The sequence below is a fragment of the Candidatus Paceibacterota bacterium genome (assembly GCA_035530615.1).
GTDB lineage: Bacteria > Actinomycetota > Actinomycetes > Nanopelagicales > Nanopelagicaceae > QYPT01.
The window spans coordinates 230687-345430 of record DATKUL010000001.1; the positions used below are offsets into that span (position 1 = coordinate 230687).

Consider the following 114744-nt stretch of genomic DNA (forward strand, 5'->3'; position numbering starts at 1 on the left):
ATACTTCGATTCCTTGGAACGCGCCGACAAAGGCGAAACCATCGATTTTGTGCGCTTCATTCTTGAAAGAGCCTTAGACACAATCGGAATGGTCGAAGCACAGATGCAAAGTGCGGCCCTTCCTGACGTCGTAGAACAGCAAAACGCGATGAGGGCCATACTGAGAGGTAGAGGTGGATTGCAACACACTCTTGTCGACGATATTGCAAATAGATTACTAGATCTCTTTAGACAATCCTTAGTTGATCAGGGGAGCGAAAATCCACTTACCCCACCACTCTCAAATCAATTCTTTGGTACAAACGAAGTTCCAAGGACAATACCGACTGATTACAGAATGGTGATAAGTAATCCAAAATCTATAGGTTTACAGATACGAAGCGACTCGCCCGCCGCAGGTTCACTTAACCATGTCTATGGCGTAGCCGTTGCCAGACAAGGAATTGAAACCGCTGACTTCATTCTTGTCTGTGAGGAACGTGTCGTGCTAGAGATTTTCTTGCGTGAGATATATCCAGAAATCAAAGATTCGCTCTCATTCAAAATGATGGCTCTAGCGCGGGCAGAATTCCGAATCATGGTGCAGGAAGTCCAAAGACAAGCCGCAGTATCGCTCGAAAAAAATGGCTATGTCGGTTAGTAGTGGGTCCGTCAAACTTCGGACATCTAAACTCAAAACAGCCCCTCCGCTCCGTTAGGAGCAAAGGGGCCGTAAAGACTCGCCGTGAGCTTAGGTGTTACTTGCGGGGTGCTTCGAATTCATCAAGTCGTACTGCTTCCCCTGAACCTTGTGATTCAAAGGGAGTGAAGTCGTACTCGTCGTAGGCAGCGTAGACAGCGGCCTTTGCCTCCTCAGTTGGCTCAACCCGAATGTTGCGATATCTGGCAAGGCCAGTACCGGCTGGGATGAGCTTGCCGATGATGACGTTCTCTTTGAGTCCGAGCAATGGGTCGCTCTTCTCGGAGAGTGCTGCGTCGGTGAGGACGCGAGTTGTCTCCTGGAAGGAAGCGGCCGATAGCCATGACTCAGTAGCAAGAGATGCCTTGGTGATACCCATAAGTTCTGGACGACCTGAGGCTGCTTTTCCGCCAGTTGAAACAATGCGGCGGTTTTCAGTCTCAAAGCGACCACGCTCTACGAGTTCACCTGGAAGTAGATCAGTGTCGCCAGCTTCAAGAACAGTGATGCGCTTGAGCATCTGGCGAACAATAACTTCAATGTGCTTATCGTGAATGCCTACGCCCTGTGAGCGGTAGACCTCTTGGATCTCATTTACCAAGTGAACTTGAGTTGCACGAGGTCCGAGAATACGAAGCACCTGCTTAGGATCAATTGCGCCGACGACCATCTTCTGGCCAACCTCAACGCGCTGTCCATCTTCTACCAGCAACTTCTGACGACGGATGATTGGGTATTCGACTGCTTCACTGCCATCTTCTGGAGTGACAACAATCTTCTTGCCCTTTGCATCTTCGCGGAAGGAGACAACACCAGCTGCTTCAGCAATTGGAGCGACGCCCTTAGGAGTACGTGCTTCGAAGAGTTCAACGACACGTGGAAGACCGTGTGTGATGTCATCTCCTGCCACACCGCCGGTGTGGAAGGTACGCATTGTTAGCTGCGTTCCTGGCTCGCCGATTGATTGTGCAGCGATGATTCCGACTGCTTCGCCGACATCAACGATCTTGCCCGCGGCCAACGAACGGCCGTAACAAAGTGAACACTGTCCAACCTTGCTATCGCAGGTAAGAACTGAACGTACCTTCACTTCGGAAACTCCCGCAGCGATAATCTTGTCAATGATGAGATCGCCCATGTCGCGTCCGGCTTCAGCGATGACAACGCCATCAACAACAATCGGATCGGCCAATGAGCGACCGTAGACAGAAGTTTCGACATCGTCGTGCTTGACCAATACGCCTTGTGAGTTCTTAATCGCGATTGGAAGAACTAGCCCGCGATCAGTACCGCAATCTTCTTCACGGATGATGACATCCTGTGCAACGTCGCAGAGACGACGGGTCAAGTAACCCGAGTCAGCAGTACGAAGAGCAGTATCAGCAAGACCCTTTCGGGCCCCGTGCGTAGAGATGAAGTACTCAAGAACAGACAAGCCTTCACGGAAGTTGGACTTGATCGGACGAGGAATAATTTCGCCCTTTGGGTTAGCTACAAGTCCACGCATGCCCGCGATCTGACGGATCTGCATCATGTTTCCACGCGCACCAGAGTCGACCATCATCCACACTGGGTTATTACGCGAGCTCTTGAAGTTCTCCTCCATGACCTCACCAACTTCCTTAGTGGCTTGGGTCCAGATCTCGATCAGTTCCTGACGACGCTCGTCATCGGTGATCAGACCCTTCTCGTACTGAATTTCTACCTTCTCGGCTCTGGTTTCAGATTCCTTAAGAATCGCAGCCTTACCAACCGGAGTTACAACATCTTCAATACCGATAGTTGCACCGGCACGAGATGCCCAATGGAAACCTAGTTCCTTCAACGCATCTAGCGTCTGAGCAACGGTGACCTTTGGATAGAACTCAGCAAGCTGTTCAACGATCTTTCCAAGTTGGGCCTTCTTAACGTCGTAATCCACGAATGGATACTCAGGAGGAAGTGCCTCATTGAATAGGGCGCGACCGATTGTGGTTGAACGGGTGATCGACTCGGTGCCGTTTAGTCCATTGGAAGCATCAAGACGGACCTTGATTTTTGCTTGCAATGAAACTGTTCCTTGATCAAAAGCCATGACGGCTTCCGCGATCGAACCGAATGCGCGGCCTTCGCCGACTTCTCCATCACGGGCACTGGTCAAGTAGTACAGACCAAGAACCATGTCCTGGGTTGGAGTTGTGATTGGACGACCGTTAGCAGGTGACAAGATGTTGTTGGAAGACAACATCAACACACGAGCTTCGGCCTGTGCTTCAGCAGAGAGTGGAAGGTGAACAGCCATCTGGTCACCGTCGAAGTCTGCGTTAAACGCGGTACAGACCAACGGGTGAATCTGAATTGCTTTACCTTCAACGAGCTGTGGCTCGAATGCCTGGATACCCAAGCGGTGCAGCGTAGGTGCGCGGTTTAGAAGTACTGGATGCTCGGCGATAACTTCTTCGAGAACATCCCACACAACTGGACGTGCGCGCTCGACCATGCGCTTTGCAGACTTAATGTTCTGCGCGTGGTTTAGATCCACCAGACGCTTCATTACGAATGGCTTGAAGAGTTCGAGAGCCATCTGCTTTGGCAGACCGCACTGGTGCAACTTCAACTGTGGACCAACAACGATGACCGAACGGCCAGAGTAGTCAACGCGCTTTCCGAGCAAGTTCTGACGGAAGCGACCTTGCTTACCTTTGAGCATGTCGGACAACGACTTGAGTGCCCGGTTACCAGGACCAGTAACTGGGCGACCGCGACGGCCGTTGTCGAAGAGTGCATCGACTGCTTCTTGAAGCATGCGCTTCTCGTTGTTGACGATGATCTCTGGAGCACCAAGATCAGCAAGACGCTTCAAACGGTTGTTACGGTTGATGACGCGGCGATAAAGATCGTTGAGATCTGAAGTCGCGAAGCGGCCACCATCGAGTTGAACCATTGGGCGTAGATCTGGTGGAATAACCGGAACAACATCCAGCACCATCGATGCTGGGTGGTTGCTCGTGGTCAAGAATGCGTTAACAACCTTGAGACGTTTGATAGCGCGGGTCTTCTTCTGACCCTTGCCGTTCTCGCTGAGGTCGTTGAGGATCTTGTATTCGGCTTCGAGGTCGAAGGTCTCTAGGCGACGCTTGATCGCAGCAGCTCCCATGTCACCCTTGAAGTACATGCCGTAACGATCCTTCATTTCGCGATAGAGAGTCTCATCGCCTTCAAGATCTTGAACCTTGAGGTTCTTGAAACGAGCCCATACCTGCTCTATGCGATCGAGTTCGCGTTGTGAGCGATCACGAATCTGCTTGAGTTCGCGCTCTGCGCTCTCGCGAACCTTGCGGCGTACATCAGCCTTGGCCTCTTCTGCTTCCAATTCGGAGAGATCGGCTTCTAGCTTCTTTGTACGTGCATCGAGTTCGTTATCGCGCTTGGTTTCAATCTTGCGGATGTCGTTTGCCAACTTCTTTTCAAGTTGTGGCATATCTTCTTCGCGAGCTTCCTTGTCCACCTCAGTGATCATGTATGCAGCGAAGTAAATAACCTTCTCAAGATCCTTTGGAGCTAGATCGAGAAGGTAGCCAAGGCGGCTGGGAACACCCTTGAAGTACCAGATGTGAGTAACAGGTGCAGCAAGTTCGATGTGACCCATGCGCTCACGACGAACCTTTGCGCGAGTAACTTCGACACCGCAACGCTCGCAGATGATTCCCTTGAAGCGAACGCGCTTGTACTTACCGCAGTAACACTCCCAGTCGCGAGTAGGTCCGAAGATCTTCTCGTCGAACAGACCGTCCTTCTCAGGCTTGAGGGTTCTGTAGTTGATGGTCTCTGGCTTCTTTACCTCTCCAAAGGACCACTCACGAATGTTGTTGGCCGAGGCCAGACCAATTCGCAGTTCATCAAAAAAGTTGACGTCTAACATAGTTATTCCCTCTCCCCTCAGACTTCTTCAACGCTGCTTGGCTCAACTCGTGACAAGTTGATACCTAGCTCTTCGGCGGCACGGAATACTTCTTCGTCAGTGTCACGCAATTCGATTGCGATACCTTCAGAGGAGAGCACTTCCACATTGAGACAGAGAGATTGCATTTCCTTAATAAGCACCTTGAATGATTCAGGAATGCCTGGTTCAGGGATGTTCTCGCCCTTAACGATTGCTTCGTAGACCTTTACGCGACCGAGCACGTCATCGGACTTGATGGTGAGCAATTCTTGAAGCGTATATGCAGCACCGTAAGCCTCAAGTGCCCACACTTCCATCTCACCAAATCGCTGACCACCGAACTGAGCCTTACCACCGAGTGGTTGCTGAGTGATCATCGAGTATGGACCGGTTGAACGTGCGTGAATCTTGTCATCTACCAAGTGGTGGAGTTTCAAGATGTACATATATCCAACGGAAATTGGAGTTGGGTAAGGCTCGCCACTTCGACCATCGAAGAGTCGTGCCTTTCCACTCTGACCAACGAGTTGGACACCATCGCGGTTTGCGAGTGTGCTTCCAAGGAGACCTGCGATCTCATCTTCGCGAGCACCATCGAATACTGGTGTGGCAAGATTTGTTCCAGGAGCGCCCTTTTCGGCACCAATATCTTTGAGGTGCTTCTGCCAAGCTTCATCGATTCCGCCAAGATCCCATCCAGTTTTTGCAACCCAACCAAGGTGCATTTCCAGAACCTGTCCGACGTTCATACGACCAGGAACACCGAGTGGGTTGAGGATTACATCAACTGGAGTGCCATCTTCAAGGAATGGCATATCTTCTTGCGGAAGAATCTTGGAAATAACACCCTTGTTACCGTGGCGACCAGCAAGCTTGTCACCATCTTGAATCTTGCGCTTCTGTGCAACATAAACGCGAACGAGTTGGTTGACGCCGGCTGATAGCTCAAAGCCTTCTTCACTTTCGAAGATCTTTACGCCAATAACCTTGCCGGACTCACCGTGTGGAACCTTGAGTGAGGTATCGCGAACTTCACGAGCCTTCTCGCCAAAGATCGCACGGAGCAAACGCTCTTCTGGTGTTAGTTCGGTTTCGCCCTTTGGCGTTACCTTTCCAACCAGAACGTCGCCAGGAACAACATCGGCGCCTACGCGAATGATTCCGCGATCGTCAAGATCGGCAAGAACTTCTTCAGAGACGTTAGGGATGTCGCGGGTGATTTCTTCTGCACCAAGCTTGGTATCGCGCGCGTCAACTTCGTACTCTTCAATGTGAATAGAGGTAAGTACGTCATCTTGCACGAGACGCTGGGAGAGAATGATCGCGTCCTCGTAGTTGTGGCCTTCCCATGACATAAATGCCACGAGCAAGTTCTTACCAAGAGCCATTTCACCGTTTTCGGTACATGGACCATCAGCAATTACAGAGCCAACTTCTAGTCGCTGACCTTGGCTGACAATAACCTTCTGGTTATATGAGGTGCCCTGGTTTGAGCGGCGGAACTTTGAAAGTGGGTACATCTGGTAGGTAGCGTCATCAGCCATCACAGTGACTTCGTCGGCACTTACTTCAGTGACAACGCCGGCCTTTGTCGCAACAACGACATCGCCTGCATCAACTGCGGCACGGAATTCCATGCCAGTGCCGATAAGCGGAGCCTCTGCACGCATCAGCGGGACAGACTGGCGCATCATGTTAGAACCCATCAACGCGCGGTTTGCATCATCGTGCTCAAGGAACGGAATCATTGCCGTAGCAACGGAAACCATCTGGCGTGGAGACACATCCATGTAGTCAACTTCTTCTGCAGGAATGTATTCGACTTCGCCACCACGACGACGAACAAGTACGCGAGCTTCGGAGAAGTGATTGTCATCGGTCAAAGGCGCGTTGGCCTGTGCAATGACGTGCTCGTCTTCTTCATCAGCAGTTAGGTAATCAACAGCATCGCTTACCTTGCCCTTTGAAACCTTGCGGTAAGGAGTCTCAATGAAACCGAAGGCAGTAACTCGACCGTAGGTGGCAAGTGAACCGATCAGGCCGATGTTTGGACCTTCCGGAGTTTCAATCGGACACATACGTCCATAGTGAGACGGGTGAACGTCACGAACTTCGAAGCCCGCGCGGTCACGCGAGAGACCACCAGGTCCGAGAGCTGAAAGACGACGCTTGTGCGTTAGACCAGAAAGCGGGTTGGTCTGATCCATGAACTGCGACAACTGGGATGTTCCGAAGAACTCCTTGATAGAGGCAACCACGGGGCGGATGTTGATCAAGGTCTGAGGAGTAATCGCCTCAACATCTTGAGTTGTCATACGCTCGCGGACAACGCGCTCCATACGAGACAGCCCGGTACGGACTTGATTCTGGATCAATTCACCAACCGTGCGCAGACGTCGGTTACCGAAGTGATCGATATCGTCCTTTTCTACGCGTACTTCGCGGCCATATTCCATAAGGAGTTCGCCCTTGTGAAGTGCTACGAGGTAGCGGATGGTCGCAACAATGTCTGAAATTGTTAGCAAGCCCTGCTTGAGTTCGAGGTCGAGGCCGAGCTTCTTATTAACCTTAAAGCGACCAACCTTTGCCAGGTCATAACGCTTTGGATTGAAGTAGAGGTTTTCGATCAAGTTCTGGGCAGCTTCCTTGGTTGGAGGCTCGCCCGGACGGAGTTTGCGATAAATATCGAGCAACGCTTCGTCCTGTGTCTTGACGTTATCTTTTTCAAGGGTTGCACGCATTGACTCGTACTCACCGAACTCTTCAAGAATCTGCTCTTCAGTCCAGCCAAGTGCCTTCAAGAAGACAGTGACTGATTGCTTACGCTTGCGATCGATACGAACACCAACGAGATCCTTCTTATCAACTTCAAATTCCAGCCAAGCACCACGGCCAGGAATGATCTTTGAAGTGTAAACATCTTTGTCAGAAGTCTTTTCAATTGTGCGCTCGAAGTACACGCCAGGAGAACGTACGAGCTGTGAAACAACAACGCGCTCTGTGCCGTTGATGATAAATGTTCCGCGCTGTGTCATCACGGGGAAATCGCCCATGAAAACAGTCTGCGACTTGATTTCACCGGTGATGTTGTTGGTGAACTCTGCAGTTACGAAGAGCGGCTGCGAATATGTCATATCGCGCTCTTTGCAATCTTCGATTGAATACTTGGGTGGCTCAAATCGGTGATCTCTAAATGAGAGGCTCATCGATCCCTGGAAATCCTCAATTGGTGAAATCTCTTCAAAGATTTCTTCCAATCCAGATTGCTTGGGGAGTTCGCCACGGCTGGTGACTTCAGCTTTCGCTAAACGTGCACGCCAGATGTCGTTACCTAGTAGCCAGTCAACGCTCTCAATTTGGAGCGCTAAGAGATTAGGTACTTCAAGTGGTTCACGGATCTTTGCGAAAGAAATACGGCGAGGTGCAACGGATTTGGTTTTAGACGCGGCCAAGAGGTGTCCTTCCGAACAGAATTTGGTGACGCACGGACAAAGGTCTCAGCCGCTATATGCATTGACCTCAAAGTATTTGTGCGAAAGGCAAGGATAATGGGCGAGCCCCCCGTATGTCCAACCGACGCTTTTACCACAATCCATCCCAGATTGTCAGCGGTTTGCCCAAGAAAGTGTGAACGAGCCGAAATCGCCGAATCTGCCACGCTTGAGGCTAGATTGGACCAACAGGGGAGGCGAAATGCTTACAAGCCGATCAACTAGGCGTGTCGCATCGACCGTTGCGGTAGTTCTGACCATCGCCACATCCCTCGCCGGGTGCAGTCAAAAGACTCCGATTGCCGTGCCTATGACCCCTGCACGATCAGATCAAATCCAGACGGTGGCTTTCGACCTCTACACGCACTGCGGAATAAACGACCTGATGGCTTACGGAAGATACTTCAAGCATGTCGGCGGCTCCCTGAGCGATGGCTCGGGCAACCCACCCGATGGATGGGGCAATCCGTACCAGCGCGGGACTCTCACAGTTTCGGGCGATATCGCCGTCTTCCGAGACAAGCTGGGGCATGTAGAAAGATTCAAAGCGGAGAAACGGCCTGATAGATCTGTGGGTCTCTGCTCCTAAACCAGCCTCCCCGGCCTAAGCGCTTCGCAAAAATTCCTCAATCGCCTGGCGCACCAGCTCTGAGGAAGTTTGACCTCGTCGCTTTGCCTCTCGCTGTAGTGATTTCTTCAACTTCATTGGCACTCGAGCCTTTATCTCAGGGGAATGCACGCCCGGGCTCGACAACGAAGGTCGCCCGACCACAAGATCGTGGGTCTCACGAGCGATCTGCCGTGCTCGCGCTTCAGTAATTCTTCGGCCATTGGTGTCCAGAACCACTTCTTTATCGAGATCTACATATCGGCCCAGCGTGTACTTCACTTTTGCTTTTTTCATAATCTCCCCTTTCCTCGTCGAAAAATTCGTGGCATCACATGGATGACCAGAACGCCCAGCGGAGTCCAAATTCCGACAATTTCGAGTTCCAACCCTCTTTGGTCGGTACCAACCCAACGCAAACGATCAGGATCCACGCCGTCTGCCAAAAGAGCCTCCGGCTCGCAACTTGCGATGACTTCGAGAACCCTCCGCCTGCCAATTCGGTGCTTGCGCGCCGATTGCGAAAAGTCAATCTCCATGGGCCACACGTAAGTGGTTCCTACTGCCTATTAATTATGCGCCTCATAAATATGTGCGTCAAGACGAGATGTGAGAAATCTGGGCCTCAGACTCCGTGCCACTTCACGACCTTCCATGGTGCGGTCTTCGATCCTGAAGGAAGTGGCAATGCCCATGCCAGAATGTTGCCAGCGACGAGCACCGCACTTATACCGAGCAATGAACCCAGTTTAAGGATCTTCCCGCTGGGAACATCAAGAACATATTGGCCTGGGTCGCCCCTTCCAGATCCGTTTCCCCATGCCACAAAGTTGGTGCCACAACCCAGACTTGATCCCGACGCGGAATCACTCAGGGTAACGATCCGCTGAGCCTTCGTCGCTAACGTCATCACATGTAAGTGTCCATCAGGTCCAACATTCGGATTCAACCGTGAGTAACTCACTGAACCCACTGTCCAAGCGAGAAGGGTGTTGGATGCACACGAAGAAAAAATCAGTTCGTCCTTGGCTAATGAACCTGTAGTGATCAGCGTATCGACGCCGTTCTTGAGAATCCGAATCTCGTAGCGATTCAACGGCATACTCGGATCAACATCTTTAGAACGCACATAAATGAGTCCTCGCGCAATTGCGGACGGCAACTTAGCTTGGTCAACGGCGATCTTCAAAGGTTTGCGTGCGCCAATGTCTCGGACCATGATCCGGGCGCCCCATCCATTTGCGCTCTTCGAATTCGGATACACCATTACCCACCAGACATTTGAACCGTCTGTGGCGAGCATTCGGACTCCCGGTGGCCAAGGAATGTCATCGGTCTTCAACAAATCAAATGAATCGGCTAACATTTTGGGGGCTTTTTGGCCTGTCGTGGCGGCGAACAATCTCCAATCTAAAGATGGATTCGTGCTTCTCGTTTCGCCCCAAACAACGGACTTGCCAGATGCGACGGCTTCAAAAACTTGACGTGGTTTTGATCCAGTTTGAAGAGGGAACCAAGTGCGTGACGTTCCCACCTGGATGCCAACCTGTGATTGCGCGATCAAATTCCCGTGCAGACTGGGCGGGTTGTTGGAGATGACGGCACTGCCATCCCTGCGGATAACAAGTACCCCAAGCGATGCTCCAGATTTTCCATGAGGGCCAACCGTGTACAAGGTGGTGTAGTCGCGACCTGCTACTGCCAGTTGAGCACCTTTGGTTGTTAGCGGCGCAGTAATTTTCGACGCAATACTCTGACCCTGAAAGGAGGCAAGCAAAAGCCCAACAAGAGCAATGACACCCAACCTGAAAACGCGAGTCTTATTCATATAACCAGTTAAACGCTTCTGCGACCCCTTGCGTTACTCAATCGCGCGGTTATTTAAAGTCTGACCATTTTGCTCGGAAATGCCGAACGCCCCCACCTTTGAACTGAACCCCAGAAGCTGGAGTTCAGTTCACTTTCGGCGAGGGCGTTCTGGGTAGAACTACTTACTTAACAGTGACAGTTGCTCCGGCTGCTTCGAGAGCTGCCTTTGCCTTTTCAACTGCATCTTTGGTGCCCTTTTCGATCAATACTGCAGGCGCGGCATCAACGATGTCCTTTGCTTCCTTCAAACCGAGGCTTGAATTGATAGCGCGAACTTCCTTGATAACTGCAATCTTCTGTGAACCAGCGCTTTCCAAGGTGAGTGTGAACTCATCTTGTGCTGCTGCTTCTTCGACTGCTCCGCCGCCTGCTGCTGCAACTGCAACTGGTGCAGATGCCTTGACGTCGAATTCTGTCTCAAATGACTTGACGAAATCTGAGAGCTCAACCAATGTCATTTCCTTGAACTGACCCAATAGGTCTTCTGTGCTGAGTTTTGCCATGATTTATTCCTTCTCTTCTTCAGCTGCCTCAACGGCTGCGTCTACTGGGGTTTGAACTTCTTCGGTTACTACTGGTGCCTCTTCGGCGACTGCTTCAGCGACTGGCGCTTCTACAACTGCTTCAGCGACTGGCGCTTCTACAACTGCGACAGGACCTTCTGCTTCTTCCTTCTTAATGCGAAGAGCATCGATGGTGCGAATTGCATTTGCCATAGTTGCCTTCATGGCGCCAGCGAGCTTGGCCAAGAGGACTTCGCGTGATTCCAAATCGGCTAACTTGTAAATCTCTGCTGCGGTGACGTTCTTGCCTTCGTAAATTCCACCCTTGATGATCAGGAATGGATTCTCCTTAGCAAAGTCGCGCAGGCTTTTGGCTGCAACGATTGCGTCGCCCTTGATGAATGCCAGCGCAGATGGACCGGTGAGAAGTTCGGCAGGAACATCAAATCCGGCTTCCTTTGCTGCAATCTTGGTGAGGGTGTTCTTTACAACCGCGTATTTGGTTTCAGAACCAAGGTTGCGGCGAAGCTGCTTCATTGAGGTCACGGAAAGTCCGCGATACTCGGTGAGGACAGTCGCTGTTGCTGAACGGAAATCTTCCGCCAACTCTGCAACTGCCGCTGCTTTATCTGGGCGAGCCATTCGGTTCACCTTTCTGTCATAGATCAGATCACGCCACTCATGTAACGTAAATTTCAAACAAAATCCGCTTAGAAATGCAATAAACCCGTTACGCGTAAGAGCGCACGGGTTTAGCGTGAGAACCTACGCGGGCTGTCTATTGACACTTAAGCAATTGCCAATTTCTCGGTAACTGCACCAGCGGTCTTTGGTGAGAACGTAAGGGTAGGCCGTGAGGCCTACCCTCGTCAAAACAGGCTTACTTCAGGCTGGCTAAAGCGGCAGAAAGCAGCTCGGTTACCTCATCGGCGATCTGCTTCATCTCGGGGCCTTCCGTGATTTCGGCCATCATCTGTGGGTTGATCATTTCCACCACTGTGCCGGCATCAGTCCTGCGGATGACGACGTTACATGGCAGGAGCAGACCGATTGAAGGCTCGGCTTGAAGGGCACGGTGGGCAAACTTCGGATTGCATGCGCCGAGAATGAGTTGCGGCTCAATCTCTACGCCAATCTTATTGTGAAGCGTTGCCTGCATGTCGATCTCGCTGACGATGCCGAAACCATGCGCAGCGAGAGCAGCGCGAACATCAGCATTTACCTCTTCGAATGGACGATCAATAGTCCGACTCATTCCATAGTTCATTTTCTCTCCTTATTGGTTGATCGGTAGATGTGATTAGAAAACTAGGACCTTGTCAGAGGCAAGTGTGGCATCGGTGAGAGCATCCATTGTTGAACGCTTGGCACCTTCGATGAGCATCTCCTCGCTAATTCCGCGGGCATCCATACACGTTCCGCAGCATTCAATCTTCCCACCTTGTCGGGTCACGATGGAAAGCATTCGGTCGAGCTTGTAATAGCCATCCGGGGTCTTCTGGTTGGCCATTGCAGCAGTGACGCCGTCACCCATGAGAAAGACGGTGACTTCAACATCTTCGCGTTTTGCAAGGGATGCCGACAAACGGATTGCGTTATATGTTGAATCCAGCCCATAGGCAGATCCATTGATAATCATAAGTACTTTCATGTTGAACTCCTTGTATGTATTGGGGGATATTACCTATGCAACACTTTTTTCAACCGGCAGGCCAGCCAGGTGCCACTCAAGCATTCCTTCTTGCAATCTACGCGCCCGAATGCCTCTTTTATTGAGTGCATTCACTGCCTCGTAGGCCAGCACGCAATAAGCGCCGCGGCAGTAGACCACAACGTTGAGATCCTTCTTGAGGTTGGAAATGAATTTATCTAATTCTGAAAGCGGAACTGAGCGCGCGCCCGGGACGTGACCTGCTTCGAATTCAAGTGCCGGTCTGACGTCCAAAACAACAACTTCGCCAGTGCTCAAACTTTCGAGTAATTCGCTCCGCTCAACGGCATCTGAAAAATCGTGAGGGTCACCGCCTAGATATTTCGTTGCCGCGCGTTCTGCATCGGCAAGGTGCGTCGTAGCGACATTGCGAAGCATCGCGAAAAGAGTTCGAACATCGTCTCCATTAAGTCGATATCGGATTGTTGTCCCTTCTCTGCGAGTGGTCACTAAGCCAGCATCTTTGAGAGCCTGCAAATGCATCGACGCTGTAGAAAGACCAAGACCCGCCTCAGTCGCTAGCGAATCAACAGAACGCTCGCCCTGGGCCAGTAGGTCTAACAATTCCAGACGCTTGGGGCTGGAAAAGCCCTTGCCCATCCGGGCGAACTGCTCGTAGAGAGCCGTCTTTGCCTCGCGTTTGCTCATTTGCTCCCCCTTATTCCAGTAAAATCGAGAATACTAGAAAAGGTTATCAGCGGCAAATTTTTCAATTCTCCAAAATGAAATAACCCCCGTAAGTAGGGGGAGCGCAGAGACGTAAAGCGAAGCAGTCTCAAGCCCACCTACGAAGGGGGTTATTGCACCGAAATTATTCGGCTGAACCAGCAGACTCGCGAACGATATTTGGATCTACCTGGATGCCAGGTCCCATTGTTGTAGAGATCGTGGCCTTCTTGATGAAACGGCCTTTCGATGAAGATGGTTTTGCGCGCTGTACTTCATCAAGTGCTGCTGCATAGTTCTCAGCAAGCTGTGCGGCAGTGAAGGAAACCTTGCCAATGATGAAGTGAAGGTTTGCATTCTTATCGACGCGGAATTCAATCTTTCCGCCCTTGATATCTGTGACAGCCTTTGCAACATCGGTTGTAACGGTTCCGGTCTTTGGGTTTGGCATAAGACCGCGTGGTCCAAGAACCTTTCCCAGACGACCAACCTTGCCCATGAGATCTGGAGTAGCAACAACCGCATCGTAATCAAGACGACCCTTTGCAACTTCTTCGATCAATTCATCGGCGCCAACAATGTCTGCACCAGCTGCACGCGCTTCATCCGCACGAGCTCCACCTGCGAATACAAGAACGCGAACAGTCTTACCTGTTCCGTGTGGCAAGTTAACGGTGCTGCGGATTGCCTGATCAGCTTTCTTAGGATCAACTCCGAGACAGAGAGCAACTTCAACAGTTGCGTCGTAACTTGTTGTTGAGGTTTCGCGAGCTAATGTCACTGCCTCAAGCGGGGTGTATAGGTAATCCTGCTTAACCTTCTCAGCCGCCGCGTTATATTTCTTACTGCGCTTCATTTCACTCCTCTTTGAAGAACTGAAGATCAGTTCTCATTCGGTTGTGGTTGACGAACCAGCGAGGTTCTCCCACTTCTTCGTTCCGATCTGGAACGAAGAAACTTTAATCGACGACGGTGATACCCATCGAACGTGCTGTACCAGCTATGATCAAAGACGCTGCATCGATGTCATTGGCATTGAGGTCTTCCATCTTCGTCTTTGCAATCTCTTGAACCTGTGACTTCGTGATGGAAGCAACTTTGGTCTTGTGAGGCACTGCAGAGCCCTTTTCGACTCCGGCAGCCTTCAAGATGAGGCGTGATGCAGGTGGGGTCTTTGTGACAAAGGTAAATGTGCGGTCTTCATACACGGAGATCTCAACTGGGATGATCTGTCCCTTTTGTGATTCGGTAGCAGCGTTGTACTGCTTAACGAAGTCCATAATGTTGACGCCGTGCTGACCGAGGGCAGGACCAACTGGTGGCGCAGGTGTTGCAGCGCCAGCCTGGATCTGCAACTTGATCATTGCCGTGATCTTCTTCTTCGGAGCCATATTCGTTTCCTTTTTCTTTATCTCTACCTAGTTGGTTGAACTATTAGGTCGATCGTGTGGTCGGGGATTAAATCTTCTGCACTTGAGCAAACGAGAGTTCAACTGGGGTTTCGCGTCCGAAGATCGAAACCAAAACTTTGAGTTTCGCTTGCTCTGGCATGATCTCGCTGATCGATGCAGGAAGAGTTGCGAATGGGCCATCCATAACGGTGACTGATTCCCCAACTTGGAAATCAACCACGCGAATCTCAGGCTTGTCAGACTTCTTCACTGGACGTGGAGCAAGAATCTTCTCTACTTCATCGAAAGTCAGCGGACTTGGGTGGTGCGCGTTTCCAACAAACCCGGTCACGCCAGGAGTGTTACGAACTGCAGACCAAGACTCATCAGTGAGGTCCAGACGGACAAGAACATAACCTGGGTAGATGTTGCGCTTAACCTGCTTGCGCACTCCGTTCTTGATCTCAGTCACTTCTTCTTCAGGAACTTCAATCTGGAAAATGAAATCTTCCATATTGAGTGACTGAATACGGTTCTGAAGATTTGCCTTGACCTTCTTCTCATAGCCTGCGTAAGAGTGGACTACATACCAATCTCCTGCAGCAGTGCGAAGTGCACGCCGGAATTCCGCGTTGGGGTCGTTCTCATCGTCTTCATCAGTGGCCTCTTCAGTGCCTTCTTCAGTAGCCGCAATCTCTGCGGCTTCGACCGCATCAGCCTCTTCCGTTTGAAGTTCGGTTACGAGGCCACCCTCCGAAACTTCAGCGTTAATTGCCTCTTTTTCTTCAGCAACCTCAGCGGCAACAACTACCGGCGCGACAACTGGTTCAACCGTGGCCGCTGCGAGCGCAGCCGCGAAGGCGTCAGTCTTTTCCTCAGACATAATGCTTCCTTATCCAAATACCAAGAAGACGATCTTGGTTAAAACCAGATCGAGAAGCGAAACAACGGCGATGATGAAGGACACGAACACGAGAACAACGGCGGTGTAAGTGGTCAACATTTTGCGTGTTGGCCAGACTACTTTGCGAAGCTCTGCAATTACTTGGCGGTAGAAAAGGCCAATGCGCGCGAAGAGACCAGCTTTCTTCTCCTCGTGGGACGCAACCACATCAGTCATCGTGGGCCTTTCCTTTCACTAGTTCGATCTCGTTACACTCTTTCGAGTTTGGCAGGGCAGGAGGGACTTGAACCCCCAACCGCCGGTTTTGGAGACCGGAACTCTGGCCAGTTGAGCTACTGCCCTTCAGACGGCATGGCAAAAGACCATAAACGTCAGGAGGCAGAGTGTAGAGCGTGAAGCGCGCTTGGGTCTAACTCGCGCCTGGATCAAGGCAGATCCGACCAGACCCGACCAAAACCAGGGATCGGGAGCGGGCCAGAGTACGGCAGACTTACCACTATGAGCGCCCAACGAATCTCCTCCCGAATCGCAGCCATTGCAGAATCAGCGACCCTGGCGGTGGACGCAAAGGCGAAGGCTCTCAAGGCCGCCGGGCGTCCCGTCATTGGATTTGGCGCTGGAGAGCCAGACTTTCCTACCCCCGATTACATCGTGAGCGCAGCAATTGCCTCAGCCAGCGTTGCCGCAAACCATCGCTACACACCAACAGCAGGATTACCAGAACTTCGCAATGCAATTGTCGCAAAAACCAAGCGTGATTCGAATTATGAAATTACTGCCGACCAAGTACTTGTAACCAACGGCGGAAAGCAAGCCGTCTATCAAGCCTTCGCAACAATTGTCGATGATGGCGATGAAGTTCTATTGCCCGCCCCTTACTGGACCACATACCCAGAGGCAATCAAGTTAGCCGGCGGAATTCCTGTCGAAGTTTTTGCAGATGAATCACAGAACTACTTGGTCACCGTCGAACAACTTGAAGCAGCCCGAACTCCAAAGACAAAGGTCTTGCTCTTCTGCTCACCAAGCAACCCAACCGGATCGGTCTATCCGCCAGATCATGTGAAAGCAATCGGCGAGTGGGCAGTTAAACACGGCATCTGGATTATTTCGGATGAGATTTACGAGCACCTTCTCTATGACGGCGCGATTGCACCAAGCTTGCCGGTTGTGGTTCCTACACTTGCAAACCACATCATCATTCTCAACGGAGTTGCAAAGACTTATGCAATGACCGGTTGGCGCGTGGGTTGGATGATCGGACCTAAGGATGTCATCAAGGCTGCAACCAACTTGCAGTCACATCTTTCAAGTAACGTCTCAAACATTTCCCAACGAGCTGCGATCGCCGCGCTCACCGGTGATCTCTCGGCCGTTCACAGGATGGGCGAGGCATTTGACCGTCGACGAAAATTGATTGTTGGCCTTCTCAATGAGATTCCAGGATTTGAATGCCCGACTCCCCAAGGCGCTTTTTATGCCTATCCCTCCATAAGAGGAGTACTGGGCAAGACAATTCGCGGCAAAACTCCACAGACTTCGGCCGAACTTGCAACGCTTATTCTTGAAGAAGTGGAAGTTGCTGTGGTACCTGGAGAAGCTTTTGGACCTTCCGGATATCTTCGCTTCTCCTACGCGTTAAGCGATGAAGATATTGTGGAAGGAATCGGGCGAATTAAGAAGCTGATCGCTGAAATCCAGTGACTTCAGTTTAAATTGAGGTTTTAGTTAAGGGTCAAGCCCACCAGGTTTACTTCTGGCACCAAATCAATCCCAAAAACTGCACGGACTTTCTCTTGTGCCTCTTTAGCCAGGGCCGCAATATCTGCAGCGGTTGCATTGCCCGAATTTGTTAATGCCAGTACATGCTTGCTTGAAATTCGTGCACCCGAGTGCGCATCTCCTTTATGTACCCCTGCGTGTTCCATCAACCAAGCCGCTGAGGTCTTTACCTGCCCGTCTTCTTGCACCCAACGAGGTGCTTCTGAGGGGAGTTTCTCTGAAGCCTCTGCCGAAATAATTGGATTGGTAAAGAAAGAACCCGCTGACCACGAATCGTGATCTGAGGGATTAAGAAGCATTCCCTTACTCGCGCGCAGCCTAAGAGTGGCTTCACGAGTCGCAATGACATTCGCTTTTTCGCCAACAGAAATACCGAGTGCAGTCGCGAGTTCGGCATAGAGAATAGGCGAGGACATCTCCCCGATGCGCAATTGGAATCCGACATCAAGAATGACATAGCGATCACGCTCTGCTTTGAACCTCGAATTCCGATAAGAAAATTCACACTCCCCATTTGTAAATGTTCGAATTTGCTTCTCTTTCCGATCATAAGTTCTCACACGAGTGATGAATTCAGAGGCTTCGTGCCCATACGCGCCAATGTTCTGAATGGGAGCGGCCCCAACTGTGCCTGGAATTCCACTTAATGTTTCTAGCCCGGCGTATCCACGAGCAATAGTGGTTTCAACAAAGCTATCCCAGACTTCCCCAGCACCAATAGTCAGAGTCGCACCACTACACGCATCTACTTCGCTTTCGACTTTGGCACTTGAAACATGAATAACGACACCATCAAATCCGGCATCGCTTACCAGAACATTCGTTCCACTTCCCAAGATAAGGACGCGCTTGCCGGCAGCATCAGCAGCTTGAACCGCAGAAATAATTTCTGCCTCATTTGATGCATTGACGATTTCTTGTGCGGGGCCACCCACGCGAAGACTGGTGTAGTCGGAAAGTTGGTCCATGTATGAAAGGCTACCTACGTAGACTCAAGATTGCATTCTTTCCGCGGAATCGCTCAAGGATACGATCGTAATTCTTCTTCGATTGAACTTCGCGAAAGTCTGGATCCACATCGTGGTATCCATGGTGACGATCTTGCATCAGCGGCAAATCCATTTGGAGCAGGTGTCCCCCTGCGTGCCGCATCCTCAGCGAGAATTCGATATCTGCATTTCGATAGTAGAGAGCTCGTGCGTTAAATCCACCGACGTCAATGGCCGCCTGTCGATCCAGAGCAAGGAAATAACTAAAGAGAACGTCAACCTCGCCTGGTCCCTTGTCGTCGACGGAGCGCCACTCGTCATTCACATTGATGAGCCCGCCCTTCCAGCCCACACCAGAGAAGGTGCCTTCCTTCAACTGAGCAAGGACGGGGGTAATCGCATCTCCTAAAAACCGCGTGGAAGGATCCATAATGATGAGGAATTGGGAGGGAATATTTTGAAGGAGCGAATTAGCGGCAGGACCCCAGCCACACTCTTCAATGACCTTAAGAACCAGAGTTTTCGCATCAATAACATCGACAAGTGGGCCGACCTCGTCCAGCGAGAGCAGAACAATAGGCACATCGGTGAATTGGCGGATCGATTGAACGGTTGTAACCGCGTCTTCTTCAAAGCCTTGAATAATCATTGCGATTGCAATCTCGCCGGGCTCAATAATTGAAGTCATCGCACGCAGGTTTTCAATAACTGTGTATTTGAGTTTCTCGCGCAGTTCAAAAGATCCTGCTTGGTCAAAGATTTCCCAACCCAATTCGGCAAGCTGATCTCTTAAACGATCCGCGAGCACAAAATCTCTCGCTTCCCTTGCCGCCAGTCTTTCTTCGCCGAGTTTCCAGATCTCCTCTGGAATGTTCATGACCTTGCTACCAACGCCTTTGTCATGCCTAAAACTTTTACACCACCTGATGTCGCGAGAATATTGAGTTGGATTCCATTTTCCGAAATCTCTGCCACGGTTGCCGAGACGGTGAGATCAACTTTCTCGCCGGCAGGCACGACGACAGGTTTGGTAAATCGCGCAGAAAATTCTTTTACCTTCGCCGGATCGCCGGCCCAATCCGAGACAAACTTGCCGACCAGTGCCATCGTCAACATTCCGTGGGCGATTACATCTGGAAGCCCGACTGATTTGGCAAAAACTTCATCCTGATGAATCGGGTTCTGATCTCCGCTGGCATCGGCGTACTTCTTTAGTAATTCGCGATCAATCCAGAAGACACGCTCGTCTATTCGGTCACCAACATTTATCATGCGCGCACCACCAAGGTTGACCAGGAAGAAACAACCAACTCTTTGCCAGAGTGGAGATCCGATCGAACGGTCACAATCTCATTGCCCGCCACCGACTTGGAGTTTTCGATCGTCGACGAACAACGGAAAACATCGCCAGCAATTATCGGCCGATAGATTTCAAATCTCTGATCCCCATGGACAACGCGGGACCAGTCCAGGCCGACACTAGGGTCAGAGAGAATGGATTGGGATTGCGCAAGGGTGATGCGGATCGAGAATGTGGGAGGGGCAACGCTGGTATCGCTCTCGCCAATGACCGCGGCAAAATCTGCGATTTCAGAAGCTGTGACAGAAACTGACTCCGCACCGTGAAATGTGCGCCCGACGGAATCGGGATTGAGCATTAGCGAGTTTCGCGGTGGACTGTTGCTGCCTTACAGCGTGGGCAGAACTTCTTCAGTTCTAGACGGTCAGGATCGTTGCGGCGGTTCTTCTTGGTGATGTAGTTCCGCTCTTTGCACTCGATGCAGGCCATGGTGATCTTTGGACGGACGTCCGCACTCTTGCTTGCCATGACTTGCTCCTAGTTCTGGTTCGTTTACTTGAGAGGGTCAGGGTAGCCGACAGCACCGTAGGACGCGAAATCCGCCCTTAACCTGACATAAGAATGAGTTATTTGGGGCTAAAACACCGCTTGACTGCGCTACCAGCTCACAGGGCGAGTTCCGTCAATTTCTTTCCACGCAGAGTTCGCCCATCCCTGGCCACCTGCCCGATGAAATCCCCGATTTCGCTCTTTGTAATTGAGTCACGCTCAACCACGGTGATTTCCACTGGTCGGCCAACCTTTTGTCGAAGTGCCGTACTCGCCTTATAGGCACGACGTCGAAAGTCCTGCCCTTGCTTATGGTCCTTTGCAATTACAAGGAGATCCACGTCGCTTTTAGGCCCCGATTCACCTCTAGCGGCAGAGCCGAAGAGCATCACAGATACTGGTTCTGAACCCAACGCATCCACTACAAGTTGGCCCGCCAGCTTGTCTTGAATTCTGGCAAAACCTTGCATTTGCACCACAAGGGCGTTGTCCTCTTGGAGAGTCCAAAGATGAGCCCTGCCCTTGGTTTTCGATTTGACGATGCCATGAGTGGCTAGATCGCCAAGTGCGCCGTTGGTTGTTGTTGGTGACAAGTCAGCCTGACGGGCGATGGCTCTTCCGCTCAGGGCGCTGCGATTAGAGAGCAGCACATCCAGCACGCGCGCACGCGTAGCGTCATAAAAAAGAGCTAGTGGTCTATCCAATAGGTTCATAGAAACTACCGCCCTTGCTCAAGCATTATGTCCAGTTGGTTGGACATAGGAATAGTAGCATCCGTTTGCCAGTTGCGTTTAGTCCCGCGTGAAATAGCTGTTTCTGGCTATTCTATGTCCAATCTGCTGGACTTAGAATAGCCAGAACCTCTGGAACTAGTCCTGGCTATGCCTCTGCAAATTGAAGATAGGAAGTTTGAAGTGCCGCTTCCTGCAGGTTGAATATGAAAGGATGCACCTTGAAAGCAAACAAACCGCCTAAAGTTCAGTAAACCGAATTCGGAAAACGTAGGGCACGCCAGTCTCGAAGAGTCGGGTCGTGCGCCTGGGGAAAACAAAATCCTGAAGTACGCCATTTCCCTAGCCTCAGGTCATGCGAAAACGAAACACTGAATGGCAAATTAGATTTGACATAATTGTTTACAATTGTAAACTAGAAACATGATTCGGGAGATTTCCTGGATCTACGGGGAATGGCACATGTGGGTCAACCACGGAGTTGACCTCCAAGCAGCGGGAGAAGTAGTTGAGGATCCGAATGCACTTCTTTTCTACCCTGATCCGAAAAGTCAGAGCGGACGAAGTGCACGATTGATTGGCTATTCACCTTCGCTCTATGCGGTTATCGTCCTCATCTTGGTTCCCAAGATCAACGGCGGCTGGTGGGGGGTAAACGGATGGAGAGCAAACAGCACCGACCGAAGAATCTATCGAGAAGGGGCATCGTGATGACGCGCAATCAGAAGGTACCCCGCGAATTAAAGGCAATCGCGGAAGAAGCCGAACGGACTCGGGATCTACCGATACCCAAAAGCGCCAAATTCACTAAACCAAACCAATCGATCCCGGTTGCCGTCAGGCTCACCCCCACGGATGTGGCTGCGATCGAAGAGTTGGCGCGAAAACTTGATCTGCCTTCATCCGCACTACTACGAGGATGGATCGTTGACGGGCTCAATGCGACGCGTGAAGACTCCGTTGCAACTGCGCTTGATCGAATTGAATCTGATGTTCAACGGCTCCGCCAACTCGTCGTGTAAAATTAGGCAAGTGGATGATCCACTGCCACAAGGAGTAGAGCGCACTGCTCAGAGACGTCGCCCGAGTACGTACCGCTGAATGGCAATGACTGCGGTTGATCTATCTCGTATATTCATACCGCGCGAAATAAATCGCTGAATCATTTCAGCAGTGTTTAGAGGCTTTTTGTTAAACCATGATCCTAAGAAATAGAAACCCGCCTGGTGCGCATCGTAGAGAGGCGTGGCGGGTGTTATTAAGACAAAGGTAACATTCGGTGGAGACAGCCCACAAACACCTTTTAGGGTATCTGTGAACATTTACTCGTAGCGGAGGCCGGATTTGAACCGGCGACACAGCGATTATGAGCCGCTTGCTCTACCAAGCTGAGCTACCCCGCCGAGCCCCCCAACGGAATCGAACCGTTGACCTTTTCCTTACCATGGAAACGCTCTACCAACTGAGCTAGGGGGGCACTGAATGTGGGTCAGCGTACAGGCTGTACTCACCAATCAGAAAATTGCAGGCTTAAAGAGCGGGATTGAGAGTCACCTTTCCTGTCGTCTTTCGGGCAAGAACTTGGCGAAGCGCCTCAGTTGCTTGGCTCAACGGGAAGATCGGCCCGACGACCGGGCGGAGTTTGCCTGCCTCAATAAGTTTGAAAAGTTCGATGATCACGTCGTTGACTAGCGCTGGATTTCCAAAGCAGTTGCCGAGCCAGAAACCTGCCACGGTTTTTGTTCCGGCGAGAAGAGCAGTGGGAGCAATAGGAGTTGCCGGAACTCGCGAGGCAGATCCAAATGTGACGAGTCGGCCAAAGGGAGCAAGCACGGCGAGGCTGGCATCAAATGTCTTCCCGCCCACCATTTCCAAAACCATGTCCACTCTCTTGCCATCATTGGCCGCCAAGATCGCAGCGCCAAGATCTTCAGAATTGGCATCGACGGTTGCGTCGGCTCCCAAAGACTTCGCCAACTCTCGCTTATCGATTGAAGATGCAACTGCTATCACCCGTGTCCCCCACATCTTCGCAAGTTGTACTGAGACCGTGCCGACACCTCCAGCCGCAGCATGGACCACCACTGACTCACCGGGTTTGATGTGTCCTACCGTTTTCAAAATGTGCCAAGCAGTGGTTCCCTGAACCAACATCGCGAGCGCCTGCTCGTCACTCACACCGTCAGGAATGTCAACGCATTGATCGCGATTCGCAACAGCCTTCTGCGCATATCCGCCAGATACTGAAGCCAAAACCCTCTTTCCAGATGGTGTCGTTCCAACAACCTCAAGCCCCGGGAATAATGGGAGGGTCTGCGGAACGCGATAACTATTTTCGATCTGGTGAGTATCCGCGTAATTCACTCCAATGGATGTGACCGTAATCAACTCTTCGTTTGCAGATGGAACTGGATCTGCACAATCGACGTACTCCATGACTTCAGGACCACCGAAATGCTCAACTCTGATTGCCTTCATGCTGGGTAGCCTAAACCCGGAGGAAGTGTTATTTACGCAACACTTTCATCACTTAAATCAATTTCTCCATTACCGTTTGGCTATGAACATGACGGCTATGGAGCAGAACAGGCGAGCGGTTGTCGTTACCATCGGTGATGACAGGCACCTAAACCGACTTCGATCCAGCGGAATCCGAGCTGGGGCGAACATCGAACTGGTCGGTCGAACTTCATCTCGCGGCTTCCTAGTCAAAGTAGATGACACTCGCCTCGTTCTGGGTTACGACTTAGCAGAAAAAATTACCTGTGATTACATCTCTTGAGCGAGATCGGTAGCCCGAGATATGTGCTCATCGTGTGATCAGAATAAGCATCCTGCGACCGCCCTCAAAACACCGTTGGTCGCTCTCGTAGGTCGGCCAAATGTCGGAAAGTCCACCCTCTTCTCTCGCATTTCGGGAATTCATCGCAAGATGGGTAACTGGCCAGCCACGACGGTGGAGGTTGGCTCGGCCGATATTGTCATCAACGGAGAAGAGTTTCGTATTCTTGATCTTCCCGGGATTTCTAGCCTTTCTCCCACATCCCCCGATGAAGAACTTACCCACGACATTCTCATGGAGGATGACCTAGATCTCATTGTTGCCATCGTCGATGCATCCAACATCGCACGATGTCTCTTCTTGGTCTCCCAACTCAAGGAACTCAATAAACCAATGGTCGTAGCACTAACCATGACCGACATTGCACGCAGGCGCGGAATTCACGTCGACATCGAGGCCCTTTCTCGTGGCTTAGATACCAAAGTGGTCGCGGTACTGCCGCGTTCAAAGAATGGAACCGCGGGGCTCGAAGAACTCCTGACTCAAACTCTTGCACAATTAAAATCACATGAGATCGACACGACTACGCCATCTCTACCCCTCGATGACGATCAACGAATTAACTTTGTGAGCGATCTCATCACTTCAGCAGTAACACGAACCAGCACGCGCCCTACGCTTTCAGACCGAGTCGACCGTTTTCTCACGGCACCATTCTCGGGAGCACTCACTCTTCTAGGTGTGCTTTGGATTGTCTTCCAATCAACAACCACTCTCGCTTCGCCATTTCAAAATTGGATATCCTCATTTATTTCAGGAGTGGTCGTGCCTCCGATAGAGAGCGCTCTCACTCCCATTCCTTGGCTCAGAGGATTGATCGTCGATGGGGTAATCAGCGGAGTCGGCACTTTGCTTACTTTCTTACCCGTAATGAGCACTATGTTCCTACTCCTTAGCTTGCTGGAAGACTCTGGGTATATGGCTCGCGCGGCTGTTGTATCCGATCGGGTGATGCGCTTTGCAGGCTTGCCCGGAAAAGCATTACTGCCACTCATAGTCGGATTTGGCTGCAATGTTCCAGCGGTGAGTGCAACTCGAGCACTCTCAGATGCTCGACATCGACTCATCGTAGGCTTATCAGTTCCGTTCACCGCGTGCTCCGCCCGCCTGGCCGTCTACATATTTGTGGCAGGCATTTTCTTTGGGAAAAACGCCGGGACCGTGGTTTTTGGTATGTATATCGTCTCAATCACTTTGGTGATTCTCTTTGCGCTCTTCTTAAAACTCACTTTCATCAGGGGTGCTACGCGTGAGCCGCTATTAATTGAACTACCTCCCTACCGACTTCCCACAACTACTTTCGTTTTTGCCGATGCCTGGCTGCGGGTCAGAGGTTTTCTCAAAGAGGTCGGTGGGATTGTTGTAATCACGGTTGTGGCAATTTGGATTTTGATGGCCATTCCAATCGGCGGCGACCATCAATTTGGCAATACACCAGTAAACGAAAGTGCCTACGGCGCAATCGCAAAGGGCATAACCCCACTCTTCGCTCCGGCAGGATTCGCTGATTGGCATACCGCCGGCGCCCTCGTCACAGGCTTCGTCGCAAAAGAAGTTGTAATTTCTTCCTGGGCCCAAAATTATTCGGTGGATTCACCCAATCGCCAACTCATAATTTCGGATCTTGGAAAAGAACTTCAACGCGACTTTGAACGATCGAGTTCTGGACATTCCAGCGCCGCAGTTCTCGCATTCCTAATTTTCTTAACGAGTTACACACCGTGCGTTGCAACGGTGGCGGCTCAACGTCGAGAGTTTGGCATGAAATGGGCTCTCACGGGAGTTGTATCTCAACTTGCCATTGCGTGGCTCTTGGCAGTTGCTGTCTTTCAAACCGGCAGGTTGCTGTTCTGATGTCCACCCCTCAAAAACTCGTACTCGCCGCTTACAGGTCGGGAGCTTCAACACGACGTGAAATTGCTGTGATCACACTTTTAGACCCTGGCATAGTCGACTTGATCGTTGACACAATGATCCATTCTGGAGAATTGAATCGGTACGTTCCCCCAAAAGACTGCGGATTCGCAGGATGCCTTGGCTGTCCGCTATCAAAAGGATGTGCTCTGTGACCTACCATGGCGTCATGGACCAGAATGTGGTTGCTCGCGCTGCTGCTATAGCAACTGAAAAAAGCGCGGCCACCGGCGTATCAATCCGAGTTCTCAAGGGGGTCGACGAGCAGAACTTAGCCCGGCGAATCTTCGATGAAGTCTGGCCAACAGATGAAGGCATACAAATCACTGCGAATTTACTTCAGGCGATGGTACATAACGGAACGTACGTTTCCGGCGTTTTTGTCGAAGGTGAAATTGTTGGTGCAGTATTCGCGTTTCCCGGGGTCGATGAGCATCGCCACCTCCACCTCCACTCACATATGGCTGCAGTGAAAGAGAGGTTTCGTGATCGAAGTATTGGGAGCACACTGAAATGGCACCAACGTGCCTGGGCGTTGGAACACGGATACGAAGTGATTACATGGACTTTTGATCCACTTGTAAGACGGAATGCACGCCTCAACCTCGTAAAACTAGGCGTTCAGGCCTTTGAATACTTTCCTAATTTTTACGGCGAACTTCCCGACGCGCTGAATGCTGGCGATCCAACAGACCGCATCATTGCCAGATGGGATCTTCTCTCTGAATCAACACTTGCGGCGGCGAGTTCCCGAAATCTTGAGAAACGTGCAGATGGGATCCCAGTCGCACTTTCCAACATTGATGGAAGACCAATCCGCCATGAGATAGATCCATCTCAACCGCAAGTTCTGTGCTACCTACCCAACGACATTATTGAAATCCGATCGCAAGACAATGCTCTCGCTCTTGAGTGGCGCTTGGCACTTCGCGCCGAACTTCATCCACGACTCGAATCCGATTGGCACATTTCTGGCTTTACTCAAGATGGTGCCTACTTGGTTACAAACCAGGCAAATAGTCAAACAGAAGAAAGGGCGAAGTAAATGCGGATCAAAGATGTCGAATTGCGCATTATTAAATTGCCACTAGTGAGACCTTTCCGCACTTCTTTCGGCACACAGTACGAACGCGAACTGCTCTTAATGAAAATAACCACACATGAAGGCGCGGAAGGATGGTCGGAGTGCGTCGCCATGTCCGAACCCCTCTACTCGCCCGAATACACGCACGCAAGCCAAGATGTCATGGAGCGTTTTCTCTTGCCCAAGATTTTCGAGTACGGAGATATCCGGGCCGAAGAAGTCGCTGATGTACTCAGGCCGTTCCTTGGTCACCAGATGTCCAAAGCCAGCGTTGAAAGTGCGATCTTGGATGCACAGTTGAAATTGGAAGGCATCTCTTTCGGTTCCTACTTAGGTTCGTCCCGCGACGAGGTGGATTGCGGAGTCTCAGTTGGAATCACACCGACGATCGACAAATTGGTGGAAGAAGTCTCCCTCTACATCTCTGAGGGCTACCGTCGAATCAAGCTAAAAATAGAGCCGGGCTGGGATATTGAGCCTGTCCGAGTGATCCGAGAGATGTGGCCAGATATTCCATTACAGGTGGATGCAAATCAGGCTTACACACGTGCCGACAGCGCACACCTCAAAGAACTTGATCCATTTAGTCTCTTGTTAATTGAGCAACCGCTGGATGAACATGACATCCTCGGGCATGCAATGTTGGCTAAGGAAGTTGCCACACCAATCTGCTTGGATGAATCAATTACTTCGCTCGAATCAGCAAGAGATGCGCTCGCCTTAAAGGCCACGACAATTATCAATGTTAAGCCAGGCCGAGTCGGAGGTTATCTCGAATCGATAAAGATTCATGACCTCTGCGTAGAAAACAATATTGCGGTCTGGTGTGGTGGAATGTTGGAAACAGGAATAGGTCGTGCGGCCAATGTTGCCCTCGCATCACTTCCTGGGTTCACACTTCCCGGAGATACAAGTGCATCATCACGTTATTACCACCGGGATATCACCACACCATTTGTAATGGAACACGGTCGCTTGCGAGTTCCTACCGAACCTGGCATCGGTGTTGCCATCGACTTGGATTTCATCGAAGAACTGACGACGTCTAGAAAAGTGGTAGTAGCCCCGTAGGCTCTCAACCAAGAGAGTTCGAACGCTAATTCCCGGATTGCAGCCTGGAGTTAAAGAATGTTTCTATCTCTTGAGGGTCCTCAACTTCCATCAGTTTCTTCATAAAATCAAGATCTTGCACCGCCGTAACTACCTTCATCAGTAGATCAACTTGCTCCTTCGGATCAGTGATGAGAAGCGGGATGATGATTGAAACTTCTACTGTGCCATCAGTTGATCCCATTTCGCCAAAAGTAACCGGTTGGGCTAACCGAAAGAATCCGATCCCACTGGCTTTCACGTGAATTGAATCTGTATGAGGAATTGCAACAGGAATGGGCGTTGGCAGGCCAGTCGGAAACTCTTTCTCCCTATCCACCACTGCGGCGAGCCAAGATTGCTCCACCAAATCCAACTTGTACCCGCTAGTAGCAATCTTTCCTAGGGCATCGGCCGCTGAAATCACATCTAGCGAGGTAGCGCAGAATCCGCTTAAGAATTTTGGGGTTGCCGACATGGGACTCAGGATAGCGCTCACGAGAACAGGGTTGTAATACACTAAAAAGCAGAATAACCCACGCCGATTGTTCGATGCATGGAGGTATCTATGACGAAAAAAATCTTGGTGATTTGTGGAACGGGAATTGCTACCTCAACAGTTGTTGCAATTAAGATTCGAGAATTTTGCGCAACAAGAAAAATTCCTGTCGAAGTGTCCCAAGGCAAAGTCATGGATATTGTGCGAGGAATCGAAGGTTACGACCTGATCGTTGCCACAACTCCAATTCCATCGAAAGTAAACATTCCCGTTATCCAAGGCTTGCCTTTCTTAACTGGAGTTGGTGTTGAAGCAACCTTGGAGAAGATTGCGCAAGCATTGAGCTAACTCGAATTTCCCGTTAGCAGACAACTCAACGAGGAGAAAAATGAACGGAACTCTTGAAGCAATAAGTAAACTCTTTCTAGATCTAGGCGCATCAATCGCACTTCCGATTCTGATTACGATATTTGGCGTCGCACTCGGCGAAAAATTACCTCGTGCTTTCCGAGCAGGTATCCTGATCGGAATCGGCTTTATCGGCATTAATCTCATTATCGGCCTGCTCTTTGGCCAAGTGGGTCCAGCCGCAGAGGGCCTTGCCCATCGATTTAATGTGGACCTCAGTATCGTCGATGTCGGCTGGCCGGCAAGTGCCGCCATTGCCTTTGGTTCTAAAGTGGGTGCAATTATCATCCCAGTCTGCCTGCTACTCAATGTAGTTCTACTCTTTTTAGGACTAACAAAGACATTTGATATTGACCTTTGGAACTATTGGCACTTCGCATTCATCGGTGGCCTGGTCGGAAGCATCACCCATAGTTATGCCAAGGGAATTGCAACTGCGTGCATCGCGATGGTTCTTACCCTGGCTTTGGCCGACTGGGCCGCGCCACGGATTCAGGCGCACTACGACTATCCGGATATATCTTTTCCACACGGAACTTCCGCCCCATATGCGCTTCTGGCATTCCCGCTGAACTGGGTTTTCGACCGCATCCCCGGATTTAGGGATCTCAAAGCAGATCCGGATTCAATTCAAAAACGCTTCGGAATTTTTGGTGAATCCATGATGCTGGGTCTTGGTATTGGATTGCTTCTCGGAATCGCTGGCTTTGGCTTAAGCGACCCACGCACTGACATCATCAAGATTCTTGGCCTTGGTATCAACTTGGCCGCAGTCATGTTGCTACTTCCGCGAATGGTCGCAATCTTGATGGAAGGTCTAATGCCTATCTCCGAGGCTGCCCGCAATTTCGTGCAGAAGCGCTTCCCTGGTCGTAAGTTCTACATCGGCTTGGATTCTGCAGTAGTGATTGGACAACCCGCCGTTATTGCAACCTCACTTATTCTCGTTCCAGTAAGTCTATTGACTGCGATCGCCTTAGCTCCTCTTGGAAACAAGGTGCTACCGCTGGTTGACTTAGCGACCATTCCGTTCATTGTCGCACTGATGGTTCCGATTTTCCGTGGAAACATCATTCGCGCTGTAGTCGGCGGAGCAATTGCAATCGGTGCTGGCTTATTCATCGCCACTGCAATTGGGCCAACTCTCACCTCAGTGGCTGTTGAATCTGGATTCGAGAATACAACTGGCGGAACCATTTCCTCTCTCGTCGACGGCGCCAACCCAATGACGGGATTGTTCTATTGGCTCGGCAATGTAGGCGGCTGGTTTGGCATTGGCGCACTTGGCGTAGCCAGCCTGGCTTTTGCTTTCTGGGTAAAAATGAAAGTCAAGAGCACAGTCTCCGCATAAGTAATTAGAAAAGACCAGAGGACCTCGAATGTGAGGACCTCTGGTCTTTTTCTATGGACCCGAGATAGGCCACTGAAATAAGACCTAGTATTGCCATGTAAGAAGGGATGACAGCGTTGTCAAAGCCGTTTGAAACACGTGGTGATATCGACCACCTCGCACAGAGCACTACTTCATTAGTTGCCGAACTCCTCACCAAATCTAATCAGAGAAGAAATCGACGAGACCAAACAAACCGAAAGCGATTTGCTCGCCTCCTGGAGGATCCTGCAGCAGTCGCACTCACAATGTCGCTGACTGACGAAGTAATGCGGATGAGTTCGATGAAACACGCAGCGCGCACTCTGCGCAGGAGTGCCAAGACTGCGAGCCGCTCCGGCCTTGGAACATTCGACTACATTGGCATCAAAGCGGCAAGTCTCATGTCCTATTTTTTCCCAACGCTCGTTATGAAGGTCGTGCATAAGCGGGTCCGCATGGCAGCAAACGGAATCATTCTCCCAGCTGAAAATTCACTTCTGAGTCGCCATATCAATAAGCGGAATAAGGAAGAGGCTCGACTCAACATAAATGTCTTAGGTGAAGCAGTTCTTGGTGAGCATGAGGCGAAGCAGCGTCTTGCATCGGTCATCGAAATGATCCAACGCCCTGAAGTCAATTACGCTTCCGTGAAAATCTCCTCGATTGCTAGCCAGTTGATTACCATTGATTACCTCGGCTCAATCGAGCGCGTCTCGGAGAGATTGAGAGATCTTTATCGCGCGGCATTGAGGACAGATACTTTTATCAATCTGGATATGGAAGAATTCCGAGACCTTGAAATCACGGTTGCAGTTTTCAAAAAATTGCTCAGCGAGCCTGAATTCGCGCAAATCAACGCAGGCATCGTGCTGCAGGCCTATCTTCCTGAGTCGCACAGCGTTTTCGCCGACCTCGTCACTTGGGCGCAAGCGCGATTCGCCAAAAGCGGTGGCACAATCAAGATTCGCCTGGTAAAAGGGGCAAATTTGGCCATGGAGAAGGCCGAAGCCGAACTCCATGGATGGGTGCCAGCTCCCTACCCGACCAAATCGGATGTGGATGCGAGTTACGCACGTCTTATCGACGTCGCACTCAGCTCGGACCATTCCAAAGCAGTACGGATCGGAATTGCCAGCCACAACCTCTTCCACCTGGCGTGGGCGATCGAAGTGGCAAAGGTCCGTGGAGTCCTCGATCAATTAGATATTGAAATGCTCGAGGGAATGGCAAATGCCGAAGCTCTCGCGGTTGCGGCCCAAACGGGTAGCGTCCTCCTCTACACGCCAGTCACTAAGCATGATGACTTTCCAGCAGCTGTCGCATACCTCGTCCGTCGTCTCGATGAGAACACCTCGAGCGAGAATTACCTGCGCGCTTCCTTTGATATGGAACTCAACAACGATCAGTACAAAGAGCAAGAAAAACGCTTCCTCGAATCGGTGGCCAAGCGCCACCCAGTCTCCACCAAGTCGCGTAGACATCTCTTGATCAGAGAGGATAGTTTGAAATCTTTCGATGAAGAACATTTCCGCAATCAGAGCGATGGAGATGCGACCAATCCAAAGTTTCGAGCCGACCTCGAATCGGCATACGTTCAAAAATACATGGACCTCGGTTTTCGCATTCCGCTTCAAATCAATGGAGAGGAGATTTTCCGAACTGAAAGAGAAGAGGGAACGGACCCAAGTGAGAACGGAAAGCCTTGGTACACATACTCCATCGCGAATAGAAGCGATATCAATCTAGCAGTTTCAACCGCTCACATAAGTATTGCTGCGTGGGAATCACTGGGTGCAAAGGGACGAGCCAAGATATTTGGCGAGGCCGCACAACTGATGGAACGCGAGCGGGCAGAGACCATTGCTCTCATGTCACGCGACTCGGGGAAAACGGTCTCTGAAGGGGATCCTGAGGTAAGTGAAGGTATTGATTTTGCCCGCTATTACGCCCTTTCTGCCCTCAACCGATTTGAAGGATCCACGCCCCTTGGAGTCGTACTTGTTGTGCCACCATGGAACTTCCCGTACGCGATTCCAATGGGTGGCGTCTGCGCCGCACTCGCGGCCGGAAATGCCGTGATCCTCAAGCCTGCTCCTGAGAGCGTCGCCACCGCGTGGCAGATCGTCAATCAACTCTGGCGAGCCGGAGTGCCGCGGCAAGTACTTCAGTTTGTGACGACCCGCGATGATGAAGATGGCAAACACCTTGTGGCACATAAGGGTGTCAATGGAGTCATCCTCACCGGTTCCTTTGATACTGCGGCAATGTTTACTTCATGGAAGCCAGAGATTCGCCTCATGGCTGAGACAAGTGGAAAGAATGCAATTCTCATATCGGCAAGTGCCGATATTGATAGCGCCGTGAAAGATCTCGTCCAATCTGCATTTGGTCACGCCGGACAGAAATGCAGCGCCGCTAGTTTGGCGATCGTCGAGAAGAGCATCTACGAAAATCCCGCCTTCTTCGCACAACTCAAAGATGCAGTGGAGAGTTTGAGTGTTGGTGCTGGAAGAAATTATTCAACGGCCGTAGGTCCCATCATCCATCCTCCAACAGGTTCGCTACTTCGTGCATTCACCACCCTTGATGATGGAGAAAGTTGGCTGGTTGCTCCAAAGCAGTTGGATGCAACTGGGCATCTCTGGAGCCCCGGCGTGAAGTTAGGGGTAACACCAGGATCGTGGAGTCATCAAAATGAATGGTTCGGCCCTGTTCTTGGAGTTATGGCTGCTCCCGACTTTGAGACTGCCCTTCACTGGCAGAACACAGTGCCTTACGGATTAACAGCGGGAGTGCACTCACTTGATGAGCGAGAGTGCGAAAAGTGGATTGCCGAAGTTGAGGCGGGAAATCTTTATGTTAACCGCGGCATCACTGGTGCCGTCGTCAATCGTCAACCATTTGGCGGTTGGAAGCGCAGTAGCGTGGGGCCAACCTCAAAAGCCGGCGGTCCTAACTACCTCAACAATCTCCGCAATTGGGATTCACTCTCCTCGTCCTTCGACACCATCTCGACATCAGAGAGATGGTGGAACTCCATCGGTGATAACGCAATTGATCGCGCTGGTCTCAATGTCGAGCGAAACTATCAACGCCATCTTCCATCTCGACGCGGTATCGTGGTACGGATCGATTCGGCGGTTTCAAAAGAGTGGATTACCTACATCAATTGGGTCATTAAAGAGAGTGCAACTTCGATCGAATTCAGTGCTTCAGAAAAGACCCCACTCTGTCCATCGGCACGGATTGAAACCGAGGACGAATTGATTTCCAGAATTGGTTCAAAGGAGAAAGTCCGTTGGCTCGCACATTCAAATCCTCCGACACTAAGATTCCTAGAAATGGGAGTCAGTGTTGATTCACGTCCGCTCGCGCAGAACGGTCTCGTCGAAATGCCGCGCTGGCTCCTGGAGCAGAGTGTCTCGATTACCAATCACCGATACGGAAATGTTGGAGCCGGTCCGCGCCCACATGTTCCACATGCCAGGTAGTTCTTCTCAGAACTTGCGCAACTAGCGAGTGTGGGTGATCTTCTCCTGACCCGCTGCTTTGAGATCTTTGCGAAGTTCGGGAGGCAGCGCAAAAAGTAAAGACTCCTCCTTCGCTGTGACGGTCTCAATCTCGCCAAAGCCGCGCTCGGCCAACCAAGTCAGGAGGTCCCTCACCAATATCTCCGGGACCGACGCACCACTCGTGACGCCGACCGTATCCACACCGACAAGCCACTCATCTTTGGCCTCTGCTGCGAAATCGATCAAATAAGCATGTGGAGTGCCGTACTCCTTGGCAACCTCCACCAGGCGCACAGAGTTTGAGGAGTTGGTCGACCCAACAACGAGGACCAAGTCAGCCCGCGGTGCGATCTCCTTGATCGCAACCTGGCGGTTCTGAGTCGCGTAGCAAATGTCATCACTGGGTGGATCAATAATGTCGGGGAATCGCTCGCGCAGAGCCCGCACCGTTTCTAGGGTTTCATCAACGCTCAATGTGGTCTGCGAAAGCCAGGCCACCTTCTTCTCGTCTTTCACTTTAATATCTTGAATGTGTTCAAGTCCGTCAATTAACTGGACTTTGCCCACAGCTTCGCCAGCCGTGCCTTCCACCTCTTCGTGACCTTCGTGTCCGATAAGCAAAATCTCAATATCTTCAGATGCAAACCGCTTCGCTTCGTGGTGGACCTTGGTCACCAAAGGGCACGTTGCGTCAATTGTCCGTAGGTTTCGTGCAGCAGCATCAATATGAACTTGCGGAGAGACTCCATGAGCCGAGAAAACCACCAAGGCGCCTTCCGGGACCTGGTCGGTCTCCTCGACAAATATCGCGCCCCGCGCTTCCAAAGTGGCAACCACATGCTTGTTATGGACAATTTGCTTGCGGACATAAACCGGGGCGCCGTATAGATCAAGTGCCTTCTCCACCGAGATCACTGCGCGATCCACGCCCGCGCAGTATCCACGGGGAGCCGCGAGCAGAACCTTCTTTGACATGGCGCGAGTCTATTAGGATCACTTCGTGCTCGAAACTTCAGCCGAATCCCCCGCCCCAGTACGCGTAGTTTCCGAAGCCCTTAAAGGATACGTAGATCGGTTAGGTCCCATCTGGATCGAGGGCGAAATCTCAGAAATTAACGAACGCGCTGGCATGGCCTTTATGCGCCTGCGAGACACCAGCGTCGACATGAGCCTTTCAGTAATGTGCCACCGAACCGTCCTGGCTCCCGTCTCGCCCCTTCCGCCCAATGCGCGAGTTGTGATGCTGGCCAAGGTTTCCTTCTACACAAAAAATGGATCTCTCGGGCTCTCGGTGAAAGAGATCAGACAGATCGGAATCGGTGAATTACTTGCTCGCCTTGAACACCTCAAACAACTCCTTGCCTCCGAAGGATTATTTGCGCTGGATCTAAAAAAAGAGCTTCCGCTTCTGCCCCGACGCGTTGGCCTGATCTGCGGGAGAAATAGCGCCGCCGAAAAAGATGTTGTAGAGAATGCCAAACGTCGCTGGCCGGCAGTTCAGTTTGAAATCCGTGAAGTAGCCGTCCAAGGATCAGCGGCAGTAATAGAGGTATCTGCGGCCCTTCGCGAACTCGAAGCAAATTCAGAAGTCGATGTCATCATCATCACCCGCGGTGGCGGCTCTTTCGAAGACCTCCTGCCATTTTCGGATGAGGGATTGGTCCGACTGGCGGCGTCGTGTGAGACGCCCATCGTGAGTGCCATCGGCCATGAGCAGGATGCGCCACTTCTCGACCTGGTCGCCGACGTCCGAGCATCAACGCCGACTGATGCGGCCAAGAAAGTTGTTCCGGATATTGAAGAAGAATTTGTAATGATCAATCAGTTGCGGGCGCGGGCATATCGCCACCTCTCCAGTTTCATCGAACTTGAATCCGGTCGGATTGAATCCTTGAAAGAGCGCCCAGTTATAAAAGAGCCGATGGTGCTGGTCACCTCACGAGCAGACGTAATCCAAGGATTGCGTGATAGATCACACCGCAGCACCATCCATGCCCTCAATCTGGCTCGCGAAGAATTACTCCATATTTATGCACGAGTTCGCTCACTCTCACCACAGTCCACCCTTGATCGCGGATACGCCGTGGTTCAACTTTTGGATGGTCGGATTGCGCGAGATCCCAAGGATCTTGCGGTCGGAGAGAAACTCCGCCTCCGCCTTGCTCTGGGTGAAATCGGTGCGGTTGTAACGCAAAGTTGAGAGTAGATTTGCTCCATGGCCACTGAGAAGTCCGCTGGAAAAACAACTGATAACAAATTGTCGTATGAAGCCGCCAGAGATGAATTAATGCAGGTAGTAAATAACCTCGAAACTGGAGGCGCCACCCTTGAGGAATCACTGGCACTCTGGCAACGCGGCGAAGAATTAGCAAATATCTGCCAAGAATGGCTAGATGGTGCGCGCGCAAAACTCGAAGGGATTAAGCCAAACTCATGAGCCCAGAATTTACATACTCGGACATTCTTCCGCTAGGCAAAGACAAGACTGAATATCGCTCACTTGGCTCCGCCGGCGTATCAACCGTTCGACTCGGCGATAAGGAATTTCTCCAAGTCAGTCCGGAAGCGATTACTCATCTCTCTGAAGTTGCGATGCACGATATTTCACATTATCTAAGAAGTGCCCACTTGCAGCAGTTGTCAAATATTCTCGATGATCCAGAGAGTTCGCCCAATGATCGCTTCGTCGCTCTAGACCTATTGAAGAACGCCAACATTTCTGCTGGTGGCGTTCTTCCGATGTGCCAGGACACCGGAACTGCGATTGTCATGGGCAAGAAAGGTCAGCACGTCCTAACAGAGACAAAAGATGAGAAAGCGATTGCGGAAGGAATTTACAACGCTTACACCCGCCTTAATTTGCGGTATTCGCAGATGGCTCCCATAACGATGTGGGAAGAGAAGAACACCGGAAATAATCTGCCGGCCCAGGTTGAGATTTATGCCGACACGGATCATCCTGATGAGTACTCATTTCTCTTCATCGCGAAAGGCGGCGGAAGTGCCAACAAATCTTTCCTTTACCAAGAAACCAGAGCGATCCTCAATCCAAAGAGTTTCTACGTCTGGCTCGAAGAGAAATTGCGATCACTCGGCACCTCTGCCTGCCCTCCGTACCACTTAGCAATAGTCATCGGTGGCACAAGCGCCGAATACACCGTGAAGACGTCAAAGTTGGCCAGCACCAAATATCTCGATTCCCTCCCGACAACGGGGGACGCCAAGGACGCGCACGGCTTCCGCGATCTTGAGATGGAGCAGGAAGTTCTCAAACTCACGCGGACTCTGGGCATTGGCGCACAATTTGGTGGCAAGTACTTCTGCCATGATGTTCGGGTCATTCGTCTGCCTCGACACGGTGCATCACTTCCGATCGCCATTGCAGTTTCCTGTTCGGCTGACCGCCAGGCAAAGGCCAAGATCACCAAGGATGGGATCTTCCTCGAAAACCTGGAGCGCGAACCAGCTCACTTTCTGCCCGACCCGACCACAGCCCATCTCATAGAAGGCGATGAAAATGTCGTCAAGATTGACCTCAACCAAGGGATGGATAAGGTCCGAGCCGAACTGCGCAAGTACCCCGTCAAGACCCGACTCTCTCTGTCCGGAACCCTCGTAGTAGCGCGAGATATGGTCCACGCCAAGATCAAGGCGGCAATGGATGCAGGCGAGTCAATGCCAAGCTATTTCCGTGATTACCCGGTCTACTACGCCGGACCGGCCAAGACGCCGACAGGCTATGCCTCCGGCTCCTTCGGCCCAACCACCGCCGGGCGGATGGATTCCTACGTCGAATACTTCCAATCCCAGGGCGGATCTCTGGTGATGTTAGCCAAGGGCAACCGCTCCAAGGCGGTGGCCGATGCCTGCAAAACCTATGGGGGTTTCTATCTCGGTTCTATTGGCGGCCCAGCCGCTCGCCTCGCCCAGGATTGCATTAAGAAAGTGGAAGTCCTGGATTACGAGGATCTCGGAATGGAAGCTGTCTGGAAAATTGAGATTGTAGACTTCCCGGCCTTCATTGTCATCGACGATAAGGGCAATGATTTCTACGCCGAGACCTCAAAGCCTCTGTCGATCGGTAAGGGACCTACCTCTTAATTAACCGCTCTTATCGGTTGGCAGTTAGTACGAGTTGCTCCTACCAAATTTGGAGAGGGCCCTGCAAGGGGTGTCGTATCGAACATCGATGTAATGCAGTCCCCAACGGATCTGCGTCAAGGGGTTGGTCCGCCAGTCAGTGGCGATCGTCTCCATCTTGCTGGCAGGTAGCGCTTGTGGAATCCCATGTGCGCCAGAACTGTAATTATGCGCCCGGTAATTCCAGTGGCTCTCGTAAGTCCACAAAGTTTTGAGGCATCCGAACTGATAGGTATTCCAGTCGTACTCCTCCGCCATAATCGTCTTGGCCACGGTTTGCGCGCCAAATTGAGTTCGCGCCATTTCAACTCGAGCACTCTCAAGGGATGCTTGGGCAATCTCATCGGAGGAGACCAGGGCTTTGGTACGCAGTTGCGTGAAAAGGGCTTCGGTCGTAATCGGGACAGCAGTCAGTGCGGCCGAGTCAGGGAGAACTACGCGGCCGACCATGGGAAATTCCAGGGCGCTGGCACTGGGCTGGATACTGGCCACCAAAATAAGGGCGGCAATACTCAACCAGGCGCCAATGGAACGGTTGATAAGTCGGCGCAGGTGGCCTTTGACAGTGGCGATCTTGGTCAATCGGTTCCTCAAACTCTTCATCGTCACTCTCCTTTCAGTGCATCTATCGCTGTCCGGTCAACCCGATAGGAGCCCGAATTGGGCTTGAGGGGTTGGGGGAAGGGCTTTAGGGTCGCAAGATGGGCTGATGAGTGCAAATCTATTTACGCATACGCCACAATTTTTAAAAAAGATCATCCTCTGTGGATAATTAAAACCCCAGGTCGCACAGGGGGAAGTCCAATATGTCCGAAATGTGAGTGTGAAGTTGTTCTTGAACCTTTTTCTGGCCAATTGGTGCCAATGGGTGACTGCCGAATCCTCAGACGAATCTTCCACACCTGACCAAAGCCGACTTAGGTCGTGATCGGTCCCTCCAGAAGTTCGGTGACTAGGGCGGCAATCGGCGAGCGCTCGCTCCGGGTCAAGGTGACGTGAGCAAAAAGCGGATGCCCTTTCAATGTTTCCACTACTGCAACGACGCCATCGTGGCGACCCACTCGCAAGTTGTCCCGTTGGGCGACATCGTGGGTCAGGACCACCCTGGACCCCTGCCCAATCCGAGACAGGACGGTTAGCAAGACGCCTCTTTCCAGGGATTGAGCTTCATCAACGATGACATACGAGTCGTGAAGTGAACGACCACGGATGTGAGTCAGAGGCAGAACTTCAATCAGACCACGATCAAGAATTTCATCGATTACTGCCTGACTTACCAGCGCGCCCAGTGTGTCAAAAACTGCCTGCGCCCATGGCGACATTTTTTCGCCTTCACTTCCGGGCAAGTATCCGAGCTCCTGTCCGCCGACTGGATAGAGCGGACGGAAGACAAGGACCTTTTTCTGTTGACGTCTCTCCATCACTGCCTCGAGTCCGGCACAGAGTGCCAGTGCACTCTTGCCGGTTCCGGCGCGGCCGCCCATTGAAACAATTCCGATTTCCGGATCGAGAAGTAAATCCAAGGCGACTCGTTGTTCGGCACTTCTACCGTGGAGCCCAAAGGCGGTTCGGTCACCTCGGACCAACTGCAAATTCTTTTCTGGGGTCACCCGCGCCAGTGCGCTGCCTTTTTCGGAGTGAAGGACGACACCGGTATGGCAGGGCAGGCTCTGGGCAATTTCGTGTTCGGCTCTGTCCGAGGAATAGAGGTCGTCGATAAGACTGGCCCCGACGCTAAGTTCAGTCATCCCGGTCCACCCGCTGGAGGCCGCGAGTTCGGCCAAGTACTCCTGGGCTTCGACCCCGACGGCCGAGGCCTTGACTCGCAGGGGTAGATCCTTGCTGACCAGAATCACGGTCCGGCCATCGGCCATGAGGTTGCGGGCGATGGCCAGAATGCGAGAGTCGTTGCTCCCATCGCGGAGGAACCCCTGTGGCAGAGAGCTGAGGTCGGAATGGTTGAGTTCGACCGAAAGGGTCCCACCTGCGGGGGTAACGCGGATTGGCTGGTCGAGGCGTCCATGGGTAACCCGCAGGTCATCGAGGGCGCGCAGGGCAGCGCGGGCAAAAAATCCAAGTTCGGGGTGGTCGCGTTTGGTCTCTAACTCTCCGATAACGACGATCGGGATGATGACTTCATGTTCGGCAAATCGGGTGAGCGCACCTGGGTCAGCCAGCAAAACGCTGGTATCGAGGACGTAGGTTTTCTTACTGGTCTGAGAGGACAAACCGGCTCCGAATCATGTGTAGTTGTGCTCGTAGGGACCTGATGAGAAAACCGTAGAACTAGGACTCGCTCAAGGATTCGCGACACGCTCTAACGAAACCCAAAATTCATATGACTCATTCCCTGAGAGCGCCGTTCACTTCTATTGGACTCCCTTTGGAGTACTGTCGCAAATTCCCAGTCCCCTATGAAGAGCGAGACCCATGAAAAATCAATATATCTTGCGACTTCAGAGAGCAATTCCGCTGGCAGTGGTCTTGGGTCTTCTCACTTCAGTCTTTGTTGGAGTACCGAGCGCCATGGCTACCGTAACTATTACCGTTGTATCGCCAAATTCGGGTCCAACTGCGGGTGGCACTTCCGTCACAATTACAGGCTCGGGTTTTTCTGCTCCACATTTCTCGCTCAAAATAGATGGCGTTGAATTGAGTACCACACCCTCATCAGACACATCTGTCACGGTAGTGACATTGGCTCATGCAGCCGGAACGGTTGTTGTTTCAGCTCAGTCAGACCTTGGAAGCGAAAATTCATCTTTCACTTACATCGCTACCACCTACTCAGTCACATACAACGGCAATGGGCAGACCGGTGGTACTCCTCCCTCAGATCCGGGGGCATATGCGTCAAGTGACACCGTCAATGTCTTGGGACAGAACGGTTTATATAAAACTGGTTATGCATTTGGTGGTTGGCAAACAGGTGGAGGAGCCAGCCCGCTCGTCACATACTCACCTGGTGGTTCATTCTCCATCCTTAGAAATACGACACTCACGGCGGTGTGGACTCCAGTCACCACCTACACGGTTACATACGTTGGAAATGGAAACACCGGAGGTAGCGCACCGATCGATGGCAGTGCATATACAAACGGTGCGACAGTCACTGTTCTCGGGCAGAACGGACTGCTAAAAACCGGCTATACATTCGGCGGTTGGGCTACCGGAGGGGGTGCTGGCCCCGTCGTTACATATTCTCCCGGCGCAACTTTCACAATTGTCGGAAACACAACCCTCACGGCCGTATGGACTCTCGCGCCAACGCCAACGCCAACGCCATCTCCGACGCCAACGCCAACGCCAACCCCTACGCCAACCCCTACGCCAACCCCGAGTGCTAGTCCAACCACTGGAACCAAGGTGGTATTCACAATTACCTACGATGGAAATGGCTCAACGGGCGGCACTGCTCCTCCTCCAACAACAGGAATAGGTACATTGATTCTCAGTACCAATTCCGGGGATCTAGTTGAGACTGGTGAAACTTTTTACGGCTGGAATACTAAAGCGGATGGATCAGGCACTTCATATCGCGTTGCTGGAACTTTCCTGCTCTCACAAAATGTCATCCTCTACGCAACCTTCGTTCCGTTCGTAGTAGCGAAGAATCCGCCGAGCCTCATAGTCAATGGCAGGATAGCCAACACCGCGCCCCCGAAGAAGATTGCGCTCAACCAGATAGTCCCCGTCCATCAGCAATTTTTAACGGTCTTGCCAAAAAACGCGGTCGGATTTCAACTCTACGAAAATGGAAAATTCATACTTGCCGGCAAATCCAATAGCGCAAACCTCAAGTCACTTGTCGGGCCAAAAGATCGAGTGGACGTAATCGCCGTTGGCAAAGATGGTTCGAAATCGGCACCTTCACCAGTGAAACTCTCAAAGGACCCTATTTCATTGGCAAATATCAATTTCAACACTGATTCCTATGCATTCATTGGGCCCGCCACCAAGATTCTGGATCAAGTAGCCTCAGTGATGGTGAAGCATGGTTATACAAAACTGGAAATCTGGGGATATGTCGACACGCAAGGAAGTAAGGCATCCTCGATCGTCCTTTCAAGAAATCGTGCCCTCGCCGTCAAGAACTACATGACAAAAAAGCTCCTTGGCAGTGGGATAACAATTAAGAATGCCGGTCGAGCCCAGACCCAGGCAGTCGGCAATAACAACACGGCGGCGGGAAGAGCACTCAATCGACGAGTCGAAATTCGGGTTTCCTAGCGGTGGCCGAACTCTAATCAGTCGGTGATTTATTTGAAGTCAGAAATTGGCTATTGTCCAGAGATGAAACTCGGTGGCTTCACAAGAACGAAAACAGCCCTGACCCTCTTCACTATCTCTATCTTCCTTCTTGCCACGGCGAGCGCCGATGCTGCTGCGCCAAAGCCTGGCACGACATGCAAAAAAGCGGGTACCAAAGTCACTAGTAATGGATATGTCTTTACCTGCTTGAAGTCAGGTAAGAAATTAATCTGGTCTAAAGGTATTCCAACCAAAAAGGTTCTGCCAAAGCCCAGACCGACTCCATCGCAATCGGGTCAGAACAATCCAACTCCATCGCCTTCTTCAAGCAACAACCCATCTAATAACAACGCCTCGAGCAACAATCAGGTGACATGGGAGTGGATGGATAACCAAGGCAAATGGGTTGCAAATGGCACGCCGCCAGCGTGCACCTTTCCGATTATTCCTGCCGGTTCACTGCTTGATTTCACAAAACCACTTTCACTTCTTCAACCAGGGCAAGTTCGCGGTGGAAGTTATAAACCCCACGGTGGATTCCGTTGGTCCGCGTACGGAACCTACATAGAGAACACAAGGATAAGCGTCCCCTTTGACGGAGTAGTGAGCGTTGCTTGGCAATATAAGACGGAAGGGGCTTATCAATTCGGTGTAAATATCGTTCATCCATGCGGTTTTATGCTCCGCCTTGGTCACCTGCACGTCGCTTCGCCGCAATTTGCAGCGATTCTCGAGAAGCTTCCGCCCGCTATCGAAATGGACTCGAGAGAGAATTACATCAATCCACCTGTGGCGGTTAAAGCGGGCGATGTCATCGCCACCGCCGTTGGGATACCGCCACCCGCATCAGCTGATGCGATGGGAACATTCTTTGACTTCGGCCTTCTGGATTTAAGGGCTCCAAACCCAGCTGTTCCCACTGATTTTAATTCCAACGCTGACGCGAAATATGCGAAGTACTCGCTCTGCTGGTATCAGGGAAATTATCTATCCGATAGCGACAAGGCTCTCGTTGCGAAACTACCTCTATCAAATGGAGATTCGACGAGTACGTACTGCAAGTAGTTATTACTCAAGAGTTGCGTTGTGCGTGTCTTGCGCGACGAGGGATCCATCTTTGGCTGAGTATTCCGCAGCCATGAAGAAGTACTTACCTGGCGAAAGTCCAGGAATCTTTACGCTCCACTTTGTCCATGCGGGGGCGGCTTCTGCCGCTGTCGTAGATCCTTCCTTGACTAACTTTCCGTCTTTGTAGACTTTCCATGCAACATTTGCTTCAAAAGTGGATGCCATTCCTTCAAGCGTGAATCCATCGACGTAAGCCGTATATCCCTCACCTGGATAGGTAATCCAAACCGGGGCAACAACCTCGTAGGCGGGACCGCGAGTGAATGGCCTTGTCGCGTCAACATGACCTGCAAGTGATTCGACAGTTTTCCCATCTCTTGTAATCGCAACTCTTGTGACTTTGTAATTTGCGGCAGTTGCTGTCCAGACTAACTGGGCAATGGCAAGCGACTCTCCCTCGCCGCCGACATTGAGTTTGCTGAAAGTGAGATCAATCGTTGCCAGATTGCCCACCACCTTTACCGAATTTATTTTAGTGTCCGCTGGCCAGAGCGAAACGTAATCTGGATCCACTGGCTTTTTCGAAACAAGGTTGGTCAACGCCGCCGTCAGGGCATCCGGTTCGAAATAGACCCCAAGGAATTCACGATACAAACGAAAACCCCGTGCAGTGTCGGCAACCCAATACTGAGCCAGCGCTCCCGATGTGCGAGTTGGACTTGGGTTTACAGAGGTGGTCGATGTCGGGGTGGGCGTGACTGTCTGCGTTGGCGTCGGAGTAGGAGTGGGACTCAAAGATTTACCGCACCCGGTTAAGAGAACCATCGCCACCAGCGCAGAAACACCGGTAAGTGCGGTAAATCTTCGAATCTTCATAATTTCATTCTTCTCTTTGGAGGATCAATCGGAGTATAACTCCCTTTTTTGCCTAAGAAGTAATAATTACCTTAAGTGCTTTGGTCTCAGCTGCTCGAGAGAAGGTGTCGTAAGCATCAATCATTTGATCAAATGTGAAGCGATGCGTCACTAATTTTTCAGCATGGATCTTCTTCTCTGCCACCAACTTGAGCAACATCGGCGTGGTATTGGTATTTACCAATCCCATGCTGATCGTGATGTTCTGAATCCAGAGGTTTTCAATATGAAGATCTACAGATTTTCCATGAACTCCAACGTTGGCCAGATGACCACCTGGGCGGACTAATTCACTAGCCATGGTGAAGGTTTGAGGTGTTCCAACAGCCTCAATCGCCACGTCAACACCAGCGCCATCTGTAAGAGCCATCACTTGCTCTTTCCAGTTGGAGGTTCCCGAAAGAACAGTATCGGTTGCACCGAAGTCTTTTGAGCGCTCAAGACGGTTCGCATCCAGATCAATCGCAATGACTTTTGCCGCACCGTAAAGTCCGGCAGTTGCGATCGCAGAAAGACCAACAGGTCCAGCTCCGATTACGGCAACAACATCTCCTGGTTTGACCTGACCATACTGCACGCCAATTTCAAAGCCAGTTGGCAGGATGTCGGAGAGCATTACACCCTCTTCATCTGTAACACCTGCAGGCAATTTGTAAAGGGAGTTGTCAGCAAATGGGACACGAACGAATTCGGCCTGTGTTCCATCAATCAAGTGTCCAAAGATCCACCCGATTCCAGAAACGCCCTCGTCGGCCAAGCAATGGGAGTACAACCCCATCTTGCAATTGGGGCAATGACCACAGGATTTGATGCAGGAAATGATTACTCGATCGCCAACTTTGAAGCTACTTACCGAGGAACCTATCTCAGTAATTGTTCCGACGCCCTCGTGACCTAAAATGCGGCCCTTTGTAACGGCGGGGACATCGCCTTTAAGAATATGTAGATCTGTACCGCAGATGGTGGTCGTATCAACTTTGACGATTACATCTGTAGAGTGAATAATCTTGGGATCTGGTACTTCCGTCCAGGATTTCTTACCAGGACCTTCATAAACAAGTGCTTTCATGATTCTCCTCCATGTCGTAACCGGCTACTCGCGAATGTCGCTGTGTCGGGCTGACAGAAGGTGGCTGACTTCTCAGAGAAAACAGAACTCACTAGGAGTGAGCTTAGACGAAAAGAGGGTCACCCTCTGTCTTGCGCATGAGTCTCACACATTTCTAGTGCGGTGTCGAAACGAAAGCCTCTAAAACGTTGAAAAATAACGTTTTTTCATCGAAAAGAGACCAGTCTCACGCTCCGAACTGACGACGCCAAGTCAAGAGTCAACCCGAAATCTCACTATTACCCACTCCAAGAAAAATCGGTAAGTTGGACTAATGGTAAAGAAGAATTTAGGGAGAACAAGTCATGTTTGATCTAACAGGAAAGCGCTTTCTCATAACCGGGGCTGGTTCTTCTCAAGGAATTGGTTTCGCCGCTGCTCGTGCGCTCAAGGGCCTTGGTGCCTCGGTCTTCCTTACATCTCTTTCTCCACGGGCTCTCGAACGCGCGAGTGAATTGAGCGCCTTTGGTGCGACGGCGGATCTCACCAATCCCGACGAAGTGATAACACTCGTGGAAACCGCGGTGGCCACACTCGGTGGCCTAGATGGCGTTATCAATAATGCCGGAATGACGAGCGTCGTTGATAAAGCCGAAGGCGAGTTCGATTCGATCGATTCTATTTCGCTCGGTACTTGGCGAAAATCTTTTGCGCGAAATGTTGAATCTACATTTTTGGTCACCAAGGTTGCCTTGCCTCATCTTCGACAACATCCAAATGGCCGAATCGTCATGGTTTCCAGCACCACGGGAAATGTGAATGCTACTCATAATGACGTTGCATACGCATCATCAAAGGCATCACTCGTGGGAATGGTTCGGGCACTTGCCATCGATGAGGCGACCCATGGCATCACCGTTAACGCGGTCGCACCTGGATGGATTGAAACTGAATCTCAAACAGATTCCGAATATCGGCATGGACTCGCTTCACCTATGGGTCGATCGGGAATCCCCGATGAAGTTGCCAGCGCGATTGCCTGGCTCTGCTCGCCAGGGGCTTCTTATATAACGGGCCAGATGATCGTGGTTGATGGAGGAAATTCACTTGCGGAGGAGCGGGCGTAAGCACCACCAAGTGTTTATTCCCTTCCACATGTTGTGTAGATTGAGAACATGAAATATAAGAATCTAGGTCGTTCAGGACTCTCTGTAAGCCGCATTTGTCTAGGAACAATGAATTTCGGACCAGAAACTGATGAAAATACTGCGCATTCGATTATGGACGCTGCCATTTCAAGTGGAGTGAATTTCATTGATACCGCCAATCGCTATGGCGGAGACGGTCATTGGGGTCGCACAGAGGAGATTATTGGCAACTGGTTTGCAAAGGGTGGAGCACGTCGAGAGAAAGTAGTTCTCGCATCCAAACTCTATGGAGAGATGGACGCTTGGCCAAACAATAAAGGTGTCTCTGCACTGAATATTCGCCGTGCCTGCGACGCGAGTTTGAAGCGCCTTAAGACTGATTACATTGATCTTTATCAGATGCACCACATCGACCGCGCAACCCCTTGGGAAGAAGTATGGCAAGCAATGGAAGTGCTTGTGGCCCAAGGAAAGATCCTTTATGTAGGCAGCAGTAATTTTGGTGGGTGGCATCTAGCCCAGGCACAGGAGAAAGCGGCGGCGCGTAATTTCATGGGACTTGTTTCCGAACAATCAATTTACAATCTTTTCCAACGAGATATCGAACGAGAAGTTATCCCCGCAGCTCTTCAATACGGAATTGGTATCCTGCCCTGGTCTCCGCTTCATGGCGGACTACTAGGCGGAGTTATCAAGAAGGCGAGTGAAGGAAGTCGTCGCCTGCAGGGCCGTTCATCTGAAGCACTCGAAGCGAATCGCTCGAAAGTCGAGGCGTACGAAGATTTCTGCGCGCAAATTAACCAAGAACCTGGAGAGGTGGCACTTGCCTGGCTCCTCGCTCAACCAGCAGTGACAGCAACCATCGTTGGACCAAGGACACAGGAACAATTTGATTCGGCACTTCGTGCGCTAAATATTGATCTCAGCGCCGATGATCTAGCAAAACTCGATGAAATCTTCCCTGGATACAAGACATCCCCCGAGGACTACGCCTGGTAATTAAGGTTTTAAGTTTCCTACTGGCAGAACATAGACGCCATCTTGGCGTTTGTATCCATAACCAGTTGCCGTTATGACCGCAAGAAATGTTGGGGAGCCATGACGATCCGTATTCACCTTGGAAGCAAATTTTAGTAAGTTTGCGGCTCCCTCATCGACCTGTCCACTACCAAGTTTCACTTCTATGGCAGCCCACTTATCATCATCGCTCTCCAAAATCACATCTACTTCAAGATCTTCGCTATCTCGGTAGTGGGAAAGCCCTCCTCCGAGATTCTGCATAAAGACGCGAAGATCTCTTACGACGAGGCTTTCAAAAAGAAAACCTAAGAATTTTGGATCTTTTATCAATTTTCTAGGCGACGCCTTCAACGCAGCAACTGCTAATGACGGATCCACAAAGTAACGGGTGGGAGCTGTTCTCAAAGTAGCCCTGGATCGTAATTCTGGTTTCCAAGCAGGGAGATCTTCGACAATCATCAGTTGTTCTAAAGTATGCAAGTAGCGGGTAATGGTCTGGCGATCAATCTGACCTTCTGAGCCACCCGTGTCTTTAGCAATTGTTTCAACTTTAACTGCAGTTCCTATGTTGCGAGCAAGAGACTGGAGTACTCGTTCAAGTTTTACTGGGTCGTGAGTCTTACCGCTCAACAAAATTATATCGGTTCGAATAATTTCATTTAAGTATGAACGCATAGCTGCCATCGCTTCGTTAACTTCGAGAACTATAAATTTAGGCCAGCCGCCAATGCATATTCGGTCGATCAGATTATTCAATGTCAAGCCCGAATCGGTGGCTCTGGGTTCATCACCTTCAAACAATGCTGCGATGGAGATGTCTCCCGTGCTCTGACCCATTTCGTATAACGTCATTGGTCGCATCCGCAACCTTGAAAAGCGCCCTGCACCGGAGTGCCGTGTCACATCATCAGCAGGTGTTGCCGATCCCGTCAGAATGAACTGTCCGAGAATCTGTCGATTATCGACTTCTCTCCTCACATGGTTCCAAATCTCTGGCACCATTTGCCATTCATCAATCAACAGCGGCGTAGAACCTGTTAGTAGCAAAGCAGGGTCGATTTTCGCCATTTCTTGCGCATTCTTATCTATGTCGAGATAGACACGGCTCTTGGCTAACCTGCTTGCGGTTTCTGTCTTTCCTACAGCCTTCGGGCCTTCGATCAGAACCGCGCCACTGGACTTCAAAAGCGTTTTCAGTTCTGAATCGACTACCCGTGCGCGGTATTCCATCTCTTCCTTCGTCGTATTCCTTCTCATGTGGCAGAGCTGAAAACTGGGTTCCGTGGCCACGAATAGGCATCATACCGCAGTTTAGGGCTGTTTCATACCACAGTTTAGGGCTATTTCATACCACAGTTTAGGGCTATTTCATACTGCTACTTGCAAGATGAGCGGGGGAATTTTTACCAGCCGCTTTTGGCGCTAAGGCACCTCGACCAATCACCGTCAAGAAAAGTTCAAACTCCGAAACGACGATGACGATAAGTTCAGGTTGCGTTATTACTAAGTCGCTCATCCTTGTGGCCCACCGCGAGTCCCCCTTGTCGAACACTACCTAGCTCTGAGATCGCCGAAGTGCGATTGCATCTCCCGAGGATCGATTTGCGAGAAGTCCGAGTAGGGCTTTGTTAAGTGTCAGAATTTGGTTGGCTGGTATTAGAGTTCGAATAACTTTATAGATCGCCTCTTCTGCCTTAATAACCTTAACTGCTTTGGCTTTCCCAGTTCGTGTAAGTGAGAGATCCACCCGCCTTCGATCTTCAGAGGCTGTCTTCCGATCGACCAAACCAGCTTTTACTAATCCATCTACCAACCGACTTGGAGAGCCGCTTTCGCAAACGAGTCGTTGCCCGAGTTCGAGTAGCGAGAGTGAACCATAATCATTAAGCAACGTAATGACCTCAGCTTGTGAAGGGGTGACGTCGTAAATCTGAAGGGCTTCGGCAAAAATTCGATTCCCTTCTCGCTGAGCCCCAAGAATCAGATAACGAAATTCCTCCTCTGGCTTCATCGCCTAAATGTAACTCGCTTCCCCATGATTTCTTCGCTATGCAATGTCGTAGTCCAGAAAATCTGCAATTGTTTGACCATAAAGACTTGGGTGCGTAAAACGGAACATATGACCAGTGCCCGGAAGAGTAATTTCTCGTACGCGAGGGATCCCAAGAAGCATGTCGCTTGAGGCTTCAGAGCCCACCAGTTTGTCATCTTCGGGGGTAATAAGGAGCGTAGGAACAGCAACCTTCGGGAGAAGGTTTCGCACATCAAAACGGATTACCGAGTTGACTCTCGAACTGTAAGTGAGGCGGGGTGTGCTGGCAATAAATAGGTTCCGATAATCTTTCCGTGTATGCGGAAACTCAGAAGTCGCATCGAACTTTGAGGAAAGCTGGTAGGCATGGAAACGAAGCGTGCCTTGACGATATAGAGAACCCGCGGCAAAGCGAGAGGCACTTGCTGCAATCCCTTTCCATGCGGGCAAGGGATTGGAGGCAAAACCACCAGAGAGTATCAACCCACGGAGTCCTTCGGGCATCCGAGTTGCTAAAGCCAAACTAATAACAGCTCCGAAGGAGTCGCCTGCCAGTACAAATGAATCTAAATCAGAGACTTCCTGCGCCACAAAATCTGCATATTCCTCAACCGTGGAAAGGTCTTCAGGGAGTCTCATAGTTCGCATCGGGCGACCAGTTAAAGGAGTTAGTTTCTCCAGTTGCCAAGGAGCTCCTGAGAAACAAGGAACAGTGACAAGGGTTGGATTATTGAGTGTTGTATCATTTGATGACATGTCATGTATTTTAACTCAGTCGATACCAAAAATCAAATACACCATCATTGCGTGCTGCCTGGCGGTCTCTATTTCATACCGCAGTCTGGGGAAAAAGATGAAGGAGGATTCAGGCACCAAAGCGTCGGTGCCGCAGAGAGTAGGAGCGTAAGGCACGCAAAAAATCTACCCTTCTAAAGTCGGGCCAGTACGCCTCACAGAAGTAAAACTCTGACTGGGCACTCTGCCAGAGCAAGAATCCGCCCAGGCGTTGCTCGCCAGAAGTGCGGATCAACAACTCTGGATCAGGCTGGCCTGCCGTGTAGAGGTGATCAGCAATTGCATCCACTGATATTTTTTCGGCTGCCTCATGAATTGTCTCTCCGTGGTTTTCGGCGTCTTCCAAATATCCCTTAACCGCGTCAACGATCTCGCGACGCCCTCCATAACCAATGGCAACATTGACTTCAATTGCGTTTGGGTTAGAGGATTTTGATTCCTTCAATTTCCCGCGAAGAGATTCGGGCAATAATTCGAGCGAGCCAACGGGTTTGATATTCCAGCGACCTGTCGCCTGCAAACTATCAACCGCATCGCCAATGATTTCGATCAGCGCGCTTAATTCCTCTTCAGATCGCTTAAAGTTTTCGGTCGACAAGAGCCAGATCGTGACAACTCGAACTTTTGCCTCTTCGCACCATCCCAGAAATTCAATGATTTTCTGTGCTCCCGCACGGTGACCGCGAGCGGCGGATGTACGACCTTGCTCATCCGGATTCTCTTTTGCCCAACGGCGATTACCGTCAAGGATCACTCCGACGTGATGCGGGGTTTGGTTGAAATCCAATGCACGAACTAGACGACGCTCATAGAGCGGATAAAGAATTGACTTGATAGTTCGCCGTAAAAAGGACCTACGTTTCATTACCGATGAGATCAAATCTGCTTAGGTGTCTTCTTCGGAAGGAATTGCGCGACAACTCGGCGTTCAGCAATCAACGAGGCAATCGGCAGTGTCCCAGCAAGAATGAATCCCAGCATTTTTGGAAGCGCCCACTTTGCTTTGACCGAAAGTTGAATCGCGGTAATCACATAGATGGGATAGAGGTATCCGTGGACCATGGGAATCCAGACCAATTTGCTATGAACATCTGGACTGAAATCGAAAAATGCCACATGCACATATTTAACTGGAAGGTAGGCAAACCATAGGAGCAGGGACATGATGCCGGCAATGATTGCCATTACTCGGAATCGCAGAACTGTTCCATCGCTAGTTCGCGCCATTATCGCTCGCTTTCTCTTCCCTGATCTCTACAGACTCAAATTCACTAGGGGCAACTCTACGTTGATAAAAAGGCAGATAAAGCACCACCAGGGCCATGAACCACCAGATGACGACATAGGAGACGTGCTGCCAGTAGAAACCCGGCACCGCGGTCCTGGGTGCGGGTGGTGCGATCTTCGCTCGGCTGATTTCTATACGGCCAATCTTTTCGGTCTCAGCGATCACATAGCCGTCATAGAGATCTAACGATGTCTGACCCACGATGACACTGCTATCGAGACGCGGCAGAACACCTCTGCTCGCGAGCGCATGATCATCGCTCTGATGGGGCATGAGCTTGCCGATCACGATGACACTTTCGTCGGGATTGACTGGGTGAAGGTCACGGTCTGACCAGAGACCGCGGACAACAAGCATCCCTGCGCCAGTTTCGGTTTGAAGAAGGCCGACACCCCAATCACGCCTTTGACCCTTGGCATCCACTTGGTTTGGTGCCTTGAAATCTCTAACGTAGGTACCCGCAACAGAGACACGGCGCAAGGTTGCTTTTTCTGGAAGTGCTATCCGTGGCTTTGTAATCGAATCGAGGGATACAAGTTTGGTATCGACAACGACGAGTATGCGAGAGTCCTGCGCCCGGTTCCACTGCCACATTCCTAAACTTATGAAAGCAAGTGCGATGGCGCAAACACCTAAATATGCAAGCGCGCGCTGAGTACTACTTCGACTCATCTTCCTCGCGCTTCTGCATGCGGGTATAACGCTTATAAAAACTGCGCAATAAGAAGGTTACTGCGACCATAAGGAGGGCAACGGTAAGAGAGCCAGCGCCCCCAATTTCAACATCTTTAGACATATTCGCCCCTTCTCCATACAAAACAATGACCCTAACTCTGCAACAATCATCCCATGTCCGAACTCGACCTTTCTGACCGATATGGCCAAAAGCCAGTGCGTTGGAAACCCGTTGCTGCCGCGCTGCTCATTCTTGGCGGTGTCTGGTTGGTCTGGGCAGGGGTTCACCACTCCCGGCCCGCTGTCCGCAGTTCTCTCATCTCATTCTCAATTCCCTCCGACCGCGCCATTAGCGTGAGATACACGATTGATCGTCGCAACCCGCAGGAGGCGGCAATCTGCACCCTGGTGGCCCACGATCTGGATAAGAACGTGGTCGGTGAGATCGAGGATGAGATCCCACCTGGGACCGCCCACGTAGAAATGACCACCCTCCTTCCCACGCGGACTCAGGCTGTGAGCGCAGGGATCTCGCGCTGTCGTACCAGTTCCAAGTAACCTATCCCTCTTATGACAACCCAGACCTGGCTCACGCAAGAAGCCGCCGACCGCCTCCAAGCCGAGCTCGAACTCTTGGAGAGCACTGGCCGTGTGGAAATCATTAAGAAGATCGAAATCGCCCGCTCTGAGGGCGACCTCAAGGAGAACGGCGGCTACCACGCTGCCCGCGAAGAGCAGGGCAAAATGGAGGCAAGGATCCGCCAGCTCAAGCACATGCTCGAGCACGCACATATCGGCGCCCCACCGGTTGGGGAGTCAGGCTTTGTCGGTGCCGGAATGGTCATCACCGTCGATATCGGCGGAGAGGAAATGAAATTCCTCCTTGGATCCAGAGAGATTTCCAGCGGTGACCTCGATGTCTACAGTGAGAACTCTCCCCTTGGGGCCGCCGTGCTCGGCAAGAAGATTGGCGAGACAGTGACGTATGTCGCTCCTAATAAGCGTGAGATCAGTGTTGCCATATTAGAAGCCGAGTTTTACGCGTAAGTATTCTTTAAATTTCGAAACGCGCCCGAAACACCTATCAGAGTAAAGTAGGGCCATTGTCTTGGCTTTCGGTAGCGCCAATTCCACTCGATTGTTTCCATGAGAGGGAACGTTTTTGTCTAATTCTTCTGCAACTGGTGCCCCAATAAAAGCTCATACGCACCGCGAAATCATGATCATTATGAGCGGTTTGATGACTGGTCTTTTATTAGCCGCACTCGATCAAACTATTGTTTCTACCGCACTAAAAACTATCGTTATTGATCTACACGGATTAAATGAATACACGTGGGTTGTTACTGCGTATCTCTTAACTTCAACTGCCTCGACACCTCTCTACGGAAAGATCTCTGATCTCTACGGCCGTCGCGTTGTGTTCCAATTTGCAATTCTTACTTTTTTGCTCGGTTCCCTTCTTGCCGGTCTTTCCCAGAACATGTCCCAACTAATTGCTACACGCGCGCTGCAAGGGCTCGGCGCTGGCGGTCTCATGGCATTGACCTTCGTCATCATCGGCGACATTGTTCCGCCACGCGAACGCGGTAAGTACCAGGGTTATTTCGGCGCGGTATGGGGTCTCTCATCCGTGGCGGGCCCACTCCTTGGCGGATTCTTCTCTGACCATCAGCACATCCTTGGAATCACTGGCTGGCGTTGGATCTTCTACATCAACCTACCCTTCGGCATTCTTGCTCTAATTATTACTTCCGCAGTACTCCATATCCCAAAGGTAAAACGCGAGCATTCAATTGATTATTTTGGCGCTCTTCTTTTGGTAGTTGCAGTCACGACGACCTTGCTCGCCATTGCTGTTTATGGACCAGAGAACGGCTGGGCGGATGTGCGCACCATTTCCTATCTCGTGGCGGGTGGCGTGCTTTCTGTTCTTTTCGTCCTCTGGGAAGGAAAGGCAAAAGAGCCAATTCTGCCTATGCGACTCTTCAAAAACCACACCTTTATGCTCACCTCAATCCTTGGCGCGGTCATTGGTGCCGGGATGTTCGGTGCCATCATTATGTTGCCTCTTTACTTGCAGATTGTAAAAGTAAATACGGCCACAACCGCTGGCCTGAAATTGATTCCACTGATGCTCGGCATCGTCAGCATGTCTATTTTCAGCGGAAAACGCATTACGCACCATGGCAAATACAAAAAATTCCCTGTTATCGGTACCGCAATTATGACCGTCGGAATTCTTCTCATGTCCACCTTGACGAGAGAGACTCCGTACTGGCAACTTTCGATTTATGCCATCATCGTTGGCGCAGGTCTTGGTCTATCCATGCAGACAATTGTTATTGCACTACAGAATTCAGTCGACTACCAAGACATGGGAGTTGCAACGAGCGCTAATACATTCTTCCGCTCCCTCGGAAGCGTCTTTGGTTCTGCGATTTTCGGCGCAGTTCTCAATAACCGCCTGGCCCACTATATGCATAATGGGTTCACCGACCTGGCGAAATCAGACCCTGCTGCAATGGCTGGAGTGGATCTCTCGCCTAAGGGCGTTACAAGCATTATTGCGAGTCCACAAAATTTTGCGTCCGTAGTCCATAACACCGCGTTGGATGCATATGTAAATGCATTCCACATCGTCTTCTACACGGCGGCTCCGATTACCGCGCTAGGATTCATTATTGCGCTCTCACTTCGCGAACTTCCGCTTCGTACATCTCATGATTACGCGGTGGCTCGTGAGGAGGCGGCGGGAGAGGCTATTGGTTGAGTCGATTTAAGGTTCTCGCGGGACTCCCTCGGGAGGTAAAGGTCCTCACTACGGCGGGGTTTTTTGTCGCAGTAGGATTTGGAGTCATCGTTCCTGCCATGCCCCTCTACGCAAAATCTTTTGGTGCAACTAATACCGCTGTTGGGCTGATCGTCTCGATGTTTGCAGTCGCGCGATTCTCATCGGGTCTCTTCTCTGGAAAACTGGTCGATAGATTTGGCGAACGTCTCGTCTTTGCCGTTGGAATCACCATGGTTTCGTTCTTCACCTTACTCTGTGCACTCGCACATAGTTTCACGCAATTATTGATTTTTCGCTCAGCGGGCGGGCTTGGTTCATCCATGTTCTCCGTCGCAGCCGCTTCCATCATTATGCGTTCGGTATCTGATGATCAACGCGGTCGGGCTCAATCAATCTATAATGGCTCTTTCCTCCTTGGCGGAATCACTGGACCTGCAATTGGTGGAGTGCTCACTGCAATCTCTTTACGTGCGCCTTTCTTCACTTACTCCATCACGCTCTTTTTAGCCGGAGCGACTGGCTACTTCTTTCTTACTCCCGGGAAGCCGGCATCACATCCAAAAATCAAAGAGAGCACAAACTTGTCAATGGCTGAGGCATTGAAGATGCTGCCTTATCGAACGGCGCTCCTCCTCGCCTTTGTAACCAACTGGATTCTCTTCGGAATGCGCTCTTCGATATTGCCCCTCTTTGTTACCGAAGAACTGCACTCCACAACCGCCATTGTCGGTCTCGGATTTACCCTTGCGGCACTATTTCAAGGTGCGCTTCTGCTTCCAGCAGGAACGCTCTCGGACCTGCGAGGCAGGCGAGTGGCACTAAGTATCGGTACCACCGTGGTGATGGCAGGCGTGCTCATTTTGATTTTCGCGATTCATCCGTGGATGTATCTCGCGGCCATGTGCGTCACCGGACTCGGAGGAGCATTTCTCTCGACAACTCCGGCAAATATCGTTGGCGATATCATTCGCGGAAAGAGCGGCCAAGTGATCGCACTCTGGCAGATGGCCGGAGATGCAGGCATGATCATTGGACCAATAACCGTCGGATTTTTATCAGACGTCTACTCTTTCCGCGCCGCTTTTGTCGTCAGTGCAGCAGTCTTCTCAATCTCGATACTGCTGGCGTATCAGTTGCCTGAAACGCGCCAGTCGCACTTAATTGTTGCGCAGGATGGAGAGCAAGCGCAAGACCTCCATATAGAGCCAGACTACGGTGACCATTAGACCGAAGCCGGCACGCCATGATTCTTGCTCAGGAAGACCGGCGTTAATTCCCTTTTGAATCTGATCGAAATCGAGAATCAGGAAGATGCTGGCAATGCCAACACCAGCAAGGGCAAGGAGAAGCCCGAGGCCTGAGACTCCGTAGAGACCCATTCCATCGCCGGCACCAGACATTGCAGCGATCATGCTGACGAGACCAAGTATTAGGTAACCAATTGCGGCACCCATCACCATACGGGTGAAACGTGGGGTGACACGTACGCGACCACTGCGGTAAGCAATAAGCACACCGACGAAAGCTGCCAAGGTGCCGAGAATTGCCTGGCTCACGATGCCTGGGTAGATGGTGTTGTAGACGTGGCTCAATGTTCCAAGGGCAAGACCCTCAAATGCGGCGTAGGCCATGATGAGTACTGGACGGACCGTCTTGCTAAATACATTGACCATGGCAAGTGCGAAACCACCAAAGAAGCCGAGCATCAAAGCGCCGACGCCCAGGTTGAGGGTCCAAGCAGCCGCGCCTGTAATGACGAGGATGCCGAAAAGAATTCCGGTACGGGTTACGACGTCATCAATTGTCATACGCCCTGTTCGAAGAGAGGAAGCCGCTGGGGCGTTGTATAGATCCTCGAGAGTCGCTGAAGTGTCCTGAGTTGCCGTAGCCGTATTACCCATCGCGGCAAAACCACGTTGGTTAAAAGCTTTTCCTAAGACAGGATTTGAACTTTGCATAGAACTCGTATCTCCTTGTAGGACTAACCGCTAATGGAATCTCCATTGACAGTGGAACAATCGTAGGTCGTGCAATCTTCCCGTCCACCCGAATTGAGGCAAGATTGCTGTGAGAAGGCATAGAGATTGAGCGTGGGGATCGGTTGAACTTCGATTTAGCCCACTCACTAGTGTATCCATAATGTTGAGAGTACTATCCACTTTATGAGAACCTCTCCTGTGCTTCCAATTCCCTTATTTCGGTCGGAGAATCAAGCCACGCTCCTGTCCGCGCTCTTTTTATCGGAGAAAAAATTCTCAGTCCAGGACCTAAGTTCCAACCTCGAAATTCCCTACCCAACCGTCCACCGGGAGATTGGTCGATTACTTAAATCAGGATTGATCACTGAAGAAAGAATTGGAAACTATCGCTACTTTGAGCCAAATCGTATATCGCCTTTTTTCTCTCCGGTTCGCGATCTCTTGCTGGTCCTCTCGGGTCCTGTTCCATTGCTTCAACGAGAACTAATCCACATACCGGGAATTGAATGGGCCGCTCTTTTTGGCTCATGGGCCCATCGCCTGTTGGGTACAGAGGGCAAAATTCCACATGATGTTGATGTTTTGGTTGTGGGTAATCCTGATGTGCGTCAGGTCAATAAGGCATGCTCTCTAGTCGGGAAAAAACTTGGGTGGGAAGTCAACCCGGTGATCCTGACTCTGCACGAATGGGATAAGGACACTCCATTCCTAAGACAGGTCCGAAGCGGCGGTCTTGTCCCAGTCATCGGTACCGCAGAAAGGAATATCTCCCATTAATCCAATACTCTTAACTGCAGATGCCGCAGTGAGATGTGCGGAAGAATTACTGAAACAGGCGCAGCAACTTCTTAGATAACGTATAGATTCACCATCCAGCGGAAATTGGTGCCCTCGGTGGGGGTCGAACCCACACTTGGAGGATTTTAAGTCCTCTGCCTCTGCCATTGGGCTACGAGGGCCACATTCGTTATTTACTTGCGCTACTCAATAACGGAAGCAAATCTACCTGCTTTCTGGAGGACCGAATCCAACTGTTTCTGTGTGAGTTTGCCCGTAAAGGTGTTCTGCTGGCTGGGGTGATAACTGGCTATAAGGAGGTAATCCACGCCCTCGTGGCGGTACTTCAGCTCAACACCGTGCGCGAATTTCACCTTTGTCACGGGGTGACCGAGATCGACTAGTGCTTTACTCAATGCAGTCAGAGCGAAAGCGCCGAGGGCAACAAAAGCGCGGGCAGTGGGCATCGACAACTCAAGTTCCCTGCGCAGGAATGGCGCACAGGTATCGCGCTCGGAAATCTCGGGCGCATTTCCCGGAGGGGCGCACCTCACTGCGGTTGTCACTCGTGTGAATTTCAATTCTTGTCCGTCATCCCTGGAGGTACTTGTTGGAATTTTCGCAATTCCGATTCGGTACAAAGACCCGTAGAGCCAATCCCCCGATGAATCCCCCGTGAAGACTCTTCCCGTGCGGTTCGCCCCATGAGCACCCGGAGCAAGTCCAACAATGATCATCCGCGGTTCTTCGGAGCCAAATCCTGTGACGGGCTTGCCCCAATAATCTTCGTCGATGTACGCCTTCCGTTTCGTGATGGCGACCTCTTCGCGCCATTGCACCAATCGTGGGCATGCGTTGCAGCCGACAATATTTTCGTTGAGGACCTTAATCGATTGAGAAAGTGCACTGACTTTTGCCACGTCAGTTCTTTTAACTCTTGGCAAGTGACCAAACCATTCCGTCGAGAATGTCACTTTCGGAGGCGACAAATTCATCTGCACCAGTCGCAATCATGATCCGAGAAAGGACGAGGGAGCCAGCGGTAATGACATCGACTCGACCCGCGTGCATGTAGGGAAGGGCTTTGCGTCGGTCATGAGTCATCTCCAAGAAGACTTTTGAAATCTCATGGACTCTTTCGGCCGAAACGCGTGAAAGATGAATTGCACGCGGGTCGTACTCACTTAAGCCCAGGGCTGCTGCTGCCACTGTAGTCGCGGTACCGGCCACTGCAATCAGCGTTCTGGCTTTCTTTATTGGAACCACTTTTGCTGCCTCTTCGATCGCCGCATCAATATCAGCGGTTGCCAGAGCAATCTCTTCGGCACTCGGTGGATCGAAGTGAAAATGACGCTCTGACATGCGGACACAGCCGATATTGACACTCTTGGCCGCCTCCACATCGGTGCGTCCGAAGACGAATTCTGTTGACCCGCCGCCAATATCTACGACTAGGAAGGGTGCTTCATTGGCAGGTAATTCTTTGGATGCACCTTGAAAGGAGAGCGCGGCTTCTTCATCACCTGAGATGACTTCTGGATAAATACCTAGTCGGTCATGGACTCCTTCGAGAAATAAATCGCGGTTTTTTGCATCACGTGTGGCACTTGTGGCGACGAAACGAAGTTTCTCTACTCCACGTCGGCGAAGTTCGACGGAGAAGTTATCAACGGCCTTGAGTGTTCGCGCGATTGCATCCGGATGAAATTGTCCTGTCTTATCGACTCCCTGTCCCAAGCGGACAATCTCCATCCCACGATAAAGCTCCCGAAAGTTATTACCTTCAATATCGGCAATCAGCAAACGTATGGAATTTGTTCCGCAATCAAATGCCGCGACTCTCATTCATCGCCCTCCACCGTGCAGGGTTGATCCAGCCACCACTTGGGCAAGAGTGCGAGGGCTTCATCACCGAGTGGATTTACTCCAGGTCCTGTAGCCAGTGAATGCGCGACAAGTGAATGTAGGCACTTCACGCGATCTGGCATTCCGCCCGCCGAAATATCTTCGATCTCATCGACAACTATTCCGAGGGCCGCACGCGCCGCCAAATAATCATCGTGGGCGGCGGCATATTCACCTGCAAGTACCGGATCAATCGCCAACCGGCGATTCATATCTGTCATCAGACCGGAGGATTCCAGCGTTGAAATCGCACCCGTGAGTCGCGGGCAGGTTGCATAAAAGAAAGTTGGGAATGGGGTTCCGTCGCCCAGACGCGGAGGCGTCTCGACAACTGCAGGATTTCCGCAGGGACAGCGATATGCGATGGCATGCACGTCACGGGGCTTGCGTCCCAACTGATTTCCAATGCACTTCAAATCATCCGAGGTTGGTTGCCTCACTTGACACCTGTCTCGGAAATCGAGGCGATGAGTCGATTGTACCAAGGAAGACCGCGTGGAATATCTTTTGCCACCGCAGTGGTGGGTGCCACAGATGACGGCTCGCTCGGATCAGTCACGATGTACTGCCGTTCGCCGGGCAGGATGAAGTGGAGGCGTTCGCGGGCCTGCGTCTTGATGTATTCAGGATCGCGCCACTTCTCCAACTCCTTGGCCGCATCCGCGAGAGCCTGATTATTCGATGCCACTTGCGCCAGCACCGAGTTGATCTGGGCTTTCTGAGCGAAATACCGCTGCGCCGGAGGGGCCAAGGTCCACGCCAGAATGAAGAGGACCAGGGCAAAAGTCATAGCGCGCCCCGAACCTCGGGTCTGAGATTTCGGGCTGCGCTGTGATGCCATATCGGAAATCTATGCCTTAAAGCGAGGAAAAGCCGTGCGTCCCGCGTAGCGAGCGCTCGTGCCCAGCTCTTCTTCAATGCGAAGGAGTTGGTTGTACTTGGCCACGCGCTCGCTTCGAGCCGGTGCACCAGTCTTGATCTGGCCGCAGTTTGTCGCAACCGCCAGGTCGGCAATGGTGGTGTCCTCGGTCTCGCCAGAACGATGAGAGAGCATCGAGCTGTAGTTGGCGCGATGTGCCATGTCGACTGCATCGAGCGTCTCGGACAATGTTCCGATCTGATTGACCTTCACGAGAAGTGCATTCGCGGTGTTATTCGCAATACCGCGGGCTAAGCGAACCGGATTTGTCACGAACAAGTCATCACCAACAATCTGCACCTTGGAGCCCAACTCCGAAGTCATCTGAGCCCAGCCGTTCCAGTCCTCTTCATCAAGTGGATCTTCGATAGAGACGAGTGGATACGCACTGACGAGTTCGGCGTAATAGGCGATCAAGTCAGATGAAGACTTCTGCGCACCCTCGAAAGAATATTTTCCATCCTTATGGAACTCAGTAGCAGCAACATCCATTGCGAGTGCAACATCTGCGCCGGGCTTGAGACCCGCAAGTGCAATCGCTTCAACAATGAGGTCGAGTGCTGCACGGTTGCTCTCCAGGTTTGGAGCAAATCCACCTTCATCACCGACGCTGGTTGCAAGTCCGCGCTTCTTCAAAACTGATTTGAGTGCGTGGTAGATCTCCGCGCCCCACTGGAGCGACTCACGGAAAGTTGTTGCACCGATAGGTGCAACCATGAATTCTTGGATATCAACATTTGTATCTGCATGCGCTCCGCCGTTGAGGATGTTGAACATCGGCACCGGAAGCACGTGCGCGTTTGGTCCACCTAAATAACGGAAGAGTGAAAGGTCCGCGCTATCAGCAGCGGCCTTTGCTACTGCAAGTGAGACACCCAAGATCGCATTGGCACCCAGGCGTGACTTGTTGGGGGTTCCATCGAGTGCGATCATCTCGTCGTCGATGAGGCGCTGATCCTGTGCATCAAAACCAATGATTGCTGGTGCAATTTCGTCGAGTATAAAAGCCACCGCGTTCTCTACGCCCTTGCCGCCATACCGCTTGCCACCATCGCGGAGTTCGGCTGCCTCGAAAGCGCCGGTGGATGCTCCACTTGGAACTGCGGCGCGAGCCTGGGTGCCATCTTCCAGTGCAATCTCAACTTCGACAGTTGGATTTCCACGCGAATCAAGAATCTCACGAGCTCCGAGAACTTCAATAATGGCCACTGCGTATCTCCTCAGTCATATTCATTTGGCATATTAATTTGGATCAAATTCAGGTCAATGTTGTGGATCAATTAGGACGCAATTGAGCGCAAAATCAACGTTGATAGCAATTATCCTACCGTGCTTTCTAATTCCTCTATCTGAGCGATAAGTCGGCGAGCGGCTAACCTCAATGCTCCTTCTGGGTCAATGCTATTCGCACTTGCCCACGCGATTGTTGCGAGCAGAACGTCACCAACGGCAGCTTCGGTCGCCTCCGATGGTTCGGCAATGACCGAGGGAAGGTCGAGCATCAAACGATTCTTCTCGGCGCGATAGAGCAACTTCGAAACGAGCGGAAGCGCCGGTTGAGCAAGTGGCACCCCATCAACCGCAGAAGTGCGACCTTTCTCTGCAGCTTTGATCGCTTCCCAATTTTCTAGGACTTGATCGCTGGAAAGATCTTCCACCTCACCGAAAACATGCGGATGACGACGGACCAATTTCTCAGCCACTGTCTGCGCGACATCCTCAATAGAGAATGGATCGGTTGGGTGCTCCTGCGCCATGCGTGCGTGAAAATAAACTTGGAGAAGCACATCCCCAAGTTCTTCACGCATCGCTTCACGGTCACCCGTTTCGACCGCTTCGATAAATTCATACGACTCTTCCAAGAGATACTTGATCAACGACTCGTGAGTCTGCTCTGCATCCCAAGGACAACCGCCCGGTGAGCGGAGCCGATCCATCACCGCAACAAGTTGTTGCAAGTGAGAAGAGGTCATGGAGTCTGTGCGGGAGTTGCTGCAGGACTTGCCGCATCAAGTGCAAGTACATCACCTGTGGCTGGATCCCATTTACCGTATTTAGGATTGACGGTTACGCCAATCTTCTCTGCCTTGTCGACGACCAACTTCTGAATGGCGGTTCCGGTGTCGGCTTCTGCAACACCAGCAGCAACTTCTGCCTTGGCCAACTTCTCACTGTAGAGAATGAGTTGTAGGTACTCATCAAAATCAGCAGATGCAATTCCTGCGCCAACTAGTGCCTTAGGCAAGTTCGCTTCGCCGCCGAGCTGGGTCAAGATCTCTGCCCGACGCGCATCGATCTCGGCCTTGGTTACGGAAATCTTCATGTCAGCAACTACTTCGCCAACGAGCACGGAGATGAGATGGAAACGGAGTTGGTTGCGGTTGAAGTTCGCGCCCGTCTCCAACTGCATCCCTGCGGTATCGACCTGCTTGCGTTCGGAAAGGGCGGCATCAATGCTCTTCTGTATCTGAGCTTCGGTGATCTTGGTGTCTCCAACGGTTGCGGCGGCACCGACCTGCGAGCATCCAGTCAGTACTAATGCACTTGCTACCGTAATTACGGCGATGATTCTTTTCACGTCTTGCTCGCTTTCATTGGCGTCGTCGGATTCACTAAAGTCTCAATGGCCTCGGTTGCCCAGGTCAGTAGAGAAGTATCCACCATCTGCACACCTCCTGATGACGGACCCCATGTCTGGGCACTCGGTAGAGCAACGAGCACCGTATTTGTGGCGGGTTTATTGAGAGAGCCTGGATAGATCCGATTCATTCGAAGTTGCATCGACTCAGGCAATTTGATTGGTCCTATACGTAAATACTTGCCTTGCAGGACAACTTCAGTGAGTTTGACCCCCTTGGCCAAGGCACGCAATGTGGCGACTCCCAGCAGAGCCTCGGCTTCATGAGGTAGATCACCAAAGCGGTCTATCAACTCGGCGCGAATCTCCTCAACCTGCTCACGCGATGCGACATCGGCAAGGCGGCGATAGAGGTCAAGACGCAGGCGCTCACCCGGCACATATTCAGGGGAAAGGTGAGCATTGATAGGAAGCTCGACCTTGCACTCAAGATTCTTATCCTCCACTTCCATGATCCCGGTCTTGTAGTCCGCAACCGCCTCGCCCACCATCCGCATATAGAGGTCAAAACCAACATCGGCGATATGACCCGATTGTTCGCCACCCAAGAGATTTCCTGCCCCGCGGATTTCTAGATCCTTCAGCGCCACTCGCATACCCGATCCAAGATCAGTATTGGCCGCGATTGTCTTGAGACGATCCAACGCGACTTCGGTCAGTGGTTGATCGGTTGGATAGAGGAAATAGGCGTACGCGCGCTCGCGACCACGGCCCACCCGTCCCCGCAACTGATGAAGTTGGGAAAGACCAAAACGATCTGCCCGCTCCACAATCAAGGTATTGGCATTAGCGATATCAAGACCGCTCTCAACAATTGTCGTACAAACCAACACATCGAAGTCGCGTTCCCAGAATCCCAAGATCACATCTTCGAGCATGTGCTCACTCATCTGTCCGTGCGCGACGCGGATACGTGCTTCCGGAATGAGTTCTTGCAGATGCGATGCTGCGCGATCGATGGATTCCACGCGGTTGTGAATGTAAAAAACTTGGCCGTCCCTAAGTAACTCACGACGGATCGCCGCGGCAATCTGCGGCTCTTCACTCGGTCCCACATAAGTAAGAATCGGATGACGCTCCTCCGGCGGAGTCGTGATCGTCGACATTTCGCGAATTCCCGTCACTGCCATTTCCAAGGTGCGCGGAATCGGAGTCGCAGACATCGCCAGAACGTCAACAGTGGTTCGCATCTTCTTCAGCGATTCCTTCTGCTCAACACCAAAGCGCTGCTCTTCATCGACAATGACAAGACCGAGATCTCTGAAAGTGACATCAGAGGAGAGCAAGCGATGAGTTCCGATGACCACATCGATGGATCCGGCAGCGAGTTCGTTGAGAATGTCTTTACTTTCCTTGGCCGTGTTGAAGCGCGAAAGGCCGGCGACTTTCACTGGGAATCCTGAGTACCGCTCGGCGAAGGTTGTCGTGTGCTGCTGCACCAACAACGTGGTCGGCACCAAGACGGCGACCTGCTTGCCGTCTTGCACGGCTTTAAAGGCGGCCCGGATGGCGATTTCAGTCTTTCCATATCCCACATCGCCGCAGATAATGCGGTCCATCGGATAGGGGCGCTCCATATCCCGCTTCACTTCTTCAATGGTTGAAAGCTGATCCGGTGTCTCCGTATAAGAGAAGGCGTCCTCCAATTCGCGCTGCCACGGAGTGTCAGGTGAGAAAGCAAAGCCCGGCGCACTCGTCCGTGCGGCATAAAGGCGGATGAGTTCGCCCGCGATCTGGCGCACGGCTTTTCGCGCGCGCCCCTTTGCCTTCTGCCAATCACCACTTCCAATGCGGTGCACGGTTGGTGCTTCACCACCCACATATTTGCTGACTTGCTCCAATGAATCTGTCGGGACGAAGATGCGATCTCCGGGTTGTCCGCGCTTTGCCGATGCGTACTCAATAACAAGGTATTCGCGAGTGATTGTTCCAACGGTGCGGTGTACCAATTCGATGTAGCGACCGATTCCGTGCTGTTCGTGAACAACGTAATCACCCGCCTTCAATTCCAGCGGATCAATCGTCGCCTTACGGCGCGATGGAAGCGAATCTCCATCCTTCCCGCTTCCCTTATGTCCGGAGAGATCTCTCTCGGTCATAAAGAGCAGGGATGCAGTATGTGAAAGGAAACCGTGACTCAACTTCGAAGTCGTGACATAGACCGTGCCGCGCAATGGCTGGCTCTGTAAATCGGCAACCATCCGCACCGGCAAATCTGCATTGCGGAAAATGTCAGCAAAGCGCTCGGCCATACCTGCGCCAAGTGCCGAGAAGACAACAGCGTGATTCTGCAACAGCGAATCAGTAATGATTGCGACTGCTTTATCCGTATTGCCACGCAACGGCTCTATCGGTGAGCAGTCAACAAAAATCGTCTCCTCATCCAAATCACTTCCAAATGAGTTGAAATTCCGTGAGCCGATTTCTAAAGAAACAAGCTCCGCCTGCAATTCGTCCCACGTGAGGTAAGTGCCCTCTCCGTCATAAAGGGGTGCATCTGCCCCAAATGCGGCATTCGACCATGAGGCAGCAAGAAATTCTTGGTTGGTGGCAAGCAGATCCGCCGACCTTGAGCGAATCCGCTCCTCCTCAATAAAGATCAATTCCGTATTCGGTAATGCCCGATGAAGGATGCTCTCCTGGCTATCCACCAGCAATGGAATCAGCGACTCCATCCCCTCCGTCACAATTCCCTCAGCCAGACGCTCGCAAATCTCTTTGGCCGCTGGATATCTTGCTGGCAATTCCGCCGCCTTCGCCCTGACCGTGGCGGTTAAAAGCAGTTCGCGACAGGGATAAATAGGCAGTGCGCCTTCGACAGGTTTGTAGCTCCGCTGGTCTGCGACTTCAAAATAACTCAGCTCTTCAATCTCATCGCCAAAGAAATCCACTCGGACGGGGTGATTGGAGAGAGGCAGGAAGATATCCACGATTCCGCCGCGCACCGCGAATTCTCCGCGGCGCTCGACCAGATCGGTCCTCGTATAAGCCAGCGCAGATAAATGGACAACGAGGTTCTCCAGCCCTATCTCTTGTCCACGTTCCAACTCCATCAGGGGAGACTTGGCAAGATCGGAGATGAACCGGTGAATCAATCCCCGCGAAGGTGTGACGATGATCGGATGCATTGAGGCACCTTCTCGTCGTAGTTTCTCCATTTGATAGAGGACATGAATCCGTTTTGCCACGGTGTCGCTGCGTGGACTGAGTCTTTCGTGGGGCAATGTCTCCCAAGCGGGAAATTCAAAGACGTTATCGTGCAGAGTTCGAAGCTCTGAGGCGAGATCTTCAGCCCCACGACTCGATGATGTGACAACAATGAGAGGATGCTCACTGGCCTTCATCGCGAGAAGGAATGGATAGAGAGCCGCAGGTGCAACCAATGTGCCAGTGCCGGTGAGTGCATCAGCAATGTCCGGTGTCTGAGACAGAGCAGGAAGAAGTCCGCGCACTTGACCACTCCCGTCCTGGCATGAAACGCCAATATGCCCCAACTCCGAAAACCCGGAGGGGGCAAGCGTCATTCTAATAGCAAAGACCTGGCAGGATTAAGCCATGTCTGTCGAGCACAATCCTGCAAATGATGACGCTGAACTCCGCAGTGATGTCCGCAAACTCGGCGACCTCTTGGGACAGACACTCGTCCGACAAGAAGGGATAGCCCTCCTCGAACTTGTCGAAGCAGTCCGCCTGGCCGTGCGCGAAGGCGGTGGAGAAGAACTCCTGGCCAACGTAAGCGTCGATCAATCCGTACAACTCGTACGAGCCTTCAGCACCTACTTTCACTTGGCCAACATTGCAGAGCAAGTTCACCGCTCAAGACTTCTCGCAGCAGAGAGAGAGGCAGTCGGCTCTTGGCTATCTCGCGCCGTCGACAAAATCATCGCCGCTCAAAAAAATCCAACCCCGGGTCACGAATTTACCAACGCAGATATTGCACATTGGCTTGAGGATTTCATGGTCCGCCCGGTCTTCACCGCCCACCCCACCGAAGCCGCCCGCCGATCCATCCTTAGCAAGTTACGACAGGTCGCAGATCTTCTCGATCAAGACGATTCATCAGTACAGACACGCAGGCTCGGTGAAATTGTCGATCTCCTCTGGCAGACCGACGAACTCCGTCTCGAACAACCAAGACCACTTGATGAAGCAATGAACGCAATGTTCTACTTGGATGATCTCTTCACTCTCACCGTCCCAGAAGTCCTCGATGAATTCGCCCGCGAACTCAGAAGAGTGGATGTAGAAATTTCACCCACATCTCGCCCACTCTCATTCGGCACCTGGATCGGTGGCGACCGCGACGGCAATCCAAATGTCACACCGGACGTCACCCGAGAAACAATGGTCCTTCAAGTCGGTCACGCAATCCGGGTCACCCTCGCCGCCATGAATGAAATCCGCCAGCTTCTTTCGGTATCAACGCGGATCGCAGGCACCTCTAGCGAACTACAGGAGTCCGTCAAACTTGACTTAAAACTTATTCCAGAAATCGAAGCGCGCTACCGCAGGCAAAACGTTGAAGAGCCTTACCGTCTCAAGGCCACCGCAATCGTGCACCGTCTCAACTTCACCCGTGCCCGTCACGCCGCAGGCACCGAGCACGTTCCTCACCGCGATTACCAAGACACTCACGAACTTCTCGCAGACCTCACCCTCATGCGCGATTCACTTTTCGAACACCGCGGCGAACTCATCGCCACCGGCCTGCTTGAGCGCACAATCCGCGCCGTATCAACTTTCGGTCTCACCCACGCGACGATGGATATCCGCGAGCACGCAAATGCGCACCATCACGCACTTGCCCAACTACTCGGAGTTCCAAATTACAAAGAGCTCACATCAGAACAACGCTTCGACGTACTGGCCAAGGAACTCGACCACCCTTATTACTACCTCGCCGACGGCCTCGATGCTCCAGGCAAAAAGACATTGGATACCTTCAAAGCGATCGGCGATCTCATTGATCGCTTCGGCCCTGAATCCATTGAGACCTACATCGTCTCCATGACCAAGAACGGCGATGACCTTCTTGCGGCAGTCGTCCTCGCCAAAGAAGCAGGACTCGTCAACATCGCAAAAGGCAAGGCGCTCATTGGCTTCGCACCACTCCTTGAAACTGTAGCCGAACTCCGTTCAGCCGATGTCATATTGGAATCACTTCTGAGCCAACCCACCTACAGAAAACTTGTTGCGCTCCGCGGCGATGTACAAGAAGTGATGTTGGGATATTCAGATTCCAATAAGGATGCCGGAATCACAACTAGCCAGTGGGAAATTCATCGCGCACAGCGCAGACTCCGCGATGTCGCAATGAAGTACGGCGTGAAGTTGCGCCTCTTCCATGGTCGCGGTGGTTCTGTCGGTCGCGGTGGCGGCCCAACATATGACGCACTCGTTGCTCTGCCCTGGGGTTCCATCGACGGCCAGATCAAAATGACCGAGCAGGGCGAAGTCATCAGCGACAAATATTCTCTTCCCGCACTTGCGCGAGAGAACATCGAGCTCACACTCGCCGCGGCATTAGAAGCAACTGTTCTCAACCGTGGTCCCCGTCAAAATCCAGAGGATTTGAAAAAGTGGGATGAGTGCATGGACTTCGTAAGCGAGAGTTCATTCAAGCAATACCGGACATTAATCGATCATCCTGATCTACCCGCGTATTTCTACGCTTCAACCCCAGTTGAACAACTTGGGGATCTCTTCCTTGGTTCTCGTCCTTCTCGTCGCCCTGACGCGAGTATTGGTCTAGAAGGTCTTCGTGCGATTCCCTGGGTATTTGGCTGGACTCAATCTCGGCAGATCGTCCCAGGTTGGTTCGGCGTTGGTAGCGGCATCAAAGCCGCCCGTGAATCTGGCAAGAGTGAAGTCCTCGCGCAGATGTTAAGGGAATGGCACTTTTTCCGCACATTCATAAGCAACGTCGAAATGACATTGACTAAAACAGATTTGGATACCGCGCGCCGATACGTTTCGCGCCTGACGCCAGAGCCACTTCACCACTTCTTAGACACGATTACCGAAGAATTCGAACTGACAAAGTCGGAAATCTTGAAATTGACCGGGAAGAGCGAATTGCTGGGTGATCAACCTCTGTTGGCGAGAACTCTCGGGGTTCGCGATGCCTACCTCGCCCCGTTGCATCTGCTTCAGGTCAACTTGTTGGAGCGGGTGCGCTCTGCAGAAGCAAGTACCGATCCTCTGCTCCGACGAGCATTACTCCTGACAATCAACGGCATCGCGGCAGGCCTTCGAAACACTGGTTAAAGAAAGTGTTAAGAATTTCCTAAACTGCACGAACTACGCACTGGGTTTGATTTCAAGGCCTGATTGGTAGGCACGATGTATGTGAAAATACATTGCCTTGGCGAACGTAGTGCTTCGACTTATAAAGTGACGATCCTCAAAGTAATAGGTAGGAAGTGCTCGCTCTTTGGTTGCGCATCCAAGTAGGCCTGTCGAAAAAAGTATCTCCAACAACGGTTGGTAAATAGTGAAATCGTAGACTCCGGGTGGAGAATTCCACATTTCACTGCTAACGGCGGTCAGCCATCCAACGCCATCGATCTTGGGATCACTCACAAGAAGTAAAATCTCGTCGAGTCGAGGGGTCAACTCTTCCCGAGACATCTTCATTGGGCTCCCTCTAAATTTCTCGACCGCCTTGTCGATGCTCGGGTAAGTGCCCTTCCATTCGTCTCGCAGCGAAAGGAGCATTTTGCTCGAGTAAATCGGTTCGGCCGACTGGATTTCTTCCCAACCGAGACGATTCTTATCCGCCCCAGCTATAAAACACTCGTTAGCAAACGAGATCGCATCTCGTGGTCTCATTAGGGTGCGATCCAAAATATAGTCGAGAGCATTTCCGCGGGTCTTATTGGGATTTGGAAGCAGGTCGTCCAATGTTTTCGCCACTATTCCCGACTTTGCCGCGGCAACTGCAACTCTCTCATCCAGCATCTCCTCGAGATCCGCGGGCGACCACTTTAAGTCCAGGACAAGTCCTCGGAATTTCTCTTCTTGGCCGCCGCTCTTTCGCCCAAAATCTAACTCCTGAAAGATATTCGATCTAAGCGCCACCAGAATCTTTAGATTGCCCACTCGCTTCAAATCTAGAACTGTCCGGAAGAGGCATCGAATCAAGTCATTTGCTATTCCTTCATCGACCCACTCCCTATCTAAATCATCAATTACCACGTAAGTAAAATTACGGTCGTCATCCAATATGTATTCGTCAAGCACATCCAACATCGCATTTAGCCGAGTTAGTTGGGTGTCATTCACAATCCTTTGATACCTATCGGCTTCTTCACGCCGCGTCTCTACGTAGTTTTCTACTTCTGTTCCGCCATCTGCGCCTACGCCGACGCCCGCGGTCATCAGATGGACGCTTGCCGCCTCGTCCACCTTTTGTCGAAAAGACTCCGTAATACCGCGGATTCGGACGTCCGTATCTTCCCAAAAGCGATCTTCGAACTGTTCAAGATAATCTAGCGCCTGCTTCTTTGTATGGTCAGAAGTAATCTTTTCACGCAGAATCGTAAAAAAATTTTGCTTCGCGATGGCAGAATTTACATGGTATCGGTGCTTTATTATTTCAACCAACAATACGTGCTTCCAAAGCATGGACCAGAAAAGGTCAAGGTTAACTCCAAGTCCATCTAACTTCTGAATTAGTTGCAGATTTGTGATGTATGGCAATGCGAGATTCTCTGGATTGATTCTAATAACGTGTTCTGGATGCTCGTCTTCGAGTCTTTGTAAAGAGGCCGATTTTCCGGAGCCAGTCCTACCAATGATGAAACACCGACGGTCGGACTTTGAAGAGATCACGTTATAGTCGCTTGAATTGTAAAATGCCTCCTCCAGCAAATTATCGGTTTCGGCAGCAATGCCTCCTAGGGTAAATACACTCTTAAATTTCGGAGATTTGGTCGCCATCGGTAGCCCCCGCAATCCAAAGCATTGAATCAATGTTGAACGCTAGCGTAGGTTCTCCGCACCATGGTCTTCCAGCCCACCAGGACGCTGGCGCGTCGTAATATTATGAGCCTCTCCCAGAACGAACTAGAGGCCATTGTCCCTTCGAATCAGATCCTTGGCACTGTCTCCAAGGTCGCTTGGATCGAAGCATCAAAAAACTCACGATCAATCATCGTGCCGCCGAGGAATGCGTCGTAAGCAACGAGGTTGAAGTGGTCACCGCTATAGACTGGGTAAAAAGGCCTTGCCCTGCGCCAGTAACGCTGCTTCCATGGCGTCACGGATGCTATCGGCGAGTCGTCCATATCTTTACTCAGAGCCTTTCCATAAATTTCAAGCCTATCGGTTAAAATGCACTCGCGGCTCACAAGAAAGTACCGCCAACTTGGCAGGATGTACATTCCCACTATTAAATTATCGGCATCGCCGCCAGGTTCACCCTGTGTATTGCTTAGGAGGCATAGCGGCAGGTTTCACTCTACTTTCGCATTCATTTTTTGCATAATATCACTACGATTTCGTTAGCAACGAACTAGAAAGGCGCCATGGAACTCGACAAAATCTTGGAGAGATTTGCCGAAGGCTTGGTCAAAGTTGACCAACATACTCAGCATGAATCTTCAAATCAACGAACGGGCGAGGTCTATCTCCCAGGCGTGAAGACGATGCGCGAGCCCAAATTTGTCGAAGAATTGTTGAATTGGTGGAGGGGTGACCATTCATCAGATTTCAATCCATCAAACGCAAGCCAACGTGAGGTTCCATACCCCAATATTCCTAGAGCAAGTTGCGACTTAGTTCTATCCACAGATGGATCACCTCTTGAAACACCAGAATGGGCAATCGAAATCAAGCATATTGCTCTTGTTGGGAATAATGGAAAAAACAATGACTACGGTGTTCAAAAAATTCTTTCTCCATATCTCAAGGATCGGTCTTTGATTCACGACATAAAAAGAATGCGATCTGCCCCAATGGGCCGAAGACAGGCAGTTGTCGGATATTGCTTTGAATATAATTTTGATACTTGTATCGAAGCGCTGCTACTGCATCCTACTCACTCAGAATATGTGCTGAATGTTCGCGAGGTATGCAGAAAAAATGACCCCAGCAAGGGTGAACTAGGTATTACTCCAATGATTGAATTTGCCAACCAGATTTTCACTTCCAGAAACTTGGTGAAAGAAGTAATTACCAAGGATTTCGAAGGAGCGTGGAGACACCCTTGCGGAGGCAAGGGAAAGATATTTGGTTGGGAAGTCTTACCGACCTAATTCAGATTTACTTCACTAATTTGAGTGGAATATCAAAATCCAAATGGTACTTCTTGGATTCGACAGACAACTCATGAAACCTGGCGTGGTTGGCTAGCACTAGATCAGGACTCGGTGGGGCACCTAAAATCGATCTAACTAATACATGATGATCTCCAAGTAAATCTAAATCACGCAGAACTTGTGCTCTAATTACGTTATAAACAGCACCAACATTTACACCATTGCCAAGTTGCTTAAAGGTAAGGGCGTCGGGTTGATCGACAAAGTCGAACCAATCAGGAAGGCCCTGCAACCTGGCACCTTCGCGCGTGCTAATTCGGCGCCTTTGCTGTCCGACAATGGAGGTCTGTGTAATTGCAACCAGGGCAGGTAAATATGTGGCACGTTTCGCACGAATTCCCGAAGGGCGAAAGTGCATCACCGTTTCCCATAGATTCGTGGCATTTTGTGCCTGCCATTCAAATTTTCTACGGCTTGGAGGGAAATCTGCAAGGTTGTTCCAACGCTTGAGCCACTTATCAAGAACTGTTTTGTGCTCCGTATAGAACTGAGCGTTTTTGGTTAAGAAATTGGATTTCCAATCAGGCGTGCCTGCCGGGATGTAAAGATCCTCAATATGCACCCAATCATCAGCCCAGATCGGGAACCCAGGTAGAGATGCTCCACTTAAGCGCTCACGCATAATCTCAACAAATTCGTTCCATGCTTCAATCCAGATCACTTCCGCATCACCAAGTGCGACCGCATCCTTCGCCTTCGCAGTTTTGGGTTTTTCCAACGGTAAATCAACTTTAAGATTCCAATTCTGAGGATCCCAATTCAAGGTTACCGAATCTAAATTAGGAATATCAGTGTGCAAGGCATGCTCCCTCCTCCCCTTTGGAATTTTGGTAGCCGCGATGAAAACACGATCCCTTACTTGAGGACGTCCGCCGAATTCAGGACGGATTAGATGGGGTGACACAACCATCGGCGCATCGCTAACTCGATAGCCCAATTGGCGGAGAGTAGAAGTAATCACATCCCATTCATGAATATGCCTTGGCCCTGCAATGTTCCTAACATTTTCAAGGAGCACGAGAGTTGGACGATGCACCTCAACAATTTTCGCAATGTTCCAAAATAGTGTGCCACGCGCTTCTTCCATACCATGCTGTTTTCCCGACTTGCTGAATGGCTGACAAGGAAATCCACCAACCAAAACATCATGTGCCGGGACTTCCATAGTGTCATCGTTCGCAGCCAGAGTGATATCTCCATCTGGCTTCAATCCCCAATTGCGCTGGTAAATCCTTGCTGCATCTTTATCTATCTCGGAGGCATAAACACAGTTTCCGCCCATCGCTCCCAATGCTGCGTGGAACCCTCCAATCCCTGCAAAGAGATCAACAAAGGTGAAGGCCATAGGAATACTTTAGGCGATGAGGCTGACAAAAAGAATTTTCAGGTTCGGTTATCATGGAAAGTTGAAGATCTAGCCAGTGCGAGTTAAATATATAGTGAAGCAAGCCCGAGGTCAGGGGCGATATTGCAAGAGTTTCTGGTCAGGGATGGGCAGGCACTTATTTCGATGGTACCGTCATGGCGGCTCCGTCAAAAATGACCATTCTGCATGTTCAATAACATTGGACCACTAAACACTAAATAGCATCTAGTACTTTCGTAGCCATTTGTCTAAGGTTGCCTAATAAACAAGGGTTGGCACTACGAGATGAGGTGGATACAGTGCCGGGTGAGGCGAAAGATAAGTCAAATGTTAACCGCGACGCCAGCGAAATCGGGAAACCCTGGTTTAGCGGTCGCACCGTCGAAGTGCTAATTTATAAAATCAACCGACGCCCGATGACGGGCGATCCCTCTCTATTCAAGGCTCCAGAGGATCTCCTTGCACACATAAAAAGTGTGCTTGAAAAAGGCGAGCCAGCCACCAGCGGCCGGAACCCAAAACGAACTTGGCAAATAGGAAATCTTGAATATGACCACAAGAGGCGCGAGTTCACTGGACACTTGGGTTGGGCGCGAACCGCCGAAGCACTATCTCAATCTTGGGATCCCATAAATCAAATGTGGATTGACAAGGTCGTTGAGAGAGAAGATTCAGCAGTTGCGCCACTTGTATTTATTGAAAAAGGACGTCTTCTTGGCATCTTAAAACACCCTACGTTCACAACGGAAATAGTTCTAGATAAGGTACTCACTGAGATATTTAACCGAGGGGAACGAAACTCGGGTTCTTACGCTACAGCGTGGGATATCGAACCAGTGGGAGACGAGCACGAATTCCTTACGTGGATGAGTGACCTCGACCAACTCACAAGCCTGACTTTAACTTTTCAACGCCCAAATCCCGATGGAGAGGAGTTGTTCAATGATCTATTCGCGCGACTAGATGCGCTTAGGGCAAAATCGATCACAGAGAAGTACACCGCACTGGACCGAGAAGAAGGACTTGATAGACAGGCAATCTCGAATGACAAAACCAGCCAAGGTTTCATACGGGCCGCCATGATCGCATTCGGAAGAGTCTTGGCCAGAGGAAATAAAGATGGTGCTAGAGTAAAATATGATCAGCGTGAAAGCGTCTTGCGTGCGCCGATCACGGATGTCGGAGATGACTGGAATACTGCAACCACGAACGTGCTAAGGGCAGTCAGGAACATTGGCAAGGAGCAGGATTAGAGGAGCGCGATAGAAATGGGAAAACTTAGAAGGAAAGTTGGGTTCTGGGGTTCCGTTGGGCGCCTTAAGTTATCTGAACTATTCTCCTTCGAATTTCTTTCAAGCGCTCTGCTTGCAACTATCGCGACCGTATTTCTGGTGCGCCTTGTCAATGTCAGCGAACGAGTGAGCATTTCCGGCGATTTTCTCTCAATTTCTGCTGCCCTTCTCGGTGTCGTCGCGGCTTCCATGGCCCTTGTAGTCGCACTCATCTCTGAGTCGTACATGAGGCTCCTAGCAGCAAGCAACTCAGGAGTCCTAGGATTTTTGAGTCCTTTCGTAATTGCAATTGGCATACAGTTGACGACCGTTATTGGAGCAGTCGGATACCGGGCATTCGCAGAACTGGTCCCGCCGAAATTGGAACACTGGCTGTTCGGAATACTTTGCGCACTTTTTCTTGATTCTTGTTTCGAAGTCGTCACTTTAGCCAGGAGTATTCTGATGCATGCATTGCTTCGTGCCGGACAATTGGAAGTCACAGATTTAGAGGTTCAACGAATAAAAAAGCATCGAGATTCCCTGAATCAATAAGCCAATTGACTACGGCAATAATCCAAATTGCCTAGAGAGAGACATTAGAATTACACGCTATCAAGACGCATCAGTACCGCTTTTGCTGCTGGAAAGTATTATTGACATTGACCAAAATAGATTAGGTATCCTTATGCGCGCTTTATCCAAGTTCCTTGTTGCGCAACAAAAGTGCAAAAACTTTTTGTTGTGATGCCACATCTGTCGGGATTACCAACAATTCGAATAGAGTGATTGAGTCCCATCCTCTAAATCCTTGGCACCGTCTCCAAAGCCGCTTGAATCGATGCCTCTGATAGTTCGTGATCAATCATCGTTCCACCGAGGAATGCGTCGTAAGCGGCCAAGTCGAAGTGGCCGTGACCACAGAGGGCGGTGAGAAGAACTTTCTCTTCGCCTGTCTCTTTGCACTCTTTGGCTTGGCGAATGATTTCCGCAAGTGCGTGAGTTGGTTCTGGTGCGGGCACAATTCCTTCAGTGCGGGCAAATTGAACTCCTGCTGCGAAGCAATCGAGTTGCCCCATCGCAACAGCATCCATGAGACCAAGTTCGTAAACATGTGAGATCAACGGAGCCATGCCGTGATAGCGGAGGCCACCGGCGTGAATTGGGTCTGGTACGAAATCGTGACCGAGAGTGTGCATCTTCATAAGTGGCGTCATTCCAGCGGTGTCGCCGAAGTCGTATCGGTATTCGCCGCGTGTGAGTGATGGGCATGATGCAGGTTCTACTCCGCGGATCTTTGTGTTTTTGCCGTTCTTGAGATTTTCGCGAATGAACGGGAACGAGAGGCCTGCGAAGTTGGATCCGCCGCCGGTACAACCGACGATGACGTCTGGATAGTCGCCGATCTTTGCGAATTGTTTGAGTGCTTCTTCGCCAATGATTGTCTGGTGCAGAAGCACGTGGTTGAGAACGCTACCGAGTGCGTAGTTGATTGCGGGATCTTGCGCGGCGACTTCAACTGCTTCGCTGATTGCGATGCCGAGTGAGCCGGTGTGATTTGGGTTGAGTGCCAACTGATTGCGACCAGCTTGGGTGAGCATTGACGGCGAACGATGAACGTTCGCGCCGAAAACTTCCATCATCATGCGGCGGTAGGGCTTCTGATCGTAGGAGGCTCCTACTTGCCAGACCTCGACATCGATTCCAAAGAGAGCACCTGCGAATGCGAGGGCTGTGCCCCACTGGCCGGCACCAGTCTCGGTTGTTAATTTCTTTATTCCTGCTTTGGCGTTGTAGTAGGCCTGAGGAACTGCGGTGTTTGGCTTGTGCGAACCAGCGGGGCTTACGCCTTCGTACTTGTAGTAGATACGGGCGGGTGTGCCAAGTGCCTTCTCGAGACGGTGGGCGCGAAATAGCGGGGATGGCCGCCAGAGTTTGTAGATGTCCTGGACTTCTTGCGGAATATCAACGTATCGATCAGTGGTGACTTCCTGCATGATCAAATCCATCGGGAACAACGGGGCGAGCGCTTCAGGGCCGATCGGCTCGTGAGTTCCTGGGTGAAGTGGCGGTGGCGGCGGTGATGGCAGATCTGCAATCAGGTTGTACCACTGCGTGGGCATTTCGGATTCTTCGAGGATGATTTTGTGATCGGCGCGTGAAGTCATGTCGGGGAGTTTATGCCTGGGATTCCCAACCCGTCTAGAGAAGTCTTAAAGCGCCTATGCCTCTTCCCAAGTTACTTCGAGGGCTTTGCTGTCACGCTTGGTGTCGCCCCGGGAATCTTCGAAAAAAGGTGTTCCATGGACGCAACGTATTTATTCGCGACCCAGTGGCTGGCGCTCATATATACGTGTTGTCCAACAGGCGTCATCACAAATAGTAGGACCGCGAGGATGGCAAAGGCTTTCTTCCACTCGGGCTTAGCTTGTGCTTTCGACACAAATTCTCTCCGCTCTAATCGGTTAGGTCTCTTCCTGGTTCAGTGTAGATCGACCAACTGACATCTGGGCAGGCTAGTAGCGGCCCTCAAATCTCCCGTCATCTGAATAGGGGAGGTGGCTACGAGGCACCTACATGCGAGTATCTAGTGTTACCGTTCCATGAATCTGGGAAGAAGGCCGACAGTATGCTCGCGTGGCTCAAGAAACTCTTCTGGTCGAAAAAGAAGACTGTCGAGTATCAAGCGGTTCAACAAATGAGCGCTTATCAGGCTTCTCTCGAACGCATAGATATCGAGCGGTTCAGTGAACTTGTCGACCTTCCCGACAACTTAGAACTATCGTTAACTCAAGTAATCGCCGCCACCTCCCACGCACAGGAAACTTTGGTTGTGGCGGGAGCGGGATCTGGGAAGACATCTCTCCTTGTCGGTAGAGCCAAGTATTTAGTCGAATCCGGAAGAGCCAAGGAGGACGAAATCCTGATGCTCGCTTACAACAAGGCTGCTGCTGAAGAGTTGTCAGTTAGAACGAAAATTTCGAACATAAATATTTCTGCGCAGACATTTCATGGTTTTGGTAATTCGATTATCAAGAGTGAGGGAGAGCGAACCGGCGTCGCCTTCGGTGAGAGTGGCGAAGTGGCCAGTTTCCTCCGAAAACAAATGGATGATGTCCTTGACGAGAGAGCTCTGCAATCTCTTTCAATGTACTTTTCTGAGGAACTAGTACCTAAAAGACCATATGAAGACTTTCATAACCTCTCTGAATACAGGGCATACGTTCAAGCCACCATTCTCAAATCCTTGATGGACGAGAACGTGAAAAGCCATGGAGAATGGTTGATCGCCAACTTCCTTTTTACACACAATCTTGAGTACAAATACGAAGCCCTTTATGACGTTTCTGGTATCCCCAGAGAACGCCATACACCGGACTTCACCGTATATCTTCCAGATGAGAGAGAAATTTACATTGAATACTTCGGTATCGATCGACAAGGAAATACCGCTCCAGGAATTGGTCAAGACGCCTACCTAGCGGGAATAGAATGGAAAAAGAACGTTCACGCTAGCAACGAGACTCATTGCATTTCTCTGTACTATTACGATCTGATGGAAGGGAATCTCCTAAGCAAATTGGAGAACGCTCTTCGTGCCATAAGCGCCATTCAAGATCAAAGAGATTACAAAGAAGTCCTTGCTCAAGCTAACAAACTTGGTTACTACTCGAGATTCCTGAAGATCTGCGACCAATTCTTGATTCATGTGCGTGCGCAGCGCCTTTCAGGTAGTGACCTGCTAGCCCTTTCAAAGAATGATAAAAGGAGTCTCGCCTTTCTCAATGTCTTTAACATCTTCTTGGCTAACTATGAAATGGAACTTAAAAAGAGGAATTTGCCAGATTTTTCAGAACTGATCAATGGCGCGGCAGATTCGATCCTGAGAGGCGAGTATGAGTTCAAATTTACTCATTTACTTGTTGATGAGTTTCAGGATATTTCGAAGGACCGCTTCAGGCTGATAGAAGCCATGAAGAGCGCAAATCCGAATTTGGAGGTGATGTGCGTAGGGGATGACTGGCAATCGATCTATCGGTTCGGTGGCAGTGATATCTCCATTATGAGGGCTGCAAGCACACCAAAGTTGAATCGGAAACGTGTGGACCTCGCCGAGACCTATCGGCTCCCCCAAGAAATCGCAGACTTATCGCGGAAATTTATCCTAAGGAATCCGCTGCAACTTCAAAAGACGGTGACATCAAAATCCGATTTGGACGCTCCCGGGAAAGTTGTCATCCATTGGGACACCGAGCAAGCGGAAAATATGGAGAATCTGAAAAAAGTCATCTCGCGAATTGGTTCCGCATCAACCGATCCAACAAAAAGTCTTCGTGTGTTGGCCAGGTACACCGATAATCTGCCTGACAAACGCATTTTGGCTTCGTTATGGAAAGGACCGGCGGAAGTAAGCACGATCCACGCAGCCAAGGGATTGGAGGCGGATTATGTGATTGTCATGGATATGATCCAAGATTTTCGAGGTTTTCCGTCCACCATTGAAGATGATCCAGTGATGGCACTTGTAATGCCAGAGAAGGAGCCACATCAGTACGGGGAAGAGCGTCGACTTTTTTACGTCGCGCTTACCCGTGCACGTCGTGAATGCCACCTAATATCTCCAATTTCCTCTCCGTCATTATTCACGCTGGAACTACTAGATACGAAGCTCGGCGAACATGTCGGATTAACGGTCGATCAAAACCGCCCTTGCCCCGTCTGCAAGAGTGGGCAAATCTTGGTGAGTCCCAAGGGAAACGGCTCCTACTGCAGCAACATCCCACTTTGCGATTTCTTGCCACCGCGGTGTCCCACATGTTCGAAGCCCATGATCATTCATAAAAACGAATCTCTCCGCTTTATATGTCCCACTCATTCCAACATCAGACTCAAATCATGTCCAGTGTGCGAATGGGGAGTTCTGATTCCCAGAGCAGCTGTAAACAAAACTACCGGAAAGGAATCTACATTTTTTTCCTGCCATACGTGGGCGAAGACTGGATGTACAGGCAAGCCCTCGCGAGTGAACGGTGGTAGATAGGCCCTAGTCGGTGAATTTCCCGAATCTCGACCGCTCGATCGGCGGGTGACACCTCAGCGGGAATTAAATCGCCCCCTCGCAACCTTCCTACACATCACCCTTGTCGCGCCACCCGCTGGGTCGCCTGGCAGAACACTCTTTAGGAGGAGCAAAAGAAGATGACAAATCAAACTATTTCACGGAAGAACAACGGCATCACCTGTTCGTGCACCCCAACCCAGCGAGTCATGGTCGGAGCAATGGGCGGTGTGGTCGCCGGAATCGTCTTCGGAATGATGATGAATATGCTCGACATGATCGGCACAATCGCGATGCTCGTTGGAAGCACGTCGAATGCAGTCGGGTGGGCGGTTCACATCGTTATTTCCATGATGATCGGAATCGCATTCAGTCTGCTTCTAGAGAAGAAACTAACAAACATCTCTGCGGGCCTCGGCTACGGCATGGCTTACGGCATCTTCTGGTGGGTTCTGGGCGGACTCATTCTGATGCCAGCAAAACTGAATATGCCACTTTTCGACTTCAACACTATGGCTTGGCAGTCATTAATGGGCCACGTTGTATTTGGGTTGATCCTGGGTGCATTGACCGTGGCTCTGCCAAGTCGGATGCACAAGTCCTAGAAACCTCCTCCTAGGAACAAGGTGCTACGTTGGAAGCGTGCCAGTGACTCATTGGGGAAATGACGATGAGTAAATCCGAATCATTTCGGCTCTTTGTCGAACCGGAAATTCCGGTCCTACTTAGAGTGGCACGCTCTCTAACTGGTAATTCCGCCGACGCCGAAGATCTAGTGCAAGAGACGTTGATCAAGGCCTTTGGAGCTTTGGATAGTTTCGACGGGGCCAATCCAAGGGCGTGGTTATTGACCATTCTTCGTAATACCTCCCGCAACGCGTGGAGAAAGAAGAAGCCGACCTACGTCGATGACTGGACACTGCTACCGGAGAGCAAACCCGCCTTCGGAGCGGAATCTCCCCGGTCAGCCGAAGAAGATGCCTTACGCAAAGTGGTGGATCCAGCACTGACTGCGGCCGTTAACGGCCTGGCGGAGGAGTTTCGATCAGTTCTGATACTCGTGGATGTTGAGGGTTTTTCTTATTCGGAGTGCGCTGAAATCCTGGGCCTACCCATTGGAACTGTGATGTCGCGCAGAAGTCGCGCAGTGGCCAAAGTCCGCAAATCAATGCAGAAGACTAAAGAAAGGACGGTGAGAGCGTGAAGATCTCGGAAGTCATGTCCATGCCAGAATGCCATTGGGTGAGGGCGCACCTGATTCGATATTTGGATCGCGATCCGTCAACGCCAATGAGCAGTGAGGAACTCGCCCGCCTTGAATCCCACATCGCAATTTGTGACAGGTGCGCAACGATATTCGACGAATATCGCGAGACGTCCAAAGCCCTCAACCGATTACGAACGAATGTTGATCAAGAAAGTATTGCGCGGCTTAGCGCTTCACTGGAAAAACTCACTCTAGAAGATTGATTGATGCTGACAGATGCTAGGAATTGAAGTCTTGCTGCGTTACTTCTAATCCTTTAGTAATAAGTGATTCGACTGCTTCGGCACCACGGAGGAGAAAATCGGAGAGTTCCTTTTTCTCAGCGACGGAGAATTGTTTGAGAACGAAATCAGCGGGATCTTGTTGGCCGATGGGACGACCGACTCCCATGCGGACGCGGTAGTAATTTGAGGTTCCGAAAGATGAGGTGAGACTTTTCAATCCGTTGTGACCGTTGTCGCCGCCGGCGAGTTTGGCGCGGATGGTCGAGAAGGCAATATCGAGTTCGTCGTGAATAACAATGATGTGCGCTGGATCAACTTTGTAGAAAGCAGCGAGCGCTTTGATCGGTCCGCCAGATTCGTTCATGTAGCTCTTGGACTTTGCGATGATTACCGACTCTGCGTGTGGAGGTGCGCCAATCTTGTAGGCAGCAACATCGGTCCGTGATTTGTGAGTGGTCCAACGGGATTTATTGCCTTGGGCAATTGCATCGACAACCATCTGTCCGACATTGTGCCGCGTCGCGGCGTATTCAGGTCCAGGGTTGCCGAGTCCTACAACTAACCAGACCATGGTGAGAGCGTACTTGTTACGCTTCCTTCTTCTCTTCTGTTGCTACTGGAGCCGCGACCTCAGCTACTGGAGCCTCTGGAAGATCGTCATGGCTTGAGCGCACCGAGAGGTGGACGATCGGCATCTTTGGATCAGAGATCAATGTGACGCCTGCTGGAAGTTTGATGTCCTCTGCATAAAGGGAGAGACCTGCGACAAGACCGGTGAGGTCTAACTCGAAGAAGTTAGGAATATTAGTTGCTTCAGTTTCAATTTCAACGACGGTGCTCATGTGCTCGAGGATTCCGTCGCGATCGAATTCACCGGAGGTGTGGACTGGCACCGATACGGTGACCTTTTCACCACGACGGACGATGACGAGGTCAACATGCTCAAGGGTTCCCTTGATTGCGTGGCGGACGACTGACTTAGGAAGTGTGAGCTCGGTCTTTCCATCAACAACGACGTCAAGAAGGACGTTGGCTTGCTTCAGCGCGGTACCGAGTTCGCGGGCTGGCAAGTTGATGTGTGAAGGCTTTGCACCGTGTCCGTAGATCACTGCAGGGACCAAGCCATCGCGACGTGCTCGACGTGATGCGCCCTTACCAAATTCGGTACGGCTCACGCCATTGATGATGATCTCGGCCATTATGTAATCTCCCTATTGATCTCGAACCTTCGGTACCTTCACGTTGGTTTCGACCAGGAGCGCACGTTCAAATCGTCGACTTTCGAAAACCGTCGATTACGGTGTGCTTACCCTCGCCGGAACTGACCAAAGATTAGCCAATGGAGCGTGCTTTCACCAAATCCGAGTAACTTCTGGACCAATAAGCCACCAATGGATGGCTAATAACGGGACGTTAAAACGAAAATGTGGCTTAACTCATCCCGTCAAAGAGGCTGGTAACCGAACCATCTTCGAATACTTCCTTGATGGCCCGGGCTAAAAGCGGGGCAATTGGGAGAACGGTGAGGCGGTCAAATCGTGATTCCTCCGAGATGGGAAGTGTGTCTGTGACGACGACTTCGCTGACCCGTGAATTCTTCAGGCGCTCAACGGCAGGGCCGGAAAGAACTGCGTGAGTGGCAGCGACAATGACTTCCTTTGCACCGCTATCAAAGAGAGCATCCACGGCCTTTGTAATAGTGCCGGCGGTGTCGATCATGTCATCGATAACAACGCAGGTTTGACCTTCGACGTCACCAACGACGCGGCCAACAACGGCTTCATTTGGAATACGTGGGTCGCGGGTCTTATGGATAAATGCAATGGGGCAGCCACCGAGAAGATCCGACCATCGCTCTGCAACGCGGACGCGACCTGAGTCTGGCGAAACAATGGTCAGACGTGAACGGTCTACTTTGCTTCCGACGTAATTAGCAAGAAGTGGCAGTGCGAAGAGATGATCCACTGGACCATCGAAGAATCCTTGAATTTGCGAGGTATGAAGATCGACAACCATGAGGCGGTCTGCGCCAGCGGTTTTGAAAAGGTCGGCCATCAATCGCGCGGTGATTGGCTCGCGACCGCGGTGCTTCTTATCTTGACGGGCATATCCATAGAAAGGAGCGACAACAGTAATTCGCTTGGCTGATGCACGCTTGAGTGCATCGATCATGATCAGTTGTTCCATGATCTGTTTATTGATCGGAGTGGAGTGAGACTGAATGACGAACGCGTCACATCCACGGACACTTTCTTCGAAGCGAACAAATATTTCACCGTTTGCGAAGTCATACGCAGCTGTTGGGGTGATAGGGATACCGAGTTCGGAGGCGACTTGATCTGCTAACTCTGGAAAGGCTCGACCGGAGAAGATTCGTAAGCGCTTTTCGGAGGCGAGTTTCAATTCGCTCATGAAGTGGGTTTCCCTTTCTCGGAGCTTGATTCTGCGGCAGCGGCTGATTTAGTACCAGGGCGTTTGCGTAGGACCCACCCTAAGACATTTCTCTGCTTCGCTCTGCCAACCCCGATTGCGCCGGCTGGAACGTCTTCGGTGATGACTGAACCCGCGGCGGTATAAGCGCCATCTCCGATCGAGAGCGGTGCGACCAACATGGTGTCACTGCCGATCCGGACGTGATCTCCAACTGTGGTGTGATGTTTCTCAACTCCGTCGTAATTCACAAAAACTGTGGCCGCTCCGATGTTGGTGCCCTCACCGATGGTGGCATCTCCGACGTAGGAGAGGTGTGGGACCTTCGATCCCTCACCCAGAGTGGCGTTTTTCATCTCCACATAAGCACCCGTGCGGCTCTTCCGACTCAGGACTGAGCCCGGACGGAGATAAGTAAATGGTCCGACGCTTGCTTCGACACCGATCGTGGCTCCGTTGCAGAAGGACTCAATGACGGTGGCGCGCGCCGCCACCTTGCAGTCAATCAGTGTGGTGCGAGGCCCGATGATGGCGCCTTCAGCGATGATTGAATTCCCAGAGATTGCGGTGCCCGGATAGATGACGGCATCTGCGGCGATCTTTACTGAGGTATCAATCCAAGTGGTTGTCGGGTCGATCAGCGAGACTCCAGCTCGCATGAAAGCATCGTTGATCTGATCGCGCATGATCGCGGCACACTCAGCCATTTGGACGCGGTCATTGATGCCGAGAATCTCGATGTAATCGGGGGTAATAATCGGAACGACACGTTCATGATCGGCGCGAAGGATTTCGATGACCTGCGTCAAGTAGAGCTCACCTTGGGCATTGTCATCAGTGAGTTTGGCAATCGCGCGATGCAACTTTGCCAGATCAAAAACATAAACACCTGAGTTGATCTCATCAATTTCTTTTTCGACATCCGTTGCATCGCGTTCTTCCACAATGCGGATGAGGTCGCCATTTTCAGCGCGGATAATCCGACCGTATCCGGTCGGGTCTGGAAATTCGGCGGTCAAGACGGTCGCGGCGAATCCGCCCTCATTGTGCGCAGCGATCAATTGGCGAAGCGTCTCGCTCGAAAGGAGCGGAGTATCGCCATAAACGATCAGTACAGTGCCCTTTGTCTCAGCACTTGCCAACGCTAACTGAACCGCGTGCCCGGTGCCGCCGCGATGCTCCTGAACAATGGCGAGGGATTGCGGCGAAATTTTCTCTAGATGTTCTTGGACTTTCTCGCGACCTGCGCCGATGACAACTCGGACTTCGGCAGGTGCCAATGCTTCAACGGCGGTAAGAGCATGGCCTAAAAGGGATTGACCTGCAATGGTGTGGAGGACCTTGGGCGTTGTTGATTTCATCCGCGTGCCTTCTCCGGCCGCTAAGACGATCACATAATCAAGACGGCTCAAGCAACGCTCCCATCGCTAGCGCCAATGGATCTTCTTACTGTTCCTAGCCTAAACGCTCCGCCACCCTGTTGGGCTTTGCAAACAAGTTTGCTCCGCCACCCTGTTGGGCTTTGCAAACAAGTTTGCTCCGCCACCAGGTATCGATCCTGGACCCTGGGCTTCAAAGGCCCATGTGCTAGCCACTACACAATGGCGGAACACGTATTCTCTCGTATGGCGGACGTAGTTTTGACCACTAACCTGGCTAGTATCGGATTTCTGAGTGAACACGCTGGCAAACCTGGCAAACCTGGCAAAGGGGGGTGGCAATGAGGGATGAGGTAGACCGGCTCGTTGCCGCCTGGAAGAGCCAACGACCCGACCTGGATTTCTCACCCCTGGAGGTCCTGAGCCGAATCACCCGCATTGCCCGCCACCTCGATATTGCTCGGCGCAATGCCTTTGCCGATCTGGATACCTGGAGTTTCGATGTTCTGGCTGCGCTGCGCCGAGCCGGTGCTCCCTACCAACTCTCCCCCGGACAATTGATGCAGGAGACGATGGTGACCAGCGGAACGATGACCAATCGCCTTGATCGCCTGGAAGAGCTCAGCCTTATCACCCGCCAGCCCGATCCCGAAGATGGTCGGGGCTCTCTCGTGACGTTGACCAAGAGCGGAATGCGCGCAGTGGACACGGCGATGGAAGAGTTGTTGAAGCGCGAGAGTGAGATTTTGAAGAACATGTCCAAGGCTGATCAAGTAAAACTTGCCTCGTCGCTCAGTGAGATTGAAGCGCCCTTCGACGAGCAGTAATTCTTTTTTTTACAAGCAACTAGTGAATCTCAACAATCCGAGCACCAGGTACCGGTCCGCTTACTCGAGTCACACTTCCGACAACACCGCTGGATGTCAGAGCAACTGCAAGGTCAAGTGCGTGGTCTTCATCGGAAACTAAAAACGCAACTGTCGGTCCAGAACCAGAGACGATCGAACCAAGTGCGCCGTAATCAATTCCCACATCGAGAATTAGTCGCAGTGCTGGTTTCAATGAACAAGCAGCAGGTTGTAAATCGTTGACCAACGTTCTTCCAAGTGCCACCGGATCACCGGTCAGTAACGCCTGCAACAGATGATCGTTGAGTTGTGGGGTTGAGATCTTCATACCTTCACGAAGCCGATCGCATTCACTGTAGACAGAGGGAGTAGAGAGACCAGAGGTAGAGAGTGCAAGCACCCAGTGATACGTACCGCGCGAAAGTGCTGCGGTTACTTCATCGCCATGTCCGCGACCGACTGCGGTTCCGCCACTCAACATAAATGGAACATCGCTGCCCAGCAGTGAGCCGACTTGGTGCATTTCCTCCCGTGTGAGTCCGAGTGAGAAAAGCGAATCCAGAGCCAAGATTGTCGCGGCGGCATCAGCGCTTCCGCCAGCCATCCCCCCGGCAACAGGGATAGATTTCTTAATGGAGATGGTTAAATCCAGTGGCAGGTCATACTTTTCGCACATCAGCATGGTGGCGCGGCACGAGAGATTGGTCTCATCGGTCGGAACGCCGTGGGTGTGATCACCGGAGATCTTGGCGGTTAAGCCAACGCCCATTTCCTCGCGCGAAACAGTGACTTCGTCATAGAGGGAAACTGATTGAAAAACAGTGACAACGTTGTGATATCCATCTGATTCTTTGGGACCGACAGAGAGTTGCAGGTTGATCTTCCCTGGAACGCGCACCATCACAGAATTTGGCACCACGCTTGTCATGCTAAAACCCTATTGCCAATTCCTCGACTGCGCGTGCAATCTCGCAGTAGTGACCAATCTCAAGTGCTTCCCCGCGCAATGTGGGGTCGATTCCCGCCTTTGCCAGTACTGCTTCGACAGTCTCTGAAGAACCCAGCCAACCTTTGAGTACCGAGCGCAACATCTTTCGCCGTTGCGAGAATGCTGAATCGATCGCGGTGAAAACAATGGGGCGTAACTTCTCATCCGCTGGTGTGGCATGCCGCACAAAACTAACCAACTTGGAATCAACATTGGGCGCGGGCCAGAAGACAGAACGCGAGACTGTGCCGGCCAGTGACATCTTCGCCCACCAGGCAGTTTTGACACTGGGGATTCCATAATCCTTCGAGCCAGGTCTGGCCGCAAGGCGATCAGCGACCTCTGCTTGAACCATCACGATCCCAGATCGGAGAGTCGGGAACTTCTCCAGGTAGTGAAGTAACACCGGGACCGAAATGTTGTACGGCAAGTTGGCCACCAGGACGGTTGGGCTAGTCTGTAGTTCATTAATTTGCAGAGCATCCTGATTGATCACGGTGAGGTCCGCAATCTTCTGCGAATGCGCGGTAACAGTGATCGGCAATTGCTGGGCAAGCCGCGGATCGATCTCAATTGCGATGACTGACTTGGCTTCCTCCAGTAGTGCGAGAGTAAGCGAACCGAGTCCGGGACCAATTTCAAGAGCAACATCATCTGCAGTCACACCAGCAAGACGGACGATCTTGCGGCAGATATTGGAGTCAATAACGAAATTCTGCCCGAGTGATTTTGCAGGCTTGAGATCGAGTTCTGCTGCCAGGGCTCGAATTTCTGCGGCTCCCAGGAGACTCACGCGGAGAACGGCCCAAATATGCGCTCGGCATTGGCACTTAAAGCAGTCGCTATCACGGTTAAATCGTCCCCACGTTCATCTGCCACCGCACGGACGATCGTGGCAATTTGCGCAGGGGTATTAAGTTTTCCACGGTGCGGACTGGGCGTGAGGAAAGGCGAATCGGTCTCGACAAGCAGTTGCTCAATCGGCACCAACTTCACGGCTTCGCGCAGTTGCGGCGCATTCTTGAAAGTCAGGGTGCCAGCGAAAGAAAGAATGTAGCCGCGCTCGATACAGACTTTGGCCATCGCGACATCGCCAGAGAAGCAGTGAAAAACCGTTTTCTCCGGGGCGCCAACTTCTAACAAGATGGAGAGGATGTCCTCATGCGAGTCGCGGTCGTGAATCACCAAGGCCTTCTTGGTTCGCTTCGCCAATTCAATGTGCCACTTAAAAGATTCCTGCTGAACTCCACGCAATTCTGGTGGAGTACGGAAATAATCCAGACCGGTCTCACCAATTGCGCGAACCCGTGGATGCTCGGCGAGTTTGGCGATGATTGCTAAATCATGTTGGAGGTCTTTAACAACCGGTGCTTCATTCGGATGCAATGCCACCGCGGCAAGAACTGTGTCATTCCAATACTCGGCTGCGTCCACGCACCATTGCGATTGCTCGGCTGAATACCCCACCTGGACGACACGATCGACGCCGACAGATTTCGCTTGCGCGAGAATCTCACCGACCTCAGGTGAATTAGGTGCGGTGTCGGTGATGATCTCAAGGTGCGCATGAGAATCAACGGTCGTAACAGGAAGTGGCTCGGGAAGTGGAGCGAGCGGACGATCAATGTCTCGATTGTGGCGATCAGCCATAGTGGTTACGCGATTACATCTAGTCGAGGAAAGAGAATGGCGCTCTTTGTAACGACCGAGCCAACTGGAAGTTGCCCCCACGTGGCGACATCATCAATCTTTTGATCGGCGAGTTTGCCAATGGATTCATTTGCGCCTAGTGAGTCCCAGAGAATTTCACAGGTCGCCGGCATGACGGGATTGAGTAGAACTGCGAGTGCGCGTAGTGACTCAGCGGTGTTGTAAAGAACCGCCTCCAGGTGCTCTTTATTCTCCGGATCTTTAGCCAGGATCCACGGCTCTTGTTCGGTGACATAGCCATTGACCCGCTTGCAGAATTCCATGATTGCCACGATTCCACCCTGGAAATCCAGGTCACAGATCGCGGCGTCAGCCTTCTCGACGGTCGCATGCAAAAAAGCCTGCAATTCGGGATCGTGCTTCACCGCTGGCAGAACTCCATCGCAGTACTTTGCAACCATCGCTGCCAGACGCGAGGCAAGGTTGCCGAAATCATTTGCTAATTCGCTGGTGTATCGCGCGTGCATATCTTCCCAAGAGAAAGAGCCATCACTGCCGAAAGGAATCGCGCGTAGGAAGTAATAGCGAAATGCATCTACCCCGAAATGATCTGTGATCTGGCTTGGAACAATTCCAGTGAGCTTGCTCTTGCTCATCTTCTCGCCACCAACAAGGAGCCATCCATGAGCAAATACTTTCTTCGGTATCGCCAACCCGCCAGCCATCAGCATCGCTGGCCAAATCACAGAGTGGAAGCGAAGAATTTCGCGACCGACGAGGTGCACATCCGGCGGCCAAACTTGCGCAAATTTCTTTCCGCCTTCACTTGTTGGATCATCACCAAGACCGACTGCAGTTGCGTAGTTGAGAAGCGCATCAAACCAGACGTAGAAAACTTGATCTTTATCCCAAGGAACTTGAATGCCCCAGTCGAAAGTAGAGCGAGAAATCGAGAGATCAGTGACGCCGCTTTTCAGGAAGGAGACAACTTCATTCCGTGCCGTATCTGGTTGGCAGGATTGCGGATTTTCTTCGTAGTGTTTGAGAAGTGGTTCGACAAAGTCGGATAAACGAAAGAACCAGTTGTCTTCTTTGACAATTTCAATGGGGGTGCCATGGACCGAACAGGTCTGCTGGCCGCCAACTTCAACGAGATCGCCGGCAAGTTTAAATTCTTCACATCCCACGCAATAAGGACCTTCATACTTTCCAGAGTAGATATATCCAGCGTCTTTCAATCCTTGCAAGAATCGCTGAACTCGCTCTGTGTGGCGCACTTCGGTGGTGCGGATAAAGTCATCATTGGCAATATTGAGCGCGCGCCAATTTGGCTTCCACTCGGTCTCGACCAATCGATCGACCCACTCTTGCGGGGTGACTCCATTTGCTTGGGCGGCACGAAGAATCTTCTCGCCATGCTCATCGGTGCCGGTGAGATACCAGACAGGTTCACCTTTTTGACGGTGCCAACGAGTGAGGACATCTCCGGCGACCGTCGTATAAGCGTGGCCAATGTGCGGAGCGCTATTGACGTAATAAATAGGAGTCGTCAGGTAAAAAGTCTTACCCTGCGCTGAATTCGTCATGTCGTTATCTTAGAGGTTGATTTCGACTCGACCATCGCAGTGAAGACGGTCCGCTTGGGAAGGGAGAATTCTGCAGCGACGGTGGCGATTGCGGATTTTCTATCCATTCCCGCCGCCTCAAATTCCTTCACCCGCGTAACAATTCCGGTGGCGGTGACTTCGGCTGCATTTGTCGGCGCCCCTTCCAGAACCATGGTGATCTCGCCACGTACTTCATTGTCCTGCGCCCACGTCTTGAGTTCGCCCAGTGTGGCGCGAATTGTCTCTTCATACCGCTTTGTCATTTCTCGGCAGATGGCACCGCGGCGATTTTCGCCAAAAACTAGGACCGCATCTTCCAATGAATCGGCTAGGCGATGCGGAGCTTCAAACCAAATGATAGTTCGTTCTTCATTTCGCAGATTCTCAAAAAATTTCTGTCGGGCACCTTTCGCCCGCGGCGAGAAACCCTCAAATACAAATCGGTCGGTTGGCAATCCTGAAAGCGCAATCGCCATAGTGACTGCGCTGGGTCCTGGAATCACAGAGACTGGAATCCCCTGCGCGATGGCAGCGCGCATCAGTCGAAACCCGGGATCGCTGATTGTCGGCATTCCTGCATCAGAGAGCACAAGGACCGATGATCCAGAGTTAAGAATCATCAGAACTTCGGCAGTCCGCTCTTCTTCGTTGCCTTCGAAAAAGGAGATGACTCGGCCTTTGAAGTCGAGTTCAAGATCTTTACAGAGACGATGAAATTTCCGAGAATCCTCTGCGGCCACAATTATGGCGCTCTCAATCGCTTCCTTAAGGCGGGCGCTTGCATCGCCTGGATTTCCCAGTGGAGTTGCCGCAAGAATCAAAGTCACGGCTAAATCCTCTCAGTAAAGTAACTAATCTCGCCTAGGCTAACCCAGTGGCACCCTTTCTCATCGCGCTCATCTCCTTTGGATTGCGGCTCTGGGATCTGGCCACACCCAAGGGTTTCGTTTTCGATGAGGTCTACTACGTAGACGGGGCGCGTGATCTTCTCAAATACGGAGTCGAAGTCACGAAATCGTCACCGGAATTCATCGTTCATCCACCGGCCGGTAAATGGTGCATCGCACTTGGAATCAAGATTTTTGGAAACAATGAATTTGGCTGGCGCTTTGCCGCCGCAGTCGCTGGTGCACTGACCATCTACCTCGTCGGACGAATCGCAAGGAAACTCTTCAACTCTCGCAGACTCGCTGCTCTGGCCTCACTACTGATGGCGCTAGATGGACTCCACCTCGTCCACTCACGGACCGCGCTCCTGGATTTATTTCTCACTTTATTTATTCTCCTTGCCGTCTATGCCTGGCTGAAAGAACATTACTGGCGGTCTGGAATCTGGTTTGGGCTCGCCCTGGGAACAAAGTGGAGCGCCCTCTATTTTCTGGCCGCCTTCGCACTTCTGGCGATCTATCGAGATCGACACCGGATGGAGCCCTGGTTCAAACTCCTCCTAAAACGGATCGTGCAATTCGCGATTGTCCCCCTAGTCACTTACGTATTGAGTTGGACTGGTTGGTTTTTGAGTTCTCGCGGTTGGGATCGCCATTGGGCCGATTCAAGGTCGACATCCTGGAGTGTCATTCCAAAGTCATTTCGCTCGTTCTGGCATTACCACGCAGAGATTCTCAATTTCCACACCACCCTCACCACGCCACACTCCTATCAAGCAAATCCGTGGAGTTGGCTGATCATGGGAAGACCGACCTCCTTCTTCTACGAGGCCCCCAACACCTGCGGCAGCGACAACTGTTCGCAAGAGGTCCTTGCCCTTGGAACGCCGCTGCTCTGGTGGTTGGGCATCTTTGCCCTCGCAACAGTTCTGGGATTCTGGATGAGAAGTCTCGCGTTTCGAATGCCAGATTTCACTGCTGGGATCATTCTCCTTGGAGTCGCCGCGGGCTATCTACCTTGGTTCTTATTCCAGAAAAGAACGGTCTTCACTTTTTACGCGATCGTCTTCGAGCCCTTCATCATTCTTGCGCTGGTCTATTGCGCCCAGAAAATACTGGGAGAACCACCCTGGGGAAAGAAATCCAAGATCCTCATCGCAGTCCTCGTACTCTTGATCGCCGCGAATTTCATTTACTTCTGGCCGTTATTTACCGGATCGGTAATTAGTTATGACGCCTGGCATAGATTGATGTGGTTCCCGTCCTGGATTTAGTGGTCAAAAATATTGGAACGCAAAAAGAAAAATCATTCAAGAAGCATTGCTACTAAGGGGGCGGGAACGGCCCACACATCTCCTGACAAATCTAGTACTGATTTTGTTGCGACAATTCCAAATCCATACTTTCCGATGATTGGTCGCGATTCACTCCTCCATCCGTCATCAACCCATTTCGACTCTATTGGGATGGTTTCTTGCGGACCAGAAGAAGTTGGTACAGCAACGGGCGAGAAGTCGATTTCATTTCCTGAGCCTGTCCTCTCATATCCAATCGTGTCTGCAGATGCCCATCTACCTTGCTCTGTGTAATCAATAGCCCTTGCCAACGAAGTCCCTAGAGTCATTTCCGTAAGGGTTGTGAAATCGGGCGATGCGCAGCCTGCTCTCAAAATCGAAGGCAACCAAGAAAGTAATGGGTCGGCTAAGTAAAACTTGGGCTGCGAACCAGAAATCTCACGTCCATGATCATCCCTTTGAGGACATTTCAATACTGCAAAACTCCCAATTAGACGATCAATTCTTGTCGCCAACTGATCTCGGCTATACCCCAAAACTTCGGCAGCATTACGCATATTAAATGGACCCGTGGCACGTTTGCTTAAGAGTTCTAGCAAAAGAGGAATCGAATCTGGTGAAGAATTAGGATCAACTTCCCCTCGAAGGGACGACTCAACATCTCTCACGAATGAACTACTCACAACTCCCGTAGTGTGATATTCCGATACGGCACGAGGATATCCACCAGAAGACAAGTACCCTTGCCATGCTAAATCATAGGCATCTAATCCAAATTGAACGGTCTCAAGACTTTGCCTAGCGACATTCGATTGAACCTCTGGCAATTCGAGTCTTTCGATCTGGTGGAGATTGGGACGCGAGATATTCAGATACTCTCGAAATGTCATTGGGGATGTAGGTCTTAGTCTCCTCTCAGCGGTTTGCCCGGCTCTTCCTGCAAAGAGATTCCCTCCCACATCTTCTCCAGGGATCCAACGACTTCCAGTTGCAATGACGCAATCACTTCCAAATAACGTTTGATCCCTCGCGGCTTTAAAGGTGGCGCTCCAGCCTCGAATTGTTCCAACCTCGTCAAAAAACCAGATTCTAGGCTCTGGCGAAGCTTGATCAATTGACCTCGTCATCTCGCGAGCCAATGTGATCGCTCTCCTCAAATCGCGAGTGGCAAAACCGTCGCATGGTAGGTGAACTATTTGACGCGGATCTATATCGCTTCTCGCACACAGACTTGCAATGCAGTCAATAAGAACTACGGATTTTCCGACTCGTCGAGGTCCTACAAGCAAAATAAGCGAATCGGTAATTGGACCCGTCGCAACATCTTTCAGAATTTGATTTCGATACCCCAAATCAAATTCAGTCCTACCTGTCATTACTCGATGACTGTGAACCCAGGCTGTCCTATTTCCAAATGTGGCAGCAGCACCCCACCACGGATTTGCGTCTGTCAGAATCCTTCGCAGTTCATCATCTCGCATACAAGCGAGTCTAGAGTCGCTCTCTGACGATTCACCGCCAAAAGGTGGGGGGCAAATCGGACATCCACCGCCAAAAGGTGGGGGGCAAATCGGACATCCGCCGCCAAAAGGTGGGGGCAAATCGATGTTGGCGCTTATATTCGTACGCAAATGAGACGAGTTGCCGAGCACATTATTGCCCCTATCCGGTCTCCCCAGGCGTGATGACCTTCGAAAATAGGCCTAAATATGTACATATTCCTGCTAGGAAAGATGGCACCCTTTCTCCATGAAACGGAACCTGATGGAAGTCCTTCCCACGAGTGAAGCGCGTGCTGAACTATCTTCGATAGTAATGCGCTTCCGAAAAGAGGGCATCTCCTCTGCACCTGTCCTCTTTGGCAGTCATCGCAAGCCAGAGGGCGTCATGCTTCCCTTCTCACTCTTTGAACGACTCATCCCAGAAATCGAAGAGATCCTGCTAGCCGAGCGAGTCCGCGAACGTCTCGCCGAAGGAACTGAAAGTCTTCCGCTCGAGAAGTTGATAAAGGATTTGGGTTTCAAGAATTCTTATTCCAATAAATAGTCCCATCCTGGCTTCCACGCGCCAATTTTTCTCCAACCTTCTGCTGACGCTTCCTCCCAGGTCTTTCTGTTGAGCAAAACTTCAAGAGCTAGTTGCGGCGCCCTATGCGCTACCAGGGCCACATTCTTTCCTTCATGTTCGGCTTTTAAGAACCTGAGAAAATCCTCGATTCTCGCCTTTACATCCTCTAAACATTCCCCATTAGGAAATCTTTCGGTTATCGCTTTCTCAAGCATTGGTTCTACAACTAAAGATGAATAGCCGTTGAGTTGATCCCTCAGTTCAACCGACTGCATGACTCCCCTTTTGGAGAGTTCTGCATCAAGCCAACCCGAGGAAATTCCTTTCTCGTTGTCGGTTGAGGTGCCATGCGCGAAATAGGTGATGTTTATTGCCATAACTATTTTTGAACCTTCACAATAATGTGAAGCCATTTCCCATTTTCTGCCTGCGATACGCCGATAACTTCGAAGGGCAACCCGCCAAAGATTTCTCGTATCGTTAGCTCCGTGTAATAACGAAAATATCGTGGGGCATCCATCTTTTCAAACAACTGGGAAGCAAAAGCATCCAGCCACTCCTTGAATTCGCCTAGCGTTTCACTTGGGGTTCGTTCGAGATATTTAGCAAAATTCTCTCGGTACGTTTGAACAGTCCGATCGGATGGATTTTCCATGAAATCTACCCCTCGTCGAATTTAATCAAAAAAGTGGAGCTGAGGGGAATCGAACCCCTGGCCTCCTCATTGCGAACGAGGCGCGCTACCAACTGCGCTACAGCCCCTTACGGGCGAGTCAGATGGTACGGGGTATGTGTGGGCAAGCGCCAGCGCGCTAGAAATTATTCGTTGGCAGCGCGGTTGATGCGAAGACGCTCGACGGCTTCTTCGGCCATTTGCTGATCAAAGACCTCATCGCGAGTTGGAGCCACAGCTGATAGAGCCTCCTGGGCCAGGCGCTCCTGCTCATCCGACCAGGCCCCAGGAATGGTGAGGTCGATGATTCTGCTGGAGGCAACCGCCTTAGGAGCATAAACATATGTAGGAACAGGCACATCTTGTGGTGACCATGAATTGCGCACTTGCGATGTTCCTTTAGGCAAAATTACAACACCAGAAATTTCACGCTCTGCAAGTGGCACCCAATGATCGCGATTCTCATTCGGTGTAAATACTTTTGAAAGATTTGTTGTTGACACCCCTGCAGTTGTTCGGTGCAACTGATTTACTCGACGACGCTGAAGTCGGTCGGCAACACTTTGACGACGAACGTGTGCAACATAGAAAGCAAAGCCAACTACTGGTATTAGCGAATAAGTTAATGACAAACTATTAAATATAGCTTGCGAGAGGGTGATTAGTAATCCGGCAATGAGCAACCCAAAAACTATTCTTCGCCGCATCAAAACTTGTGCCACCCTTGCTTCGTAATCGAGATCAGAATGAACTATTGCGCGTGCGATGGATTCGTCAGCCGATCCACTGGTGACAGTTCGCAATGCGCTCTTGTATCGCTCTACAGATTTTCCAGAAGATTCTTCATGGCTATGGACCCATCGAGGAACAAAATAGGCAACCCACATCCCAACGATCGATAGATAGATGATTCCGGAAGCCATGATGCTTAAAGATAGGGGGCGAAATACACCCTTTGGTGGATTTAAGCGCCCGATTTGCGTACTTTTTTTCTCAGAGATTCTTCTCAGTTTTGCGAGACTGGACCTATGTGATCTTTGGATTTTCGCGAACAAAACAGATGTGGTCCCGCCATTTCCCATCAATGTGGAGATAACGGGGTCGCTCTCCTTCGAGGCGATAGCCCGATTTCTCGGCGACTCGTCGAGAAGCCGCGTTTTCTGGACGAAGGTTTATTTCAATGCGATGGAGCCCCAGTACATCAAATGCATAGTCAGTAATCATCGTGACGGCCTTGGTAGTGATTCCAAGATTGGCATATCGCTTATCAATCCAGTACCCGATATGTGCTCCCCGAAGCGCTCCGAAGATGATTCCACCGAGTGTTATTTGACCTACAAGTGCGCCCTTGTACCAGATGGCGAGATTCAATGAGCGAAAAGCCCGCCCTTCTCGATTATGTGAGACCACTTTCTGGTAGAACGTCGGCAATTTCATTTCGACTGGCTCTCGCGGAACATGAGGGAGGGTGGCTTCCCACGGACTGAGCCATTCGCGATTTATCGCGCGAACTTCATCCCAGGCAGCTCGATCGCGAAAACGTAGTGGTTGAAGGGTTACGCCGCCATCTTCTAGAACAACTGGCCACCGAGCCGCGCGCTCCATAGTCGTAATCTAAAAATATCTACGGCGGAGCACAACCACCGTAACCTCGGCACCCGCTTCCAAATCAACGTCCGATTCAGGTACAGCGATCAGTGCATTTGAATCCGAGAGCGTGGCTAGATCTTCCTGAGAAGGAAGCGCTCTCACTGACCTTCCATCTTCAGAAAGGTGGGCCCTCACGTACGAACGAGACCCACTGGCCGACGCGATAGGACGCTCCAGTCGAGACTTAACCGATGGGCGATGAATATTGGTGGACCCGAGCATGGTTCTGATCATTGGCCGGATGAAGAGTTCGAGGGAAATGTAGGCGGAGATGGGATCACCGGGAAGAGTGACGACCGGCGTCTTATCTGGACCAATGACACCGTAGTTGTGCCTTCCGCTGGCCTCAATTGCTAGATCCACTGTCGTGATCTCGCCCAGTGAACTCAATGCGCGTGTGATGAGATCGAAGGAGTCACCGCCTCTTTCTCCGCTCACAATGATGAGATCGGCACGGACGAGTTGGTCTTCAACCACTCCTTTGAGCTGCTCCTCATCCTCTGGAATTGAGAAGACTCGATAGGCGACTGCACCTGCTTCGCGGACGGAGGTCGCAAGCAACCACGAATTGGTTTCATACTCTTCGCCAATTTTGAGGTGATTTCCCGGCTCAACCAGATCAGGACCCGCCGAAATAACAACCACCCGTGGGTGGGGACGAGTAGGAAGTTGTCTTAATCCGATGGAAGCAGCCAGTCCTATCTGCGTCGATCTAATTCTCGAACCAGCCTTCATGACCAAGCGATCACCTGAGTAGACGTCATCGGCAAGGGTGGCGCCATGAGCGTCCAGCAGGGGCATATCAAAAGCGTCCAGCGGCTTGCAGATGGCAAGTAGGGAAGTAAGAAATTCATCGACACGCACTTGCTCTGACATAATCACACCATACTTGTAAAAGTAATACTTCTAGGGATTTGCAGGGGATTTGGGTGAAAACGAATTCAGGGAAAGACGCTAAGAAAGCACTTCGGGATCGATATCGGTGGGAGCGAAAAGACCGATACGTGCCCGCATCTTTTACCTTCTTATTAGATGCCCCGGAAATGAGAGCCGCGAAATGTGTCACAAGTTACATCTCCACCGGCGATGAGCCAAGTACGAAGGAATTGAATCGAGAACTCATTGCCCGCGGAGTAACCATTCTCCTTCCACGAGTCCACGGAAAAGTCTTGCAGTGGGTCGAATGGAACGGTGATGCTAAGTCTCTCAAAGAGAGCAAGGGACTTTTCGAGCCCATTGGAAAAGAACGCGATGACATCTCAGATATAGATGTCGTGATTGTCCCCGGCCTGCATTTGGACCAACAGGGCTACCGCCTTGGCCAAGGCGGGGGGTTTTACGACCGCGCACTCCCATCAATGCCAGGTTGGAAAGTGGGCATCGTGCATTCAGGAGAAATCACCAGCGATCCACTTCCGCGCGAACCGCACGACATCAAATTGGATGCGGGCGCGACGCCCGATCTCATTATCCGCTTTCCAAACTAACTAATTTTTCGGTAAATTTTTTGCTATAACAATTCTTTGAATCTGATTGGTGCCTTCGTAAATCTGAGTCAGTTTCGCATCGCGCATCATTCGCTCGACGGGATAATCTGAAACATAGCCGTATCCACCCATAATCTGGACCGCATCGGTTGTGACCCGCATCGCCGTGTCACTGGCCAAGGTTTTGCACGCTGCGGCAAAGAACTTCAAGTCTGGATCATTCCGCTCGCTCTTGGAGGCAGCCGCGTAGGTCATCTGACGCGCTGCGGCAATTGCAATTGCCATATCTGCCAACATAAATTGGATTGCTTGGAAATTGAATATCGGCTTGTTAAATTGCTCGCGCTCGTGAGCATATTTTGCGGCAATATCGAAGGCACCTTGCGCAATTCCAAGTGCTTGGGCCGCGATTGTGATGCGAGTGTGATCAAGGGTCAGCATCGCCAGTGCGAAGCCCTCATTTACTTCACTAATGCGTCGATCGTCAGAGAGTTCGACATTGTCGAAGTAGACCTCCCGAGTGGGCGACCCTCTGAAACCCATTTTCTTCTCGTGGGCTCCAAAAGAGACCCCTGGGTCACTCTTTTCGACAATGAAAGCTGTTATCCCCTCGGCCCCCTTGTTCGAATCTGTCGACGCAAAGACCGTGTAGAAATCGGAGAAACCAGCATTCGAAATCCATTTTTTGCTGCCGCTAATAATCCATTTATCTCCGGACTTAGTGGCCTTCGTTCGAATTGCGGCGGCATCTGATCCAGCACTCGATTCGGAGAGACAGTACGAGAACCCCTTCCCCTGAGCTAGTGGACGCAGCCATCTCTCCTTCTGCTCTTGCGATCCAGAAAACATGAGAGGCAATGAACCAAGTTTGTTGACAGCCGGAATCAGAGATGAAGACGCGCATGCCCGAGCTACTTCTTCAACAATGAGAACTACTCCAAGGGCATCAGCACCTTCTCCGCCATATTCAGTAGGAACATGAGCTGCGGCTAATCCTGCACCTTGAAGTGCATCGAATGCTTCTTGAGGAAAGCGCGCCTCTTCATCTACCGCATGTGCAAAGGGCGCAATCTCTTTCTCCGCGAGTGAGCGAACGCTCTGGCGCAGATCTTGGTACTCAGATGGAAGTTCAAAAAGCGCGTCAGTGGCCACGTTCGATTTCCTCTACTTTCTTATCTCTCTCGGCAAGACTAGAAAGGTAGGCGTTGTACTGCGCTAGCTCATCGGGTTGGCCCATCGCGGCCAGGCGCTCGGCGTTGCGATCAATTCTCTTTGCCTCATGTGAGTCGTCCCGCACCCAGAGAATAAACGTAGCCACGAGCGCCAGCAATATAGGAATCTCCCCCATTGCCCATCCAATGGAACCAGCGAGATGTTGATCGGCGAGAAGATCGGGCGACCAGGGGCGGTGCAACTGTGCAAAATAGCCACCGTCAAGGAGCGCGGTCGAAGACATGAGTGCCACCGAGAAGAATGCGTGAATACTCATTGCGACAAAAAGGATCACGATTCTCATCAGATACGGAACGCGCTTTGGATTTGGATCCACGCCGATAATGACATGGAAGAAAAGAAGCCCTGCCAGAACAAAATGGAGATTCATGGCGAAGTGGCCAATGTGGCTCTGCATCATCCCGCCAAATAATGAGGTGAAGTACAGGGCAAATAGAGAACCATCGAAAAGCAGTAACGCCACAACCGGATTCACCCAGACACTCACCAATTTGGAGTGAAGAGCAGCGATCAGAGTTCCGCGGACTCCGCGTTCAGTCGGCGTGCGGCCTTGCGGCAGGGTTCGCAGAGCCAGAGTGATAGGAGCACTAAGGATAATAAAGATGGGGGCGATCATTCCCAGAATCATGTGGGCGATCATGTGATACGAGAATGAGAAGTGGGCATAGACACCAACCCCGCCACTTGTTGCGTAGGTGATGAAGTACATCCCAGATAAAAATGAGATCGTTCGAAAGATGGGCCATGAATCGCCCTGTTTTCTCAGACGATAGACGCCCCGTAGATAGAGCGCAGTAGAGAGAAGGACGATGCCCAGGAAGAGTGCGTCGGGATCGAAATCGAAAAATAGTCTCGTGAAGTTGGGAGCCGCTGGCATAGGAAGACCGGCAATTGTGGTGGCCGCATCAAACTTAATGTTTTCGGTAGGAGTGGGCGGCTGATTGGTTGAGAGCCACGAACCGAGTGCCAGCGCAATAATCATGATCGAAAGTTCGATCCCAACCAGTTGAGTAAATTTCGCCCAGTGAATACTGGTCATTTTGCCTGAATTGAGGTTGCGTCGGTGTTGATATCCCATGAAAATCAAGCCGCCAGTCAAAATCACTTTGGCAATGACGATGAGTGCGTAACTCGTGTGCCAGGCGGCCGCAAAATCCAATCGAATCCATGCATTGGCGGCTCCACTTAGTACAACCGCGACAACCGCCCAGAGTGCCAATTGACTAAACCGCGGTGCTGCAATGACACGAGAGTGCGGATCAAGCAGCCCAAGTCCAAAGATTCCACCCACCCAGAGCATCAATGCGAGAACGTGAATAACCAATGACCCAACCGCAAGTGAGTGCGATCCGCTTGCCGACGAATGTGATTGGAATACGGGAGCAACCACGCCAACCAGTGCCAGCAGGAGAAGGAGGGTTGCTCCGCCAACGCGCTTCACACGCGGTACCAGGATTACGACGAGGATCGCTACCAGCAATTGGAAAAACATGTACTGGCCCAGGGTCACCTGGGTGACGAAAGACCTAAGGGTCGTGGGATCTAATGCGGCCCCAATTGTTTCATCCAGAACATTGGCGAGTGTGAAAACAATATTTGCCCCGGCAACAACAACCCATATTCCGCCGCTCCACAGAGCAACAGTGCGCAGCTTCAATGCTTCAGCGCCCAGGGCGCCTTCGTTATCCTCTAGAAGGAAACCCATGCAAAGTAAGACACCGATGAGGCAGACACTCGCCGTGATTCCAAAGAACTTGCTCATTGTTGTTAGAGCATTGACAAAAGGTCCTGCCGAAGAGACGGATGCCGCCAGTAATGTCATCGTTTCGTGATGAGCTTCCACGCATAGAAGCAGAGGGACAAGAAGACGGCCACTGCGGCGAGAATGAGAGCAATAACCAACGTCGGTACTCCCACAGAGTTGCTCGGGGAGTTTCCCGGGCTTGCAGAGGGTGTAATGACAGTAGGCGATGGAGAACTGATCACACTGGGGGCGGTAAACGAAAATGTGTACGTGCCTTCAAGTGGAATGTCATTATCGGTGAGTAGCGAATATGAGACGGTGTAAATACCGCTGACCGTAAGCAATTTCAAACCGGCCACGACATCGGTCCCATTGACAGTCAAAGTACCGTCATCTACTCGAGTGCCCTGTGGATCGCGCACGGTGATCATATTTCCCTGATCAATGAGTGGCGCCTCGGTCGTCATACTGATTGCACTGGGCGAGGAGGTAAGCACGGCTCCGGCATTAGGAGTTGCGCTTACGAGTGAATTGGCACTGGCCGACCAGGTCGATCCGAATGCAATGAAGGCCAGAACCGCCCCCACCAGGGTTTTATGTAGCCTCACAATGCTCCAACCTTTGCGTTCAGCGTCTCAATATCTTTCAATTCGCCTCTATCGTCCCACTTCTTTAGACTTCTCTCTACTGCCCCTGGATTTTTAATGGGGAACGCTAGTGAGGAAAGGCAGATGCTCTATGCCAACGTACCAATATGCATGCAGCGCCTGCCAACACGAATTTGAGATATTCCAGGCTTTTACCGATACATCGTTGACCCATTGCCCCGAGTGCAACGGCCAATTACGAAAGGTCTACTCCCCAGTTGGAGTCGTCTTTAAGGGCTCAGGTTTCTACAAGACCGATTCTGGATCTTCTTCAAAAGCGCCATCAACAGCTTCCGCCGCTCCATCATCATCTTCTGTTGCACCTGCTGCACCATCCAGCACGGCACCTGCTGCGCCAACTTCAACAACAGCACCTAACTAGACGAGTAAACGTCTTTCACTCGTGATGGGGTGGTCGATCTGATTCCAATTGCTCGTCTCGCTTCTTTTCATCTTCTTGATCATCGCGCGGGTCGCGTTCGTCAGCTGAAGATTGTGGCCATTCTTCACTCATAACGCACCAGCTGCCCGTATCATCTTCGTAACGGCACAGAGAAGCGCTGATTCCAAATTACCGTGGTGGTAGGGATCATGCACTTTTGCCATTGCCATGAGGCCATTGTGCCCTCTATCTTGACAATGCTCAATTACAGCCTGAACAGCCGTTAGATTGTTCAGATTTGGAGTCTTTAGTGTTCGACACCCTTGCTCACCTGGTTGTCCGTCGTCGGAAAATAACCCTTTTTCTCTTCATCATCATCGTTGTATCCGCCGGCGCCATCGGTTCCGCCGTCATTTCCAAACTAGATAGCGGCGGGTACTCAGATCCGAAAAGTGAGTCTGCTCAGGCATCGAAGTACCTGACAGATCATTTCAACGTAAAGGATCCAAGTGTTGTCCTCGTCGTCGACTCGGGGATGAAGGGACTAAACGATGCAACCGTGATTGCCTCTGAGTCTCGTTTGGAATCTCAGGTGAAAGTTGTGCCAGGGGTGGCCCAAACACTCTCGTATTGGAGTTCCGGAAAGTCACCGACTCTCATGTCGAGTGATGGGAAAGCAGCCTTTCTCTTCGTCTATACGGAGAAAACGAATTTTGGAAGCATAGAAGATGTGGGAAGAGTGATTCAGGAGAAGTTTGAAGGAAAGTTCGAATCCCTCACTGTCTACACCTCGGGCGCTGGTGTGGTTGCACATGCGATTAACTCCAAGATTTCTAAAGACCTAGCCTTGGCGGAGGCAATCTCAATTCCTCTCACCTTTATCCTGCTCGCTTTTGTATTTGGTGCGTTAGTTGCATCAGCGATGCCACTAGTGGTCGGAATCAGCGCAATTCTCGGGGCGCTTTTCATCATCTTGCTTTTCACACTTTTCACGAATGTCAGCATTTATGCACTCAATCTCATTACCGGCCTTGGATTAGGTCTGGGAATTGACTACGCACTCCTCATCGTCAATCGGTTCCGCGAAGAATTGCATTCAGGAAAGAACGTCGAAGAAGCGGTGACCACGACCATCATGAGTGCAGGAAAAACGGTCTTCTATTCGGGCTTGACTGTTCTTGTCACGCTCAGTTCGCTCATGCTCTTTCCGCTCAGTTTCCTCAAGTCTTTTGGATATGCAGGAATTGCAGTCACTACCCTCGCAGTAGTCGGCGCTCTTATTCCTCTTCCCGCAATCTTGGCAATACTAGGCAATCGGATCGACAAAGGGGTCGTCCGTCGCGGGGCCATTACCCAGAAAGAAGAGGGTCGTTGGGCACGGACGGCCCGATTCGTCATGCGACGACCCGTACCAGTTGTAGTTGTTTCCTTGATTATTTTGGGTGTCTTGGCCGCACCGATCAAAGATATTGCCTTCGCACAAATCGACTCACGGGTCCTACCAAAATCGAATAGTGCGGCCATCGCGTCAAAAATGATTCTGGACCGTTTCCCGGGACAAGAGAGCAGTCCGATTGAAATCATTATTCCTGGTGGAGTCCAGAAGTCGAAGGAAGTTGCTGCTTACCTCAATAAGGTGAAATCCGTTGTAGGCGTTATACGTATCAACCCTCCACAAGTCAGCGGGAATGATCTGCGGGTTACGGCAATCCAATCAATTGGTTCGCGGACAAGTGCCGCTCAGACGCTTATTCATAATCTCCGGTTAATCGATGCACCTGCTGGGACTCTCATCGGTGGAGCCGCTGCCGACTTCACAGACTCGCAAGATGGAATCGCTGACAAGTTGCCGTGGGCACTCGGGTGGATTGCGTTAAGCGTTCTGATACTCATATTCATCTTCACGGGTTCGATAATTCTGCCCATCAAAGCCGTGATACTAAATGGACTCTCATTAGTTGCGACGCTTGGAGTCCTGAGTTGGATTTTCATCGATGGCCATATGAAATGGCTCATTGGGGATTTCACAGTAACGGGCACCCTTGATACCGGAACAACGATTCTGGTTGCTGTGGTGGTCTTCGGGCTCTCGATGGACTACGAGATTTTTCTCCTGTCGCGCATACGGGAGGAACATTTCGCCGGCAAATCCAACACCGAAGCGGTGGCGACGGGATTGCAGCGCTCTGCGCGAATTATTACGGCAGCTGCGATGCTGCTCGCAGTTGTGTTTGCCTCCTTTATTTCAAGCGGCGTAACTTCGATCAAACTTCTGGGTCTTGGTGTCGGGTTCGCGGTCTTACTTGATGCAACTCTCATCCGCGCACTCTTAGTACCGGCGCTGATGCGATTATTCGGTGAATTGAATTGGTGGGCGCCCAAAGCGCTTAAACGTTTCACATTGGCGCACTAGTTCCCGCTATTCTCGCAACATGAATCTTGTCGTGACTCTGCAGTGCATTGATCAGCCAGGGATCGTTCACGCCTTAACATCTGCGATTTTAGAATGTAAGGGCAACATCATTGAGAATCAACAGTTCACTGATCCGACAACGCGAACATTCATCATGCGGACCCTCTTTGAGGCTGATCTAGCGGTGGAAGAGGCGGAGAAGATCTTGCGATCGGTGACGTCTGGTTTCTCCCCTGTATTGGAAATCAGGCCAGCAAGTCAGAAACGAAAGGCATTGATTCTGGTGACCAAGGAAAGCCACTGTCTTCGAGACCTCCTTTTCCTACTTGAGCTTGGGGAGTTGCCCATCGAGATACCTCTGGTGATGTCTAATCATGAAGAGCTTCGATCGTTAGTTGAATCTCATGAAATCACATTCACTTCGATGGTTGGCATGGACAAGCCCGCCCAAGAAAGTGCCATCAAGGATGAAATCCAATCATTGGACATCGATTTTGTCGTCTTAGCCCGCTACATGCAGATCCTCAGTGGCGAGTTCTGCGATTCAATGCTCGGCAAGATGATCAACATTCACCATTCGTTCCTGCCGGGCTTTAAAGGCGCAAAGCCTTACCACCAGGCTCATGCACGTGGCGTGAAAGTCATCGGAGCAACCGCACACTTCGTCACTTCAGACCTTGATGAAGGCCCCATCATCGAACAAGACGTTGCACATGTAACCCACACCTCGACGCCAGAGAACTTGGTCTCATTAGGTAGAGACATTGAAAGACGAGTACTTTCCAAAGCAGTGAAGCTCTACGCAGAAAATCGAATCTTCTTGGTCGGCGACCGGACCATCGTCTTCGCATAATCGATGGGATCGACACCGCAGTCTCAAATCAAAATCAATGCATCTCTCACACAGAATTGATATTGCAAACTTTGGGTAGCACCCAAGCCGCGTTGGCGATCTTGGTTGGTCCAATCGATGGAGGAATGGCTCAACTACCTTGGAGGACCCATCGAGTCACAGTCTGAGGGAAGTTGATCGGACTCGGCGTCGTCTCATGTGTGAACAGATAGCGAAATCCAGCACGTTGTAGCGCCCGATTTGGGGCGATGTTGAAAGCATTCGGCTCACTGAAGAGTCGCTTCAACTCAAGAACTTCAAAGTAAACTTTCGCTGATTTCCTTACGAACTCGGCTCCTAGTCCACCTTGGCGTCGTGTTGGACTCAGGATGTGCAGATGCAAAAAAGCTTCTTCGCCAAAGACAATGTTGGATACTGAACTAAACCCAACTATTTGTTTGTCTAGTTCCCACAGTAGCGAGTAAGTAGTCCGGTCTCGAATCGAAAGCGCCAAATCTTCTTCATAGAATGCGTACCAATCCTCTCGTGAGGGCAGTAGCGCCCTATCAACTCCCATCACGCGAAGATGGTCATCTGAAGCGTCATGAAAGTAGTTGATCCGAACCTCAACATCGGCCAACGTCATTTCTCTCACTGAAAGGCGTTGACTTGTCACCTCCATATCAAATCACATCGCCCCAGAGGGCGGCGCTTGTGACTGTTAAGTGTCATCTCGAAATCGATTCTTGTGCTGGAAACGGTCACGCTACGACTCAGCGGGTCTGTTCCAGATGGGGTTGCATTAATGACTGGTGGGGTTACCAGTGTGGGTTGGGCTCTATTTCTTGTACCTGCTGGGCAATTTTAACCGTCATGAAGTCGCTTGGATTTAGAGGTGGATTGTCGAAGTTTTGATCATGAATGATGCGAGGATTCGAGAATGACACCGATAGAGAGTCACCTTGCCGCTGCGTCCGGTCGACTCGAACGTTACAGGGGAATAATCGAAGCGGCATTTGAGTCGGCAGCGAGAATCGCCAAAGACCTACTTCGTGCAGATGCCGTCGATGTTCTGTTCATTGACTCACCCGACGAGGCGATTTCAGAGATGGGAGTTGGTGGCTACACGTATGGCCCCCATGTCGTCATTGTTGCGATTGACCCGGATTGCCTCAATCTCAGTGAGCAGCACATATTTTCCACGCTTGTTCATGAATTCCACCATGTCATGCGCTGGCGCGGACCAGGTTGCCATGGGGATCTCGGGGACATGTTGGTGAGCGAAGGTCTTGCCCAACTTTTCGAGGAGGAGGTTACTGGAGTCAGACCAATCTATAGTCAGGCCCCGATCTCTTCTCTCGAGATAGAGAAGGCAAACTTGGACCTCCATCTAACTGAATTCAGTCAAGCAAAATGGTTTTTTGGTGCAGAAGAGATTACAAAATGGTTTGGTTACGCATTCGGCTATCAAATCTGCGCGGCCTACGCTGGATCTACGACGCGAAGTGCAGCGGATTTAGCGGCTGTATCCTCGCGCGAAGTTCTAGAGGCAGCAGGTCTCCACTAAAGGGTTGCATTAATGACTAGCCGCGTTCGCCAGAATTGTGTTGCCCATTTCAGCCAAGTAATGAACCATCAGCACTATCTTTGAGCCAAATACCAATGAAAGGCATATTCCATGATCAGTAGGAGGATTAGTCACATTGAGATTTCTGCCAAGAGCCCTGATAATTTGGCAAAATTTTATGTTGAGATGTTTGGATGGGAGGCCCGGAACATGGACAATCCGAGCGGAAAATATACGGTTTGGCAATCGAGCAACATGCGTGGTGGCTTCGCACCAATTGGTGATGAAAACAAACAAGGTGATGTGACCGTTTATCTCGACAGTGATGACATAGATGCTGACTTGAAAAAGGTCGAAATCAATGGTGGGAAGATTCTTAAAGGCAAAACGGAATATCCCGGTGGTTGGTTTGCTTACTTCGAGGATCCCAGTGGCAATCGACTGGGTCTCACGACGCTGGTAATGAGAAATTGAGACGCCTTGCCGTGCCTCGGGTACTTTGCAAAGGTCCCAGCCAAGGGGTTGCATTAACGATTAGTGGGGTTACCAAATCAACTGCCCATGTGGTCAATTACAGATCTAGAATCTCACCTGCAACGCGATACCCCTCCGATAAAGGGCCGCCGACGCGTTCAAGAATTTCTCGGACCACATCTTCTATTGGTTCCTTCTCGCCATTTTCAAGGACAGCCTTAATGGCGGCAGATAGCCGTATCGATAATTCAGGCTCACTCAATGCTAGGTGTCGTGGTAACCACTTGCCCGAGGCTAGCCATTGCGCTTTAGAGAGCAGTGCGAGTTCGCTAGCACCTACGAGTAGTTGTTGGCTGATGTAGAGCAACTCAATGGGATCTGTGGCCCCGATGAGATCGTCTAGTTGGTCGGTTAGCGCGTAACGCCTTCTTTCCATCTCCTCACTCGATACTGACGAAGGACCCTTGGCGAAACGTTCAATGGCCTCCGTTTGCAGTTTCTCAGCCTCTCCATCTATAGATACAAGAATGTGCCCGTCAGAGAGCATCTTGAGCGTTGGCGCGTGATGCTCACTAGTCTCCTTGGCTACAAAATATTTGATCGATGCAGGACTTTGGACAAATAATTCGACTAGCCAACCGTGTTCATGAATAGATTCCCGAAAGGGTGCGGGTTTGCCCCGCAGGACGACCACAATATCTAGGTCTGATGTGGAGGTGAGGCGCGTCGTCAGCGCACTTCCAGTAAGAAATGCAGCCCTTGCATCGGGGAACCGGGCACTAACAATTCTTTGAGCGGCGTCGATGGCACCAAGGCGTTCCATACCGCCACACTGTATGCCACTTACTGGAACGTATGACGGATGATTTCCTTCGTTTTCTCCTTGGTTTTAGAGGTTGTATTAACGATTAGTTGGGTTACAGAAGTCGCTGCTCGTCTAGCGAACGAACTTGTACCTTTGGCTCTGGTTCATTCGCCTATCGGTAAACCGATGATGACGCAGTTGATAGCTAGGCGGACGCCAATGCCATTGAAGAGGTGGCCGATTTGCGATCCCGTGCGTAAATGCCGTTCAAGCGCTCGATCAGATTGATAGGAAGCGGATGTGGGTCGTTTTGGGTCTCTTCTTCGGTCAGCCAATCGAATACCTCAGACCAGGCCCATAAAAGTGATTGGCCAGCAGATGTAAAGGGTTCGGGGAAGTCTTGGCGGCGTTCCCCGATGGCCCAGAGTCGAGCTGCCTCACGAGTTACGTCCAAGCGTTCTGCAATCTGCGACAGAGATACCAGATCCAAATCTACGCGCTTGATTTTGATGTCACTCGCGTACTTATTCAGGAATGATTTGAATTCGTTAAATGCTGATTCAGGGGATCCGGCAGCCATTTCGACACCAAGCATGGTGAGGCCATTAGAGGCAAAGGCAACGATGGTAATCGCGTCATTCTTCAACTGCTTAAGTTGGGATTCGTTCTCAATATCTAACCCAGCAACTTGCACGGAAAACTCGTAGTTGCGCTTTATTTTCTCCACCTAACTACCCTACGACATAATGTTGGCAGTTGGCAACATTACTGAACTTACCATTGGCGCCGGTTTGGCGCCCGTCCATGCTCACACTTCTTTGCAAGGCGCCAAAGAGCCCTCGCCGTATTTCTGGCGGTACCGTCGACCCCGATTCGACACCCCTGTCCACAAAGTAACCAGCCTGCCAAGTGGGACGAACCGCCTACATCTGTCGAATATTCCCAATGGAAATCCTTTTTCAGTGAGCGGATGCATTTTTTTGCCTCAGAATCGCTCGGCCATCCACCCACTCAGAGCCACCTCTCGGGTCATTCATTTGAGACGGTACAAAACTCCCGTGCTGTCCTCTAATGCTGAGATTAATAAGAGGGATCAAGAGAGACGGACGAAGGACGATTAAATGTGGGTAAATAATTTGTATATGAATGCGCTAGTGCATTCGAACCTTGCGCACCCTTTTAGCGCGCAAGGGGTGTATTAACGATTGGTGGGGTTTCCCACACGAATGACGTTTCTCTTCAGGTGCGATCGACGCTCCACTTTCCAATGATTACTTGGTAATGGCGGTGCCCTGGTGGAAGCGCAAGAGCCATTTGTCGCCATCAATTCGAACCCAAATGGAACTCCGCAGACAAGCGCGCCCGCCGCTCTCCGTTTTGAAAGTCAGCAAGATGACATCAGGAGCCAGAGGCAACGCCAGAAAATCGGTTGCCGTGATGTCATGAGACGGTTGTTCGGAGGCCAGAGTGTCGGATGACCTCAGCGCACGGCTCTTTAGTACTCATAGAATCAAGGGTAATGGACATCGCAGTTTTCATTCACGTAGAGACATTCCAAAACGTCACTACGGCTCCATTGTTTCACCCCGCATGATCCTCAAGGGGTTGCATTAACGATTGGTGGGGTTAGCGATGTACGTTGCTATTTCAGGTAAAGACCCACTAAAAACTGAGACTAACTAAACATTACGACTCAATTTATCGAGTATTTTTCGGGCCGATTCTGCGGAAGGCAATCCTCGTTCTGCTGATGAGATTTTGAGCGAAACGGATGATCAACTCTTTGTTACGAAACTTCGGGAGATCGGCAAGTCATGGTGCATGAAATTCGGTCTAGTCGGCAGCGAGGGGGTCTCCTGGTTCCTCAATTACCCACTCGCTGAGGACAAGAAAATCTGCCGCATATATCCCACGCAGTGTCTTGACTTGCACCTCGATTGTGTATCCACCTCCCGGCTTTAAGGAGGCAAGCATTTTTGAGGCAAGACGCTTTGTTGCACTAGACACGGTAGCGAGATCAAAGTTCAGGCTCGCTGTATCCCATAACCCTGTGTTCTTTGCGGAGGATTCACTCGTAAAGATCACGAACACAACCCTTCTAGTACTGCCACCGATGTACCAACTCTCGGCGGCATCAACAAGTCGATACTCCGGGTTACTGCGGCTTTTCGGATTTAGATCTGTTGCCATTTTCTGTAGAAGTGTTGCCACCCTAGGGAGCACGTCTCTTTCAAGGTCATCCGGATGGGGCGCACGCGAGTACCTAGATCCCACCCAACTACTGAACCTTGCTCTTTGTGGTGCGCTAAGTGGACGCAAGAACTTGACTGAGCCGTCGGTGAGGGCGGTCTTATCGATGCTCGTTACAAATCGAAGGTTTACAATAGGTTTGTAGCCGGGCTTCACAGGGAGTTTGCGCCCGTCTGGAAGTGGGAATTCGCGCGGGGAGGTGCCACCTGCTCGCAGGGCGGCCCACTTTGCATCACTGATGTAATTGACCGGACAGACTACGAGTGCTGGTTCGATGTCTGGAGTTCTCGCGATGTCACAGTCTTGACTAATGATTGCGTACCAATCCACTTCACTGTCAATCGTGAGGGACCAAGAGCCCGCCTCTGGGTTGGTTGGAATCTTTTCGTACTCTGATGTTTCTCGCCAGGCTTGAGTAGCGCCTCGTCCAACAAGTGTCACGGCTCCTAGCGATATCAGGTCACCCTGCTGAACATCAGACACAACTCTGACGTAGACCTCGCTCAGTTCATCCTTTGCGGGAGCGGATTTATTCTTGCCGGACTTGTTTGGCACCGTTTTATTAACTTACCCGTATGCGGCGTGCGTTCTCTAAAATGTCACGAAGTGCGCTTGTGCCGCGAACTGGCACCGCGACGACATTGTCGTCACTCATGGGCACCGTTCTTGTTGCGCGAAGGCTTTCATGTAATTTTGCCGATGAACTAATGACCACCTTTGGCCCCAGCGCTAGGGGGTTGAGGTCGCCCGCAACAGGAAGACGCAGGTCCTCGACACCGCTTGATTCCAAGGCCATCAAGGCTTGTCTTACTTCGCCAAGATTGAACCGGCGATGCCCGCCTGGTGTCTTCTCAAAAGGGATGCGGCCAGCCTTCGCGTACCTGCCGACCGTGTCAGCGGAAAGGTTGAGGGCTTTGGCAAGTTTGCTCGCTAATAGCTCGCGCTTTACAGTGTCCATTTGATTCCTCTTCTGCGGTGATTACAGCGTTTGCGGTGATTGCGGTGTTTATAGGATTATTCCCACTGCTGCGGCTCCCTGTCAAGTATCCCAACCCGAATCGGCCCATGACACGCTCGGGGCTCAAAACTCGGCTGACAAGTCCCCTGGCCGACCAGTTTGGAGCACAAACTGTATGGCCTCAACTTCATACTCAAAGCAAACAAACCGCCTGATGTCCACTATCTCGTGTCTGAAAAACGTAGGGCTGGCCATCGTGTCTGAAAAACGTAGGGCAGGCCAATTTGTCCAAGATCCTTAGTACACCCCAAATTAACCATCCAGACAGATATCAGATGTGCCATCATCCCGATGCCGCCGCCAACTCATTCCAAGTTTTAACATAATCTAGGGGTGCATTTTCATAAGTATCTCACCTTATTTAGGGGTACATTTTGATACGTCTCTAATCTAATTTAGGGGTATATTTTCATACGTCTCTAATCTAATTTAGGGGTACATTTTCATATGCTCTAAGCATAAATATGTGTACAATCAGATCTATGGCCACGAAAATAGGGTTACAGAATCAAGAGTTAACAAGCGGAAACCCCTGGTGGCGTGATCCTGAATGGCATAAAACTGATAAAGACTTGAAAGCGGCTGCCCAGAGTGGAATCGATTACAACTCGGGAGTGTTGAATGACTTGGCGACTGGAAACTTATACATACTTCGCGGGCCACGAAGGGTCGGAAAGACGGTCGCGATCAAGCAAACGATAAAAGCGCTTCTCGAGAAGGGAGTTCCCCAACATTGCATAATTCGGGTGTCAGCAGACGGATGGACGGCTAAAGATCTGAAGAACCTCGTCCTGAACACAACGCTTCCCCCTATTCCCAAAGACAGCGCTCGCTACTGGTTCATTGATGAGGCTTCAGCGATATCAGGTCAGTGGGACAGTGAACTAAAAGGTCTCCGCGACAATGACCCTCAGTTTGCTGCAGATACCGTAGTAATTACTGGCTCTAATTCGGCCGCGCTCACCGAAGCGATGGGTGTCCTTGCTGGAAGAAGAGGCTCTGGTGTTGATATTGACCGAACCATGCTTCCAATGGGCTTTGCAAGTTTCGTAAGCCTTCTCGCCCAGACGCCTCTGCCTCCGCGACCTAGTATCGCTCCTGGTGAACTGCGCTCTCCACGGGCATTGCAGGCCCTTGCCGATCTCATCCCATGGCTGGATGAATTGGTTAAATTGTGGGAAACATATTTGCAGTACGGAGGGTTCCCAACTTCAGTGGCATGCGCAAAGGCAGGCCAACCCATAAGTTCAAGTTTTATCAAAACCATTTTTGATGTAATCCAGAAGGACGCCTTCAAGAACAGCAGACTGGATATGGCAACGAGTACCGCATTTCAAGAAAGGCTCTGGGAAGGAATGGGCTCGCCTGTAAATTTGACGAGCATCGGCAGTGACGTCGGGATTGTGAAGGAAACAGCAGTTAGACACCTTCAGTATTTAAGAGATGCTTTTTTGCTGTGGGACTGCCCCAAACGACAACCTGGAAATTGGCTACCAAATCCACTGGCTCAAGACAAGATTTATGCTATTGATCCGATTATCGCTCGATTACCAAATTTAAGGAATACGCAAAGAAAAGACATTGACCCAACGGCCCTTTCGGAAATGCAAGTGGGGATGGCGTTGAGACGCAGGCTCATTTCAGACCTCCCAAATGCTTCCTGGGATGACTTCATTTTTTACTTCACCAGTAAAACTCGGAAAGAGATTGATTTTGTATCACACCATTTGAACGGTGCAGCGATTGAGGGAAAGTACATCCAAGACGGCGGGTGGAAAGGAGAAGCTGCCACTATAGATGCTTCTCAATGGGATGGGCTTATGGTCACTCGAAATATTTTGGACACAACTGGATCAGATGCCTGGGCAGTCCCTGCTTCGTTTCTCTGCTACTTGCTAGATACTTAATCTTGCGACAGCACGAGTCATGCCTGGACGCATAATTCAGTAGTACTTGCCTTTGCCTTCAATGATGCACGAGGGTGTGCCTGTCGATTATGTATCCATAGTTTAGAAATAAGTGTCCTCGGCCGGAGTCGGACCGGCGACCTACCGCTTAGGAGGCGGTTGCTCTATCCACTGAGCTACGAGGACCTAAGAATTATTGATATTTCGATCAGTGCAAAGGGTACTCGTTGGCATTGAAGAAGATAGCCAATGTTTTACGCTCCATATTGGCAGATAGAGACTGATTGACTACCATTGGAATCACATAGAACACCTCAATACACTGAATGAAAGGCCGACAATGAAAGCGCTAGTTATAGGCGCAGGCGGCGTTGGCAGGGCGATTGCAAATATTGCATCTCGAAAGTCATTTATCTCCTCGATGGTGATAGCCGACAGGACCTTGACCCGCGCAGAAGAAGCCGTCGCACGAGTAAAAGATTCCAGATTCTCCGCAGCCCAAGTCAACGCTGCAGAATTGGAAGATATCCGCGAACTCATCCGCAGAGCGGGCCCCGACGTGGTAATCAATGCCGTGGATCCACGATTTGTCATGCCGATCTTTCTAGCGTGCGAGATTGAAAATACCAATTACATCGACATGGCAATGTCACTATCCCGTCCTCATCCTCACTACCCAAATACCGAAACCGGCGTAAAACTCGGCGACGAACAATTTGCCCGTGATTGGAACTGGAGTGAGCGCGGTATTTACGCCCTTGTCGGTATGGGAATTGAGCCTGGTATGAGTGATGTCTT

At 51.1% G+C, this 114744-nt stretch carries 114 protein-coding genes and 7 tRNA genes (2 of these 121 only partly in view); 43 read left to right on the forward strand and 78 right to left on the reverse strand.

Features of this window, described 5'->3' with window-relative positions:
* Positions 1–640: the 3' portion of a Fic family protein gene (locus VMW30_01225; GenBank protein HUW86992.1), read on the forward strand. Its footprint begins 776 nt before the window's first position; only the last 640 of its 1416 coding nucleotides appear in the window; its start codon lies beyond the left edge, outside the window; its stop codon occupies positions 638–640.
* Positions 641–737: 97 nt separating this feature from the next.
* On the opposite strand, the gene VMW30_01230 is transcribed toward VMW30_01225, so the two are convergent.
* Positions 738–4580 (reverse strand): DNA-directed RNA polymerase subunit beta', encoded by a 3843-nt coding sequence (locus VMW30_01230; protein HUW86993.1) that lies wholly within the window; start codon positions 4578–4580, stop codon positions 738–740.
* Positions 4581–4597: 17 nt separating this feature from the next.
* Positions 4598–8053: a DNA-directed RNA polymerase subunit beta gene (rpoB, locus tag VMW30_01235; GenBank protein ID HUW86994.1), complete on the reverse strand. Its 3456-nt coding sequence runs from the start codon at positions 8051–8053 to the stop codon at positions 4598–4600.
* A 241-nt stretch (positions 8054–8294) separates the two neighbouring features.
* On the opposite strand from rpoB, the gene VMW30_01240 reads away from it, so the two are divergent.
* On the forward strand, positions 8295–8681 hold the full coding sequence (locus VMW30_01240) for a hypothetical protein (protein ID HUW86995.1): 387 nt from the start codon (positions 8295–8297) through the stop codon (positions 8679–8681).
* 15 nt (positions 8682–8696) lie between these two features.
* Here the strand turns inward: VMW30_01240 and VMW30_01245 are convergent, their stop codons facing one another.
* The 13 genes from VMW30_01245 to VMW30_01305 all read right to left on the reverse strand — a co-directional run bounded on the left by VMW30_01245 (position 8697) and on the right by VMW30_01305 (position 16085).
* Entirely contained in the window at positions 8697–8996 is a 300-nt protein-coding gene (locus VMW30_01245) for a ribbon-helix-helix protein, CopG family (protein HUW86996.1), read from the reverse strand.
* Entirely contained in the window at positions 8993–9238 is a 246-nt protein-coding gene (locus VMW30_01250) for a hypothetical protein (GenBank protein HUW86997.1), read from the reverse strand. The genes VMW30_01245 and VMW30_01250 overlap by 4 nt, the downstream gene beginning before the upstream one ends.
* A gap of 86 nt (positions 9239–9324) precedes the next feature.
* A complete protein-coding gene (locus tag VMW30_01255; GenBank protein HUW86998.1) occupies positions 9325–10527 on the reverse strand; it encodes a hypothetical protein in 1203 nt (400 codons plus the stop codon).
* Between the two features lie 163 nt (positions 10528–10690).
* A complete protein-coding gene (gene rplL, locus VMW30_01260; GenBank protein ID HUW86999.1) occupies positions 10691–11071 on the reverse strand; it encodes a 50S ribosomal protein L7/L12 in 381 nt (126 codons plus the stop codon).
* Positions 11072–11074: 3 nt separating this feature from the next.
* Positions 11075–11713, reverse strand: coding sequence for a 50S ribosomal protein L10 (rplJ, locus tag VMW30_01265; GenBank protein HUW87000.1), 639 nt, complete (start codon positions 11711–11713; stop codon positions 11075–11077).
* A 238-nt stretch (positions 11714–11951) separates the two neighbouring features.
* Positions 11952–12338: a DUF302 domain-containing protein gene (locus VMW30_01270; protein HUW87001.1), complete on the reverse strand. Its 387-nt coding sequence runs from the start codon at positions 12336–12338 to the stop codon at positions 11952–11954.
* 33 nt (positions 12339–12371) lie between these two features.
* Positions 12372–12722 carry a DsrE family protein gene (locus tag VMW30_01275; protein ID HUW87002.1) on the reverse strand — a complete coding sequence of 117 codons (351 nt, stop codon included), beginning with the start codon at positions 12720–12722 and terminating at the stop codon, positions 12372–12374.
* Between the two features lie 33 nt (positions 12723–12755).
* Positions 12756–13430, reverse strand: coding sequence for a metalloregulator ArsR/SmtB family transcription factor (locus tag VMW30_01280; GenBank protein HUW87003.1), 675 nt, complete (start codon positions 13428–13430; stop codon positions 12756–12758).
* Positions 13431–13593: 163 nt separating this feature from the next.
* Positions 13594–14304: a 50S ribosomal protein L1 gene (rplA, locus tag VMW30_01285; GenBank protein HUW87004.1), complete on the reverse strand. Its 711-nt coding sequence runs from the start codon at positions 14302–14304 to the stop codon at positions 13594–13596.
* 103 nt (positions 14305–14407) lie between these two features.
* A complete protein-coding gene (rplK, locus tag VMW30_01290; protein ID HUW87005.1) occupies positions 14408–14839 on the reverse strand; it encodes a 50S ribosomal protein L11 in 432 nt (143 codons plus the stop codon).
* Positions 14840–14906: 67 nt separating this feature from the next.
* Positions 14907–15722 carry a transcription termination/antitermination protein NusG gene (gene nusG / locus VMW30_01295; GenBank protein ID HUW87006.1) on the reverse strand — a complete coding sequence of 272 codons (816 nt, stop codon included), beginning with the start codon at positions 15720–15722 and terminating at the stop codon, positions 14907–14909.
* Positions 15723–15731: 9 nt separating this feature from the next.
* Entirely contained in the window at positions 15732–15959 is a 228-nt protein-coding gene (secE, locus tag VMW30_01300) for a preprotein translocase subunit SecE (protein HUW87007.1), read from the reverse strand.
* A gap of 49 nt (positions 15960–16008) precedes the next feature.
* Positions 16009–16085: transfer RNA gene (locus VMW30_01305), tRNA-Trp, on the reverse strand.
* 156 nt (positions 16086–16241) lie between these two features.
* Here VMW30_01305 and VMW30_01310 point away from each other — a divergent pair.
* On the forward strand, positions 16242–17447 hold the full coding sequence (locus VMW30_01310; GenBank protein ID HUW87008.1) for a pyridoxal phosphate-dependent aminotransferase: 1206 nt from the start codon (positions 16242–16244) through the stop codon (positions 17445–17447).
* Between the two features lie 20 nt (positions 17448–17467).
* Here VMW30_01310 and VMW30_01315 read toward each other — a convergent pair whose 3' ends face one another.
* The 6 genes from VMW30_01315 to VMW30_01340 form a co-directional block, all read right to left on the reverse strand.
* Positions 17468–18493 carry a UDP-N-acetylmuramate dehydrogenase gene (locus tag VMW30_01315; GenBank protein ID HUW87009.1) on the reverse strand — a complete coding sequence of 342 codons (1026 nt, stop codon included), beginning with the start codon at positions 18491–18493 and terminating at the stop codon, positions 17468–17470.
* A 10-nt stretch (positions 18494–18503) separates the two neighbouring features.
* Positions 18504–19391 (reverse strand): hypothetical protein, encoded by an 888-nt coding sequence (locus VMW30_01320; GenBank protein ID HUW87010.1) that lies wholly within the window; start codon positions 19389–19391, stop codon positions 18504–18506.
* The gene (locus VMW30_01325; protein HUW87011.1) at positions 19388–19786 is read right to left on the reverse strand and encodes a MaoC/PaaZ C-terminal domain-containing protein; all 399 of its coding nucleotides are present in this window, start codon (positions 19784–19786) and stop codon (positions 19388–19390) included. Before VMW30_01325 ends, VMW30_01320 begins: the two co-directional genes overlap by 4 nt.
* Positions 19783–20172 carry a MaoC family dehydratase N-terminal domain-containing protein gene (locus tag VMW30_01330; GenBank protein HUW87012.1) on the reverse strand — a complete coding sequence of 130 codons (390 nt, stop codon included), beginning with the start codon at positions 20170–20172 and terminating at the stop codon, positions 19783–19785. Before VMW30_01330 ends, VMW30_01325 begins: the two co-directional genes overlap by 4 nt.
* Positions 20172–20342: a 50S ribosomal protein L33 gene (gene rpmG / locus VMW30_01335; GenBank protein HUW87013.1), complete on the reverse strand. Its 171-nt coding sequence runs from the start codon at positions 20340–20342 to the stop codon at positions 20172–20174. Before rpmG ends, VMW30_01330 begins: the two co-directional genes overlap by 1 nt.
* 137 nt (positions 20343–20479) lie before the next feature.
* The gene (locus tag VMW30_01340; GenBank protein ID HUW87014.1) at positions 20480–21076 is read right to left on the reverse strand and encodes a nucleotidyltransferase domain-containing protein; all 597 of its coding nucleotides are present in this window, start codon (positions 21074–21076) and stop codon (positions 20480–20482) included.
* Positions 21077–21517: 441 nt separating this feature from the next.
* Here VMW30_01340 and VMW30_01345 point away from each other — a divergent pair, with 441 nt between their 5' ends.
* The gene (locus tag VMW30_01345) at positions 21518–21805 is read left to right on the forward strand and encodes a transposase (protein HUW87015.1); all 288 of its coding nucleotides are present in this window, start codon (positions 21518–21520) and stop codon (positions 21803–21805) included.
* Positions 21805–22116 (forward strand): hypothetical protein, encoded by a 312-nt coding sequence (locus tag VMW30_01350; GenBank protein HUW87016.1) that lies wholly within the window; start codon positions 21805–21807, stop codon positions 22114–22116. Before VMW30_01345 ends, VMW30_01350 begins: the two co-directional genes overlap by 1 nt.
* 307 nt (positions 22117–22423) lie before the next feature.
* Here VMW30_01350 and VMW30_01355 read toward each other — a convergent pair.
* The 3 genes from VMW30_01355 to VMW30_01365 all read right to left on the reverse strand — a co-directional run bounded on the left by VMW30_01355 (position 22424) and on the right by VMW30_01365 (position 23572).
* Positions 22424–22497 (reverse strand) — tRNA-Met (locus VMW30_01355).
* Between the two features lies 1 nt (position 22498).
* Positions 22499–22571: transfer RNA gene (locus tag VMW30_01360), tRNA-Thr, on the reverse strand.
* 53 nt (positions 22572–22624) lie between these two features.
* Positions 22625–23572 (reverse strand): NADPH:quinone oxidoreductase family protein, encoded by a 948-nt coding sequence (locus VMW30_01365; GenBank protein ID HUW87017.1) that lies wholly within the window; start codon positions 23570–23572, stop codon positions 22625–22627.
* Between the two features lie 82 nt (positions 23573–23654).
* On the opposite strand from VMW30_01365, the gene VMW30_01370 reads away from it, so the two are divergent.
* The 4 genes from VMW30_01370 (at position 23655) to menC (ending at position 28005) form a co-directional block, all read left to right on the forward strand.
* Positions 23655–23876: a FeoA family protein gene (locus tag VMW30_01370; GenBank protein ID HUW87018.1), complete on the forward strand. Its 222-nt coding sequence runs from the start codon at positions 23655–23657 to the stop codon at positions 23874–23876.
* Between the two features lie 21 nt (positions 23877–23897).
* Positions 23898–25790 (forward strand): ferrous iron transport protein B, encoded by a 1893-nt coding sequence (gene feoB, locus VMW30_01375; GenBank protein HUW87019.1) that lies wholly within the window; start codon positions 23898–23900, stop codon positions 25788–25790.
* 229 nt (positions 25791–26019) lie between these two features.
* The gene (locus VMW30_01380) at positions 26020–26895 is read left to right on the forward strand and encodes a GNAT family N-acetyltransferase (protein HUW87020.1); all 876 of its coding nucleotides are present in this window, start codon (positions 26020–26022) and stop codon (positions 26893–26895) included.
* The gene (gene menC, locus VMW30_01385) at positions 26896–28005 is read left to right on the forward strand and encodes an o-succinylbenzoate synthase (protein ID HUW87021.1); all 1110 of its coding nucleotides are present in this window, start codon (positions 26896–26898) and stop codon (positions 28003–28005) included.
* Between the two features lie 25 nt (positions 28006–28030).
* On the opposite strand, the gene VMW30_01390 is transcribed toward menC, so the two are convergent.
* Positions 28031–28501, reverse strand: coding sequence for a PTS sugar transporter subunit IIA (locus tag VMW30_01390; GenBank protein ID HUW87022.1), 471 nt, complete (start codon positions 28499–28501; stop codon positions 28031–28033).
* Positions 28502–28591: 90 nt separating this feature from the next.
* Between VMW30_01390 and VMW30_01395 the strand changes: the two genes are divergently transcribed.
* From VMW30_01395 to VMW30_01405, 3 genes are all read left to right on the forward strand, one after another.
* Positions 28592–28870 carry a PTS sugar transporter subunit IIB gene (locus VMW30_01395; protein HUW87023.1) on the forward strand — a complete coding sequence of 93 codons (279 nt, stop codon included), beginning with the start codon at positions 28592–28594 and terminating at the stop codon, positions 28868–28870.
* Between the two features lie 40 nt (positions 28871–28910).
* Positions 28911–30281, forward strand: a complete 1371-nt coding sequence (locus VMW30_01400; protein ID HUW87024.1) for a PTS transporter subunit IIC — start codon at positions 28911–28913, stop codon at positions 30279–30281.
* 107 nt (positions 30282–30388) lie between these two features.
* A complete protein-coding gene (locus tag VMW30_01405) occupies positions 30389–33793 on the forward strand; it encodes a bifunctional proline dehydrogenase/L-glutamate gamma-semialdehyde dehydrogenase (GenBank protein ID HUW87025.1) in 3405 nt (1134 codons plus the stop codon).
* A 21-nt stretch (positions 33794–33814) separates the two neighbouring features.
* Here VMW30_01405 and VMW30_01410 read toward each other — a convergent pair whose 3' ends face one another.
* On the reverse strand, positions 33815–34789 hold the full coding sequence (locus VMW30_01410) for a 4-hydroxy-3-methylbut-2-enyl diphosphate reductase (GenBank protein HUW87026.1): 975 nt from the start codon (positions 34787–34789) through the stop codon (positions 33815–33817).
* Between the two features lie 25 nt (positions 34790–34814).
* Here VMW30_01410 and xseA point away from each other — a divergent pair, with 25 nt between their 5' ends.
* Genes xseA through VMW30_01425 form a run of 3 tightly spaced genes read left to right on the forward strand, consistent with a single transcriptional unit; the run spans position 34815 to position 37915 of the window.
* Positions 34815–36014, forward strand: a complete 1200-nt coding sequence (gene xseA, locus VMW30_01415; GenBank protein ID HUW87027.1) for an exodeoxyribonuclease VII large subunit — start codon at positions 34815–34817, stop codon at positions 36012–36014.
* Between the two features lie 15 nt (positions 36015–36029).
* Positions 36030–36251 carry an exodeoxyribonuclease VII small subunit gene (locus VMW30_01420; protein HUW87028.1) on the forward strand — a complete coding sequence of 74 codons (222 nt, stop codon included), beginning with the start codon at positions 36030–36032 and terminating at the stop codon, positions 36249–36251.
* On the forward strand, positions 36248–37915 hold the full coding sequence (locus tag VMW30_01425; GenBank protein HUW87029.1) for a fumarate hydratase: 1668 nt from the start codon (positions 36248–36250) through the stop codon (positions 37913–37915). Before VMW30_01420 ends, VMW30_01425 begins: the two co-directional genes overlap by 4 nt.
* 24 nt (positions 37916–37939) lie before the next feature.
* On the opposite strand, the gene VMW30_01430 is transcribed toward VMW30_01425, so the two are convergent.
* Together VMW30_01430 and VMW30_01435 are read right to left on the reverse strand one after the other, a co-directional pair.
* On the reverse strand, positions 37940–38557 hold the full coding sequence (locus VMW30_01430; protein ID HUW87030.1) for a hypothetical protein: 618 nt from the start codon (positions 38555–38557) through the stop codon (positions 37940–37942).
* A gap of 314 nt (positions 38558–38871) precedes the next feature.
* Complete coding sequence (locus VMW30_01435) at positions 38872–40182, reverse strand: PhoH family protein (GenBank protein HUW87031.1); 1311 nt, start codon at positions 40180–40182, stop codon at positions 38872–38874.
* A 202-nt stretch (positions 40183–40384) separates the two neighbouring features.
* Here VMW30_01435 and VMW30_01440 point away from each other — a divergent pair, with 202 nt between their 5' ends.
* Together VMW30_01440 and VMW30_01445 are read left to right on the forward strand one after the other, a co-directional pair.
* Positions 40385–42184: an InlB B-repeat-containing protein gene (locus VMW30_01440; GenBank protein HUW87032.1), complete on the forward strand. Its 1800-nt coding sequence runs from the start codon at positions 40385–40387 to the stop codon at positions 42182–42184.
* 63 nt (positions 42185–42247) lie between these two features.
* Positions 42248–43270 (forward strand): hypothetical protein, encoded by a 1023-nt coding sequence (locus VMW30_01445; protein ID HUW87033.1) that lies wholly within the window; start codon positions 42248–42250, stop codon positions 43268–43270.
* Positions 43271–43273: 3 nt separating this feature from the next.
* On the opposite strand, the gene VMW30_01450 is transcribed toward VMW30_01445, so the two are convergent.
* Both VMW30_01450 and VMW30_01455 read right to left on the reverse strand, forming a co-directional pair.
* Complete coding sequence (locus VMW30_01450; protein HUW87034.1) at positions 43274–44149, reverse strand: GerMN domain-containing protein; 876 nt, start codon at positions 44147–44149, stop codon at positions 43274–43276.
* A 52-nt stretch (positions 44150–44201) separates the two neighbouring features.
* Positions 44202–45257: a zinc-dependent alcohol dehydrogenase family protein gene (locus tag VMW30_01455; GenBank protein HUW87035.1), complete on the reverse strand. Its 1056-nt coding sequence runs from the start codon at positions 45255–45257 to the stop codon at positions 44202–44204.
* A gap of 344 nt (positions 45258–45601) precedes the next feature.
* Here VMW30_01455 and VMW30_01460 point away from each other — a divergent pair, with 344 nt between their 5' ends.
* Together VMW30_01460 and VMW30_01465 are read left to right on the forward strand one after the other, a co-directional pair.
* Positions 45602–46363, forward strand: coding sequence for an SDR family NAD(P)-dependent oxidoreductase (locus tag VMW30_01460; GenBank protein ID HUW87036.1), 762 nt, complete (start codon positions 45602–45604; stop codon positions 46361–46363).
* 48 nt (positions 46364–46411) lie between these two features.
* Positions 46412–47383, forward strand: a complete 972-nt coding sequence (locus VMW30_01465) for an aldo/keto reductase (GenBank protein HUW87037.1) — start codon at positions 46412–46414, stop codon at positions 47381–47383.
* Here the strand turns inward: VMW30_01465 and VMW30_01470 are convergent, their stop codons facing one another.
* The 7 genes from VMW30_01470 to VMW30_01500 all read right to left on the reverse strand — a co-directional run bounded on the left by VMW30_01470 (position 47384) and on the right by VMW30_01500 (position 52315).
* Positions 47384–48661 carry a DUF4143 domain-containing protein gene (locus VMW30_01470; GenBank protein ID HUW87038.1) on the reverse strand — a complete coding sequence of 426 codons (1278 nt, stop codon included), beginning with the start codon at positions 48659–48661 and terminating at the stop codon, positions 47384–47386.
* Positions 48662–48959: 298 nt separating this feature from the next.
* Entirely contained in the window at positions 48960–49415 is a 456-nt protein-coding gene (locus VMW30_01475; protein HUW87039.1) for a MarR family transcriptional regulator, read from the reverse strand.
* Positions 49416–49451: 36 nt separating this feature from the next.
* Entirely contained in the window at positions 49452–50192 is a 741-nt protein-coding gene (locus tag VMW30_01480) for an alpha/beta hydrolase (protein ID HUW87040.1), read from the reverse strand.
* A gap of 109 nt (positions 50193–50301) precedes the next feature.
* Positions 50302–51096 (reverse strand): isoprenyl transferase, encoded by a 795-nt coding sequence (locus VMW30_01485; GenBank protein ID HUW87041.1) that lies wholly within the window; start codon positions 51094–51096, stop codon positions 50302–50304.
* A gap of 11 nt (positions 51097–51107) precedes the next feature.
* The gene (locus tag VMW30_01490) at positions 51108–51458 is read right to left on the reverse strand and encodes a DUF3817 domain-containing protein (GenBank protein HUW87042.1); all 351 of its coding nucleotides are present in this window, start codon (positions 51456–51458) and stop codon (positions 51108–51110) included.
* Entirely contained in the window at positions 51445–52191 is a 747-nt protein-coding gene (locus VMW30_01495; GenBank protein HUW87043.1) for an SURF1 family cytochrome oxidase biogenesis protein, read from the reverse strand. The genes VMW30_01490 and VMW30_01495 overlap by 14 nt, the downstream gene beginning before the upstream one ends.
* Complete coding sequence (locus VMW30_01500) at positions 52178–52315, reverse strand: hypothetical protein (GenBank protein HUW87044.1); 138 nt, start codon at positions 52313–52315, stop codon at positions 52178–52180. Before VMW30_01500 ends, VMW30_01495 begins: the two co-directional genes overlap by 14 nt.
* A gap of 53 nt (positions 52316–52368) precedes the next feature.
* Here VMW30_01500 and VMW30_01505 point away from each other — a divergent pair, with 53 nt between their 5' ends.
* The 4 genes from VMW30_01505 (at position 52369) to VMW30_01520 (ending at position 56214) form a co-directional block, all read left to right on the forward strand.
* A complete protein-coding gene (locus tag VMW30_01505; protein ID HUW87045.1) occupies positions 52369–52752 on the forward strand; it encodes a DUF4307 domain-containing protein in 384 nt (127 codons plus the stop codon).
* 12 nt (positions 52753–52764) lie between these two features.
* Positions 52765–53241 (forward strand): transcription elongation factor GreA, encoded by a 477-nt coding sequence (gene greA, locus VMW30_01510; GenBank protein ID HUW87046.1) that lies wholly within the window; start codon positions 52765–52767, stop codon positions 53239–53241.
* Between the two features lie 115 nt (positions 53242–53356).
* Positions 53357–54967 carry an MDR family MFS transporter gene (locus VMW30_01515; protein HUW87047.1) on the forward strand — a complete coding sequence of 537 codons (1611 nt, stop codon included), beginning with the start codon at positions 53357–53359 and terminating at the stop codon, positions 54965–54967.
* A complete protein-coding gene (locus VMW30_01520; protein HUW87048.1) occupies positions 54964–56214 on the forward strand; it encodes an MFS transporter in 1251 nt (416 codons plus the stop codon). Before VMW30_01515 ends, VMW30_01520 begins: the two co-directional genes overlap by 4 nt.
* Here VMW30_01520 and VMW30_01525 read toward each other — a convergent pair.
* Positions 56146–56946: a Bax inhibitor-1/YccA family protein gene (locus tag VMW30_01525; GenBank protein ID HUW87049.1), complete on the reverse strand. Its 801-nt coding sequence runs from the start codon at positions 56944–56946 to the stop codon at positions 56146–56148. The two genes, VMW30_01520 and VMW30_01525, sit on opposite strands and share 69 nt — an antisense overlap.
* Positions 56947–57150: 204 nt before the next feature.
* On the opposite strand from VMW30_01525, the gene VMW30_01530 reads away from it, so the two are divergent.
* On the forward strand, positions 57151–57744 hold the full coding sequence (locus VMW30_01530; GenBank protein ID HUW87050.1) for a winged helix-turn-helix domain-containing protein: 594 nt from the start codon (positions 57151–57153) through the stop codon (positions 57742–57744).
* A 106-nt stretch (positions 57745–57850) separates the two neighbouring features.
* On the opposite strand, the gene VMW30_01535 is transcribed toward VMW30_01530, so the two are convergent.
* The 9 genes from VMW30_01535 to mfd form a co-directional block, all read right to left on the reverse strand.
* A tRNA-Leu gene (locus VMW30_01535) sits at positions 57851–57926 on the reverse strand.
* A gap of 21 nt (positions 57927–57947) precedes the next feature.
* Complete coding sequence (locus VMW30_01540) at positions 57948–58664, reverse strand: uracil-DNA glycosylase (protein HUW87051.1); 717 nt, start codon at positions 58662–58664, stop codon at positions 57948–57950.
* Positions 58665–58674: 10 nt separating this feature from the next.
* A complete protein-coding gene (locus tag VMW30_01545; GenBank protein ID HUW87052.1) occupies positions 58675–59589 on the reverse strand; it encodes a Ppx/GppA phosphatase family protein in 915 nt (304 codons plus the stop codon).
* Positions 59586–60089 (reverse strand): DUF501 domain-containing protein, encoded by a 504-nt coding sequence (locus tag VMW30_01550; GenBank protein ID HUW87053.1) that lies wholly within the window; start codon positions 60087–60089, stop codon positions 59586–59588. The genes VMW30_01545 and VMW30_01550 overlap by 4 nt, the downstream gene beginning before the upstream one ends.
* Positions 60086–60490, reverse strand: a complete 405-nt coding sequence (locus VMW30_01555) for a septum formation initiator family protein (GenBank protein HUW87054.1) — start codon at positions 60488–60490, stop codon at positions 60086–60088. The genes VMW30_01550 and VMW30_01555 overlap by 4 nt, the downstream gene beginning before the upstream one ends.
* A gap of 9 nt (positions 60491–60499) precedes the next feature.
* The gene (gene eno / locus VMW30_01560; protein ID HUW87055.1) at positions 60500–61777 is read right to left on the reverse strand and encodes a phosphopyruvate hydratase; all 1278 of its coding nucleotides are present in this window, start codon (positions 61775–61777) and stop codon (positions 60500–60502) included.
* A 110-nt stretch (positions 61778–61887) separates the two neighbouring features.
* Positions 61888–62541, reverse strand: coding sequence for a MazG family protein (locus VMW30_01565; GenBank protein ID HUW87056.1), 654 nt, complete (start codon positions 62539–62541; stop codon positions 61888–61890).
* On the reverse strand, positions 62538–63146 hold the full coding sequence (locus VMW30_01570; GenBank protein HUW87057.1) for a hypothetical protein: 609 nt from the start codon (positions 63144–63146) through the stop codon (positions 62538–62540). The genes VMW30_01565 and VMW30_01570 overlap by 4 nt, the downstream gene beginning before the upstream one ends.
* Positions 63143–66730, reverse strand: coding sequence for a transcription-repair coupling factor (gene mfd / locus VMW30_01575; GenBank protein HUW87058.1), 3588 nt, complete (start codon positions 66728–66730; stop codon positions 63143–63145). The genes VMW30_01570 and mfd overlap by 4 nt, the downstream gene beginning before the upstream one ends.
* Before the next feature lie 31 nt (positions 66731–66761).
* On the opposite strand from mfd, the gene ppc reads away from it, so the two are divergent.
* A complete protein-coding gene (gene ppc, locus VMW30_01580) occupies positions 66762–69473 on the forward strand; it encodes a phosphoenolpyruvate carboxylase (protein ID HUW87059.1) in 2712 nt (903 codons plus the stop codon).
* A gap of 33 nt (positions 69474–69506) precedes the next feature.
* Here ppc and VMW30_01585 read toward each other — a convergent pair whose 3' ends face one another.
* Complete coding sequence (locus VMW30_01585) at positions 69507–71180, reverse strand: hypothetical protein (protein HUW87060.1); 1674 nt, start codon at positions 71178–71180, stop codon at positions 69507–69509.
* 116 nt (positions 71181–71296) lie between these two features.
* Entirely contained in the window at positions 71297–71494 is a 198-nt protein-coding gene (locus VMW30_01590) for a hypothetical protein (GenBank protein ID HUW87061.1), read from the reverse strand.
* Positions 71495–71734: 240 nt separating this feature from the next.
* On the opposite strand from VMW30_01590, the gene VMW30_01595 reads away from it, so the two are divergent.
* The gene (locus VMW30_01595; protein ID HUW87062.1) at positions 71735–72463 is read left to right on the forward strand and encodes a hypothetical protein; all 729 of its coding nucleotides are present in this window, start codon (positions 71735–71737) and stop codon (positions 72461–72463) included.
* A gap of 7 nt (positions 72464–72470) precedes the next feature.
* On the opposite strand, the gene VMW30_01600 is transcribed toward VMW30_01595, so the two are convergent.
* Positions 72471–73871 carry a DNA cytosine methyltransferase gene (locus VMW30_01600; GenBank protein ID HUW87063.1) on the reverse strand — a complete coding sequence of 467 codons (1401 nt, stop codon included), beginning with the start codon at positions 73869–73871 and terminating at the stop codon, positions 72471–72473.
* A 311-nt stretch (positions 73872–74182) separates the two neighbouring features.
* Here VMW30_01600 and VMW30_01605 point away from each other — a divergent pair, with 311 nt between their 5' ends.
* Both VMW30_01605 and VMW30_01610 read left to right on the forward strand, forming a co-directional pair.
* Positions 74183–75145: a hypothetical protein gene (locus tag VMW30_01605; GenBank protein HUW87064.1), complete on the forward strand. Its 963-nt coding sequence runs from the start codon at positions 74183–74185 to the stop codon at positions 75143–75145.
* 15 nt (positions 75146–75160) lie between these two features.
* Complete coding sequence (locus VMW30_01610; protein HUW87065.1) at positions 75161–75718, forward strand: hypothetical protein; 558 nt, start codon at positions 75161–75163, stop codon at positions 75716–75718.
* Between the two features lie 248 nt (positions 75719–75966).
* On the opposite strand, the gene VMW30_01615 is transcribed toward VMW30_01610, so the two are convergent.
* Together VMW30_01615 and VMW30_01620 are read right to left on the reverse strand one after the other, a co-directional pair.
* Positions 75967–77331, reverse strand: coding sequence for a TrpB-like pyridoxal phosphate-dependent enzyme (locus tag VMW30_01615; GenBank protein ID HUW87066.1), 1365 nt, complete (start codon positions 77329–77331; stop codon positions 75967–75969).
* A 71-nt stretch (positions 77332–77402) separates the two neighbouring features.
* On the reverse strand, positions 77403–77606 hold the full coding sequence (locus tag VMW30_01620; protein HUW87067.1) for a hypothetical protein: 204 nt from the start codon (positions 77604–77606) through the stop codon (positions 77403–77405).
* 147 nt (positions 77607–77753) lie between these two features.
* On the opposite strand from VMW30_01620, the gene VMW30_01625 reads away from it, so the two are divergent.
* From VMW30_01625 to VMW30_01640, 4 genes are all read left to right on the forward strand, one after another.
* Entirely contained in the window at positions 77754–80204 is a 2451-nt protein-coding gene (locus VMW30_01625) for a UvrD-helicase domain-containing protein (GenBank protein HUW87068.1), read from the forward strand.
* 158 nt (positions 80205–80362) lie between these two features.
* Positions 80363–80827, forward strand: coding sequence for a hypothetical protein (locus VMW30_01630; protein HUW87069.1), 465 nt, complete (start codon positions 80363–80365; stop codon positions 80825–80827).
* A gap of 65 nt (positions 80828–80892) precedes the next feature.
* Complete coding sequence (locus tag VMW30_01635) at positions 80893–81426, forward strand: sigma-70 family RNA polymerase sigma factor (protein ID HUW87070.1); 534 nt, start codon at positions 80893–80895, stop codon at positions 81424–81426.
* Complete coding sequence (locus VMW30_01640) at positions 81423–81692, forward strand: zf-HC2 domain-containing protein (GenBank protein ID HUW87071.1); 270 nt, start codon at positions 81423–81425, stop codon at positions 81690–81692. The genes VMW30_01635 and VMW30_01640 overlap by 4 nt, the downstream gene beginning before the upstream one ends.
* A gap of 16 nt (positions 81693–81708) precedes the next feature.
* On the opposite strand, the gene pth is transcribed toward VMW30_01640, so the two are convergent.
* The 5 genes from pth to VMW30_01665 all read right to left on the reverse strand — a co-directional run bounded on the left by pth (position 81709) and on the right by VMW30_01665 (position 85752).
* Positions 81709–82284, reverse strand: a complete 576-nt coding sequence (gene pth, locus VMW30_01645) for an aminoacyl-tRNA hydrolase (GenBank protein ID HUW87072.1) — start codon at positions 82282–82284, stop codon at positions 81709–81711.
* A gap of 16 nt (positions 82285–82300) precedes the next feature.
* Entirely contained in the window at positions 82301–82912 is a 612-nt protein-coding gene (locus VMW30_01650; GenBank protein HUW87073.1) for a 50S ribosomal protein L25/general stress protein Ctc, read from the reverse strand.
* A gap of 232 nt (positions 82913–83144) precedes the next feature.
* Positions 83145–84125 (reverse strand): ribose-phosphate diphosphokinase, encoded by a 981-nt coding sequence (locus VMW30_01655; GenBank protein HUW87074.1) that lies wholly within the window; start codon positions 84123–84125, stop codon positions 83145–83147.
* Positions 84122–85555, reverse strand: a complete 1434-nt coding sequence (glmU, locus tag VMW30_01660) for a bifunctional UDP-N-acetylglucosamine diphosphorylase/glucosamine-1-phosphate N-acetyltransferase GlmU (protein ID HUW87075.1) — start codon at positions 85553–85555, stop codon at positions 84122–84124. Before glmU ends, VMW30_01655 begins: the two co-directional genes overlap by 4 nt.
* A gap of 125 nt (positions 85556–85680) precedes the next feature.
* Positions 85681–85752 (reverse strand) — tRNA-Gln (locus VMW30_01665).
* A gap of 111 nt (positions 85753–85863) precedes the next feature.
* Between VMW30_01665 and VMW30_01670 the strand changes: the two genes are divergently transcribed.
* Entirely contained in the window at positions 85864–86349 is a 486-nt protein-coding gene (locus VMW30_01670; GenBank protein HUW87076.1) for a MarR family transcriptional regulator, read from the forward strand.
* A 19-nt stretch (positions 86350–86368) separates the two neighbouring features.
* Here the strand turns inward: VMW30_01670 and VMW30_01675 are convergent, their stop codons facing one another.
* Genes VMW30_01675 through rsmI form a run of 5 tightly spaced genes read right to left on the reverse strand, consistent with a single transcriptional unit; the run spans position 86369 to position 91442 of the window.
* Entirely contained in the window at positions 86369–87298 is a 930-nt protein-coding gene (locus VMW30_01675) for a 4-(cytidine 5'-diphospho)-2-C-methyl-D-erythritol kinase (GenBank protein ID HUW87077.1), read from the reverse strand.
* Between the two features lies 1 nt (position 87299).
* Positions 87300–88151 carry a 16S rRNA (adenine(1518)-N(6)/adenine(1519)-N(6))-dimethyltransferase RsmA gene (gene rsmA / locus VMW30_01680; protein HUW87078.1) on the reverse strand — a complete coding sequence of 284 codons (852 nt, stop codon included), beginning with the start codon at positions 88149–88151 and terminating at the stop codon, positions 87300–87302.
* Positions 88148–89008, reverse strand: coding sequence for a TatD family hydrolase (locus VMW30_01685; protein HUW87079.1), 861 nt, complete (start codon positions 89006–89008; stop codon positions 88148–88150). Before VMW30_01685 ends, rsmA begins: the two co-directional genes overlap by 4 nt.
* A gap of 5 nt (positions 89009–89013) precedes the next feature.
* Positions 89014–90594 (reverse strand): methionine--tRNA ligase, encoded by a 1581-nt coding sequence (gene metG, locus VMW30_01690; protein HUW87080.1) that lies wholly within the window; start codon positions 90592–90594, stop codon positions 89014–89016.
* Positions 90591–91442, reverse strand: coding sequence for a 16S rRNA (cytidine(1402)-2'-O)-methyltransferase (gene rsmI / locus VMW30_01695; GenBank protein HUW87081.1), 852 nt, complete (start codon positions 91440–91442; stop codon positions 90591–90593). The genes metG and rsmI overlap by 4 nt, the downstream gene beginning before the upstream one ends.
* A 47-nt stretch (positions 91443–91489) precedes the next feature.
* Between rsmI and VMW30_01700 the strand changes: the two genes are divergently transcribed.
* A complete protein-coding gene (locus tag VMW30_01700) occupies positions 91490–92776 on the forward strand; it encodes a glycosyltransferase family 39 protein (protein HUW87082.1) in 1287 nt (428 codons plus the stop codon).
* Between the two features lie 32 nt (positions 92777–92808).
* Here the strand turns inward: VMW30_01700 and VMW30_01705 are convergent, their stop codons facing one another.
* On the reverse strand, positions 92809–94278 hold the full coding sequence (locus tag VMW30_01705) for an AAA family ATPase (GenBank protein ID HUW87083.1): 1470 nt from the start codon (positions 94276–94278) through the stop codon (positions 92809–92811).
* Positions 94279–94546: 268 nt separating this feature from the next.
* Here VMW30_01705 and VMW30_01710 point away from each other — a divergent pair, with 268 nt between their 5' ends.
* Entirely contained in the window at positions 94547–94843 is a 297-nt protein-coding gene (locus VMW30_01710) for a type II toxin-antitoxin system Phd/YefM family antitoxin (GenBank protein HUW87084.1), read from the forward strand.
* Here VMW30_01710 and VMW30_01715 read toward each other — a convergent pair.
* From VMW30_01715 to glp, 6 genes are all read right to left on the reverse strand, one after another.
* Entirely contained in the window at positions 94828–95241 is a 414-nt protein-coding gene (locus VMW30_01715; GenBank protein HUW87085.1) for a histidine phosphatase family protein, read from the reverse strand. The genes VMW30_01710 and VMW30_01715 overlap by 16 nt on opposite strands.
* 2 nt (positions 95242–95243) lie before the next feature.
* Positions 95244–95519, reverse strand: a complete 276-nt coding sequence (locus VMW30_01720) for a hypothetical protein (protein HUW87086.1) — start codon at positions 95517–95519, stop codon at positions 95244–95246.
* Between the two features lie 34 nt (positions 95520–95553).
* Positions 95554–95626, reverse strand: a tRNA-Ala gene (locus VMW30_01725).
* Positions 95627–95683: 57 nt separating this feature from the next.
* Positions 95684–96460, reverse strand: coding sequence for a hypothetical protein (locus tag VMW30_01730; protein HUW87087.1), 777 nt, complete (start codon positions 96458–96460; stop codon positions 95684–95686).
* Between the two features lie 103 nt (positions 96461–96563).
* Positions 96564–97142, reverse strand: coding sequence for a GNAT family protein (locus VMW30_01735; protein ID HUW87088.1), 579 nt, complete (start codon positions 97140–97142; stop codon positions 96564–96566).
* 9 nt (positions 97143–97151) lie between these two features.
* The gene (gene glp, locus VMW30_01740; protein HUW87089.1) at positions 97152–98063 is read right to left on the reverse strand and encodes a gephyrin-like molybdotransferase Glp; all 912 of its coding nucleotides are present in this window, start codon (positions 98061–98063) and stop codon (positions 97152–97154) included.
* 53 nt (positions 98064–98116) lie between these two features.
* Between glp and VMW30_01745 the strand changes: the two genes are divergently transcribed.
* Positions 98117–98674, forward strand: coding sequence for a 5-formyltetrahydrofolate cyclo-ligase (locus VMW30_01745; protein ID HUW87090.1), 558 nt, complete (start codon positions 98117–98119; stop codon positions 98672–98674).
* Here the strand turns inward: VMW30_01745 and VMW30_01750 are convergent, their stop codons facing one another.
* From VMW30_01750 to VMW30_01760, 3 genes are read right to left on the reverse strand one after another with little or no spacing between them, the layout of a single operon-like run.
* A complete protein-coding gene (locus tag VMW30_01750) occupies positions 98675–99826 on the reverse strand; it encodes an acyl-CoA dehydrogenase family protein (GenBank protein ID HUW87091.1) in 1152 nt (383 codons plus the stop codon).
* A complete protein-coding gene (locus VMW30_01755; protein ID HUW87092.1) occupies positions 99816–101729 on the reverse strand; it encodes a bifunctional copper resistance protein CopD/cytochrome c oxidase assembly protein in 1914 nt (637 codons plus the stop codon). Before VMW30_01755 ends, VMW30_01750 begins: the two co-directional genes overlap by 11 nt.
* A complete protein-coding gene (locus tag VMW30_01760) occupies positions 101726–102259 on the reverse strand; it encodes a copper resistance protein CopC (protein ID HUW87093.1) in 534 nt (177 codons plus the stop codon). The genes VMW30_01755 and VMW30_01760 overlap by 4 nt, the downstream gene beginning before the upstream one ends.
* A 130-nt stretch (positions 102260–102389) precedes the next feature.
* Between VMW30_01760 and VMW30_01765 the strand changes: the two genes are divergently transcribed.
* From VMW30_01765 to purU, 3 genes are all read left to right on the forward strand, one after another.
* Complete coding sequence (locus tag VMW30_01765) at positions 102390–102680, forward strand: FmdB family zinc ribbon protein (GenBank protein HUW87094.1); 291 nt, start codon at positions 102390–102392, stop codon at positions 102678–102680.
* A gap of 310 nt (positions 102681–102990) precedes the next feature.
* Positions 102991–105093 carry an MMPL family transporter gene (locus VMW30_01770; GenBank protein HUW87095.1) on the forward strand — a complete coding sequence of 701 codons (2103 nt, stop codon included), beginning with the start codon at positions 102991–102993 and terminating at the stop codon, positions 105091–105093.
* Positions 105094–105112: 19 nt separating this feature from the next.
* A complete protein-coding gene (gene purU / locus VMW30_01775; protein HUW87096.1) occupies positions 105113–105946 on the forward strand; it encodes a formyltetrahydrofolate deformylase in 834 nt (277 codons plus the stop codon).
* A 130-nt stretch (positions 105947–106076) separates the two neighbouring features.
* Here the strand turns inward: purU and VMW30_01780 are convergent, their stop codons facing one another.
* Positions 106077–106601: a GNAT family protein gene (locus VMW30_01780; protein ID HUW87097.1), complete on the reverse strand. Its 525-nt coding sequence runs from the start codon at positions 106599–106601 to the stop codon at positions 106077–106079.
* Positions 106602–106865: 264 nt separating this feature from the next.
* On the opposite strand from VMW30_01780, the gene VMW30_01785 reads away from it, so the two are divergent.
* On the forward strand, positions 106866–107492 hold the full coding sequence (locus VMW30_01785; protein HUW87098.1) for a DUF2268 domain-containing putative Zn-dependent protease: 627 nt from the start codon (positions 106866–106868) through the stop codon (positions 107490–107492).
* A 111-nt stretch (positions 107493–107603) separates the two neighbouring features.
* Entirely contained in the window at positions 107604–107966 is a 363-nt protein-coding gene (locus tag VMW30_01790) for a VOC family protein (GenBank protein ID HUW87099.1), read from the forward strand.
* 97 nt (positions 107967–108063) lie between these two features.
* Here VMW30_01790 and VMW30_01795 read toward each other — a convergent pair whose 3' ends face one another.
* The 4 genes from VMW30_01795 to VMW30_01810 form a co-directional block, all read right to left on the reverse strand.
* Complete coding sequence (locus VMW30_01795; GenBank protein ID HUW87100.1) at positions 108064–108789, reverse strand: nucleotidyltransferase domain-containing protein; 726 nt, start codon at positions 108787–108789, stop codon at positions 108064–108066.
* A 187-nt stretch (positions 108790–108976) separates the two neighbouring features.
* On the reverse strand, positions 108977–109498 hold the full coding sequence (locus VMW30_01800; GenBank protein ID HUW87101.1) for a hypothetical protein: 522 nt from the start codon (positions 109496–109498) through the stop codon (positions 108977–108979).
* A gap of 1106 nt (positions 109499–110604) precedes the next feature.
* A complete protein-coding gene (locus tag VMW30_01805) occupies positions 110605–111576 on the reverse strand; it encodes a hypothetical protein (protein HUW87102.1) in 972 nt (323 codons plus the stop codon).
* Between the two features lie 7 nt (positions 111577–111583).
* The gene (locus tag VMW30_01810; GenBank protein ID HUW87103.1) at positions 111584–111979 is read right to left on the reverse strand and encodes an excisionase family DNA-binding protein; all 396 of its coding nucleotides are present in this window, start codon (positions 111977–111979) and stop codon (positions 111584–111586) included.
* A gap of 542 nt (positions 111980–112521) precedes the next feature.
* Here VMW30_01810 and VMW30_01815 point away from each other — a divergent pair.
* A complete protein-coding gene (locus tag VMW30_01815) occupies positions 112522–113946 on the forward strand; it encodes an AAA family ATPase (GenBank protein HUW87104.1) in 1425 nt (474 codons plus the stop codon).
* A gap of 113 nt (positions 113947–114059) precedes the next feature.
* Here the strand turns inward: VMW30_01815 and VMW30_01820 are convergent.
* Positions 114060–114132: transfer RNA gene (locus VMW30_01820), tRNA-Arg, on the reverse strand.
* Between the two features lie 154 nt (positions 114133–114286).
* Between VMW30_01820 and VMW30_01825 the strand changes: the two genes are divergently transcribed.
* Positions 114287–114744: the 5' portion of a saccharopine dehydrogenase C-terminal domain-containing protein gene (locus VMW30_01825; protein HUW87105.1), read on the forward strand. 769 nt of this gene lie beyond the right edge of the window; only the first 458 of its 1227 coding nucleotides appear in the window; its start codon is at positions 114287–114289; the stop codon falls past the right edge of the window.

What these genes read in the sequence shown, in the direction of transcription:
- VMW30_01530 (HUW87050.1), top strand. Translation starts at nt 57,151, where the DNA reads ATGAGAACCTCTCCTGTGCTTCCAATTCCCTTATTTCGGTCGGAGAAT.
- VMW30_01395 (HUW87023.1), top strand. Translation starts at nt 28,592, where the DNA reads ATGACGAAAAAAATCTTGGTGATTTGTGGAACGGGAATTGCTACCTCA.
- VMW30_01525 (HUW87049.1), bottom strand. Translation starts at nt 56,946, where the DNA reads ATGCAAAGTTCAAATCCTGTCTTAGGAAAAGCTTTTAACCAACGTGGT.
- VMW30_01500 (HUW87044.1), bottom strand. Translation starts at nt 52,315, where the DNA reads ATGTCTAAAGATGTTGAAATTGGGGGCGCTGGCTCTCTTACCGTTGCC.
- VMW30_01345 (HUW87015.1), top strand. Translation starts at nt 21,518, where the DNA reads ATGATTCGGGAGATTTCCTGGATCTACGGGGAATGGCACATGTGGGTC.
- VMW30_01785 (HUW87098.1), top strand. Translation starts at nt 106,866, where the DNA reads ATGACACCGATAGAGAGTCACCTTGCCGCTGCGTCCGGTCGACTCGAA.
- VMW30_01450 (HUW87034.1), bottom strand. Translation starts at nt 44,149, where the DNA reads ATGAAGATTCGAAGATTTACCGCACTTACCGGTGTTTCTGCGCTGGTG.
- VMW30_01405 (HUW87025.1), top strand. Translation starts at nt 30,389, where the DNA reads ATGACAGCGTTGTCAAAGCCGTTTGAAACACGTGGTGATATCGACCAC.
- VMW30_01485 (HUW87041.1), bottom strand. Translation starts at nt 51,096, where the DNA reads ATGAAACGTAGGTCCTTTTTACGGCGAACTATCAAGTCAATTCTTTAT.
- VMW30_01230 (HUW86993.1), bottom strand. Translation starts at nt 4,580, where the DNA reads ATGTTAGACGTCAACTTTTTTGATGAACTGCGAATTGGTCTGGCCTCG.
- VMW30_01555 (HUW87054.1), bottom strand. Translation starts at nt 60,490, where the DNA reads ATGGCATCACAGCGCAGCCCGAAATCTCAGACCCGAGGTTCGGGGCGC.
- VMW30_01710 (HUW87084.1), top strand. Translation starts at nt 94,547, where the DNA reads ATGAAACGGAACCTGATGGAAGTCCTTCCCACGAGTGAAGCGCGTGCT.
- VMW30_01270 (HUW87001.1), bottom strand. Translation starts at nt 12,338, where the DNA reads ATGAACTATGGAATGAGTCGGACTATTGATCGTCCATTCGAAGAGGTA.
- VMW30_01400 (HUW87024.1), top strand. Translation starts at nt 28,911, where the DNA reads ATGAACGGAACTCTTGAAGCAATAAGTAAACTCTTTCTAGATCTAGGC.
- VMW30_01470 (HUW87038.1), bottom strand. Translation starts at nt 48,661, where the DNA reads ATGAGAAGGAATACGACGAAGGAAGAGATGGAATACCGCGCACGGGTA.
- VMW30_01250 (HUW86997.1), bottom strand. Translation starts at nt 9,238, where the DNA reads ATGGAGATTGACTTTTCGCAATCGGCGCGCAAGCACCGAATTGGCAGG.
- VMW30_01765 (HUW87094.1), top strand. Translation starts at nt 102,390, where the DNA reads ATGCCAACGTACCAATATGCATGCAGCGCCTGCCAACACGAATTTGAG.
- VMW30_01705 (HUW87083.1), bottom strand. Translation starts at nt 94,278, where the DNA reads ATGCGAGATGATGAACTGCGAAGGATTCTGACAGACGCAAATCCGTGG.
- VMW30_01430 (HUW87030.1), bottom strand. Translation starts at nt 38,557, where the DNA reads ATGAAGAGTTTGAGGAACCGATTGACCAAGATCGCCACTGTCAAAGGC.
- metG (HUW87080.1), bottom strand. Translation starts at nt 90,594, where the DNA reads ATGACGAATTCAGCGCAGGGTAAGACTTTTTACCTGACGACTCCTATT.
- VMW30_01715 (HUW87085.1), bottom strand. Translation starts at nt 95,241, where the DNA reads ATGGCAATAAACATCACCTATTTCGCGCATGGCACCTCAACCGACAAC.
- rplJ (HUW87000.1), bottom strand. Translation starts at nt 11,713, where the DNA reads ATGGCTCGCCCAGATAAAGCAGCGGCAGTTGCAGAGTTGGCGGAAGAT.
- secE (HUW87007.1), bottom strand. Translation starts at nt 15,959, where the DNA reads ATGACTGATGTGGTTGCGTCCCACGAGGAGAAGAAAGCTGGTCTCTTC.
- VMW30_01445 (HUW87033.1), top strand. Translation starts at nt 42,248, where the DNA reads ATGAAACTCGGTGGCTTCACAAGAACGAAAACAGCCCTGACCCTCTTC.
- VMW30_01650 (HUW87073.1), bottom strand. Translation starts at nt 82,912, where the DNA reads ATGGCCGAGATCATCATCAATGGCGTGAGCCGTACCGAATTTGGTAAG.
- VMW30_01735 (HUW87088.1), bottom strand. Translation starts at nt 97,142, where the DNA reads ATGGAGCGCGCGGCTCGGTGGCCAGTTGTTCTAGAAGATGGCGGCGTA.
- VMW30_01615 (HUW87066.1), bottom strand. Translation starts at nt 77,331, where the DNA reads ATGACTTCACGCGCCGATCACAAAATCATCCTCGAAGAATCCGAAATG.
- VMW30_01685 (HUW87079.1), bottom strand. Translation starts at nt 89,008, where the DNA reads ATGGCTGATCGCCACAATCGAGACATTGATCGTCCGCTCGCTCCACTT.
- VMW30_01595 (HUW87062.1), top strand. Translation starts at nt 71,735, where the DNA reads ATGGAACTCGACAAAATCTTGGAGAGATTTGCCGAAGGCTTGGTCAAA.
- VMW30_01815 (HUW87104.1), top strand. Translation starts at nt 112,522, where the DNA reads ATGGCCACGAAAATAGGGTTACAGAATCAAGAGTTAACAAGCGGAAAC.
- VMW30_01245 (HUW86996.1), bottom strand. Translation starts at nt 8,996, where the DNA reads ATGAAAAAAGCAAAAGTGAAGTACACGCTGGGCCGATATGTAGATCTC.
- purU (HUW87096.1), top strand. Translation starts at nt 105,113, where the DNA reads ATGAATCTTGTCGTGACTCTGCAGTGCATTGATCAGCCAGGGATCGTT.
- VMW30_01495 (HUW87043.1), bottom strand. Translation starts at nt 52,191, where the DNA reads ATGAGTCGAAGTAGTACTCAGCGCGCGCTTGCATATTTAGGTGTTTGC.
- VMW30_01320 (HUW87010.1), bottom strand. Translation starts at nt 19,391, where the DNA reads ATGAACATTCCAGAGGAGATCTGGAAACTCGGCGAAGAAAGACTGGCG.
- VMW30_01330 (HUW87012.1), bottom strand. Translation starts at nt 20,172, where the DNA reads ATGCTCAATCCCGATTCCGTCGGGCGCACATTTCACGGTGCGGAGTCA.
- VMW30_01795 (HUW87100.1), bottom strand. Translation starts at nt 108,789, where the DNA reads ATGGAACGCCTTGGTGCCATCGACGCCGCTCAAAGAATTGTTAGTGCC.
- VMW30_01350 (HUW87016.1), top strand. Translation starts at nt 21,805, where the DNA reads ATGACGCGCAATCAGAAGGTACCCCGCGAATTAAAGGCAATCGCGGAA.
- VMW30_01810 (HUW87103.1), bottom strand. Translation starts at nt 111,979, where the DNA reads ATGGACACTGTAAAGCGCGAGCTATTAGCGAGCAAACTTGCCAAAGCC.
- rplA (HUW87004.1), bottom strand. Translation starts at nt 14,304, where the DNA reads ATGAAGCGCAGTAAGAAATATAACGCGGCGGCTGAGAAGGTTAAGCAG.
- pth (HUW87072.1), bottom strand. Translation starts at nt 82,284, where the DNA reads ATGGTCTGGTTAGTTGTAGGACTCGGCAACCCTGGACCTGAATACGCC.
- VMW30_01340 (HUW87014.1), bottom strand. Translation starts at nt 21,076, where the DNA reads ATGAACCTATTGGATAGACCACTAGCTCTTTTTTATGACGCTACGCGT.
- VMW30_01655 (HUW87074.1), bottom strand. Translation starts at nt 84,125, where the DNA reads ATGAGCGAATTGAAACTCGCCTCCGAAAAGCGCTTACGAATCTTCTCC.
- VMW30_01275 (HUW87002.1), bottom strand. Translation starts at nt 12,722, where the DNA reads ATGAAAGTACTTATGATTATCAATGGATCTGCCTATGGGCTGGATTCA.
- ppc (HUW87059.1), top strand. Translation starts at nt 66,762, where the DNA reads ATGTCTGTCGAGCACAATCCTGCAAATGATGACGCTGAACTCCGCAGT.
- VMW30_01600 (HUW87063.1), bottom strand. Translation starts at nt 73,871, where the DNA reads ATGGCCTTCACCTTTGTTGATCTCTTTGCAGGGATTGGAGGGTTCCAC.
- rplL (HUW86999.1), bottom strand. Translation starts at nt 11,071, where the DNA reads ATGGCAAAACTCAGCACAGAAGACCTATTGGGTCAGTTCAAGGAAATG.
- glp (HUW87089.1), bottom strand. Translation starts at nt 98,063, where the DNA reads ATGTCAGAGCAAGTGCGTGTCGATGAATTTCTTACTTCCCTACTTGCC.
- VMW30_01325 (HUW87011.1), bottom strand. Translation starts at nt 19,786, where the DNA reads ATGATAAATGTTGGTGACCGAATAGACGAGCGTGTCTTCTGGATTGAT.
- VMW30_01790 (HUW87099.1), top strand. Translation starts at nt 107,604, where the DNA reads ATGATCAGTAGGAGGATTAGTCACATTGAGATTTCTGCCAAGAGCCCT.
- rplK (HUW87005.1), bottom strand. Translation starts at nt 14,839, where the DNA reads ATGGCTCCGAAGAAGAAGATCACGGCAATGATCAAGTTGCAGATCCAG.
- VMW30_01480 (HUW87040.1), bottom strand. Translation starts at nt 50,192, where the DNA reads ATGTCATCAAATGATACAACACTCAATAATCCAACCCTTGTCACTGTT.
- menC (HUW87021.1), top strand. Translation starts at nt 26,896, where the DNA reads ATGCGGATCAAAGATGTCGAATTGCGCATTATTAAATTGCCACTAGTG.
- VMW30_01630 (HUW87069.1), top strand. Translation starts at nt 80,363, where the DNA reads ATGACAAATCAAACTATTTCACGGAAGAACAACGGCATCACCTGTTCG.
- VMW30_01310 (HUW87008.1), top strand. Translation starts at nt 16,242, where the DNA reads ATGAGCGCCCAACGAATCTCCTCCCGAATCGCAGCCATTGCAGAATCA.
- VMW30_01565 (HUW87056.1), bottom strand. Translation starts at nt 62,541, where the DNA reads ATGACCTCTTCTCACTTGCAACAACTTGTTGCGGTGATGGATCGGCTC.
- VMW30_01610 (HUW87065.1), top strand. Translation starts at nt 75,161, where the DNA reads ATGGGAAAACTTAGAAGGAAAGTTGGGTTCTGGGGTTCCGTTGGGCGC.
- VMW30_01365 (HUW87017.1), bottom strand. Translation starts at nt 23,572, where the DNA reads ATGAAGGCAATCAGAGTTGAGCATTTCGGTGGTCCTGAAGTCATGGAG.
- VMW30_01720 (HUW87086.1), bottom strand. Translation starts at nt 95,519, where the DNA reads ATGGAAAATCCATCCGATCGGACTGTTCAAACGTACCGAGAGAATTTT.
- VMW30_01455 (HUW87035.1), bottom strand. Translation starts at nt 45,257, where the DNA reads ATGAAAGCACTTGTTTATGAAGGTCCTGGTAAGAAATCCTGGACGGAA.
- VMW30_01505 (HUW87045.1), top strand. Translation starts at nt 52,369, where the DNA reads ATGTCCGAACTCGACCTTTCTGACCGATATGGCCAAAAGCCAGTGCGT.
- feoB (HUW87019.1), top strand. Translation starts at nt 23,898, where the DNA reads ATGTGCTCATCGTGTGATCAGAATAAGCATCCTGCGACCGCCCTCAAA.
- VMW30_01240 (HUW86995.1), top strand. Translation starts at nt 8,295, where the DNA reads ATGCTTACAAGCCGATCAACTAGGCGTGTCGCATCGACCGTTGCGGTA.
- VMW30_01730 (HUW87087.1), bottom strand. Translation starts at nt 96,460, where the DNA reads ATGGCTTCCGGAATCATCTATCTATCGATCGTTGGGATGTGGGTTGCC.
- VMW30_01425 (HUW87029.1), top strand. Translation starts at nt 36,248, where the DNA reads ATGAGCCCAGAATTTACATACTCGGACATTCTTCCGCTAGGCAAAGAC.
- VMW30_01420 (HUW87028.1), top strand. Translation starts at nt 36,030, where the DNA reads ATGGCCACTGAGAAGTCCGCTGGAAAAACAACTGATAACAAATTGTCG.
- VMW30_01755 (HUW87092.1), bottom strand. Translation starts at nt 101,729, where the DNA reads ATGACATTACTGGCGGCATCCGTCTCTTCGGCAGGACCTTTTGTCAAT.
- VMW30_01315 (HUW87009.1), bottom strand. Translation starts at nt 18,493, where the DNA reads ATGGACCAACTTTCCGACTACACCAGTCTTCGCGTGGGTGGCCCCGCA.
- VMW30_01590 (HUW87061.1), bottom strand. Translation starts at nt 71,494, where the DNA reads ATGGACGACTCGCCGATAGCATCCGTGACGCCATGGAAGCAGCGTTAC.
- VMW30_01475 (HUW87039.1), bottom strand. Translation starts at nt 49,415, where the DNA reads ATGAAGCCAGAGGAGGAATTTCGTTATCTGATTCTTGGGGCTCAGCGA.
- VMW30_01440 (HUW87032.1), top strand. Translation starts at nt 40,385, where the DNA reads ATGAAAAATCAATATATCTTGCGACTTCAGAGAGCAATTCCGCTGGCA.
- VMW30_01370 (HUW87018.1), top strand. Translation starts at nt 23,655, where the DNA reads ATGAACATGACGGCTATGGAGCAGAACAGGCGAGCGGTTGTCGTTACC.
- rpmG (HUW87013.1), bottom strand. Translation starts at nt 20,342, where the DNA reads ATGGCAAGCAAGAGTGCGGACGTCCGTCCAAAGATCACCATGGCCTGC.
- VMW30_01280 (HUW87003.1), bottom strand. Translation starts at nt 13,430, where the DNA reads ATGAGCAAACGCGAGGCAAAGACGGCTCTCTACGAGCAGTTCGCCCGG.
- VMW30_01465 (HUW87037.1), top strand. Translation starts at nt 46,412, where the DNA reads ATGAAATATAAGAATCTAGGTCGTTCAGGACTCTCTGTAAGCCGCATT.
- VMW30_01545 (HUW87052.1), bottom strand. Translation starts at nt 59,589, where the DNA reads ATGAGAGTCGCGGCATTTGATTGCGGAACAAATTCCATACGTTTGCTG.
- VMW30_01390 (HUW87022.1), bottom strand. Translation starts at nt 28,501, where the DNA reads ATGTCGGCAACCCCAAAATTCTTAAGCGGATTCTGCGCTACCTCGCTA.
- VMW30_01490 (HUW87042.1), bottom strand. Translation starts at nt 51,458, where the DNA reads ATGGCGCGAACTAGCGATGGAACAGTTCTGCGATTCCGAGTAATGGCA.
- nusG (HUW87006.1), bottom strand. Translation starts at nt 15,722, where the DNA reads ATGTCTGAGGAAAAGACTGACGCCTTCGCGGCTGCGCTCGCAGCGGCC.
- VMW30_01410 (HUW87026.1), bottom strand. Translation starts at nt 34,789, where the DNA reads ATGTCAAAGAAGGTTCTGCTCGCGGCTCCCCGTGGATACTGCGCGGGC.
- VMW30_01675 (HUW87077.1), bottom strand. Translation starts at nt 87,298, where the DNA reads ATGACAAGCGTGGTGCCAAATTCTGTGATGGTGCGCGTTCCAGGGAAG.
- greA (HUW87046.1), top strand. Translation starts at nt 52,765, where the DNA reads ATGACAACCCAGACCTGGCTCACGCAAGAAGCCGCCGACCGCCTCCAA.
- VMW30_01255 (HUW86998.1), bottom strand. Translation starts at nt 10,527, where the DNA reads ATGAATAAGACTCGCGTTTTCAGGTTGGGTGTCATTGCTCTTGTTGGG.
- VMW30_01460 (HUW87036.1), top strand. Translation starts at nt 45,602, where the DNA reads ATGTTTGATCTAACAGGAAAGCGCTTTCTCATAACCGGGGCTGGTTCT.
- VMW30_01670 (HUW87076.1), top strand. Translation starts at nt 85,864, where the DNA reads ATGAGGGATGAGGTAGACCGGCTCGTTGCCGCCTGGAAGAGCCAACGA.
- VMW30_01380 (HUW87020.1), top strand. Translation starts at nt 26,020, where the DNA reads ATGGACCAGAATGTGGTTGCTCGCGCTGCTGCTATAGCAACTGAAAAA.
- mfd (HUW87058.1), bottom strand. Translation starts at nt 66,730, where the DNA reads ATGACGCTTGCCCCCTCCGGGTTTTCGGAGTTGGGGCATATTGGCGTT.
- VMW30_01635 (HUW87070.1), top strand. Translation starts at nt 80,893, where the DNA reads ATGAGTAAATCCGAATCATTTCGGCTCTTTGTCGAACCGGAAATTCCG.